The 115,343-nt window shown below is 60.8% G+C and carries 92 protein-coding genes and 2 pseudogenes (2 of these 94 cut by a window edge); 47 read left to right on the top strand and 47 right to left on the bottom strand.

Annotated features, from left to right (window positions below; translation table 11 throughout):
• The 8 genes from PW947_RS19510 to PW947_RS19475 form a co-directional block, all read right to left on the bottom strand.
• A protein-coding gene (locus PW947_RS19510; protein WP_299633997.1) for an ABC transporter permease subunit crosses the window boundary here: on the bottom strand, positions 1–592 show its 5' portion. It extends 323 nt beyond the left edge of the window; only the first 592 of its 915 coding nucleotides appear in the window; it begins with the start codon at positions 590–592; its stop codon lies off the left edge, out of view.
• Complete coding sequence (locus tag PW947_RS19505; RefSeq protein WP_299633996.1) at positions 589–1,560, bottom strand: ABC transporter permease subunit; 972 nt, start codon at positions 1,558–1,560, stop codon at positions 589–591. The genes PW947_RS19510 and PW947_RS19505 overlap by 4 nt, the downstream gene beginning before the upstream one ends.
• Entirely contained in the window at positions 1,557–2,711 is a 1,155-nt protein-coding gene (potA, locus tag PW947_RS19500; RefSeq protein ID WP_299633995.1) for a polyamine ABC transporter ATP-binding protein, read from the bottom strand. Before potA ends, PW947_RS19505 begins: the two co-directional genes overlap by 4 nt.
• Positions 2,712–2,978: 267 nt before the next feature.
• Positions 2,979–4,100, bottom strand: a complete 1,122-nt coding sequence (locus PW947_RS19495) for a polyamine ABC transporter substrate-binding protein (protein WP_299633994.1) — start codon at positions 4,098–4,100, stop codon at positions 2,979–2,981.
• Between the two features lie 70 nt (positions 4,101–4,170).
• A complete protein-coding gene (locus PW947_RS19490) occupies positions 4,171–5,607 on the bottom strand; it encodes an aspartate aminotransferase family protein (protein ID WP_299633993.1) in 1,437 nt (478 codons plus the stop codon).
• Between the two features lie 56 nt (positions 5,608–5,663).
• Entirely contained in the window at positions 5,664–6,998 is a 1,335-nt protein-coding gene (locus tag PW947_RS19485) for a glutamine synthetase family protein (RefSeq protein WP_299633992.1), read from the bottom strand.
• Positions 6,999–7,030: 32 nt separating this feature from the next.
• Positions 7,031–7,822, bottom strand: a complete 792-nt coding sequence (locus tag PW947_RS19480) for a gamma-glutamyl-gamma-aminobutyrate hydrolase family protein (RefSeq protein WP_299633991.1) — start codon at positions 7,820–7,822, stop codon at positions 7,031–7,033.
• Positions 7,823–8,161: 339 nt separating this feature from the next.
• On the bottom strand, positions 8,162–8,383 hold the full coding sequence (locus PW947_RS19475) for a hypothetical protein (RefSeq protein WP_299634080.1): 222 nt from the start codon (positions 8,381–8,383) through the stop codon (positions 8,162–8,164).
• Between the two features lie 452 nt (positions 8,384–8,835).
• Between PW947_RS19475 and PW947_RS19470 the strand changes: the two genes are divergently transcribed.
• The 3 genes from PW947_RS19470 to speB all read left to right on the top strand — a co-directional run bounded on the left by PW947_RS19470 (position 8,836) and on the right by speB (position 12,060).
• A complete protein-coding gene (locus PW947_RS19470; protein WP_299634079.1) occupies positions 8,836–9,387 on the top strand; it encodes a cupin domain-containing protein in 552 nt (183 codons plus the stop codon).
• Positions 9,388–9,475: 88 nt separating this feature from the next.
• Positions 9,476–10,966, top strand: coding sequence for an aldehyde dehydrogenase (locus tag PW947_RS19465; protein ID WP_299633990.1), 1,491 nt, complete (start codon positions 9,476–9,478; stop codon positions 10,964–10,966).
• 128 nt (positions 10,967–11,094) lie between these two features.
• Positions 11,095–12,060, top strand: coding sequence for an agmatinase (gene speB / locus PW947_RS19460; protein WP_299633989.1), 966 nt, complete (start codon positions 11,095–11,097; stop codon positions 12,058–12,060).
• Positions 12,061–12,074: 14 nt separating this feature from the next.
• Here the strand turns inward: speB and PW947_RS19455 are convergent, their stop codons facing one another.
• Positions 12,075–13,280 carry an MFS transporter gene (locus PW947_RS19455; RefSeq protein ID WP_299633988.1) on the bottom strand — a complete coding sequence of 402 codons (1,206 nt, stop codon included), beginning with the start codon at positions 13,278–13,280 and terminating at the stop codon, positions 12,075–12,077.
• Entirely contained in the window at positions 13,277–13,810 is a 534-nt protein-coding gene (locus tag PW947_RS19450; protein ID WP_299633987.1) for a MarR family winged helix-turn-helix transcriptional regulator, read from the bottom strand. The genes PW947_RS19455 and PW947_RS19450 overlap by 4 nt, the downstream gene beginning before the upstream one ends.
• Positions 13,811–14,259: 449 nt before the next feature.
• On the opposite strand from PW947_RS19450, the gene PW947_RS19445 reads away from it, so the two are divergent.
• The 4 genes from PW947_RS19445 (at position 14,260) to PW947_RS19430 (ending at position 19,268) form a co-directional block, all read left to right on the top strand.
• Entirely contained in the window at positions 14,260–15,867 is a 1,608-nt protein-coding gene (locus PW947_RS19445) for an amino acid adenylation domain-containing protein (protein ID WP_299633986.1), read from the top strand.
• A 112-nt stretch (positions 15,868–15,979) separates the two neighbouring features.
• Positions 15,980–16,240, top strand: coding sequence for an acyl carrier protein (locus PW947_RS19440; protein ID WP_299633985.1), 261 nt, complete (start codon positions 15,980–15,982; stop codon positions 16,238–16,240).
• A 43-nt stretch (positions 16,241–16,283) separates the two neighbouring features.
• A complete protein-coding gene (locus PW947_RS19435; RefSeq protein ID WP_299633984.1) occupies positions 16,284–18,101 on the top strand; it encodes an alpha/beta fold hydrolase in 1,818 nt (605 codons plus the stop codon).
• An 888-nt stretch (positions 18,102–18,989) separates the two neighbouring features.
• Complete coding sequence (locus tag PW947_RS19430) at positions 18,990–19,268, top strand: HU family DNA-binding protein (protein ID WP_299633983.1); 279 nt, start codon at positions 18,990–18,992, stop codon at positions 19,266–19,268.
• Between the two features lie 269 nt (positions 19,269–19,537).
• On the opposite strand, the gene PW947_RS19425 is transcribed toward PW947_RS19430, so the two are convergent.
• Positions 19,538–20,239 carry a YceH family protein gene (locus PW947_RS19425; protein WP_299633982.1) on the bottom strand — a complete coding sequence of 234 codons (702 nt, stop codon included), beginning with the start codon at positions 20,237–20,239 and terminating at the stop codon, positions 19,538–19,540.
• An 87-nt stretch (positions 20,240–20,326) separates the two neighbouring features.
• Positions 20,327–21,163, bottom strand: a complete 837-nt coding sequence (locus tag PW947_RS19420; protein WP_299633981.1) for a helix-turn-helix transcriptional regulator — start codon at positions 21,161–21,163, stop codon at positions 20,327–20,329.
• Positions 21,164–21,311: 148 nt separating this feature from the next.
• Here PW947_RS19420 and PW947_RS19415 point away from each other — a divergent pair, with 148 nt between their 5' ends.
• Entirely contained in the window at positions 21,312–21,821 is a 510-nt protein-coding gene (locus tag PW947_RS19415; protein WP_299633980.1) for a DUF3237 domain-containing protein, read from the top strand.
• Positions 21,822–21,846: 25 nt separating this feature from the next.
• On the top strand, positions 21,847–22,998 hold the full coding sequence (locus PW947_RS19410) for an ABC transporter substrate-binding protein (RefSeq protein WP_299633979.1): 1,152 nt from the start codon (positions 21,847–21,849) through the stop codon (positions 22,996–22,998).
• 69 nt (positions 22,999–23,067) lie between these two features.
• Here PW947_RS19410 and PW947_RS19405 read toward each other — a convergent pair whose 3' ends face one another.
• Positions 23,068–23,883 (bottom strand): DUF72 domain-containing protein, encoded by an 816-nt coding sequence (locus PW947_RS19405; protein WP_299634078.1) that lies wholly within the window; start codon positions 23,881–23,883, stop codon positions 23,068–23,070.
• 87 nt (positions 23,884–23,970) lie between these two features.
• Entirely contained in the window at positions 23,971–24,777 is an 807-nt protein-coding gene (locus PW947_RS19400; RefSeq protein ID WP_299633978.1) for a TetR/AcrR family transcriptional regulator, read from the bottom strand.
• A gap of 299 nt (positions 24,778–25,076) precedes the next feature.
• Between PW947_RS19400 and PW947_RS19395 the strand changes: the two genes are divergently transcribed.
• From PW947_RS19395 to PW947_RS19380, 4 genes are all read left to right on the top strand, one after another.
• Positions 25,077–26,258, top strand: coding sequence for an isovaleryl-CoA dehydrogenase (locus tag PW947_RS19395; RefSeq protein ID WP_299633977.1), 1,182 nt, complete (start codon positions 25,077–25,079; stop codon positions 26,256–26,258).
• A gap of 26 nt (positions 26,259–26,284) precedes the next feature.
• Positions 26,285–27,892, top strand: a complete 1,608-nt coding sequence (locus PW947_RS19390) for a carboxyl transferase domain-containing protein (protein WP_299633976.1) — start codon at positions 26,285–26,287, stop codon at positions 27,890–27,892.
• 32 nt (positions 27,893–27,924) lie between these two features.
• Positions 27,925–28,710, top strand: a complete 786-nt coding sequence (locus PW947_RS19385) for an enoyl-CoA hydratase/isomerase family protein (protein WP_299633975.1) — start codon at positions 27,925–27,927, stop codon at positions 28,708–28,710.
• Between the two features lie 69 nt (positions 28,711–28,779).
• Complete coding sequence (locus tag PW947_RS19380; RefSeq protein ID WP_299633974.1) at positions 28,780–30,825, top strand: acetyl/propionyl/methylcrotonyl-CoA carboxylase subunit alpha; 2,046 nt, start codon at positions 28,780–28,782, stop codon at positions 30,823–30,825.
• On the opposite strand, the gene PW947_RS19375 is transcribed toward PW947_RS19380, so the two are convergent.
• The gene (locus PW947_RS19375) at positions 30,807–31,619 is read right to left on the bottom strand and encodes a PhnD/SsuA/transferrin family substrate-binding protein (protein ID WP_299633973.1); all 813 of its coding nucleotides are present in this window, start codon (positions 31,617–31,619) and stop codon (positions 30,807–30,809) included. The genes PW947_RS19380 and PW947_RS19375 overlap by 19 nt on opposite strands.
• 437 nt (positions 31,620–32,056) lie before the next feature.
• Here PW947_RS19375 and PW947_RS19370 point away from each other — a divergent pair, with 437 nt between their 5' ends.
• From PW947_RS19370 to PW947_RS19355, 4 genes are all read left to right on the top strand, one after another.
• Positions 32,057–33,337 carry an MFS transporter gene (locus PW947_RS19370; RefSeq protein ID WP_299633972.1) on the top strand — a complete coding sequence of 427 codons (1,281 nt, stop codon included), beginning with the start codon at positions 32,057–32,059 and terminating at the stop codon, positions 33,335–33,337.
• A gap of 424 nt (positions 33,338–33,761) precedes the next feature.
• Positions 33,762–34,880, top strand: coding sequence for a porin (locus tag PW947_RS19365; protein WP_299633971.1), 1,119 nt, complete (start codon positions 33,762–33,764; stop codon positions 34,878–34,880).
• 329 nt (positions 34,881–35,209) lie between these two features.
• Entirely contained in the window at positions 35,210–36,220 is a 1,011-nt protein-coding gene (locus PW947_RS19360; RefSeq protein WP_299634077.1) for an aldo/keto reductase, read from the top strand.
• A gap of 358 nt (positions 36,221–36,578) precedes the next feature.
• The gene (locus PW947_RS19355; protein WP_299633970.1) at positions 36,579–37,601 is read left to right on the top strand and encodes a helix-turn-helix domain-containing protein; all 1,023 of its coding nucleotides are present in this window, start codon (positions 36,579–36,581) and stop codon (positions 37,599–37,601) included.
• Between the two features lie 218 nt (positions 37,602–37,819).
• Here PW947_RS19355 and PW947_RS19350 read toward each other — a convergent pair whose 3' ends face one another.
• A complete protein-coding gene (locus tag PW947_RS19350) occupies positions 37,820–38,842 on the bottom strand; it encodes a PDR/VanB family oxidoreductase (protein ID WP_299633969.1) in 1,023 nt (340 codons plus the stop codon).
• A gap of 951 nt (positions 38,843–39,793) precedes the next feature.
• Between PW947_RS19350 and PW947_RS19345 the strand changes: the two genes are divergently transcribed.
• From PW947_RS19345 to PW947_RS19330, 4 genes are all read left to right on the top strand, one after another.
• A complete protein-coding gene (locus PW947_RS19345; RefSeq protein WP_299633968.1) occupies positions 39,794–40,297 on the top strand; it encodes a VOC family protein in 504 nt (167 codons plus the stop codon).
• 32 nt (positions 40,298–40,329) lie between these two features.
• The gene (locus PW947_RS19340) at positions 40,330–41,613 is read left to right on the top strand and encodes a PepSY-associated TM helix domain-containing protein (RefSeq protein WP_299633966.1); all 1,284 of its coding nucleotides are present in this window, start codon (positions 40,330–40,332) and stop codon (positions 41,611–41,613) included.
• A gap of 106 nt (positions 41,614–41,719) precedes the next feature.
• On the top strand, positions 41,720–42,919 hold the full coding sequence (locus PW947_RS19335; protein WP_299633965.1) for a PepSY-associated TM helix domain-containing protein: 1,200 nt from the start codon (positions 41,720–41,722) through the stop codon (positions 42,917–42,919).
• Positions 42,920–43,023: 104 nt separating this feature from the next.
• Positions 43,024–44,361, top strand: coding sequence for a beta-propeller fold lactonase family protein (locus PW947_RS19330; protein ID WP_299633964.1), 1,338 nt, complete (start codon positions 43,024–43,026; stop codon positions 44,359–44,361).
• A gap of 99 nt (positions 44,362–44,460) precedes the next feature.
• Here PW947_RS19330 and PW947_RS19325 read toward each other — a convergent pair.
• A pseudogene (locus PW947_RS19325) lies at positions 44,461–44,917 on the bottom strand (transposase); the annotation flags it as partial.
• A gap of 389 nt (positions 44,918–45,306) precedes the next feature.
• Entirely contained in the window at positions 45,307–46,251 is a 945-nt protein-coding gene (locus tag PW947_RS19320) for a LysR family transcriptional regulator (RefSeq protein ID WP_299634076.1), read from the bottom strand.
• Between the two features lie 107 nt (positions 46,252–46,358).
• Here PW947_RS19320 and PW947_RS19315 point away from each other — a divergent pair, with 107 nt between their 5' ends.
• The 5 genes from PW947_RS19315 to gcvA all read left to right on the top strand — a co-directional run bounded on the left by PW947_RS19315 (position 46,359) and on the right by gcvA (position 55,428).
• Positions 46,359–47,870: a CoA-acylating methylmalonate-semialdehyde dehydrogenase gene (locus PW947_RS19315; protein ID WP_299633963.1), complete on the top strand. Its 1,512-nt coding sequence runs from the start codon at positions 46,359–46,361 to the stop codon at positions 47,868–47,870.
• Positions 47,871–48,381: 511 nt separating this feature from the next.
• Positions 48,382–50,883: a CoA transferase gene (locus PW947_RS19310; RefSeq protein ID WP_299633962.1), complete on the top strand. Its 2,502-nt coding sequence runs from the start codon at positions 48,382–48,384 to the stop codon at positions 50,881–50,883.
• A 105-nt stretch (positions 50,884–50,988) separates the two neighbouring features.
• A complete protein-coding gene (locus tag PW947_RS19305; protein ID WP_299633961.1) occupies positions 50,989–52,695 on the top strand; it encodes a GMC family oxidoreductase N-terminal domain-containing protein in 1,707 nt (568 codons plus the stop codon).
• A gap of 113 nt (positions 52,696–52,808) precedes the next feature.
• Positions 52,809–54,263, top strand: a complete 1,455-nt coding sequence (locus PW947_RS19300) for a cytosine permease (protein ID WP_299633960.1) — start codon at positions 52,809–52,811, stop codon at positions 54,261–54,263.
• A 256-nt stretch (positions 54,264–54,519) separates the two neighbouring features.
• Positions 54,520–55,428 (top strand): transcriptional regulator GcvA, encoded by a 909-nt coding sequence (gene gcvA, locus PW947_RS19295; protein WP_299633959.1) that lies wholly within the window; start codon positions 54,520–54,522, stop codon positions 55,426–55,428.
• Between the two features lie 94 nt (positions 55,429–55,522).
• Here gcvA and PW947_RS19290 read toward each other — a convergent pair whose 3' ends face one another.
• The 5 genes from PW947_RS19290 to PW947_RS19270 all read right to left on the bottom strand — a co-directional run bounded on the left by PW947_RS19290 (position 55,523) and on the right by PW947_RS19270 (position 60,464).
• Positions 55,523–56,620 (bottom strand): fatty acid desaturase, encoded by a 1,098-nt coding sequence (locus tag PW947_RS19290; RefSeq protein ID WP_299633958.1) that lies wholly within the window; start codon positions 56,618–56,620, stop codon positions 55,523–55,525.
• Positions 56,621–56,779: 159 nt separating this feature from the next.
• Positions 56,780–57,493, bottom strand: a complete 714-nt coding sequence (locus tag PW947_RS19285; protein ID WP_299633957.1) for a CDP-diacylglycerol diphosphatase — start codon at positions 57,491–57,493, stop codon at positions 56,780–56,782.
• A gap of 107 nt (positions 57,494–57,600) precedes the next feature.
• The gene (gene iaaH, locus PW947_RS19280) at positions 57,601–59,055 is read right to left on the bottom strand and encodes an indoleacetamide hydrolase (RefSeq protein ID WP_299633956.1); all 1,455 of its coding nucleotides are present in this window, start codon (positions 59,053–59,055) and stop codon (positions 57,601–57,603) included.
• Positions 59,056–59,162: 107 nt separating this feature from the next.
• Positions 59,163–59,405 carry a transcriptional regulator gene (locus PW947_RS19275; protein WP_299633954.1) on the bottom strand — a complete coding sequence of 81 codons (243 nt, stop codon included), beginning with the start codon at positions 59,403–59,405 and terminating at the stop codon, positions 59,163–59,165.
• Positions 59,406–59,804: 399 nt separating this feature from the next.
• Positions 59,805–60,464, bottom strand: coding sequence for an NAD(P)H-dependent oxidoreductase (locus PW947_RS19270; protein ID WP_299633953.1), 660 nt, complete (start codon positions 60,462–60,464; stop codon positions 59,805–59,807).
• Between the two features lie 449 nt (positions 60,465–60,913).
• On the opposite strand from PW947_RS19270, the gene PW947_RS19265 reads away from it, so the two are divergent.
• From PW947_RS19265 to PW947_RS19255, 3 genes and pseudogenes are all read left to right on the top strand, one after another.
• The gene (locus PW947_RS19265) at positions 60,914–61,504 is read left to right on the top strand and encodes an alpha-ketoglutarate-dependent dioxygenase AlkB (RefSeq protein ID WP_299633952.1); all 591 of its coding nucleotides are present in this window, start codon (positions 60,914–60,916) and stop codon (positions 61,502–61,504) included.
• A 233-nt stretch (positions 61,505–61,737) separates the two neighbouring features.
• Positions 61,738–61,998 (top strand): DUF1488 domain-containing protein, encoded by a 261-nt coding sequence (locus PW947_RS19260; protein ID WP_299633951.1) that lies wholly within the window; start codon positions 61,738–61,740, stop codon positions 61,996–61,998.
• A gap of 333 nt (positions 61,999–62,331) precedes the next feature.
• Positions 62,332–62,931 (top strand): annotated as a pseudogene (locus PW947_RS19255) (type II secretion system protein GspD); the annotation flags it as partial.
• A gap of 63 nt (positions 62,932–62,994) precedes the next feature.
• Here the strand turns inward: PW947_RS19255 and bla are convergent.
• A complete protein-coding gene (gene bla, locus PW947_RS19250) occupies positions 62,995–63,882 on the bottom strand; it encodes a class A beta-lactamase (protein WP_299633950.1) in 888 nt (295 codons plus the stop codon).
• A 280-nt stretch (positions 63,883–64,162) separates the two neighbouring features.
• Between bla and pncA the strand changes: the two genes are divergently transcribed.
• Positions 64,163–64,882 carry a bifunctional nicotinamidase/pyrazinamidase gene (pncA, locus tag PW947_RS19245; protein ID WP_299633949.1) on the top strand — a complete coding sequence of 240 codons (720 nt, stop codon included), beginning with the start codon at positions 64,163–64,165 and terminating at the stop codon, positions 64,880–64,882.
• Between the two features lie 13 nt (positions 64,883–64,895).
• Here the strand turns inward: pncA and PW947_RS19240 are convergent, their stop codons facing one another.
• From PW947_RS19240 to PW947_RS19225, 4 genes are all read right to left on the bottom strand, one after another.
• Positions 64,896–66,257 (bottom strand): type II toxin-antitoxin system HipA family toxin, encoded by a 1,362-nt coding sequence (locus PW947_RS19240; RefSeq protein ID WP_299633948.1) that lies wholly within the window; start codon positions 66,255–66,257, stop codon positions 64,896–64,898.
• On the bottom strand, positions 66,257–66,598 hold the full coding sequence (locus PW947_RS19235; protein WP_299633947.1) for a helix-turn-helix transcriptional regulator: 342 nt from the start codon (positions 66,596–66,598) through the stop codon (positions 66,257–66,259). Before PW947_RS19235 ends, PW947_RS19240 begins: the two co-directional genes overlap by 1 nt.
• 144 nt (positions 66,599–66,742) lie before the next feature.
• Positions 66,743–69,382, bottom strand: coding sequence for an adenosylcobalamin-dependent ribonucleoside-diphosphate reductase (locus PW947_RS19230; RefSeq protein ID WP_299633946.1), 2,640 nt, complete (start codon positions 69,380–69,382; stop codon positions 66,743–66,745).
• Positions 69,383–69,746: 364 nt separating this feature from the next.
• Positions 69,747–70,037: a DUF3331 domain-containing protein gene (locus PW947_RS19225; protein ID WP_299634075.1), complete on the bottom strand. Its 291-nt coding sequence runs from the start codon at positions 70,035–70,037 to the stop codon at positions 69,747–69,749.
• 415 nt (positions 70,038–70,452) lie between these two features.
• Here PW947_RS19225 and PW947_RS19220 point away from each other — a divergent pair, with 415 nt between their 5' ends.
• Positions 70,453–71,541, top strand: coding sequence for an AI-2E family transporter (locus tag PW947_RS19220; RefSeq protein ID WP_299633945.1), 1,089 nt, complete (start codon positions 70,453–70,455; stop codon positions 71,539–71,541).
• Between the two features lie 28 nt (positions 71,542–71,569).
• Here PW947_RS19220 and PW947_RS19215 read toward each other — a convergent pair whose 3' ends face one another.
• Both PW947_RS19215 and PW947_RS19210 read right to left on the bottom strand, forming a co-directional pair.
• Entirely contained in the window at positions 71,570–72,592 is a 1,023-nt protein-coding gene (locus tag PW947_RS19215) for an alpha/beta hydrolase-fold protein (RefSeq protein ID WP_366146135.1), read from the bottom strand.
• 44 nt (positions 72,593–72,636) lie between these two features.
• The gene (locus PW947_RS19210; protein ID WP_299633944.1) at positions 72,637–73,758 is read right to left on the bottom strand and encodes an OpgC domain-containing protein; all 1,122 of its coding nucleotides are present in this window, start codon (positions 73,756–73,758) and stop codon (positions 72,637–72,639) included.
• A 587-nt stretch (positions 73,759–74,345) separates the two neighbouring features.
• Between PW947_RS19210 and PW947_RS19205 the strand changes: the two genes are divergently transcribed.
• From PW947_RS19205 to PW947_RS19185, 5 genes are all read left to right on the top strand, one after another.
• Entirely contained in the window at positions 74,346–74,708 is a 363-nt protein-coding gene (locus PW947_RS19205) for an Imm8 family immunity protein (protein WP_299633943.1), read from the top strand.
• Positions 74,709–74,929: 221 nt separating this feature from the next.
• Positions 74,930–77,782, top strand: a complete 2,853-nt coding sequence (locus PW947_RS19200; RefSeq protein WP_299633942.1) for a molybdopterin cofactor-binding domain-containing protein — start codon at positions 74,930–74,932, stop codon at positions 77,780–77,782.
• 218 nt (positions 77,783–78,000) lie between these two features.
• Positions 78,001–78,525 carry a (2Fe-2S)-binding protein gene (locus PW947_RS19195; protein ID WP_299634072.1) on the top strand — a complete coding sequence of 175 codons (525 nt, stop codon included), beginning with the start codon at positions 78,001–78,003 and terminating at the stop codon, positions 78,523–78,525.
• A complete protein-coding gene (locus PW947_RS19190) occupies positions 78,522–79,856 on the top strand; it encodes a c-type cytochrome (protein WP_299633941.1) in 1,335 nt (444 codons plus the stop codon). Before PW947_RS19195 ends, PW947_RS19190 begins: the two co-directional genes overlap by 4 nt.
• A 542-nt stretch (positions 79,857–80,398) precedes the next feature.
• Positions 80,399–81,412, top strand: coding sequence for a peptidoglycan DD-metalloendopeptidase family protein (locus tag PW947_RS19185; protein WP_299633940.1), 1,014 nt, complete (start codon positions 80,399–80,401; stop codon positions 81,410–81,412).
• Between the two features lie 349 nt (positions 81,413–81,761).
• Here the strand turns inward: PW947_RS19185 and PW947_RS19180 are convergent, their stop codons facing one another.
• From PW947_RS19180 to PW947_RS19170, 3 genes are all read right to left on the bottom strand, one after another.
• Complete coding sequence (locus PW947_RS19180; RefSeq protein WP_299633939.1) at positions 81,762–82,160, bottom strand: hypothetical protein; 399 nt, start codon at positions 82,158–82,160, stop codon at positions 81,762–81,764.
• Positions 82,161–82,234: 74 nt separating this feature from the next.
• On the bottom strand, positions 82,235–82,891 hold the full coding sequence (locus tag PW947_RS19175) for an amino acid ABC transporter permease (protein ID WP_299633938.1): 657 nt from the start codon (positions 82,889–82,891) through the stop codon (positions 82,235–82,237).
• Position 82,892: 1 nt separating this feature from the next.
• Complete coding sequence (locus tag PW947_RS19170) at positions 82,893–83,639, bottom strand: amino acid ABC transporter permease (protein ID WP_299633937.1); 747 nt, start codon at positions 83,637–83,639, stop codon at positions 82,893–82,895.
• A 365-nt stretch (positions 83,640–84,004) separates the two neighbouring features.
• Between PW947_RS19170 and PW947_RS19165 the strand changes: the two genes are divergently transcribed.
• Positions 84,005–84,880: a LysR substrate-binding domain-containing protein gene (locus PW947_RS19165; protein ID WP_299633935.1), complete on the top strand. Its 876-nt coding sequence runs from the start codon at positions 84,005–84,007 to the stop codon at positions 84,878–84,880.
• A gap of 10 nt (positions 84,881–84,890) precedes the next feature.
• Here the strand turns inward: PW947_RS19165 and PW947_RS19160 are convergent, their stop codons facing one another.
• Positions 84,891–85,973, bottom strand: coding sequence for an ionic transporter y4hA (locus tag PW947_RS19160; protein ID WP_299633934.1), 1,083 nt, complete (start codon positions 85,971–85,973; stop codon positions 84,891–84,893).
• Positions 85,974–86,134: 161 nt separating this feature from the next.
• On the opposite strand from PW947_RS19160, the gene PW947_RS19155 reads away from it, so the two are divergent.
• Positions 86,135–87,304 carry an acyl-CoA dehydrogenase family protein gene (locus PW947_RS19155; protein ID WP_299633933.1) on the top strand — a complete coding sequence of 390 codons (1,170 nt, stop codon included), beginning with the start codon at positions 86,135–86,137 and terminating at the stop codon, positions 87,302–87,304.
• 151 nt (positions 87,305–87,455) lie between these two features.
• Here PW947_RS19155 and PW947_RS19150 read toward each other — a convergent pair whose 3' ends face one another.
• Positions 87,456–87,806 (bottom strand): BON domain-containing protein, encoded by a 351-nt coding sequence (locus PW947_RS19150; protein ID WP_299633932.1) that lies wholly within the window; start codon positions 87,804–87,806, stop codon positions 87,456–87,458.
• 346 nt (positions 87,807–88,152) lie between these two features.
• On the opposite strand from PW947_RS19150, the gene PW947_RS19145 reads away from it, so the two are divergent.
• Together PW947_RS19145 and PW947_RS19140 are read left to right on the top strand one after the other, a co-directional pair.
• On the top strand, positions 88,153–88,806 hold the full coding sequence (locus PW947_RS19145; RefSeq protein WP_299634071.1) for a DNA-3-methyladenine glycosylase: 654 nt from the start codon (positions 88,153–88,155) through the stop codon (positions 88,804–88,806).
• A 259-nt stretch (positions 88,807–89,065) separates the two neighbouring features.
• On the top strand, positions 89,066–89,410 hold the full coding sequence (locus PW947_RS19140; protein WP_299633931.1) for a DUF4148 domain-containing protein: 345 nt from the start codon (positions 89,066–89,068) through the stop codon (positions 89,408–89,410).
• 384 nt (positions 89,411–89,794) lie between these two features.
• On the opposite strand, the gene PW947_RS19135 is transcribed toward PW947_RS19140, so the two are convergent.
• Complete coding sequence (locus tag PW947_RS19135) at positions 89,795–90,238, bottom strand: CBS domain-containing protein (RefSeq protein WP_299633930.1); 444 nt, start codon at positions 90,236–90,238, stop codon at positions 89,795–89,797.
• A gap of 429 nt (positions 90,239–90,667) precedes the next feature.
• Between PW947_RS19135 and ribA the strand changes: the two genes are divergently transcribed.
• Positions 90,668–91,315 (top strand): GTP cyclohydrolase II, encoded by a 648-nt coding sequence (gene ribA / locus PW947_RS19130; RefSeq protein WP_299633929.1) that lies wholly within the window; start codon positions 90,668–90,670, stop codon positions 91,313–91,315.
• A gap of 911 nt (positions 91,316–92,226) precedes the next feature.
• Here the strand turns inward: ribA and PW947_RS19125 are convergent.
• Entirely contained in the window at positions 92,227–92,757 is a 531-nt protein-coding gene (locus tag PW947_RS19125) for a hypothetical protein (RefSeq protein WP_299633928.1), read from the bottom strand.
• Positions 92,758–93,353: 596 nt separating this feature from the next.
• On the opposite strand from PW947_RS19125, the gene PW947_RS19120 reads away from it, so the two are divergent.
• Positions 93,354–93,911: a hypothetical protein gene (locus PW947_RS19120; protein ID WP_299633927.1), complete on the top strand. Its 558-nt coding sequence runs from the start codon at positions 93,354–93,356 to the stop codon at positions 93,909–93,911.
• Between the two features lie 249 nt (positions 93,912–94,160).
• On the opposite strand, the gene PW947_RS19115 is transcribed toward PW947_RS19120, so the two are convergent.
• The 4 genes from PW947_RS19115 to PW947_RS19100 all read right to left on the bottom strand — a co-directional run bounded on the left by PW947_RS19115 (position 94,161) and on the right by PW947_RS19100 (position 100,450).
• Positions 94,161–95,414: a hypothetical protein gene (locus PW947_RS19115; RefSeq protein ID WP_299633926.1), complete on the bottom strand. Its 1,254-nt coding sequence runs from the start codon at positions 95,412–95,414 to the stop codon at positions 94,161–94,163.
• Entirely contained in the window at positions 95,411–97,468 is a 2,058-nt protein-coding gene (locus PW947_RS19110; protein ID WP_299633925.1) for an ATP-binding protein, read from the bottom strand. Before PW947_RS19110 ends, PW947_RS19115 begins: the two co-directional genes overlap by 4 nt.
• Complete coding sequence (locus PW947_RS19105; RefSeq protein WP_299633924.1) at positions 97,461–98,552, bottom strand: DNA cytosine methyltransferase; 1,092 nt, start codon at positions 98,550–98,552, stop codon at positions 97,461–97,463. The genes PW947_RS19110 and PW947_RS19105 overlap by 8 nt, the downstream gene beginning before the upstream one ends.
• A gap of 785 nt (positions 98,553–99,337) precedes the next feature.
• Positions 99,338–100,450 carry a hypothetical protein gene (locus PW947_RS19100; RefSeq protein ID WP_299633923.1) on the bottom strand — a complete coding sequence of 371 codons (1,113 nt, stop codon included), beginning with the start codon at positions 100,448–100,450 and terminating at the stop codon, positions 99,338–99,340.
• Positions 100,451–100,873: 423 nt separating this feature from the next.
• On the opposite strand from PW947_RS19100, the gene PW947_RS19095 reads away from it, so the two are divergent.
• On the top strand, positions 100,874–101,425 hold the full coding sequence (locus tag PW947_RS19095; protein WP_299633922.1) for a hypothetical protein: 552 nt from the start codon (positions 100,874–100,876) through the stop codon (positions 101,423–101,425).
• 119 nt (positions 101,426–101,544) lie between these two features.
• On the opposite strand, the gene PW947_RS19090 is transcribed toward PW947_RS19095, so the two are convergent.
• The 3 genes from PW947_RS19090 to PW947_RS19080 all read right to left on the bottom strand — a co-directional run bounded on the left by PW947_RS19090 (position 101,545) and on the right by PW947_RS19080 (position 104,082).
• Positions 101,545–102,534 (bottom strand): anti-sigma factor, encoded by a 990-nt coding sequence (locus tag PW947_RS19090; RefSeq protein WP_299633921.1) that lies wholly within the window; start codon positions 102,532–102,534, stop codon positions 101,545–101,547.
• Positions 102,531–103,049, bottom strand: coding sequence for an RNA polymerase sigma factor (locus PW947_RS19085; RefSeq protein ID WP_299633920.1), 519 nt, complete (start codon positions 103,047–103,049; stop codon positions 102,531–102,533). Before PW947_RS19085 ends, PW947_RS19090 begins: the two co-directional genes overlap by 4 nt.
• Positions 103,050–103,203: 154 nt before the next feature.
• Complete coding sequence (locus tag PW947_RS19080; RefSeq protein WP_299633919.1) at positions 103,204–104,082, bottom strand: transcriptional regulator; 879 nt, start codon at positions 104,080–104,082, stop codon at positions 103,204–103,206.
• Between the two features lie 263 nt (positions 104,083–104,345).
• On the opposite strand from PW947_RS19080, the gene PW947_RS19075 reads away from it, so the two are divergent.
• Both PW947_RS19075 and PW947_RS19070 read left to right on the top strand, forming a co-directional pair.
• Positions 104,346–105,485: a catalase family peroxidase gene (locus PW947_RS19075; RefSeq protein WP_299633918.1), complete on the top strand. Its 1,140-nt coding sequence runs from the start codon at positions 104,346–104,348 to the stop codon at positions 105,483–105,485.
• Positions 105,482–106,030, top strand: coding sequence for a cytochrome b (locus PW947_RS19070; RefSeq protein ID WP_299633917.1), 549 nt, complete (start codon positions 105,482–105,484; stop codon positions 106,028–106,030). Before PW947_RS19075 ends, PW947_RS19070 begins: the two co-directional genes overlap by 4 nt.
• On the opposite strand, the gene PW947_RS19065 is transcribed toward PW947_RS19070, so the two are convergent.
• Positions 106,020–108,512: an FAD-dependent oxidoreductase gene (locus PW947_RS19065; protein ID WP_299633916.1), complete on the bottom strand. Its 2,493-nt coding sequence runs from the start codon at positions 108,510–108,512 to the stop codon at positions 106,020–106,022. The genes PW947_RS19070 and PW947_RS19065 overlap by 11 nt on opposite strands.
• 290 nt (positions 108,513–108,802) lie before the next feature.
• Here PW947_RS19065 and PW947_RS19060 point away from each other — a divergent pair, with 290 nt between their 5' ends.
• Positions 108,803–109,630 carry a DeoR/GlpR family DNA-binding transcription regulator gene (locus PW947_RS19060; protein WP_299633915.1) on the top strand — a complete coding sequence of 276 codons (828 nt, stop codon included), beginning with the start codon at positions 108,803–108,805 and terminating at the stop codon, positions 109,628–109,630.
• Positions 109,631–109,888: 258 nt separating this feature from the next.
• Entirely contained in the window at positions 109,889–113,269 is a 3,381-nt protein-coding gene (locus tag PW947_RS19055) for a DEAD/DEAH box helicase (protein WP_299633914.1), read from the top strand.
• Between the two features lie 189 nt (positions 113,270–113,458).
• Here PW947_RS19055 and bluB read toward each other — a convergent pair whose 3' ends face one another.
• Positions 113,459–114,130, bottom strand: a complete 672-nt coding sequence (gene bluB, locus PW947_RS19050) for a 5,6-dimethylbenzimidazole synthase (RefSeq protein ID WP_299633913.1) — start codon at positions 114,128–114,130, stop codon at positions 113,459–113,461.
• Positions 114,114–115,343: the 3' portion of a cobyrinate a,c-diamide synthase gene (locus tag PW947_RS19045; protein WP_299634070.1), read on the bottom strand. 111 nt of this gene lie beyond the right edge of the window; only the last 1,230 of its 1,341 coding nucleotides appear in the window; its start codon lies off the right edge, out of view — the gene reads right to left on this strand; its stop codon occupies positions 114,114–114,116. The genes bluB and PW947_RS19045 overlap by 17 nt, the downstream gene beginning before the upstream one ends.

Below are 115,343 nucleotides of genomic sequence, written 5' to 3'. Positions count from 1 at the left end.
AGCCCGACATCAGCGCCTGCGAAATCAGCGGCAACGTGATGACGAAAAACACCTTGAGCGGCGTGGCGCCGAGATTGAGCGCGGCTTCTTCGAGCGATGTATTCAGTTCCTTGACCCGCGACTGCACGATGATCGCGACATACGACACGCACAGCATCACGTGACCGATCCAGATCGTGAAGACGCCGCGGCCTTTGGGCCAGCCGAGCATCTGTTCGAGCGCAACGAACAGAAGCAGCAACGAGATACCCTGAATCACTTCGGGGATCACGAGCGGTGCGTTGATCATCCCGGTGAACAGCGTGAAGCCGCGAAAGCGTCCGAAGCGTGCGAGCACGAAGCCCGCCCATGTGCCGATCACGACCGACGCACACGCAGTCATCAAGCCGATCTTCATCGACAGCCATGCGGCGCTGAGCAACTCGCCGTCCTGAAGCAGCGCGCCATACCATTTCAGCGAGAAGCCGGACCAGACCGTGACGAGTTTCGACTCGTTGAACGAGAACACCACGAGGCTGACGATGGGGATATAGAGGAACAGAAATCCGAGCGTCAGCACACCGACCGACAGCGGTTTATTTGGCTTGATCATTTCGCGCCCTCCAGTTCCTTGACCTGGTAGTACTGGAATATCGCCATCGGCACGAGCAGCAGCAACACCATCGCCACCGTCACGGCCGAGGCCATCGGCCAGTCCATGTCATTGAAGAATTCATCCCACATCACGCGGCCGATCATCAGCGTGTCGGCGCCGCCGAGCAGTTCCGGAATCACGTATTCGCCGACCGCCGGAATAAAGACCAGCAGACTGCCCGCGATGATTCCGTTCTTCGAAAGCGGCAACGTAATGCGCGTGAATGCAGTCCACGGTTTTGCGCCGAGGTCGTATGCGGCTTCGAGCAAGGTCAGGTCCATCTTCACCAGATGCGCGTAGAGCGGCATCACCATGAACGGCAGATACGAATAGACCATGCCGATATAGACGCCCGCATCCGAGTGATAGAGCCGCAGCGGCGAGTGAATCAGACCGACGGCCATCAGCGTGTGATTCAACAGGCCGTCGTCCTTCAGGATGCCGATCCATGCGTAGACGCGAATCAGGAACGACGTCCAGAACGGCAGCATCACGCCCATCATCAGCAGGTTGCGGGTGGCCGGCGCCGAACGCGCGATGTAATACGCAATCGGATAGCCGATCAGCAGACAGAAGAACGTCGATACCGCCGCCATCTTCAGCGAGCTGATATAGGTCGCGACATAGAGATCGTCTTGCAGCAGAAACGCATAGTGGCTGAGCTGAAGGGCGAAATGCACCATCCCGTCCTTGACGGTCAGCAACTCCGTATAAGGCGGAATGCCGAGCCGCAGATCGGCGAAGCTGATCTTGAAGACCAGCACGAACGGCAGGGCGAAGAACAGCGTGAGCCACAGAAACGGTGCGCCGATAACGACGCTGCGGCCCGACGGAACGAAGCGCGCCGCACGCTTTTTCAGCGCGGCAAGGGCGCTGCCGCCGCGCGGCGCATGAAGCGCGACTTGAGTGGAGGCGGGATTTTTCATTGCGTCAGCACCACGCCGCTATTGGGCGACCAGTAGACGAATACGTCGTCGTTATAAGAGGGCGCGCCTTCGCTCAGCAGATGCGAACTGGAAAGGTTCGACACGACTGTCTTGCCGCTCGGCAGGCGTACGTGATACAGCGAATAGCTGCCCATATAGGCCACATCCGAGACCACGCCGCGTGCCCAGTTGTGTGCGGCCCCCGGCTTTTCGCGCGACACCTTCACGCGTTCGGGGCGCACCGAAATGCCCACCGGCATGCCAAGCGGTCCCGTCACGCCGTGACTCACGTACATGCGCGTCTCGAGCTCTTCGCTCTCGACGAAAATGTGATCCGGTTCGTCTTCGACGACGACGCCTTCGAACAGATTGGTCGAGCCGATGAATTCGGCGGAGAAGCGGCTGTTCGGGTGCTCGTACACCTGACTCGGCGAACCGATCTGCACGATGCGGCCTTCGCTCATCACAGCGAGGCGGCTCGCCATCGTCATCGCTTCTTCCTGATCGTGCGTCACCATCACACACGTGACATCGACTTTCTCGATGATGTTCACGAGTTCGAGTTGCGTCTTCTGACGGATCTTTTTATCGAGCGCGGACATCGGCTCGTCGAGCAGCAGAAGCTTGGGCCGCTTGACCAGAGAACGGGCCAGCGCCACACGCTGCTGCTGCCCGCCGGACAGCTGATGCGGCTTGCGTTGCGTGTATTTGCTCATCTGAACCAGATGAAGCGCGTCGGCGACCCGCTCCCTGATCTCGTTCTTCGGCGTGCCTTCCTGCTTCAGGCCGAAAGCGACGTTCGCCTCCACCGACATATGCGGAAACAGCGCGTACGACTGGAACATCATGTTCACCGGACGGCGATACGGCGGCATCGCCGCGAGGTCTTCGCCGTCGACGAAAATGCGTCCCGAGGTCACGCTTTCGAGTCCCGCCAGCATTCTCAGCAACGTGGATTTTCCGCAACCGGAACTGCCCAGAAGCGCAAACAGTTCATTCTTGGCAATCGTCAGATTGACGTTATCGACAGCCGTGCTGTCGCCGAATTTCTTCACGACGTTTTCGATCCGGACGAAGGCATCCGGCTTGGCTTGAGTCGCAACAAGTGGGCGCGCCGCGTCGGCGGCGCTCTTTAAAGGCGTCGGGTTCATTGCTTAAACGTTCCTTGCGTGTCTTGCGGATCGCAGGCGTGAGCGTCCCCGTGCAAGGCGCGCGAGCGGCTTGCAGCGGTCTGCGATCGGGAAACCTGGGACTGCGCCTAACCGCGCGCAGGCTGACTGCGTGACTGTGTCGATTCATGCGGCGAGGGATCGAGCGATCCCTGCGCCGCATTGAACACGATTTCTTCCGTATAAAACCCCGGTTAATCGAAGGCCATAATCAAATCGTAATTAATCCGAAAGCCAATGGCTTGAAGATTAATGGCCGGTTTTTAATTGCGCCCACAAGCGGTTTTCAAGCCGCAGGATATCGGTCGGCATCGGACGCATCAGCGTCATCTTGCTCAGCACTTCGTCGGCCGGATACACGGTCGTGTCCTGTGCGACGGCCGGCGTGACGAACTGGCGGGCGGCCTTGTTGGCAGTCGGATAGAACACTTCGTTGGTGATCGCGGCGTTGACCTTCGGGTCGGAGATGTAGTTGATCCACTTCATCGCGGCTTCCGGATGCGGCGCGTCTTTCGGCACCACCATCACGTCGAACCACAGCAGACCGCCTTCCTTCGCATTCGAGAACTTGATTTCATACGAACGCTTCGCTTCCTCTGTGCGGCGTCGTGCAATACCGACGTCGCCCGACCAGCCGAACACCACGCACACGTCGTTATTCGCGAGGTCGTTGATGTAGCCGGACGAATTGAACTGCGTGATGTACGGGCGGATCTTTTTCAGCACGTCGAATGCGGCCTGATAGTCGGCGGGATTCGTGCTGTTCGGGTCTTTGTGCATGTATTGCAGCGTGGCCGCGAATACGTCGACGGCCTGATCGAGAATCGACACGCCGCAGCCTTTCAGCTTCGCCAGATTCGCCGGATCGAAAATCAGCGACCAGCTATCCACCGGTGCATTCGCGCCGAGTGCTTTCTGCACGGCTTGCACGTTGTAGCCGATGCCGTCGGTGCCGTAAGCCCAAGGCACGCCGTACTGATTGCCCGGGTCCGCGTCGGAAATCATCTTCATCAGGACCGGATCGAGATTGGCGAGATTTGGAATCTTCGACTTGTCGAGCTTCTGATAGACGCCGGCCTGAATCTGCTTGGCCATGTAGTTCGACGTCGGCACGACAATGTCGTAGCCCGAACTGCCCGCGAGCAACTTCGCCTGCAGCGTGTCGTCACTGTCGTAGTTGTCGTACTTCACATGCACGCCGGATTGCTTCTCGAAGTTCGAAATCGTGTCCTTAGCGATATAGTCCGACCAGTTGTACACGTTCAGTTCGGTATCGGCTGCCTGCGCCGACGTAACCGGCAACACACCCAGACCGGTGACGGCGAGAAGCGCGGCCCCCGCAGCCGCACGACGAAGATGACAAACGCTCATGGTTTTTTCCCTTGAAGGTAAAAGTCCCGGCCACACACGCGTGACGATGCGTGGCCGGCGTGGACTGCCGTTACGAAAGGCCTAACTGTTGTGCGGTCGAGTCGATGGCGAGCTTTGCCTTCGAAACGATTTCATCGATTTCCTGCTTCGTGATCACGAGCGGCGGCGACAGCAACATCCGGTCGCCGGTCGCACGCATGATCAGATTGCCGTTGAAGCAGAAGTCGCGGCAGATCGTGCCGACATCGCCGCCATTCTCGAAGCGGCGACGCGTGGCCGGTGTCTGCGCGAGTTGAATGCCGGCAACCAGACCTGCGCCGCTGATATCGCCGACGATCGGATGACCGGCGAACGTATCGCGCAGTTGCTTCTGAAAGTACGGACCGGTATCGCTCTTGACGCGCTCGACGATTTTTTCGTCGCGCAGCAGCTTCAGGTTCGCGACAGCGACGGCGGCGGCAACGGGATGCCCGGAGTAAGTCAGACCATGATTGAAATCGCCGCCTTCGATAATCACTTTCGCGACGCGATCGTGCAGACCGACCGCGCCCATCGGCACGTAGCCGCTCGTCAGTCCTTTGGCGAGCGTGATCAGGTCGGGCTCGAAGCTGAAGTGCTGATGCGCGAACCATTCGCCGGTGCGGCCAAAGCCGCCGATGACTTCGTCGGCGACCAGCAGTACGTCGTATTTGCGGCAGATGCGCTGGATTTCAGGCCAGTACGTGGACGGCGGAAAGATCACGCCGCCGGCGCCCTGGAACGGCTCGCCGATAAACGCGGCGACGTTTTCCGCGCCGATCTCCAGGATCTTTTCTTCGAGTTGCCGGGCGCGCGCGAGACCGAATTCTTCCGGCGTGATGTCGCCTTCGGCTTCACCGAAGTAGTACGGTTGATCGATATGGACGATGTTGCCCACCGGCGACGGCATCTGTTCATGCATGTAACCCATGCCGCCGAGCGAGCCGCCCGCGATCGTCGAACCGTGATACCCGTTCTTGCGGGAAATCACGAATTTCTTCGAGTGCTTGCCTTGCGCCGCCCAGAACTGATGGACGATGCGCAGTACCGTGTCGTTGCCTTCCGAGCCGCTATTGCAGTAGAAGAAGTGCTTGAACGGTTCCGGCGTCAGTTCGGCCAGCAGCGCCGACAATTCGATAACCGGCGGATGCGTGGTCTTGAAGAAGGTGTTGTAGTAGGGCAGTTCCTGCATCTGGCGAAACGCCGCGTCCGCGAGTTCCTTGCGGCCATATCCGACGTTCACGCACCACAGCCCCGCCATACCGTCGATGATCTTGTTGCCGTCCGAATCCCACAGGTAGACGCCTTTCGCCTTGACGATCACGCGGCTGCCCGTGCTGTTGAGCGAAGCCGTGTCGGAGAACGGATGAATATGATGCGCGGCGTCGAGTGCACGATATTCGGCGGTGGAGCGCTGCGCGGCAATCGTCGTCGACGCTGCGGCTTGCGCCGGTTGCACGTATGCGACTTCTTCTGTTCTGAAACTCATAAAGCCTCCAGTTGTTCTACTGTTGCGTCTCTGTTTGCGTAGCCTTGGCTAAACGCTTAGACGTGCAGCAGCAAATGTCTGCGTTCCCACGAACTGATCACGCGGAAGAACGCTTCATATTCGGTTTCCTTGAGGGCAAGGTAAGCCTTCACGAACTGTTCGCCGAGCATCTCGGCCATCGGTTCGCAAGAACCCATCAAGGTCAGGCCTTCTTCGAGATTGCGCGGCAACTGATACGGCAATTCGTAGCCGTCGCTGGTCAGCGGCTCGGTCGGGCGAAGCTGTTGGGTCATGCCGAGATAACCCGCTGCGAGCGTCGCAGCGATCGCGAGATACGGATTGCAGTCCACGCCCGGAATGCGGTTCTCGATGCGGCGCGCTGCCGGTCCCGAGTGCGGAATCCGGAAGCCGACGGTGCGGTTGTCGTAACCCCATTGCACGTTGATCGGTGCGGCCATGAAGCGTGACAGACGGCGATACGAATTGATGTACGGCGCGAAAATCGGCATCAGTGCGGGCGTGTACTTTTGCAGTCCGGCAATGTAGCCGTCGAACAGCGCGCTCGGCTTGCCGTCCGGTCCGGTGAACAGGTTCTCGCCGGTTTCTTCGGAGACGAGGCTCTGATGCACGTGCATCGCGGAACCGGGTTCGTTTTCCATCGGCTTGGCCATGAACGTCGCGTACATCCGGTGACGCAACGCGGCCTCACGCACCGTGCGCTTGAACAGGAACACGCGGTCGGCGAGGTTCAGCGGATCGCCATGCATGAAGTTGATTTCCATCTGCGCCGCGCCGACTTCGTGGATCAGCGTGTCTACTTCCAGTTCCTGTACTTCGCAGTATTCGTAGATGTCTTCGAACAGCGGATCGAACTCGTTGACCGCTTCGATCGAATACGCCTGGCGTCCCGTTTCCGGACGACCCGTACGGCCGATCGGCGGTTGCAAGGGCAGGTCGGGGTCTTTGTTCATATCGACCAGATAGAACTCCAGCTCCGGCGCGACGACCGGTTTCCAGCCCTTGGCCTTATACATTTCGAGCACGCGGCGCAGCACGCGGCGCGGCGAGATTTCCACGGGCGAGCCGTCGAAATGCACGCAATCGTGGATCACCTGCGCGGTGGGATCGACGGCCCATGGAATCATGCGGATCGTCGCCGGGTCGGGGACACAGACCATGTCGGGGTCGGTCACGCCGGTGAGTGTGCCGTCTTCCGGATACTCGCCGGTGACGGTCTGGATCATCACGGCCTGCGGCAGGCGCATCGATTCGCCCGACTCGAACTTGCTGCGCGGAATGATCTTGCCGCGTGCGATGCCGGCCATATCCGGAATGATCGCTTCGATTTCGGTGATGCGGTGCTGCTTCAGAAACTCATCGATGTCGTGCATGATTGTTCTCTCGGTTTTTGTGCGCGGGCGGCTCAAGCGTGCGTGACAGTCGTTGTCACGTCGCGGCCAGCCCTCATGCGCATTCGATCGCGGCAGGCGTCGCCGAACGCCTGAAAAATCGCGGTGGAAAACGCGTCGTTTGCATGCTTCCATTCCGGATGCCACTGCACACCCAGCACGAAAGCGCGCGCATTGACGACGCTCACCGCTTCGATCAATCCATCCGGCGCGGTGGCTTCGGCCGTGAGGCCGTCACCGAGTCGCTCGACGCCTTGTCCATGCAGTGAATTGACGCGTGCCGTCGCGGTGCCGCCTGCAAGGCGATGCAACAGACCGCCTTCGCGAAGCGCGATCTCGTGCGACGGTGCGTACTGCACGTCCAGTGCGTCTGCTTTGTTCTCGCGGTGGTCGTTCAGTCCGTCCACTGCGTGAACGCTCTGGTGCAACGTCCCGCCGAACACCACGTTCATTTCCTGAAAGCCACGGCAGATCGCGAGTACCGGTACGCCTGCTTCGATTGCCGCACGCATCAGCGGCAAGGTCGTCGCATCGCGTGCAGCATCGTGCAAGGTGCCTGCGGCGCTCGGATGGCCGCCGTAACGATGCGGCTCGACGTTCGAATAACTGCCGGTAAACAACAGGCCATCGACCGCCGCGAGGATATCGGCGGAGGCCTGAAGTTCGCCCAGTGCGGGCAGTACGAAGGCGAGTGCACTCGCGCCATCCACGACGGCGGCGAGGTACTTTTCGCCGACGACATGCGATGGATGCGCACCCATCATGTTTCTATCGGCACTGACGCCGACGAGCGGTTTGCTTGGCATTTCGAATAGACGTGTGTGTTCCCCGCTGGACGCGGCACGAACTTCGGTTGAACAGGCGCGGCACGATTCCGCAGCCGTGCGCACAGCGCAAAGCCACTTGTATCGAGGCGTGGGGACGTCAACGGACCACGCCGCGCGTTCGGTGAAACAGGCCGTCCGGTTCAATGTCGGCGTCGTGCGGCAGATCCTGACCGGACCTTGACCATCACCGTCAACAGCGAACGAGCGAGCGCGCAAACAAAACGTGCGAACGCACGTGCGCAGTCACAAGCGCTGATGCCGGCAAGGCGCGCTTACGCTAACGGATGAATCGAACGGCGAAAATGGAGGAGAGAGGCGCTACGGCAGCAGCGAAGCGACTTCGTCAGTGCGCACGGCAATGAATGCGCGTGCGGAGACGGCATTGTGGCGTCGGACAGAACGGCGGGAGATGATCGTGTAGACGGACAGAAAGCGGCGAAACGCAAGCCTGCCGTTGCTGCCGTCGGCGATGGCGCCGTCAGCGCGAGAACATCTCGCCTGACTACGATCCCACCTAACCAAAGGGCCTCGGACTCTCACGATTACACTCGACTGGCAACGTTGAAAGTATTGAACGTCCCGTTCATTTTTGCGCTTTAGGCGTTTAAAGAAACGGGACGCGGGATGATCGTCATGTGCCGTCTGCAAGCGTGGCGTGAATCAACGAAGTGCATTCATGCTGCTTGCCCGATGCGGTACAACGATCGCCTGAGAAGCAGGATATACGAGCCAAAATAGACGTCAAATCATTTTTGCAGAAGAATGGTCAGGGTTTCTCCCGAGCGCTGTCCAAAAACATATCGGTGTGGAATAGTCCTTGCGCGATGCATCATTTCGTTTTTCTTTCAGGGTTTCCCCGAGCAGCGCACACACTAAAGTGGTTAGAATATTCAACACTCGCGCATGGCCATGCAGAACAGTGAGCCGTGTTCCGCGTCGTGTATCGACTCATATCAACCACGCCGTTCATGACCCGTTCCGAGAGCGTCGCGATGTCTATTGAAGTGGCAACCCGTCTGCAGTACATCCGCAAAAAGCATGGTCTGTCGCAACGCGAACTCGCGAAGCGCGCCGGCGTCACGAATGGAACGATCTCGCTGATCGAGCAGAACCGCGTGAGTCCTTCTGTCGGCTCGCTAAAGAAACTGCTCGAATGCATTCCGATGAGCCTCGCGGAATTTTTCACGTTCGAAGTGGAAGTCGCGCGCTCGGTCGTGTCGCGCCGCGCCGATATGCCGAATCTCGGTAACGGGTCGATCGAGTTCTATCTTGCGGGTTCCAGCGTGAAAGATCGCAATATGGGCATCTTGCGCGAGGTGTATCAACCGCTGGCCGATACCGGTCCGGAGATGCTGGTGCATACCGGGCATGAAGGCGGCGTGATCGTCAGCGGACAGATCGAGCTGACGGTCGAGAGCAGCACGTGGCTGCTCGATCCCGGCGACAGCTATTACTTCGAAAGCCGTTTGCCGCATCGCTTTCGTAATCCCAGCGCGGACGCGGTCTGCGAGATCGTGTCGGCGAATTCGCCACCGAGCTTCTAGTCCGTCCACGTCAACGCGTTGCGACATCCTGGCGGCCGAACGCACGGTCGCGCTGCGCACGTCCAACGCATCACACTGAGGCATCCTGATGGAAAAGACCCTGGCATACTGGCAGGACCTGGCCGCGACGCTGAAGATCGAAGGGCGCGCGTTTATCGACGGTGAGTATCGTGACGCCGCAAGCGGACGCACGTTCGATTGCGTGAGCCCGATCGACGGCAGAGTGCTCGCCAGGGTCGCGGACAGCGGCGAGGCCGACGTCGATGCGGCGGTAAGCGCGGCGCGCCGCGCATTCGACGCACGCGTGTGGTCCGGTTTGAATCCGCGCCAGCGCAAGGCCATCCTGTTGCGTTGGGCAGCATCGTTGCGTGAGCATCAGGACGAACTGTCCTTGCTCGAAACTCTGGATGCAGGCAAGCCGATCGGCGATACGACGTCGGTGGACGTGCCGGGCGCCGCGTATTGCGTCGAATGGTTCGCGGAAGCAATCGACAAGATCGGCGGCGAAGTCGCGCCTTCGGATCATCATCTGGTCGGGCTTGTAACGCGCGAAGCGATCGGCGTCGTGGCGGCGGTCGTGCCATGGAATTTCCCGATCCTGATGGCGTCGTGGAAATTCGGTCCGGCGCTCGCGGCAGGCAATAGCGTCGTGCTGAAGCCGTCCGAGAAGTCGCCGTTGACGGCGATTCGCGTCGCACAACTCGCGCTGGAAGCCGGGATTCCCGCAGGCGTGTTCAACGTCGTGCCGGGCGCGGGCGAGCCCGGCAAACTGCTCGCACTGCATCACGACGTCGACTGTCTCGCGTTCACGGGTTCGACGAATGTCGGCAAGCAGATCATGCAATACGCGGGACAGTCCAACCTGAAACGCGTATGGCTCGAACTCGGCGGCAAGTCGCCGAACATCGTCTTGCCGGATTGTCCGGATCTCGACCGCGCGGCGAATGCGGCGGCGGGCGCGATCTTCTACAACATGGGCGAGATGTGTACGGCCGGTTCGCGTCTGCTGGTGCATCGCGACATCAAGGACGTGTTTCTCGACAAGCTGATCGCGGCGGCACGCAGTTACACGCCGGGTAATCCGCTCGATCCGGCCACGTCGATGGGCGCGATCGTCGATCAGGTGCAGATGGATCGTGTGCTCGGATATATCGAGGCAGGTCGCGCGGAAGCGAAGCTGCTGCTAGGCGGCGCGCGCGTGAACGAAAACGGCGGTGGTTTTTATATCGAGCCGACCATCTTCGATATCGACCGTCCGGATGCAAAAATCGCACGTGAAGAAATTTTCGGACCGGTGTTGTCCGTGATTACATTCGATACGGTAGACGAAGCAATTCGTATCGCCAACGACAGCGAATACGGCCTCGCCGCTGCGGTCTGGACGTCGAACCTGACCACGGCGCACGAAGTGGCGCGCAGTCTGCGGGCAGGCACTGTCTGGGTCAATTGCTACGACGAAGGCGGCGACATGAATTTCCCGTTCGGCGGGTATAAGCAATCGGGCAACGGCCGTGACAAGTCGTTGCACGCGTTGGAGAAGTACACCGAGCTGAAGTCCACGCTGGTGCGGCTGCGCTAAAGGATTCGCAAGCCAGCGCGGCGGCGTGCGGTTTTGGCGCCGTCGCGTTCCCAATGAATCCGGAGCCGGTTTCACGCGCATGACCGGACACTGCGCGCGTGCGGCCGGCATGTCTTGTCAGGTCATCCATGACTGAACTCATCTACGGCGACGGTGCGATCCGCCGTCCGTCCCTCTACGGCTCTTCGATCGAAAACACCTATGCGGGCGTGCTGTCGTTCATGCGACGCACGTATACGCGCGAACTGGATGGTGCGGACGTCGTCGTCTCCGGCGTGCCGCTCGATCTCGCCACGACATTCCGTTCGGGCGCACGCTTAGGTCCGGCGGCGGTACGCGCGGCGAGTGTGCAACTGTCGGAATTGAACCCTTATCCGTGGGGTTTCAACCCGTTCGACGACCTCGCCGTGATCGACTACGGCGATTGCTGGTTCGACGCGCACAATCCACTCACGATCAAACCGGCTATCGTCGAACACGCACGGAACATCCTGCGTTCGGATGCAAAAATGCTGACGATCGGCGGCGATCACTACATCACGTATCCGTTGCTGATCGCGCACGCCGAGAAATACGGCAAGCCGTTGTCGTTGATTCACTTCGATGCCCATTGCGACACGTGGGCGGACGACAGTCCCGACAGTTTGAATCATGGCTCGATGTTCTATAAGGCCGTCAAGGACGGGCTGATCGATCCCGCGCATTCGGTGCAAGTCGGCATCCGCACGTGGAACGACGACTTCATGGGCATGAATATTCTCGATGCCGCGTGGATTCACGAGCACGGCGTGCGGGCGGCGCTCGAACGGATCGCCGCGATCGTCGGCGAGCGGCCGGCTTATCTGACCTTCGATATCGATTGCCTCGATCCGGCATTCGCGCCGGGAACCGGTACGCCGGTTGCGGGCGGCCTGTCGTCGGCGCAGGCGCTGGCGATCGTGCGCGGACTCGGCGCGGTTGATCTGATCGGCGCAGATGTGGTCGAAGTCTCACCGGCTTACGATCAGAGCGAGATCACCGCAATCGCCGCCGCACATATCGCGTGCGATCTGCTGTGTCTGTGGCGTCAGCAGAAGGTGCAGCGCGGCCGGTAAGCCGCGCGGCGGCGTCAGGGTGCGGACTGTCGATTTGCGCCACCCTGACGCCGTCCTGCGCAAAGGCCGAGCGTGAAAACGGCAAGCACGGCGCTTGCCGTCGCCAGTTGCCAGATCAACATGTCGCTGCCCGCAGCCTTCATCGCGGCGCCCGCGCATAGCGGCCCGACAATCGAACTCGCGGTGAACGTCAACGACAGCAGCCGCATATTGCGCGCGAGCACGGCGGCTTCGCTGCGCGCGGCCGCCACCATGCCGAGTGTGATGAACGCGCTATTCATGCCGCCGAGCAACAGCGCGCATGCGTTCATGGATAACGATGCTTGCATGCTAAAACCGAATGCGAGCACCGACGACGCGCTCAGCGTCGCGCACACGAGGACGGCGATCGCCAGCCCCGCGCGATCCGCGAGCCAGCCGACCGGCCATTGCAGCGCCATCGAACCGATGCCGAACAGCGTGAGCACGGTGGCCGTTTGCGTGGCGTCGAGACCGCGCGCGGCGGCGTAAAGCGGGAAAAGCCCATACAGCGCGCCGTCACCGAGGCCGCCGACGGCAATCACCGCCATGCCCAACCCGACGATAGCGCCAAGCGACAATCCGCGCAGACTTGACGGTGACGGGCCGCGAACCGGTTTGGTCGGCATCGGCATTCGCTCATGGTCGCCCGATGCGGTCAGCCACAAAGGCACGGCGGCCGCGAGCGTGAAGGCCGCGCCGGTGGCGAGGATGAGGTGCGGATCGACGCCGAACCACGCGGCCAGTCCCGGCGCAATGACGCCGGATGTGGCGATCAGCGTTTCGTGAACGCCGACGACGCGACCGCTCGCGTTGTCCGGGACGAGGCGATACAGCCAGGTTTCGTTCGCGATCCACCGCAAGCCGATGCCGAAACCCATCAGCATGCCCGGCGCGATCCACAACGGCCACCACACTATGCCGACGCTTGCGTATGCAACCAGCGTCGCGGCGAGCCCCGCGCTCACGATCCGCTTCGCGCCGAAGCGTGCGGCAAGTTCCGGCGTGACCAGCAGACCGATCAACATGCCCGCCCATTGCGCAGCGGAAAACAGACCGGCGCGCGGCGCGTCGAGTCCTTGATGCGCGAGCCAGATCGGCAAGACCACGAAGCCCATGCCGAACTGGCCGATTTGCGCGAACGTCGATACGGCCGTGAGGGCGGCAATCGCAGGCCAGCGCACTGGCGCTTCGCGTTTCATGATGTTTCCGCCGATGGCATCGGCAATCCCTGATCGCGACATTCGACCGGACAGCCCGCTTTAAGGCACGGCTTGTCGTCGCACAGGCGGCACAGTTGCATGGCGTGTGCGGGGTCGCGCGTTTCGTGCCACAGGATCTTGATCAGCATGGTTTCGAATGCGCTGCGCTCGTCGGCGTCGAGATGCGACAGCACGCGTTCGAGCATCTGTTCGCGCGCGTTGTGCATGCGCCGGATTTCGCGGCGGCCGGCGGCGGTAAGCGCCACGGCGACCGCGCGTTTGTCGGCGCCGTCTTTCTTCTCGATCAGTCCCGCATCGACCAGCCCCGCGATTGCGCGCACCGCGGCCGGATGCGACAGATCGACGGCTTCGCGCAGTACCTCGATAGATGAATCAGGGTATTGCGCGACCGAGTTGAGCATCGCGCGCGCCGTCGCGCCGGACAGCGCGGAAACGGCGGGCTGCGCGTTCAGTTCGTCGGTGACCAGCAAGGCGAGCACGCCCAGCAGGTTTTCGGTACGTTGCGTCATCGCACCTCCTCGATATATGCAGTGTGCATATATGCAGAGTGCACATATCGGCAGGTAAATTCAAGTTTTCTTTTTTGACGAGAGCAGCCGCACGCGGTGCTTACAAGCCGTTTTCAACCGGATGGCGCGACGCACAAATTACGAGAAACGTCGCCCGGCGCACAGAATTTTCAGGTTCATCGTTGTGTAATTGTGCAATGCGGAAGGGGGCTATCCGCTTAGGAGCGGTATCGCACATATTTTGGTGGCGGTAAGTTTTTATAATGATCCTTACGATAAGCCTTCGATGGAGGCGTGTTGCCCAGTTTCGTGCAGTAGTCAGGTAATCCGGCTGTTTTCGTAGCGAGGCAACCGGATCCGCGCGTTCCAGTGATGTCGGCTGGAACATCGTTAGAGTGTGGCATTGCGCAACGACCCAGCGTGATGCCGCGATCAATCAGGGCCGTGACATGCTGCATTCGTTCTTCTTTGATACCGCGACGAGCCAGCCGGACATTCCCGCGTTGTGGGTCGACGAACAACTGTATTCGTATCGCGACGTCGCCGGGCAGGCGCAGCGAATCGCTGCGGGATTGCTGCACGTTGCGGGCGACGCCGAGCCGCGTCGCTGCCTGCTGTTCGCTTCGCGCAGCGGCGCGGCATACAGCAGCGTGCTGGGCATTCTTGCTGCGGGTATGGCCTATGTGCCGCTGAATCCGGGCGTGCCCGCCGCGCGCACCGCGTCTATCATCCGGCAGTCGGGTGCGAGCGTGATGCTGGTGGACCGCCGTTGCGCCGCCGCGTTGAACGAGGTGCTGGCGCTGCTCGACGACGTGCCGCAGATCTACCTGATCGACAATGACACGGCCGCGCAACCGGACGACGATGCGGTGCCGTCCTGTGTGAAGCGCTTGCCGATGGACCTTCCGTTCGATGCGCATGGCACCGGCCGCGACATTCACGCAGACGATACCGCGTACATCCTGTTCACATCGGGTTCGACGGGCGCACCTAAAGGCGTGCCGATTTCGCATGCGAATGCCAGCGCGTATATCGACGGTCAGTTGCGACTCGGCGACGGCTTTCCGGGCGCGCGTTTCGTGCAATTCTGCGAGCTGACCTTCGATCCGTCCGTGCACGATATGTTCGTGTGCTGGGGCAGCGGCGGCGCGTTGTACGTGCCGAAAACCGTCGAGCCGCTCTACAACGCGGCATTCATCAAACAGCACGACATTACGCACTGGAATAGCGTGCCGTCGGTGGTGGGTTTTCTGCACCAGTTCCGCAAGCTGACGGCGAACGAGTTTCCGACGCTGCGTTACTCGATGTTCGGCGGCGAGGCGTTGCCGCGCACGTTGCTGCGCGCATGGATGAACGCGGCGCCGAATAGCCGGATGCTGAACGTCTACGGTCCGACCGAAACGACTATTGCGTGCACGCGTTTTGAAATCAGCCGCGAGTTTCTCGACGACCCGACGCATACGGTTATTCCGCTGGGTCAACTGACGCCGGGCATCGAAGCGGTTATCGTCGATGAAGATCTCGAACCGGTGGAAGACGGGCAAACCGGCGAGTTGCTGATTGGCGGCCCGCAAGTCGCCAGTGGCTATCTGTCCGCCGATGAGCCCGGCAACGCACGCTTTATTTCACGCACGTATCCGGGGCGCTGGTCGCAGCGCTGGTATCGAAGCTCGGATGCAGTGCGCGAATCGAACGACTTCGGACTCGTATTTCAAGGGCGTCTCGATACGCAAGTGAAGATTCGCGGCAACCGTATCGAACTCGAAGAAGTCGAGCACGTGGTTCAGGAATGCAGTCATGCATCGATCACCGTGGTGATTCCGTGGCCTGTCGACGAAGCGGGTCGGCCAGCCGGACTGGTTGCATTCGTCACGAGTTCGACGCTGGATGCAAAAGATATTCAGCAGGCTTGCAAGCTGCGCTTGCCGTCGTATGCGGTGCCGCATCGGGTGATCTCGATCGACGCGTTTCCGCTCAACACGAATGGCAAGATCGATAGAAAAGCCCTTGCGCAGCGATGCGTTCAGGGCGATGCGGTAGCGCAAGCGTCGCGTTGAGACCTTAAAAAAGCAGCATAAAAAAGCAGTACACCACACGATGGATGATCGCGCGGCGCGGACCAGCGTAGCGATCTGGCGAGTAATCGACTGAATTGATTGGGGGTGGAATATGAAAGCTGAATTGCGCCGCATCCTTGCAGAAACGGCCTGCCTGGAAGTACCCGTCGACACGTTGACCGATCAGTCCGACCTCTATGCTGCGGGCTTGTCATCGCTCGGCACCGTGCGCGTGATGATGGCGCTCGAAGACGAATTCGGCATTCAGATTCCAGGTGAACTGATTACGCACAGCCTGTTTCAGAGTATCGATTTTCTGGCGGACACGATGTCGCAACTGGTTCATCACGAACCGGCTGCGCAACAGCAGTAAGCGGCGACGCGTGGCAATGCACACGACGACGCCAGACACGATCATGAAAAGTCCGACCATGAGGCCGGTTGTTTTTGCCGGCTGTTTCGGTTGGTTGCACCGTCCATCGCATCATCGTTCCGACGTCGGCGTGGTGCTGTGCAATCCCTTTGGCTACGACGCATTAGGCGTTCATGGCGGTTGGCGCGACCTCGCGGAATCGCTTGCAGCCGGCGGCATGCCCGCGTTGCGTTTCGACTATCCCGGCACCGGCGACTCGAGCGGTAACGAAGAAGATCCGGACCGGTTTCGCGCGTGGCTCGACAGCGTGAAAGCGGCCGCCGCTTATCTGCGTGCGCAGACGGGCGTGACACGCTTGACGTTATGCGGCGTGCGTCTCGGTGCGACTTTCGCCGCGCTGGCCGCGGAAGAAATCGAAGGCATCGACAGCATCGTCCTGCTCGCGCCCGTGTTGTCCGGGAAGAACTATGTGCGCGAACTGGAGATGCAACATCAGGCATGGCGCAGTTCGAGAAACGGCATCGAAGACGGCCCGCGCGAACATCACGAAGGGGCGATCGGCGCGTACGGTTTCCGGATGTATCCCGATACGATCGAACAGCTGAAAGCGGTCGATCTCGAACGGCGCGCAGAACGTCCCGCGCCACGCGTGCTGATCCACGATGTATGCGATAGCGCGCGGTTGCGACGTCTGGTCGACCGATATCGCGCGCAAGGCGCGCAGGTATCCGTCGAAATTTTCGGGGAGTACGGCAAGTTTCTTCAAGACCCGAGCATCAGCGCCGCGCCGCGAATGGCGTTTCGCAATGTGCTCGACTGGCTCGGCGTCGACGCTCACGCGGCGAACGCGAATCACGCCGACGCATCCGAGGGCGGAATGCGAAGCCATCAAAAGCCTGAAGTGCTGATGCCGTTGTCGTCTGCGCAAATCGAATTCGACGACGGTGTCGAGACGCCGGTGATCTTCGGCGGCACGCGTTATATGGGTGTGTTCTGCGCACCGCGCAAGATGCTGGACGACGCGCCCGCCGTGCTGATCGTGAATACCGGTGGCGTGCATCACGTGGGCGATGGACGGCTTGCCGTGCTGCTGTCGCGACGTCTCGCAAGCCAGGGCATTGCGTCGTTGCGAATGGATCTGACGGGTATCGGCGATAGCGGTCGTCGTGACGATGCGCAGAGTTTCGACGTGATCTACCAGCGTTATTCGGTGGGCGATGCCCGGACCGGTGTCGACTGGTTGTCCTCGCAAGGCTATCCGGAAGTGGTGATGTTCGGCGTTTGCGCGGGTGCTTATGTCGGCATTCATACGGCGCTCGCGCATCCGGCGGTTGCCGCGTGCATGTCGGTCAATCTGCCTTTTTTCACGTGGAAAGGACGGGAGCAGAAAGAGAATGCGCGCGTGATCGAAGGCAACCGCGTGTATCTGCGCTCGATGCGCGATCCGCGTAAGTGGCTCAGGCTGCTCGGCGATCGCACACGTGGGGCGAAGATTGCGGCTGCCGTATCGCGCCGCATGCTCGCGCGCGTCACCGCGCGTGCGGCGAGTCCCTTCGAACGATTGCTCGGTGTGCAGACATCGAGCGGCGCGATCAGGAAACTCGCGGCGCAACTCGAACGCAAGGGCGTGCAGACAGCATTGCTTTACGGAAGCGACGATGTTGGGCTCGACGAGCTCGAAATCCATTTCGGACAGAACGGGAGCGAGCTTAGCAAGCTCAGCAAGGTGACGGTCGAGGCGGTCGATTCACTCGACCACGCGCTGTTCTCGTATGCCGCGCGAGATACGGTGATGCGCTATTTCGAACGGTTTATGCGGGAACGGGTGCTGTCGGTGCGGGAGAGGGCACTGGTGGCGTGACGTGACGCGCTTTCACGTTGGCGGCGATATTGCGTGCCTGGCAGCGAGGGCGCTCTGATCGTCGCTCTACGGGCCGTATTCAGCGTTGAGTTTCGTCGAAAAAGTCGCGTGTGCCCGTTGTTGGCTTTATTCGCGGGCGCGCGTGTTGTGGTCTGGACGGCGCGCTTTCGTTGGGAAATAGCCGGGTATCGATGCCCAACGCGCTAGCAACGGGCCCATCCGGCTCTATGTCCTGACTCGCATTCCCAAAGATTGGACAGGCCGCAAGTAAAATAAATTTTGCAGCGATCGGCCCGGCTGCAGCGGCTTTTTGTGGGCATTGTTCGACGACTCCGCAGGAAAAATCGTCAACTTATTGCGCGTGTCCGACGATCTCTTTGCGATGCCCGCGCGCTATGCACGGCGATTGCTCCGAACCCCGGTAGATACAAGCGAGCGTCGCATTGCACGGCGATGCTGCCAAAGTGACCGCGCAATATTGCGTTCAAGTCGCGGGTCGGGCTTGACGTTGAGACCGTCGATCCGGCGCAAACCCTTATGGGACGGTGCTTCGCGAGTCTGATGCATGCGCTGGGCGCATGCGAGCATGCGACGCATGCTCGCATGAAACCGCCCGATAAAACGACGCTTGCCGGACCCGATCCGCTGCTTGCCGCCGACGCGCCCGCCGTGTCGATCATCACCGACGATACAAACGCGGAATGCATCGACAGGTGACTGTCAGAAGCGAAAAGCAAGGACGGCGTGGCGAAAAACATGCCAGGTCGGCCGATCGCCCATCCGGCTGACGATTCGAGGATTTGCGCAGAAGCCCCGGGATGCGGTAGGGTGACGGTCCCGGCGCCGCACACGTGACGCCGGTTCCATGAATATGAAACGGGACGTGCAATGAATAAACAGGAACTGATTGATGCAGTCGCGGCTGCGACGGGCGAAAGCAAGGCAGCCACCGCTGGGGCAATCGACGCGATCGTCGAGGCGATCACGAACGCCGTTTCCCAAGGAGACAGCGTGCAGTTGATCGGCTTCGGTTCGTTCTCGACTGGCGCACGCGCAGCGCGCGTGGGTCGCAATCCGTCGACGGGCGCTGAAATCCAGATCGCCGCTGCCAAGACCGTGAAGTTCGTCGCTGGTAAGGCGTTCAAGGAAGCAGTCAACGCATCCTGACGCGACCCGCGTGCCGGGTTCGGCCCGGTACGTGGTGCATCACAAGGGCGCCGGCCCGCCTCGTCCGATGGCGGCCGTGTGCCTTGTTTGCGTTCGTCGCCGTATCCGCCGCCACCGCTCCGTCAAAACGGGGTGATGGCGGTGCGATCGTCGCGCCTCCTACGCGACGCATTCCCCACTCGCATGCATGAACTGCCGTAGAGCCGTCTCGCATGCGTCAGACGCATGTGATGCGTGCAGCGCATACCGCTCGCGCCGCAATCCCGCCTTTACCCAATCGTATCGATACTGATGCCGAGTTCTGTCGCCATATGCCTGACGATGGACTGAAGGCGTGCCAGTTCGTCGGCGAGTCGTTGCTGTTCGGCTTTCAATGCGTCGAATTCGCTCGCGGGAACGGTGCCTTCGGCGCCGCTGCGTTCAGCAACGTAGACATCGCTGATTTCAACTTCACCGCATAGCAGATGCATCCATCGGCTTTCGCGGCCGCCGGGCGCGCGCGGCAGCTTGACGACGCGTGGCGGCTCGCTGGCGGCGAGTTCATCGAGGAACGCCTCGACCGACGAGATATCCGCGAAGCCGTGCAATCGCGCACTGTTCAAGCGGAGTTCAGCCGCCGTTTGCGGACCGCGCAGTAATAGCGTGGTGAGCAATGCGCCCGCCTGGCTCGGAAGTCCAAGTACCCGATTCATGTTGTGCTCGAAGCGGGGGACGCGGCTGCTGCTGCCTTCGTTCACGAGGCTCAAGCGTTTGAGGTCGTCGATTGCGGCGAGCACGTCGGCTTCTGACACGTTCATCACGGGTGAACGTGCGGTTTTCTGGTTGCAGCCGGCCGTCAGGGAATTGAGTGAAAGCGGGTAGGTGTCGGGCACCGTATGTTGCTTTTCGACCAGCACCGCAAGCACGCGGCCTTCGACAGCGGTAAGGGCGCGCATGGCGGGGCGCGGAGGCACGTCGGGAGTGGAGTTCATTAGCGGTCAGGAGCCTTGCAACGTAACGGCCCCTATCATAGCCGTCCGGGGCGAACGGCGGCGAACAGAAGCGTTTCGCCGCGCGTCTTACCTCCCGGCAACGAACAATGAAAACAGCTCGTTCCGGAAGTGAATGCCCAGGCGCTCGAACGCGCGCAAGCGATACGTTTTAACGGTGGACAGACCAATCCCGAGATCCGCTGCGATGCCGTCATAGCTCATCCCACGCAGCAATCTCTCGCATACCTCCACTTCGCGAGACGACAGCGCGGGACAGTACTGCACGAGCCACGAAGCAAACCGTTCATCCGCAGCGGAATCAGCAGTGAGTGCCGCGCCGGGCGTTAGATGCGTGGTCAGCTTCACGTGTCGCCTGACGGCCGCCATCACCGGCGCTGCCATGCACTGGAAAGCCCGATAATCAGCCGCTGAATAACAGCCTTGATGCAGATGCCGGTAAAGGTTCACGGCGAGCACGCCACCCGTACCGTCGAACGACAGCACGGACATCCGGTCAACCATGCCATGCGACTCGTAAATTTGCTCGCGATGCTCGCGCGGTCCGATTTCGCTGGCGCGTACGCGTGCGACGAGTGCGCGTCCAGCCGTCGACTGCGCGCTCGTGTCCAGGCATTCGAATGTCGCGTCACGCTGATAAAGTCCTGCACGGTAGATGCGAAAGCAGTCGCGCGTGGTATCGGGAATGCCGTGGCTGGCCGATAGATGGAGCTGCGGCGGTGCGTCGCTAAAGCGCTGATAGACGGACCACGAGCCCGCACCGATCGTCGCATCGAGCGATTCCAGCGCGGTTCGCGCAAAATCCGCGTCGGCAATCGAGTCGATGATTCGCGCAATGGTGTGCGACGCGGCGAGCGGCATCCCGCCCGTCCGGAACGTCTGATTCGATAGGTCGGTTACCTGCATGCTCGTCTCCGCTAGCGTGGCCGTGCGTGTCCACCTTTCGGACGACAACGCGTGCGCCTGACGACTTATACACTACGCATGATGCGCGATCCATCCGGAGCGGCACGCATGGGGCGCGCGTCGAACCCATTGCAATACAGGAGCAGGAATGACTGAAGTACCCACGCATCAGACAACCCAACAACCCGGCATCGAGTTCGAATATGTCGCCACCATCGACGTCCAGGTCGGCACGCTGTTCGAAACCGGCATGCATGCACTCGGCAATCGACGTCTGATTCCGATCACGGCCGGCACCGTTAGCGGGCCGCGTCTGAACGGGCGCATTCTCGACGGCGGCGCGGACAGCCAGATTGTCCGTGCCGACGGTCAGGTGGATCTGTCCGCGCGCTACATGATCGAGACCGTTGACGGTGCGCGCATCTACATCGAAAACGACGGCGTGCGACGTGCGATGACGGTCGAAGAAGGTGGTGCGCCCGGTGACGCGCAAGCTGCGATCGACGGTTCGTCGAGCGGCGCGGCGATGTACTTTCGCACGGTGCCGACGTTCGAAACCGCAAGTCCGGATTACCGTTGGCTCACCCAGAGCATTTTCGTTTGTAGCGGGACACGTGAGCCGACTCGCGTTTTACTGCACATATATCGCGTGAAATAAAACACGCATCAGGAGGAGACATATTATGAAAAAAATCCAGAACGCGCTGCTTCAGGCCTGCGCATGGTCGATCGTTGCAATGAGCAGTACAGCGGCAAATGCGGATGTGACGGTTGGCGTGACCTTGTCGACGACGGGGCCGTCGTCGTCGCTCGGCATTCCGCAGCGGAACAGCATGGCGCTGTGGCCGAAGGAGATCGCCGGTCAGCCCTTGCATGTTGTGTTGCTCGACGATGCATCCGACTCCACGCAGGCGAACCAGAACGCCCGCAAACTGATCACCAGCGATAACGCCGACATCCTGATCGGATCGAGTTCGGCGCCACCTTCGCTGGCCGTTGCGAATGTCGCCAATGAGCTACATGTACCGCAGATTTCGTTATCGCCGATCAATATGCCTGCCGGCACCGATCACTGGACGTTCCGGATTGCGCAGCCTGTATCGTTGATGGCGCAAGGCATTGCGGACGATATTAAAAAGCGGGGTTTCAAGCGGGTCGGCTTTCTCGGCTTTAGCGATTCGTACGGTGAAGACTGGCTAAAGAATATCCAGCAAGCGCTAGCGGGAAGCAATGCGCAGATCGTGGTGACGGAGCGTTACGCTCGCGCGGACACCAGCGTGACGGCTCAGGTGTTGCGCATCACGGCCGCGAATCCCGATGCCGTGCTGGTGGCGGGCGCGGGAACAGCGGCAGCGTTACCGCAGATTGCTTTCGCGCAACGCGGATATCACGGACAAATCTATCAAACGCATGGCGCGGCGTCGTACGACACGATTCGTGTCGCGGGCAAGGCGATGGAAGGCGTGATTCTGCCTGCCGGCCCGGCACTCGTACCCGAACAGCTTCCAGCGACTGCGCAGGTCAAGGCGCCCGGGCTGCAATACGTTCAGTGGTATGAAGGGCGTTATGGCAAGAACAGTCGCACGCAATTCGGTCCGAGTGCTTACGACGCCGTGCTGGTACTTCAGCGTATCGTGCCGGTTGCATTGAAAAAAGCGGCGCCTGGTACGCCGGCATTTCGCGAGGCACTGCGCGATGCGCTCGAGTCGCAGAAGGACATCGTTGCGAGCCACGGTGTATTCAACTTCACCGCAACCGATCACTTCGGAGTCGATAAACGCGCGCGGGCGATGCTGCAAGTCGTCAACGGCGAATGGAAGCTCGTCGATTATTGACGCATGACGTGATGCAGTAAGACGGCGGCCTTTAGCGTTTGGAGCAGACGTTAAAGGCCGCCGTCTTTTTTATTTTCCGGCTTTGAGTTTATCGATGATCGCCATCGCCGCCGCTGGATTGCGCTCCTTGAATCCGCTTATCACATAGAGGTAAACGTCGCGGCTTTTGCGCGTGGCGATGGGCTTGTCCGATATTTCCAGGTCGTCGGGCACAGTGCCTTCGCTTAGCGCGCGTGCGCGTTCGACCCACGCGTTGAGTGCTTTGGGCGAGTACCCTTTCGCGTATTTGTCGGTTGTGCCCATGACGCGCGCATAGACGAAGGGCGCGGTGAGATCGGCGATTTGCGGGAAGTCGGAGTCTGCGGCGAGCACGATCGCCACGCCATACTTACGTGCCAGCTTGACGAATTCGGGCGTGCGAAAACTGTCGTGCCGTACTTCGACGGCATGCCGCAACGTCTGTCCTTCGACCGATCTGGGCAGTAGCGCGAGGAAGGCTTCGAAATCTTCCGCATCGAACTTCTTGGTTCCGGCAAACTGCCAGTTGACTGCGCCAAGCTTGTGCTTAAGCAGCATCACGCCGCTCGAATAGAAGCGCTCGATCGTTTCACCCGCTTCGGCCAGCACCCGACGGTTGGTCGCGTAACGCGGCGCCTTCAGCGAGAACACGAAATCGTCAGGGGTCTCGTCGAACCACTTCTGAAAACTCGCCGGCTTTTGCGAGCCATAAAACGTGCCGTTGATTTCGATCGACGTGAGCTTGCTGCTCGCGTATTCGAGTTCGCGTTTCTGCACCAGGTCTTGCGGGTAGAACACGCCGCGCCAGGGCTCGAATGTCCAGCCGCCAATGCCTACGCTTATCCGGGGTTTCGTGCGAGATGCCATAGGTGAAGTCCGCCGCATTCGTGAACGAGCGGATAGCATAACGCAGCATGCTCGCATGACGCTGACGCATGGATGCGTCAGACGCAATCAAGCGCTCTCGACGCTGCGTTTGCGTCGCGCCTTGCGCGGCGCCGGTGCGGTTTTGTCTTCATGCGTGATGTCGGCGATCTTCACTTTGTGAAGAAGCTCGGCCGTATCCATCTTGCGGCTCGCTTCGGCCACGTCGTGGCGAAACTGTTGCAACGCCGCAAGCGATGCGTCGGGCGGTTGCAAAGCGGACCATAGCACGTCGATCAACCGGTCGGCGGTGGCTTCGATGTCGGTTCGCCGGTTTGCCAGTGTCGCGTCCCACAGCACATGTTCCATCGGTCCAAACACCAGCGAACGCAGCAGGCGCAGCGGCATATCGTTGCGGATCTGACCAGTCTGCTGGCCTTGCGCGAGCACGGACATCAGCGGCGCGGTGTAGCGGCGTTGCAGCTCGGTGAGCGCCTCGCTGAGTTCGTGATGCCGCGCGCGCCCTTCCGAGAGCACCAGCGCGCACAGGTCGGTGCCGTTGACGAGCATCAACCGCAAATGCGTGCGCACGATAAACGCGAACTGCTGGCGCACGCTGCCGTCGCGTGGCAAGTCGGTCTCTATTGCTTCGATGATCTCGTCGTACCAGTCGCCGATCACACGCGCGCAAAGTTCGCGCTTGCCGCGAAAGTAGCTGAATACGGTGGCTTCGGATATGCCGAGCCGTTGCGCGATTTCCGCCGTGGTAGCGCGTTCATAGCCCTTTTCGGAGAACACGTCGCGGCCCGCCTGAAGGATTTCCTTCACACGTTGCTGCGATTTGCGTCCTGCCGGTTGACGGCGCGAGGCGGGCAGTTCGGCCTTTGTTGCGGCCATATTCTGAGTCCGGTTCAGATTTGACGAAAGACAGTGCATTGTTGCGGCCGATGTTAGCACGGTGCTTTGTCGCTGTGACAAGGTGATGGCGAAAAACTGAGTAAGGCTCAAAAACCCCTATTGACGCATCGGTCGATCTGGCGTGAAATTCTCAGTGAAACAGACGCGCATGCTCAGGGAAAACCCTGAATTCGAATCGAAAGCCGCCATTTACTGAGTCATGCTCAGAAATCGCACATCGTCCGGATCGCGCGCTGCACATAGAAGGCCTGTCACGAATTCCTGTCTGGAGACACCGCATGAGCAATCTGCCTGGTTTGCAATTTCCGCTTGGTGAAGAGATCGAGATGCTGCGCGATACCCTCGCGAACTTCGCGGCTAAGGAGATCGCGCCGCGTGCAGCGGAAATCGACCGCACCGATCAGTTTCCGATGGACTTGTGGCGCAAGTTCGGCGAACTCGGCGTGCTCGGGATGACGGTCAGCGAAGAATATGGCGGCGCGAACATGGGCTATACCGCGCACATGATCGCGATGGAGGAAATCTCGCGCGCGTCGGCATCGGTCGGTCTGTCGTACGGTGCGCATTCGAATCTGTGCGTGAACCAGTTGCATCGCAACGGCACCGCTGCGCAGAAGCAGAAGTATTTGCCGAAGCTCGTTTCGGGTGAGCATGTCGGCGCGCTGGCGATGAGCGAGCCGAATGCCGGCTCGGATGTCGTCAGCATGAAGTTGCGCGCGGAGAAGAAGGGCGATCGTTACGTGCTGAACGGCACCAAGATGTGGATCACCAACGGGCCGGATTGCGACACGCTGGTCGTCTATGCAAAGACGGACCCTGACGCGGGCTCGCGTGGCATCACCGCGTTTATCGTCGAGAAAGGCATGAAGGGGTTTTCGGTCGCGCAAAAACTCGACAAGCTTGGCATGCGTGGTTCGCATACCGGCGAACTGGTGTTCCAGGACGTCGAAGTACCGGAAGAAAACATTCTCGGTCAACTCAACGGCGGCGTGAAGGTGCTGATGAGCGGCCTCGATTACGAGCGTGCGGTGCTTGCCGGCGGTCCGACCGGCATCATGGTCGCCGTGATGGATGCGGTCGTACCGTACATTCACGATCGCAAACAGTTCGGTCAGTCTATCGGCGAATTCCAGCTGATTCAGGGCAAGGTCGCCGATCTGTACACGACACTTCAGGCGTGCCGTGCGTATCTTTACGCGGTCGGACGTCAACTGGACACACTCGGCAACGAACACGTGCGCCAGCTCCGCAAGGATTGCGCGGGCGTGATTCTGTACACGGCAGAGAAAGCCACGTGGATGGCCGGAGAGGCGATCCAGATTCTCGGCGGTAACGGCTACATCAACGAGTACCCGGTGGGCCGTCTGTGGCGCGATGCGAAGCTCTATGAGATCGGCGCGGGAACGAGTGAGATCCGACGCATGCTGATTGGCCGCGAACTGTTTGCAGAGACGCTGTAAACAACGCCGCCACGGAGAGTCACGCTATGCCGATCATCGAATCGAAACTCAATCCGCGCTCGGATGAATTCCGCGCGAATACTGTCGCCCTCGAAGCCCTGGTGGCGGATCTACGCGCGAAAATCGACAAGCTTTCGTTGGGCGGCGGTGCTGCTGCACGCGACAAGCATCTGGGACGCGGCAAACTTTTGCCGCGCGATCGTATCGCGCAGTTGCTCGATCCCGGCACGCCGTTTCTGGAGTTCTCGCAACTGGCAGCGTATGGCATGTACAACGACGATGCGCCGGGCGCGGGTGTCATCACCGGGATTGGACGGATCGCCGGGCAGGAGTGCATCGTCGTGTGCAACGATGCAACCGTGAAGGGTGGCACGTACTATCCGGTCACCGTGAAGAAGCACGTTCGCGCACAGGAAATTGCCGAAGAAAACCACTTGCCGTGCGTATATCTGGTGGACTCGGGCGGCGCGAATCTGCCGAACCAGGACGATGTGTTTCCCGATCGCGATCACTTCGGCCGGATCTTTTTCAATCAGGCCAATCTGTCCGCGCAAGGTATTCCGCAGATCGCGGTGGTGATGGGTTCGTGTACGGCAGGCGGCGCGTATGTGCCTGCAATGAGCGATGAGTCGATCATCGTGAAGAACCAGGGCACGATATTTTTGGGTGGGCCGCCGCTCGTCAAAGCCGCGACCGGCGAAGAAGTCAGTGCGGAAGATCTGGGCGGCGGCGATGTGCATACGCGTCTCTCGGGCGTCGTCGATCATCTCGCGCAGAACGACGCGCATGCGTTGGCGATTGCACGCAGCATCGTCGGCAATCTGAATCGCAGCAAGACGCCGCCGGTGGTGATGCAGACGCCGAAGCCGCCGCGTTACGACGCGCAAAGCATCTATGGCGTGATTCCGGCCGACACGCGCAAGCCTTTCGACATTCGCGAAGTGATTGCACGTATCGTCGACGACTCCGCATTCGACGAATTCAAGGCGCGCTACGGCACCACACTCGTCACGGGCTTCGCGCATATCTGGGGACATCCGGTCGGTATCGTCGCGAACAACGGCATCCTGTTTTCCGAATCGGCACTCAAGGGTGCGCACTTTATCGAACTGTGCAGTCAACGGAAGATTCCGCTCGTGTTTCTGCAGAACATCACGGGTTTCATGGTTGGCCGCAAATACGAGAACGAAGGAATTGCACGCAACGGCGCGAAGATGGTGACGGCCGTCGCGACCGCGAAAGTGCCGAAGTTCACGGTGATTATCGGCGGTTCGTTCGGGGCGGGAAATTACGGCATGTGCGGACGCGCGTATTCGCCGCGCTTTCTGTGGATGTGGCCTAACGCGCGCATCTCCGTGATGGGCGGCGAACAGGCGGCGTCGGTGCTGGCCACGGTGCGACGCGACGGCATCGAGGCGAAAGGCGGCACATGGACCGCCGAGCAGGAAGAGGCATTCAAGCAACCCATTCGCGATCAGTACGAGCACCAGGGGCACCCGTATTACGCCAGCGCGCGGTTGTGGGACGACGGCGTGATCGATCCTGCGCAAACGCGCGACGTGCTCGGTCTGGGTTTGTCCGCGGCGATGAATGCGCCGATCGAAGACACGCGCTTCGGCGTATTCCGCATGTGATCGCGCCACTCGACGCGCGAGGAGAATCGCAAATGCAATACGAAACCTTGATCGTGACGTTCGCATCCCACGTGGCGACCGTCACGCTCAATCGTCCCGATGTGCGCAACGCATTCAACGAAACGATGATCGCGGACGTGACTGCGGCATTCAGGGAGATCGATGCGCGCGACGAGATACGTGTCGTCGTGCTGGCCGCGAACGGCAAGGCATTTTGCGCGGGCGGCGATCTGAACTGGATGAAGAAGATGGCAGGTTACTCGGACGACGAGAACCGCGCCGACGCGATGCGTCTCGCGACGATGCTCGACACGATCTATCGCTGCAGCAAACCCGTGATTGCGCGCGTGAATGGCGATGCATACGCTGGCGGAATGGGTCTGCTGTCTGCATGCGATATCGTCATCGCTGCACACGCTGCCCGTTTTTGCCTGTCGGAAGTACGTCTCGGACTGATTCCCGCGACCATCGCGCCGTACGTGATTCGCGCGTTGGGCGAGCAGGCATCGCGCCGATATTTCATCACGGCAGAGCCGTTCGATTGCGCGACTGCGTTGCGCCTCGGACTCGTCAGCGAAGCCGTGGACGATGCGCAACTGGATGAAACCGTGCAGCGAATCGCCGATGCGGTGTGCGCGAACGGTCCGCATGCGGTACGCGCATGCAAGCAACTGGTGCAGGACATGGCTGGCGCGACGCTCGATACCGCGCTGATAGAAGAGACCGCCGCGCGTATCGCGCGCATCAGGGCGAGCGCGGAAGGGCGCGAAGGCGTGGCGTCGTTCCTCGAGAAGCGTACGCCGTCGTGGCGTTCGTGATGTGTTGACTACCACTCGCCATACACTGCGCATCGAACGACGAAGCGGCGAACCACAACGAGACATCACATGTTCAACAAGATCCTGATTGCGAACCGCGGCGAAATTGCCTGTCGTGTCGCCGCGACCTGCAAGCGACTCGGCATTGCGAGCGTCGCGGTGTATTCCGATGCGGACGCGAACGCAAAGCACGTTGCCGCGTGTGACGAAGCGGTGCATATCGGCGGCGCGACGGCGGCGGAAAGCTATCTGCGCGTCGATCGGATCGTCCAGGCGGCGCGTGCGTCCGGCGCGCAAGCCGTGCATCCGGGCTATGGTTTCCTGTCCGAAAACGAAGCCTTCGCGCAAGCCTGCGAAGCGGCCGGAATTGCGTTCATCGGGCCGCCGGTCGAGGCGATTGCCGCGATGGGTTCGAAAGCGGCGGCCAAAGCGTTGATGCAATCGGCGTCGGTGCCGCTGGTGCCCGGCTATCACGGTGACGATCAGGACGCAGCACTGCTGCATCGCGAAGCCGATGCGATCGGCTATCCCGTGTTGTTGAAGGCAAGCGCGGGCGGCGGCGGAAAAGGGATGCGCGTCGTCGAGCGCAGCGAAGACTTCGACGCCGCGCTGGCGTCATGCAAACGCGAAGCGGCCAGCAGTTTCGGCAACGATCGCGTGCTGATCGAAAAGTATCTGACGCGTCCCCGTCACGTCGAAGTGCAGGTATTCGCCGATACGCTCGGCGGCACGGTCTATCTGTTCGATCGCGATTGCTCGGTGCAGCGTCGTCATCAGAAGGTGCTGGAAGAAGCACCTGCGCCGGGTTTGCCGTCGGAGATGCGTCGCGCGATGGGCGAGGCTGCGGTTGCGGCGGCGCGGGCGGTGAATTACGTCGGTGCGGGCACGGTCGAATTCATCATGACGGGCGCGGATTTTTATTTCATGGAAATGAATACGCGTCTGCAGGTCGAGCATCCGGTGACGGAGATGGTGACGGGACTCGATCTCGTCGAATGGCAGTTGCGCGTGGCTGCGGGCGAGCCTCTGCCGTTGACGCAGCCGGAATTGAAACTGGACGGTCATGCGATCGAAGCACGAATCTATGCCGAGCATCCTGCGCGTGGATTCTTGCCGTCAACGGGCCGGCTGAAGCATTTGCGCATGCCGAAAGGCGTCGAATTCGCGATCGGCAGCGGCGGTGTGAAAGCGGCGGTGCGGATTGATAGCGGCGTGCGCGAAGGCGACACGATCACGCCGTTCTACGATCCGATGATCGCGAAACTGATCGTGCATGGCGCGACGCGTGAAGAAGCGCTGTCCAGAATGAGCCATGCGCTACGCGCATGCGAAGTGGTCGGCCCGCACACGAACGTCGAATTCCTGCAGCGCATCGTGACCAGCGTGCCATTTTCGAGCGGCGATCTCGACACCGGTTTGATCGAGCGTCACCACGACGCGTTGTTCTCCGCTACGCGCAAGCCGTTTCGTGAAGCGGTTGCACTCGCATGCGCGGCACTGCTGAATCGCGAAGGCGGAGAGGCCGCACGTAATACGCACGACGCGTCGCCGTGGTCGGCGTTGTCGCACTGGCGTCTGAATAGCGGCTATACGCAGACGCTGAACTGGCGCGATGTCGAGAAAGAAGCAGATTTTCCGGCCATTTTTGCGCGTGACGGTGCCGCTCAAACCCTGACGTTCGACGACGTATCCGATCGTTTTACGTGGTGGCGTGGCGATGGTCCGCATGCGTTCGGCGCGACGCTAGGCGATCAGCATGTCACCGGTCGCGTCTTTATCGACGGAGATGCGTTTCATGTGTTCTGTCGTGGCGATGCGCTTGCATTCGAATGGCAGAATCTGCTCGCCCACGCTGCCGACACCGAACACGGGGAAGGTCGCCTGACTGCGCCGATGCCCGGCAAGGTGATCGCGGTTCTCGTCGAGCCTGGCGCGATGGTGGAGAAGGGCACACCGCTGATCGTCATGGAAGCGATGAAGATGGAGCACACGATCGGCGCGCCGACTGCGGGGACCGTCTCCGAAGTGCTGTATGCGGTCGGCGATCAGGTTGCGGACGGCGCGCAACTTCTGGTGCTCGATGTGGAATGGGCGGCTCATGCGAGGTGCGCGTAACCTGCGGCGCGCGCCTCTTCTTCAAGCGCCGTGATGCGCGTGTAGTCGTCGATCGTAAGCGTCGTAAAACCCGTTAAACGAAGGCGTTTTGCGCGCGCCGGACTGTCGGTCAATGTGACGTCGAGCGCGTTGCGCAGGGCCATAACGGTTTCCACCGGCACGTTGCGCGATGCGATCAGCGGCAAGCCGGGCGACGCTGCCGAGTAGCCGGTTTGCGTCATCTGCGCGGCGAGACCGGGCAGCATGTCCTGAACGAATGCATACGTAACGCAATCGATCGCGGTCACGTCGGCGCGGTTTTCCGCCAGCGCCCGCATGGAACCGAGATGCGAACCGGTACGCACGACCTCGCTGAAAAACGGCGAATCCGGTTGTGCGTGACGCGCGATCGTATGACGCAATACATTCATGCCGCTATTCGAATCATCCTGATTGAACGCGACGCGTGCACCACGCCAGCTGTCGGGTGAGTTGAAGCGCGTGGCATCCCGTGTGAGCAGCACGCTCGAATAATCCGAATCGACGCAGCCGGGCGCATCGAAAGACGGCGTCGCGACAAGCTGTACCTGTCCGGCAAGACCATGCGTCAACGGATAACCGCAGGTTTGGGAGAGCAGCAATGCCGGCTCTCGCCAGAACGTGTACAGGTCGTCGCCGGGCTCGACGATTTGCGCTTCGACGCGGGCGGCGCGCAACACGTCGGCAAGAAAATCTTGCCAGAGCATCGCGAGTTCGGGCGTCACGTTGTACATCGGCAACGAGGCGATATAGCGGGGATTCGCGGTCTCGGTCATGCGGCGATTCTGGCACATCAGCCCGCACTATGCGCAGCATGATCGTTGCCGGTCATACAACTGATTCAGTTATTATTTTTCAACGAATTTGTCACTACCGCCGGTGCTCGCCGTCGGCAGCCACCAACCCCTCGTCTCAGAGAACGTCAGGTACGCCGACTGCGGGCGAACAATCGTGCGTTTTCATCAGCATTTCTGGTTTGACGTGTTCTCTTTAGACGTCGATGACGACCATACTCAAGAGGATTTCGAACGCCGACAAAAGTGTCGTCGAATCTGACTTTTGTGTAGGGATGTATGTCTTTGGATTTAGTATCCTGATGCCACGGAGGCGATTGCCGCTGCGGTTGTAGTTTCATCCAGCCAGGCGGACGCTGGACGCCAATTTTCTCGTGACCCGCACGCGCAATCCGATCAAATTAAAGAGAATTTAGCGGATGGAGACGGGCAACTTTCAGCGATCGGGAACGGCGAACCGCTGGGCCGTGCTCGCACTGCTTACGTTTGGGGTGCTGATCTCGTTTGTCGATCGCACGAGCATTTCCGCGACCCTCGCGGATTCCGCTTTCATCAGGCATTTTGCGCTGACGGACGTCGATCGCGGCTGGGTCAATGCGGCCTTCTTCTGGACATACGGCGTGTTCCAGCTTCCGATGGGCTGGGTGGCCGACCGCTACGGCGTGAAATGGCCCTATGCGACCAGTTTTGCGCTGTGGTGTCTCGCGACCGCGTCGATGGGGGCGGTGACAGCTCTGACAAGTCTGATCGTGATACGTCTTCTTGTTGGGATGACCGAGGCGATTGTGATTCCCGCAAGCTATCGCTGGATTCGCAACAACTTCGACGAAAGTCAGAACGGCCTCGCGGTCGGCATTCTAACGATGGGCAACAAGTTCGGCCCTGCCATCGGCGCCCCCGTGGGTGCATGGTTCATCGTTAATTATTCCTGGAAGATGATGTTCATTGCGACGGGCCTTGTAGGGCTGTTATGGCTGGTGCCGTGGTTGCTGCTAGTGCGCAATGACCTTCCGTCCAGAGTCGAACTGACGCTGGCCAATCGCAGCGCCCGCACTGTGACCCTCGGCAGCATTCTGTCGAGCCCTGTGGTGTGGGGAGGATTGGCAACCAACTTCAGCTATGGTTATTTCATGTTTTATTGCATGAGCTGGATGCCGTCCTATCTGGTCGAGCAACGAGGACTTTCGATTGCACGCTCCGGACTCTTCACATTCTTCAGTTTTATCGGGATCGGGATTGTCGCAGCGATTTCCGGCTGGGCGGCAGACAGGATCATCGCGCGGGGCTGCGATCCGATCGTGGTGCGCAAAGCATTCGTGATCGCGGGCTTTGTCGGTGGATGCACCGTATCTTTCGGTGCCTACGCTTCGACGCTCAACATGGCGCTGCTCTGGAATGTCCTGTCGCTGTCATTGCTCGGGTTGGCCACGGCAAACAATCTCGTGCTGTCACGGTTGACCTTGATTCCCAAGGCGGCAATTGGTCTTGTGACCGGCGTTCAGCAGCTAGCGACGAGCGTTGCTGGAGGCTTGGCAGCGAGTCTGTCGGGATGGCTGCTGCAGGTGAGCGGGAGTTATGACCTGCCGATGATGGTGATCCTCGCGTTTCTGCTCGCGGGTGCTCTGGCCACCGCGGTTCTGTATCGATCCGAATGGGCGCCCAAGGTGACCGACGCTCACGATGCGCTGGGACAAGCCTGAGGGATCGCGGAGTTGAAATAAGCTTACGCGACCTGGGATGTCTTTGTAGCGCGGGCAAGACAGCGTTCGCTCGATCCGTGGTGACCGGCCCGGCTGAAAGCACGACCATACGAATAGTCGCCGCGACGAAAAATCCCTGCGAATCTTCCATTTGTGTAGTGGCTCTCGAGCGAGCATCAAATATTCTCCTCAACATCAACGATCTCAGACGCAGGATTCAAGCGAGATCCATCATCGAATAAAGCTGGTTTTTCTGGGCGTGCTAACAGCCCAACGCGCAATTGCCCTTTTGGTCACCGCGCGGTTTGACGCGGCCGGATTTATTAGTCGAAGCAACAGAGAAGTCAAAAGACTGGATGCACACGAGGCATCCACACGTCGGTCGTTCTTGCGATCGGAGTGAATAAAAGATCAGGAGACAACGATGGTGAAGTTTGGAAGACTTGCGCTCACTGCAGTGTTAGCAGGTAACGCATTGGTCGCGCATGCGCAATCGTCGGTGACCTTATACGGTGTCATCGATGAGTATCTGAGCTACAAGCACAGTAGTTCTGGAGCTAGCGTCACGAGTCTGGAGGACGGAGGTGGAATCTATAGTAGCCGGTGGGGTATTCGCGGAGTCGAGGATCTCGGTGGTGGCTATGCGGTGAAGTTCCAACTCGAAAGCGGGTTCAGCGCTCCCTCAGGGCAATTTACCGACACGACCCGTTTCTTCAGTCGCCAGGCGTGGGTGGGGCTTTCCTCGCAGTACGGCGAAATCCGCTTCGGGCGTCAGAACAGCCCGGTCTATACGATGGGTTGCTATATCGATTTTGCCTGTCGCGGGTCGGGATCGATCGTGAATGTATTTGGTCTGCCCGTGCGCTACGACAATGAGATATCGCTTCTGATGAACCGCATCTACGGCGTGGCGGCGGAGCTGCAAGTGTCTTTGCCGCAAGACCCGGTTGTCGGCAATCAACCGCTCGTTTATCAGATGGGGATCGACTGGAAAAGCAGCATGTTTGTGGTTGGATATGCCGGCGCACGGGCGCAGCCGCCGAACGCTGCACCCATCCAGAAAGACGTTTTTTACGACAACGTGTTTGTCAACTGGATCTACGGAAAGGGCACTGTCTACCTTACCTTCGTGCGTAGTAACAACAACACGGCGAGTGGTGGAATCAACAATGCCGGCACGATTCTGAGTAACTCCGGTGGATTTAACGCCGGAACGAATCCTGATCTGTACCACATCTACAGGATCTATCAGATCTCAGCTGACTATCAGATATCGCCATTCATGCGGGTCGGTGCCATTATCGGCAAGATCGACGATTCATCCGGTCATGATCGCGGTGCGAGCGAGGCGTCGGTTGGGCTCTTCTACGACCTGTCGAAGAGGACCGAACTGATGGTAATGGTCCAGGGTTTGAAGAATCAGGCGAACGGCGGTTGGCGTCTTGCAGCTTCCGGAGGGGTGAAAGGGACGTTTACCGTTCCGACTGATGTCAACGGTCGGACGATCCTGGGCGCCCTTGCAGGGATCAGCGTCAAATTCTAAACGGCCTATAAGTTGCTTCAGTACTTTCGGAAATAGCAGTCATTTCGAAGCCGGGCAATGCGTTAATCGATTTGAACGGTGGTTTCATCTGCCCTGACGGGCTGCTTGGGAGGAAAGCATGCTACTCATGGAATTCAGTGTTCTGAACGACTATATCGTCGCAACATGTGTTGTGCTCGCGTGCGCGACAGCAGTTCAGGCGGTGCTAGTATTTCGAGGACGGCGCAATCTAACGATGCGTGGGTAAGGCTCTACCTGTGGCCGTATCTGACAGATCATAAGGTACGCCGTCTTCGTTTCTAACATCTTTGATGAGGTCAGGATTGAGCATCGAGCAAAGGTTATTGGGGCGCTCCGGACTCAAGGTCCCTGCATTGAGTTTCGGTACAGCGAATTTCGGTCTTACGCATGAGGGCGCGACGCAAGTAGAGGAGGCGCGTCGCTTGCTCGACATATGTATCGAGGCCGGTGTGACGATGTTCGATACCGCCAACGTCTACAAAGGCGGGGCATCGGAGCAGGTGCTTGGCAGCGCGATTGCAGGACGTCGTGACCAGGTGCTCATCTCGACCAAGGGCGGTGATCGCGTCGGCCCGGGACCCAACGACGTCGGATCATCACGATTTCATTTGATCAACGCGGTCGAAGCGCAACTCAAACGATTGGGAACCGACTACATCGACTTGTATCAGATACATACGTTTGATGCGCTGACCCCGATTGAGGAATCGCTTCGCGCTTTGGACGATATGGTCCGTGCAGGGAAGATACGCTACGCGGGCGTGTCCAATTTCTCTGGTTGGCAGCTTGCGACGTCTATTGGCATAGCCGAGAGATCGGGACTTCCGCGTTACGTGTCGCAACAGGTTTATTACTCACTGATCGGAAGAGAGTATGAGTGGGAGTTAATGCCGGCAGGTCTGCATCTTGGCGTTTCCGCTGTTGTCTGGAGTCCGTTGGGTTGGGGGCGATTGACGGGGCGGTTACGCCGAGGCTCCCCAGTTCCCGCGGATAGCCGCCTGCACAAACGGCCTGACATCGGGCCTCCTGTCAATGATCGGATTATGTATGACGTTATAGACGTACTGGACCAGATCGCGGAAGAGACGGGTAGATCGATCCCGCAGATCGCGCTGAACTGGGTGTTGGGTCGCCCCACGGTAGCCAGCGTCATCATAGGCGCACGCAATGAAGCGCAACTCAGGGAAAATATTGGGGCTACAGGGTGGTCGTTATCGGCAGAGCAGGTGACTCGTCTAGATGACGTAAGTTCAGTCACTCCGATCTATCCGTATTGGCACCAACGTGAGAAATTCGAGCGGATTCCATCGCCAGTTTGAATGTTGTTCAGCCGTTAGCCACGTCGATAAAGGTGCAACGTTTCAGATCAAGCCGGTGTCCACTCTCGTGATGCGGCCCGAGTAATGGGTCCATGCGTTCTCCTCGCATGTGATCGTGTCGAGTCTTTTCGACCAGCTTGCTTGGCGAGCACGCAGACTGGATGTATCACTTGCGCGCTGTCCGCATGGGCATATTGCTTCAAATGCCGTTCGGGTAAATTGCAGGTCGCGCGTTGCCGGGGGGTATGGGAATATAGATCATTGATATTGTGTCGCGTGCGAGACGGCGAAGTCGCACAAAGCGGAAAAACAAGGAGAGCAATTTCGTGAACTTTTCGCATTTGAGAGCACGAAGTCAGTGAAAACGACGGACCGTCGGCACTTAAGTGTCTTTCATCTCACTGAGCCGGTTTTCATGGGTGGTGGTTTCTCGCCATCGGCCGTTTCGACAATAGAACTTGAGAACGTACATTCTGAAATGGAAAAGCTGCAACCTAAACGGTACGGTAAAGTGAAGCGAACACCTGTTCCTAAAGTGCGCTTATACGTTGAACGTCCCGAAACTGGCGACTGGTTTGTACGTGTCGAGAACGTCGTCGACAAGGGGCGCTGGAAGACAGAAGCCCACGCGCATCCCGCTTTTGGGCAAGTGATCATCGTCCAGAGAGGGCGGGGTGTTTTGAACCTCGAGGGCAGTAGCATGTCGTTCGAGGGTCCCTGTGGCATGCTGATACCGCTCGAATGCAATCACGCCCTCGATTATGAACTGGATGTGGACAAGTGGATCGTGACGATCGAAGCGTCTTATCTGGCACATGTCAATGCTAAATTACCTGAGTTCGGTAAGCTGTGGTCTGCTCCGCGGGTGATTCCACTCGCGAATTCCGTCGATTCAGGGACAAACTGTTGCAATTTGCTCCGGCGTTTGAAGGACGAGGCCGAGTCCGAAGCCGTTGGCCACATAATCGGTACAGAAACGCTATTGACCACGTTTTTACTGACGCTAATTCGTGAGGCGAGTCTTGATGAAGTCAACAACGAGGTCGCCTCAGGTGACGAGGTTCATATGGTTGCGCGTTTTCGCGAATTGATCGACAAACATTATTACGAGAATTTGGCGCTTACGGATTACACATCGATGCTGGCTGTGTCAGTGGGGCGGCTTCGAGCAGCTTGCGCGATCGTTGCTGACCAGAGTCCTACGAAGATGATCCATACGCGCATTATCACTGAGGCCAAACGCGATCTAATTTTTAGTGATATGTCGGTGGAGCAGATTGCCTTCAAGCTAGGCTTTACCGAAGCCACTTACTTCGCGCGCTTCTTCCGAAGAGAAGTCGGACAGGCTCCGTTGCAGTTCCGCGTCGGTGCCAGACATTGACTTAGTCAAGCGTGTTACCGGGTCGAGGTGAATACGCGTTCGATGGGGCGAGTCGGCATTTCCTGATTCGCCCCCGTACTTCCGGACACCGTCTCACGGCTGAATTAATGAATCGGTTCTGCGCCTGAACTCGCGAGAAGAACCGTAGTTCAAGGCGCCGTCAGCCTCGCTGCAATCGATAGTCGCTCGTCCAGATCGACAACCGAAACCAGCAGCGATTACAAATCTAGAACCAGCATTGAGCTTTTTGCGCGCGAGCAGCAGGGAGTAAATTGATCGTTTTTAGCGCGCTCCTGCTTGGAGAGGAAGGTATCCCGATGCTCTGGTTCACCATCGATAATGCGTGTCACACATGTTCCGCACACGCCTTGCTCACAGGACACTGGAATTTGCACGCCACTCTCAGCCAGGACTGTCGCAATGCTCTTCCCTACGGGCACCTGAAATACCTTTCCCGAGCTCGCAATCTTCACCTGGAATGCAGAGTCGTTGATTGAGTCTTGAGGGACAGCGGCGAAATACTCTCTATGCACGTTCTCATCTGACCATCCCATCGTCAACGCGGCCTTTATCACGTATTCCATGAAACCGGTCGGACCGCAGACATACAGATGAGAGTCTTGCGATGGGAAACTCAAGAGTGGCGGCAAATTTAGGCGTTGCTCCTCTGCGCCATCGTCGAAGTGGAAGTGAACATGGTCTGAATATTCAGAATTCCTGATGCGGTCGACAAATGCTGTCCGATCGACTGAGCGGCTGCAATAATGCATCTCGAAGTCGGCGCCGACATTCGAGAGCCGTTCGGCCATGCACAGGATAGGCGTCACGCCAATCCCTCCAGCGAATAATAACGATCGCTGTTGAACCGAATGTGCGAGGGCGAAGTGGTTTTTTGGAGCGCTAATTTCGATCAAGTCTCCTTCTTCGATCTCGTCGTGCATCGTACGCGACCCGCCTCTCGACTTCGGGTCTCGGAGTACGCCAATGAGGTAGCGGTGAGTTTCGCGCGGATCGTTGCACAAAGAGTATTGGCGCACCAGGCCGCGACGCATGTAGACATCGATATGCGACCCCGCGCTGAAGCCAGGAAGGGTTCCTCCGGCGGGATCGGCTAATTCAAAGGTACAGATATCGGTACATTCAGCGACTTTCCTGACGATCTTGACTTTCAGTTTGCCGGGAAGGATCTCAGTCGACGAGCCTCGAAACTTATCAGCAAGCTTACCGAATATGCTTTTCATGAATTTGTCTCCTTACTTTTTTCACGTATCCAATTCTTCTGTCGCATTTTTTCAGTCAGGGTGCAGACAGAGCGAATAGTTCACTATTGTTTAGGACGTTGGGACTCAATACGAACCGGACTTCCTGCTCTATGTGTCTCCCTGTAGATAATGCCGAGCGTGCTGACACGACATGATTCCTGTCAGCCGGGGGCGAATTTCAAAGCAACCGGCTCCGGACGTGCGATTGATTTGTCGTAAACCGGAGGCGACTGGCCGCCTATGTGATTGACCTGCAAGACTGTTACTGTTCCTCTGACGTTTTTCCCTTACTCGTTAGCCGATGGCTATCCATCGTTATAGCCTTGCGTTTCAGGACGCATCCACGATGGACTCGCGCCGGGTAAGGTGCCCTCACCGTCTTTATCCAGGCCGTAATGCGTGCGAGCGTTGAATGATTCGAACAGAGATGCGAATCGCATGTTGATATCAAGTGTAGAGGACAATCGAATCCAAACGTCTTCACAAAAAACACATTCGCCGATACTTTTTTCGATCGGATCGTGCCAGTGACCGCTGTTTAAAAATCCACCAGGTTGAAAGGGGAACGCTTGAATAGCTTAATTCCTCAAATACCGGAGGAGGGTGATCGCGTTCAACGATGATGCCGCCGCAGAGATCGACCAGCCCATGATGCAGGTACGCCTTCAATCCGTCGTCGGACCGGAACAGGGCAACCTCCGGAGCATCCAGGCGATCGCCTGCTGCTGCTCAACCGATGCCCGGGAAGGCCCGAGGTGAATCCCGTTCGGGAGGTGAGCGTTCAACTAAGCGTGGTGGCTGATTTGACCGGTGCCGGCGGCAGCGTAGGTTTGTCGGCGAGAAATGTCGGCGATTCTGCGTTTTGTCCAGTGCCAGATGACGTGCGCGCCCCTACAGTCTGGTGAAAGACTGTTGAGGTGGGCGAATTCCATGGAGAAGATAGTGCGTGGCATGACCATTCTTTTTGTCGGCCTTTTGAGTCTCGCTTCATCGGTTTACGCGCAAGTCCCTGCGCCAGGCCCGCAACCGACTGCTCCCGCCGAGAGCGCTGAAAATCCTCTCCACCTGTCGATCCACCACGTGACAATGGGTGTCGCCAGTATCGATCGGGAACGCACGTTCTATCATGATGTGCTTGGTTTCCAGATCGGTCCGTTCAATAAGCGGCCGAACTATGGTCATCAGCAAATGCTTATTCCCGGGTTTTGCATCGATATGATCGAATACAAGGGATCGACTCGCCCGACATCAACGATGGACCTCGATAAGCAAGGCTTGCTGCACGTCGCGCTCACTATACCCAACGCTGCTGAGGTTTATGAGCAATTAAAAACGGAAGGCGTGTCGGTAGCCCCTCGTCGCGTGGAGAAAGGCCGGATTGTTTCGGTGTTTGTCACCGATCCAGAAGGAAACAGATTGGAATTGACCGAGTAATTCTGTAAATACAAAAAAATATCAGGAGACGTATGCTGTACATTCATCGATGGATAAGTGTTGTGGCAGGTTTAGTGATTATTTTCATATGCGTCACCGGCTTGACGATGCAGTCTATGGATATGTTTGCGAATGTTACTCATCAGCCCGCCTCTAATCCGACCATTCAGGAGTTTCGGCAGCATTTAAATGGCCCGGATAATTACGCTGTCATTTCAGACCCTGACTACACAGCTAGTGTTTTGCCAGTCGGTCTCGACAAGTACGCCGCGCTAGTGCGCGTAGCGGCTGCTGGGCGCGCCGCGGAGCCCGGTCAGCCGATGCGCTTGGTCGAGTTGCGGATGGTCGGCAATCGGGTAGCTGGTCAGGTCAAGATGGGCGGCAAACGCCTGCTTTACGATGCCTTGACCGGAGCGCGTCTTCCTGACTCGCAGCTTCCGCCCGCCGACCCGAACGAGATATCGAAAGGCCTGAGAGCCGAGACGAAAAACTGGCACAAGTTCGCGTTCAACCAGGTCTTGCTCCAGAAGGCTTCGACCGTCAACCTGGTGGCCGGAACCGCAGTCATCAGTCTGATGGTGACAGGTCTCATCCAGTATTTCCGCATGCTCAACAGACGGCAAAGCGCCGGCAAGGCACAGATGTTCTGGTCCGGCGGAGGCTTCTGGCGGAAGTTTCATCGCTGGACTGCCCTCGTCTCGGTCGTGCTCGTGATCTACCTCGTGACGACCGGCATGCTCCTCGCGGTGTCGGACATCGGTGCCGGCATTGCGGAGGTGTATATGCCAAGAAATCTGGGCGGCGGGTACTGGCGCAACCTGCATGACACGGGGGATGACGCTGGCCGGCATCGTCTCGTAGCGCGGCCCGTGCATCCAGACAATGGGGATTACTCGTCACCCATCGCCGATGCCGATATCCAGGCGATGACGACAGCAACCACCGCAGCCTTCGAGCGCGATCAACCTGGAACGCCGATCAAGGTTTTCCGGCTCAGATACTTCGCCGGCTATTCTCAGGGCGTCATCGTGACGGGCGAAAACCCGCCATTGCAGCATGTCTACGATACGACCAACGGTCGGGAACTGAGCGAGACGGAGCCCGGGTACCCCATTTCCAATTTTCCGTTCGGGTGGCAGTGGCATCAGACGGTGAAGAAATTCCATCGCGGCGACATCTTCGGCCTCGGCGGCAACGTGTTCGAATGGCTGAGTGGGGCTGCGTTGCTGTATCTCGCCAGCTCTGGATTGTGGATGTACTTCAGCTTGTGGCGGAGAAGAGCGAAGTCTGGGAAGCGTCAGATCGTCTGGCGATAGCACGGCCGATCGTGGGACGGCGATAAGGAACATCGCCGCCATTCCTGTCCGAGGCGGTTGTCTGAACAACCGTCACTACCGATCTCTTTTACTCGACTCGATTTCGATGCAACTCCTACGATATATCCACCGATGGGTCGCGCTCATCGTCGCAATCGTTACCCTCTATCTTGGCGTGACGGGCTCGGCGATCCAGATGATCGACATTCGTTCAATTCTGGCGCACATCCCGGCGACGGACGCTAATGTGCGCGCGATGCATGAAGGCTTCGATGGACCACCCGGTTTCGCGGTGCGCAAGAGTGCCGACTATGCGGCCCAATCTCTTCCCGTTGGCGCCCCGTTGGCATCGATGCTCGACCAAACCGTGCGGTCGGCACGCGCCAGCCTGGGTGCTACACCTCTTCGCTATGTCGAGCTGCGAATGGCCGGCGACACGCCCGTCGGGCAGGTCGGTGTGGATGACGGCTATCTGCGCGTCAATGCCCTGAGCGGTGCGCTCGTTGCGCGGCTCGCGCAAGAGCCAAAGGAGGCAGAGTTCCCCGACTCAGCGCGCAATACGTTCAAAAAGCTCCATCGAATGACCACGTTCGGCGACTGGGCGTTGCTCGTCAACTGCGCGGCGGCGCTTGCGCTCGCGATGCTCATCGTGACCGGCACCATCGTCTATCTCAGGATGTTCTTCCAGCGCCGAAAGAATGGAGGTAACAAGTTTTTCTGGTCAGGCGGCGGGCTCTGGCGCTCCTTGCATCGGACGATCTCCATCGTCTGCTCGCTCCTGCTTGTGTGGATCACGCTGACTGGGGGATGGCTGACTGCCGATGCGCTATATCGCAGCATCAGCATCAGGCAATCAGCTGGCGTGCCGAGCCCGGCCGTTCAACCTGTCCCGCTCGACGATGCCCGGCTGCCGCAGATGCTGAGTGTAACTTTGGCTGCGGTACGGGCCGCTGCAGGGGACGCGCCGATCCAGGTCGTGCGCCTGCGCAACTATGGCGGGTACCGTCAGGGCGTCGTCGTGACTGGCGGCGACGCGTCCCGACAATTCGTATTTAACGCCGACACCGGCGTTGCGATGTCGGAAACCGAGCCGGGCTATCCGCGCGCTCATTTCCCGTTCGGCTGGCAAGCGCACCAACTGGCCAAGAGCCTCCATCGCGGCGACTTCATTGGACTGCCGGGCCGTCTGCTGGATGTGTTGGCCGCACTGGCACTTATCTATCTTTCCATCTCGGGGGCTGTGATGTATTGGCAGATGTGGCAGCGCCGTCGGCAAAACGGACGCAATCAGATCCTCTGGAAGTGATCCGTGTACATGTCTTCGAAGACTAAGCCATCAGTCAGATGGCAATAAGAATTCCCCGCGAAGAGTGGGACCCGCAGAACATTGCAATGACACAAGATCTAACGATGAACGACAGCCTACAAACGCAACCGAGCGAGCTCGACAACTGGTCTGTTTCACGGCGCACGCTGCTCAAGCGCGCGGTACTGCTGGCTGGGCTTGCGAGTATTGGCCGGGGCATACTCCCGGTCATGGCAGCAAGTAGAGAAATAGACCTCTATTCCGGGTCCTGGATACGCAAAGGTGGCAAGAAAGGGTTTTACCGCTATAAGTTCGATACTGGAAGCGGAAAGCTAACCTTTGCAGAAAAGATAGATGATGCCTACAGCGTCGGCGGCACCTTGGTGAATGCCGCTCGAAAACTGGTTTACATCACCGACGAAAGTGATGAACAACCCGATTTTCGTGTCGGCGGCGGCGGGACGGTCGGTGTTTATCGCATCAATCCTGCGAGTGGTGCGCTCACCAAACTCGGCGCGCAAAAATCCTACGGCGCCAACCCATCCATGATCTCTATCGACCCTACCGGAAGGTACATGGTCGCCTCAATCCATGCCTCCGATGATGCGGTCACGCGAGTGGTCAAGACCGCCGCGCATCAATACGAGATCGTCGCGCAATACCCGACCACCTCGATCAATCTTTTCCCACTTAATGCTGATGGCACGCTTGCGCCCCCGCTTGACGTGCATCAGATGTCCGGTTCTGGCCCGCGCAAAAACCAGAGGACCTCGCATCCCCACTGTGTCGTATGGGAGCCGGAAGGCAAGTTTTTTATCTGCTGCGACAAGGGCGCCGACCGGATTTATTCGATGAGTATCGACTACGGTGTTGAGCGCATTGTTCAGACCGCCGCGCCCTACATGCTCGAGCCGGGTTCGCTTCCGCGCTATGCGCGTTTCAATGCCGACAAGAAACTGGTGTATGTGAACTTTGAGAACGCCAACGAGGTTGCTGTTTTCAGCTATAACGAGCGCGGCGCACTGACCAGGCTAGGAGCAGAGCCGGTCGTGACCCAGGCATTGATGGCGAAGATTCCCGCCGGCGCGCACCTCGAACAGCAGGACATGCGCCTGCATCCATCGGGCAAGTTTCTTTTTACCGTCGTTCGCGGTTCACTCGACTACATGGAAGGCGACGAGCGCAAATACAAGAAGGGCTTTGACGGCGTGACGTCCTTTGCGATTGGCAACAACGGCATGCTCAAGCGTATCGATACCATTGAGCTGGCGGCAAACTGGCCGCGCGGGTGCGCGATTTCACCTGATGGCCGCTATATCGTCGTGCCCTGCCTTTACAGCGATGAAATTTTGACCCTGGCCATTGCTGAAGACGGCACGCTGTCAAAGGTTTCGAGCATTGCTCAGAACGCAGCGGCAAACCTCGATTTTTTTGCTGCCTAGTCTTGCGTTCAATTCATAGTGGAATTTGATTGAGTGGCATTGCTCCAGCGCACTCTTTGGGCTTGGCTAGGTTTGGATAGAGTAGAGGCTGTTGCGAAATTAGTTAAACAGAGGCGTTAGGCACGCCCAGCAAATTAAGGCGCAAGCCAAGGACCGGAATGCTTCGTGAACATGAGCATAGCGTTCGTAACGAATCTTGATGCGTCGAAACGAGTGAAGTCATGCAATCGAACGCTCGTCTGGCCAACGCGTTTTGCCGAGGCCACTGTCATGTGGCAAGCCGATTTTTGCGAGCACTGGCGTGATGCCTCGTTCGCGCAAGTGCTCCCGATGGGGGGGTGAAACTGTAGCCCCGGTCGCCCTGAACGATTTGCAGCTTGTGCAGGGGGCCACCCTGCTTGCCCCGGATGTGTGGAATTGCATCGACGAGCGCATCAAGCTGGGTCATGTCGTGCCGGTTCGCCGCGCTCAGGATGACCGCGAGCGAGATGCCTTGCGCGTCGACAATGAAGTGGTGTTTGCTGCCGAGCTTGCGCCGGTCCGTGGAATTCGGGCCGGTTTTAAAGCAAAACGGTCTCATCGCTTCCTGAGTACATCATTCTCGGCTTGGCAGGCCCTTTGCCTCTTCGCGGTGGCACCCTGTAATCAATCGCTACCGTTACCCACTTTTTGTTCGTCGCCCGTCATCCGGCGTCCCAACTTGCTTTCGTGGCAAGCACGTAAGAATTGGCAAATCAATGGACGGATTTGAGTACCCCTGAAGTGGCACGCGGGCCTTGCTCAGGACGGGTTTCGCTCGGCATGATGCCAATAGACCGCCCTTTGCGGCCCGCCGTCAACCAGAACGCCAGCGCAGTTACCGACATTACGCCACGTCCAGCTTCTGCCAGCAGGTCGCTACGAATTGCACGGCTTGCGTCGACGAAACGAATGAATTCCCAACGTTCATTGAAGCGGGAAGCCTTCGGCGAAAGTCTGCCGTAGATAGGTGACGAACAGCGCTACCGCTCGCGGAACATGCTGCGTGTACGGCCGCACCAGATACAACTGCTCTGCAAAGGCGCCGACTGGCCGCCAGTCCGGCAACAGCGTCACGAGTTTGCCCGTGTGGATGGCGCTCTGTGCGGTGAAGTCAGGTAGGAGGGCGATGCCCATATCGTCGAGGGCCGCGTCGCGCAGCGCTTCGCTGTTATTGGCCGAAAACGGACCGTTAACGGTAATCATGATCGGGTCGTTATTGCCCTTGCGCGTGGATCGACGCTCAAACGACCAGATTCCCGAACCCATTGCACGCGGATAGAACAGGCAGTCGTGGGACGGGAGATCGGCGGGAGATTTGGGTGTGCCGTGTCGGCGAAGATAGGCGCGGGTCGCGACGATTACCGAGCGAGTCTCGCAGAGATTCCACGCGACATGTGTTTCCGGTACCTGTGCACTGTGGCGGATCGCGAGATCGAAGCCCTCGGTGGCGATCGAGCTAAGCCGGTCGGACACTTCGAGTTGCACGCGAACTTCAGGATTCGCTCGCAAAAAAGCCGACATCTTCGGCACCAGTTGCTGGCGGCCGAACGCCACTGGCGCGGTGACACGAATAGACCCACGTGCCACGCCTGCCATTTCCCGCACTGTCGAGAAACTGGTTGCAATGCGCTCGTATTCTGCCCGCGTGTTCTCCACTAGCCGCTGACCGGCCTCGGTGAAGCGGACGCTGCGGGTGGTCCGCTGGACCAGCGCGATGCCCGCAGCGCGCTCCAGTTCCGCGATGCGCTGGCTCATTGCGGCTTTGCTCACGCCAAGCCGCAATGCAGCCGCAGTATAGGTTCCCTGTTCGGCGAGCACCGTCAGCCAGTGCAAATGTACCCATAGGTTTTCGACTTTTTGGGCATCCATATCTTTATTGTTCACTCCTGAAAACAATCAGTTCAATCTTAACGTCTTTGCAGACGTTTGGTCACTTCATACACTGCGGTTACTGCCAACTAAATTGAGGAGTCGACGTGAAGGTGTTCAACGATACAGGTGACGTAACGCATTTCATCCACGGTGAAGCGGTTCGAGGGCACGGTACCCGAACCCAGGCTGTGTTCAATCCGGCGACTGGCGAGCGCCCGCGCAAGCTGGTGCTAGGTGAGGCGGCCGACGTCGACGCGGCAGTGGCCAGCGCGAAAGCCGCCTTCCCGAAGTGGAGAAATACGCCGCCGATCCGTCGTGCCCGCGTGATGCTGCGCTTCCTCGAATTGATGAACCGCCATACCGACGAACTGGCCGCCATCATCACCGCAGAACACGGCAAGGTATTTTCCGACGCCAAGGGGGAAGTGGCGCGTGGTATCGACGTGGTCGAATTTGCCTGCGGCATTCCGCAACTGCTGAAAGGCGATTACACGGAGCAGGTGTCGACGGGCATGGACAACTGGACGGTGCGTCAGCCGTTGGGTGTCGTTGCGGGCATCACGCCGTTTAACTTCCCGTGCATGGTGCCGTGCTGGATGTTTCCGGTCGCGATCGCAGCCGGCAACACGTTCATCCTGAAGCCGAGCGAGCGCGACCCCTCGGCGTCGTTGTTCATGGCAAAACTGCTGAAGGAAGCGGGTTTGCCTGATGGTGTGTTTAACGTGGTGCAGGGTGACAAGGTCGTGGTCGATGCATTGCTCGCACATCCGGACGTGAGGGCCGTGAGTTTCGTCGGTTCGACGCCCATCGCGAACTACATCTACGAGACTGGCGCAAGAAACGGCAAGCGCGTGCAGGCACTCGGTGGCGCGAAGAATCATATGGTTGTGATGCCGGACGCGGATATCGATCAGGCTGTCGATGCCTTGGTCGGTGCGGGTTACGGGTCGGCGGGCGAGCGCTGCATGGCGATCTCGGTGGCGGTGCTGGTCGGCGATGTGGCTGACAAAATCATGCCGCGTCTCGCAGAACGCGCGCGCAGCCTTATCGTGAAGAATGGCATGGAAGCGGATGCGGAAATGGGGCCGATCGTCACACGCGAGGCCCTTCAGCGCATCGAAGGCTATATCGCGACGGGCGTCAGCGAAGGCGCCACGCTGGTCGTCGACGGTCGAGGCTTGAAAGTCCCCGGTCACGAAGACGGCTTCTTTACGGGCGGAACGTTGTTCGACAACGTCACGCCGGAAATGCGCATCTATAAGGAAGAAATCTTCGGACCGGTGCTCGCCTGCGTGCGCGTGAAGGACTTCACCGAAGCGGTCGATCTGGTCAACGCGCATGAATACGGCAATGGCGTTGCGTGCTATACACGCGACGGTCACATCGCGCGCGAGTTTGGAAACCGCATTGAAGTGGGGATGGTGGGCATTAACGTACCGATCCCGGTTCCGATGGCGTGGCACGGCTTTGGCGGCTGGAAGCGCAGCCTCTTCGGCGACACGCATGCCTACGGCGAAGAGGGCGTGCGCTTCTACACGAAGCAGAAATCGATCATGCAGCGTTGGCCGGAAAGCACGGAGAAAGGCGCTGATTTCGCGATGCCGACGGCCAAATAAGTTGTCGTGCGTGTCACGCATTTGACGTAGCAATCGCAGTAGGGCGCCACCATCAAGGTGGCGCTGAGTGGCATTGCTGAGTCGGGTGACGAGCCTAGGTTCTCACCCGATCTTCGGTTTGCCGGCGGCAGGCGGACGGATTATCGGTCCGCCTTTTTTCGCTGTCCCACGCGCAAGCCATACGTCCCCAACTTCGCCCGCCACACCCGAACCCAACGGGTGAACTTTCTCGTCCGAACTTTTGCCTCTTCACTCAATCTGCTAGCCGTGTGAACGCCCCGCATACGGGATTCGCTGGCGGCTGAAACACGTCTGTGCCTGACGGCGTCCTGTCATAAAAAAAATCGTGCCTTGGGCGCATTTTTTATTGCTTTACCCGGTTTCCGTTGTGCCCGACATTACGTTCCATCAACGCCGCTGCTGCCGTCAGTGCGGTCGTTAAGGTGGTTCGCGCCGGTCGATAACATGGAATGGACGGCCTACATCTGGCTGCCCCGGAGACAAAACTAAAATGACAGAAACGCACGAAATTCGCCCGCTGAGCGGCGTCAATGTGATCGACTTCGGCCAGTATATTGCCGGGCCGGCAGTGTCGATGATCCTCGCGGATCTCGGCGCAACAGTCATCCACGTAGACCCGCTCAATGGTCCGCTTTGGGACAGTCCCGCGAATGCGGTCCTGAACCGCAACAAGCTGACCGTGCGGCTGGATCTCAAGACTGAAAAAGGACTGGCGGACGCGTTGGCGCTAATCGCTCGGGCCGATATCGTCGTTGAAAATTTCAGGCCTGGCGTGATGGCTCGTCTCGGCATCGACTTCGCTGTTTTGCGGCGGGAGCGCCCGGATCTGATCACGCTGTCTATACCGGGTTTTGCGAGTAATGACGACTTGCGCCGCGAGTGGCGCGCGTTCGAACCGATCATCGCATCGGCCTCGGGTGTCTTCACGGACATGGGGCAGAACCGCGTTCTGATGGGCATCAATCCCAGCTTCTCGCCTTTGCCGCTTGCCTCGGCTTACGGCACGATGCTCGGTGTGTCGTCCGTGGTGTTGGCCTTGCAGGCGAGAGAGCGGACTGGCCGCGGCGATCGGATCGAGGTGCCGCTCGCGTCGGCGGTACTGGAAGGCCTTTCCTACAACTCGATCAAGATCGATGGCTATCCGGAGCGTTATAAAACCCTGCGCGAGAAAGAGGTCGAACGGCGCCGCACGACAGGTCAGCCGATGGATCTGTGCTACGAGGCGTTGCAGGAATATCTCGACCCGTTCTATCGCACCTATGAGTGCGCGGATGGCCGGAAGTTTTACGCAGTCTGTCCGTCGCATCGGTCGCATGCGAAGCGTTGCCTCCAGGCGATGGGGCTTTACGATGAGATGGTCGCAGCAGGCCTGCCCACGGTCAGCGATCCGTATCGGCCGGTCGCCGAATGGGACGGCGATGCATCGCTCGGCGTCTATCCGCTACCTGTGCACTGGGCCGCGCGCATTTCGGCACGGATGAAGGAAGTTTTTCTCACGAGAACTGCTGCGGAGTGGGAGCGTATTTTCGGTGAAGGTGGCTTTCCCGGCGCGGCGCATCGGACCACCCGCGAGTGGCTGCACGACGACCATGCCAATCTGGCCGGCCTCGTGGTCGAGGTTGACGATCCAGAATACGGGTCGATGAAACAGCCTGGGCCTGTCGCATGGCTCGAGGACAGCGCGGATTCGATGCTGGAACCGCGCCCGCGCAGTGAAGGGACGGTTGCCGATGCGTTTGCCGCACTCGATGCGTCGCCGCGTGTGACGCGTACTCCTGCGCCGGCAAAGAACGTCGGTGGATGGCTTGACGGCCTGCGGGTGCTCGATCTGACCAACGTGATCGCGGGACCGCATTCGACGTCTTTTCTCGGACGATTTGGCGCAGACGTGATCAAGCTCGATCCTGTCACGCCCAACTACGATCCGTGGAATACAGTCGTGTTCGGTATGTCGTCGGGGCGTGGCAAACAGAGTGTCCTCGTCGATCTCGCGAACGCGGAAGGTCGCGAAATCTTCAATAAACTGGCTCGCTCGGTCGACGTGATCGTGATGAACGCACCGGACCGCCAGCTCGCGCCGCTCGGTCTCGATGAAGCAAGCTTGCGCGCCGTCAATCCCGGCGTGGTGTTCTGCCAGCTCGATTGCTTCGGCGGTCCTCGACGTGGCCCGCGTACCGATTACCTGGGTTACGACGACCTGATCCAGGCGTGCACCGGAATTATGGTGCGCTTCGGCGGCGGCATGGCGACCCCGGAAGAGCATGCACACGTCGGCACGATCGACGTGATGTGCGGATTCGCCGCTGCGCTCGGTGTTGCCGCCGCGCTTTATCGCAAGGCGTTGACGGGGAAGGGCGGTCGCGCACGAACGTCACTGGCGGCTTTGGGAAATCTCGTCCAGATACCGTTCTGCTACGACTACGCAGAGCGTCCGCCATTCGACGAGCCGTCGGGTCGGGAGGTCCAGGGTTTCAGCGCACTGTCGCGTTTCTTCCGCGCCGCCGACGACTGGATCTACGTGCACACCCACGAGCAGGAACTGGCCCGCCTGGATCAGGTGGAAGGTCTGCGAGGCATCGTATCCGCTGCGGAGCCTGGCGCGTTCCTCGCCCGTGCGCTCGACACGGCATCGGCGAAGACCTGGCAGACCCGTCTGCAGGCGGCAGGCATCGCTGCAGCAGCGCCCGACAATCTCGACAACCTGCGGCGGGAAACGTCTCGCCCCGCGGATGGCAAGCCAGGGCTCGACCACGGTAGCTTCGCATTCAGCGTGTATGACGCACATCCGAGTGGCCACCGCGTTACCCAGCTCGATCCAGTCGCGATCCGGCCGGATGAAGCGAACATACGCGTGCTGAAGCCAGCGGAGAAATTCGGTGCTTCTACGCGGCCAGTGCTTCGTGCACTCGGTTATCAGGAAGGCGCGATCGACGCGCTGATTGACCGGCATGCGATCGGCGTGAGCTGGTCCGACGAGTACCTGCCGAGCTGAAATCCATCTGCAGTATTGCCGCGCGGCTTGAGAGCCGGCGCGCGGCGGCATCCGATGGCGAAGCGGGCGGCGTCCGCACGGACGTCGCTCCAATACGGAGAGAAAATGTTAGCAAACCAGAACAAACCGGAGACGGTAGTCAGATCGCTCGGCGAATTTGACTACATCGTGATTGGCGGGGGAACTGCCGGATGTGTCGTCGCTAATCGCCTTAGCGAAGACTCCGATGTGTCTGTTCTGCTGCTCGAAGCTGGCGGCAAGGACAATTATCACTGGATCCACGTGCCAGTCGGCTATTTGTACTGCATCGGCAATCCACGGACTGACTGGCGCTTCCGAACCGAAGAAGAATCCGGACTGAATGGCCGGTCGCTCAGTTATCCGCGAGGTCGTGTGTTGGGTGGATGTTCGTCGATCAACGGCATGATCTACATGCGTGGCCAGAAGGAAGACTACGACGAATGGGCCCATATCACAGGTGATTCGAACTGGCGCTGGGATTCAGTGCTCGAGGTCTTCAAGCGAAGCGAGGATTACCACGGTGGCGCGAGTGAGTCGCATGGCGCTGGCGGCCCATGGCGCGTGGAGAAACAACGTCTTAGCTGGCCGATTCTCGAGGTGTTCGCCGAGGCTGCCCAGCAAACCCGGATACCACCCACATCTGACTTCAATCGGGGCGACAACAACGGCGTTGGCTATTTTGACGTCAACCAGCGGCGGGGAATCCGGTGGAATGCATCAAAAGCTTTCCTGCGACCCGCTGCCGGGCGGAAAAACCTGACGATCGTCACGCATGCTCAGACGGACCGGTTGCGGTTTGACGGATTGCGTTGCAACGGTGTTGAGCTCCGCATCGGTGACGAGCAGGTGACTGCGACCGCCAGGCGGGAAGTCATCTCCTGTGCGGGCGCTGTCAATTCACCGAAGCTCCTTGAGCTGTCGGGTATCGGGCAACCGGAGCGGCTCGCCGCGTTGGGCATCAGGACGCGTGTCGGCCGCCGGGGTGTTGGCGAGAACCTGCAGGATCACCTGCAACTGCGAATGGTATTTCAGGTTGACGGAGTGAGTACGTTGAACACGCTCAGTGCAAGTTGGCTGGGCAAGCTGCGCATTGGTCTTGAATACGCGATGTTTCGAAGTGGGCCGATGGCCATGTCGCCTTCGCAGTTGGGCGCCTTCACCGCCTCGGACCCGGCCAGCGAGCCAGGCGCGCGGCCTGACGTCCAATACCACGTGCAACCGCTGTCACTCGATCGTTTTGGCGAGCCGCTGCATCGATTTGATGCCTTTACTGCGTCGGTGTGCCAATTGCGACCCTCTTCCCGAGGGAGCATTCACGCCGTGTCAGCTGATCCTTCGTCCGCCCCCCAAATTGTGCCGAACTACCTGTCGACGGATCTCGACCGGCAAGTCGCGGCAAACGCATTGCGACTCACGCGACGTATTGCGTCGGCACCGGCATTGGCGCGATTCAAACCGCGGGAGATCCTTCCGGGCGTTCAGTTTCAAACAGAAGCTGAGCTTCAGCGCGCGGCCGGGGATATCGGCACCACAATTTTTCATCCGGTCGGTACGTGCAGGATGGGGCGCACCGATGATCCCGACGCGGTTGTCGACTCCCGGCTTCGCGTAATAGGCGTATCCGGTCTGCGAGTGGTCGATGCGTCTGTAATGCCTACGATTACCTCCGGCAATACGAACTCGCCGACATTGATGATTGCCGAACACGCAAGCGAGATGATCCGCAAAGACCGAAAGCAGAAGAAAACTCCCGAGGCCGTTGGGAGTGCGGCAACGGCACTAATGTCCTGACAGGTTCGGTTTTCCGCGCACGAATTCGCGAGTTTTGCGTATTGACGCGCGGAGCGCATAGACGGGTGGCGCGTCGAATCACCCGAAATAGCAAAAAAGATCTGGAGACAATCATGCAGCAAACAACCTCATCTGTTGCCCCGGCGACGACGCCGGCGAAAATTCGTCTGGGCGTCGAGCGTCGGTGCATCGACTACGTTCCGCACTCGGAGCGGCACGGCAAGATCTGGCATCTCGGCGCGATCTGGTTCTCGGGGTCGACACAAATCGCGACGCTCGCCGTTGGCGCCATTGGCGTGGCGATGGGCGCCAACCTATTGTGGACGGCCATTGCAGCCGTGCTGGGAACTGCGTTCGGCACCTTCTTCATGGCATTCCACTCCACTCAGGGGCCGCAACTCGGATTGCCGCAGATGATCCAGTCGCGCCCGCAATTTGGCTACATGGGCGCGCTGCTCGTGTGGGTTGTGGCGCTTGTCACCTACGTGGGCTACAACGCATTTAATCAGGTACTGGCCGGCGATACGATCCACAACCTGATACATATCGACCCGAAGCACGGCCTTCTCGCGTTCACCGTGCTGTCGCTCGCCGTGGCATTTCTTGGGCACGACTGGATTCATAAGGCTCAGCAATGGATCGCCGTGTCGATGACGATTGTTCTGATCATCTTCGCCGTTGGTGTAGGCTTCTCCGTCAAATTCGACGCATCGCAATTCAGTCTGAGTGAGTTTCACGGCGTGCCGTTTTTCATCCAGTTTTTCGCAGCGGCCGCCTACCAGTTGAGCTGGGCGATCTATGTGTCCGATTACTCACGATATATGCCCGCGAATGTGGGTGTTCGTGCGTCGTTCTGGTGGACATACCTTGGCGCGTTTATCGGTGGAGCGTCGATGATGCTGGTCGGCGCGGCAGCCGCGACTTTTCACGCCAAGGCTGATATTTCGGCTGCGGTACAACTCCTTGGCGATTCGATTTATCCAGGCTTTGGCGTGTTGACGCTTGTTCTGTCTCTGGCGGCACTCGTGACCATGGCCAGCCTGAATTTCTATGGAGCGTCGCTCACGCTGCTCAGCATCGCAGACTCGTTCAAACCGGCTCGTTCTTCCGTCAGGGCGCGGCTTATCAGTCTTCTGATCGTCGCTGTTGCGGCGACACTCATCGCACTCGATGCTTCGGGAGACTTTCTGGCGAAGTTCGGCGACTTCCTTGGCGTTCTGCTGTACCTCTTCACGCCATGGACCGCAATCAATCTGGTGGATTTCTATCTTGTGCGGAAGACCGAATACTCGGTGCGTGAGATTTTTAATCCCAGAGGGATGTATGGACGTTGGAACTGGCGCGGGTTGAGCGCGTATTTCATTGGTTTTGCCGCGATGATTCCTTTCTCTTCGAACGGGTTTTACATCGGCCCATTTGCGAAACTCATCGGCAATATCGATATCGGGATGGTCATCGGTCTTGTGGTTTCAGCCGGTGTCTATTTCTGGGTATGTCGTTCTCTGGATACCCAGACAGAGCGCGTTCTTGCCAGACAGGCCGACGTTGGCCTCGACGTCGACCGATAGTCACAGCAGGCTCAATACATCGACTGCGACTGGATGGCCTCGAATCATCTGGCTGTGATTCGACGGTGCAAAGTAGTCGGGTGTCTTCCCGGTCCTGCATCAGATATCTGATGCAGGCACTCGGCAACGAATTGAAAGCCAGGAGCGAATCTGTCGGCGTTTATCCGTCTGGAGAAGCAGGCGCCTACGAGTAAAATTCGCTCCGGGTCCGCACGTTGCGGCTACGCTTAATCGTCGCAATCCGAGATCTCGCCCGATGAAACAATTGCCCCCGCTCAACTGGCTGCGCGCTTTCGAATCGTCAGCTCGGCACCTCAACTTTACGCATGCCGCGACTGAACTGAATCTCACGCAAGCTGCGGTGAGCCAACAGGTTAAGGGCCTCGAAGCGCAACTAGGGGCCGCGCTATTTAAACGGCTGCCCCGCGGTATTGAGCTTACCGAAGCCGGGTTGGCTTATTTGCCGGTTGTTCACCAGGCTATCGAGCGTCTCGCAGCGGCGACGGCTGAAATTTTCGGGCAAGGCCACAAAAGATTGCTGACGGTCCGCGTGAGCCTTGTTTTCTACACGCAGTGGCTTGCCACACGTTTGCCTGAGTTTCGCCGCCGGCACCCCGACGTCAATCTGCGCATTACGAGCAACATCTGGGGCGGAGATAGTAGCGTGACAGACAGCGAAGCAGATCTGGAAATCCGTTATGGCCACGGCGAATGGAGCGGATTAAGAGTGGAGCGTTTGACATGGGACACTCTGCTGCCAGTGTGCTCGCCTACACTTCCCCTATCAGATGCACCTTTGTCCTCTCCAAGGGACCTTGCGCACTATGAGTTGCTGCATGTGCTGGGATATGAAGAAGGTTGGGGCTATTGGTTAAAGAAGGCGGGGGCGCCCAAGGTGGATTCTTCAAAGGGAATGCAGTTCGACACCTTGATTTCCGCGCTGAAAGCTGCGGAGCTTGGACAAGGCGTAGCGCTGGCTCGCTCGTCGCTGGTCGAGCATATGTTGGAGGGTGGGCAATTAATTGCACCATTGCTACCCCACTTACCGACGCAGGAAGCGTTTCACCTTGTCTACGAACCGCACAGTCTCGTCAATCCACAGTGCGCGGCCTTCGTGGTTTGGTTGACCGAAATCGCTCAAGAACAACGCCTCCGCGGTCGCTAGAGGTGGGTGGGTACAGGCCTTTCCATCTAGGCGATAGTCGAACTTCCATGTTTTGGAGCCCGCTGTCGAGACCCGCAGACACATGGAATCGCGATCACGGATCTTGTAGGGCTTGTCTTGTGCTTTGGCGTTCAGTAGAAGCGGGTGGGTGAGCCTCATAGCGTTCTCCCTGACGGATAACCACCATCAATTTTATCCGCAATTTAGCTGCAAAACTGCCAGCAGCAGCCGGAATGCGGCGGCTTGCACTGGATGAGACGCCATGGACCGGGTGGGCGTTTTGAGTGAGCGCGTAGAGCTTCAACCATTCGCTGTATCCCTTTACCAGAAATCCTCCCGAGCGTTCGATGTATTGTTGACGGTATGTCTCGTAGACATCTCTCAGCGCGAACCACGGCACATGCGGCAGATCATGATGAACCAGATGGTAGTTGTTGTTCAGAAACAGCGCGCGCCAGAACCAGTTTGTTTCGTTCAGCACGGATCGATGCGCGGGCACATGCGCCGCGCGATGTTCATAAAACGAGCGCACGGAACTGATCGACAACGCGCCATATCCGACACCGAAAATGAACAGCCATGCGGGCATGCCTGACACGCGATCGAGCCACGCGGTCAGCGCAATGAGCATGCAAGCATGGGCAATCCATAAGGGCATATCGCGCCAGTCGCCGTTCACGAATTTGCGCGCAGCGTCGGCGGCTGTGCCCGCGATCGAGAACGCCGGACCCACCAGCAAACGTCCGATAAACGTATTACGCACGGTCAGCAATGCGCGCGTGACCGGACCGGCGCGCTGCCACGCACGCGCGTCGATGAAGTAACTTTCCGGGTCGTGATCGGGTTGCGTCAGATGCGCATCGTCGTGATGCTGAAGATGCGCGTCGCGATAGATGCCATACGGAAACCACACCGCGAACGGCATAAAGCCCAGCATGCCGTTGATAAAGGGCGAGCGCGTTGGATGACCGTGCAGCAACTCATGCTGCAACGACATATACCAGGCGCCATGCGCGGCCAGCAGTGCGGTTGCCAGAGGTAATCCCAGCATGCGTATGTGGAATACGATCGCCAGCCAGCTTCCATAAAGCACGACGATCAACAGCCACGTGGGCCATTCGGTGCGCCACGTCCAGGTGGCACGTAAGCGCGCGAGTGCCGCGCGTTGAGTTTCGTCCAGGTAGATCGCCATCGGGTTCGCAGTTGGGGCTGGGATGGGCAACGACGATGCCCGTTCAGATGCGATCCTAAGCGCGACGATGTGCGGGTCGAACCAATTTGTTCGGCAAAGCATGTGCGGATGACAGGAATGGAAAGCCCCTAAAAAAGGGGCTAAATGCCGTCGCGCGCATCAATGGCGCGGTGCAATCGCGCAGCCGTGATCGAGTAGACCTTCCGCCGAACCGCTGCCGTTGTCGACGTCCATGCCGCTATTGACGATCAGCCAGCCATCCTGCGTAGTGGATGCGCTTGCGCCCGTCACCAGAATGGTTTGCATACCCATTGCGACGGGGTCTTTTTTATCGCGCGCGACGATGTGAAACGGGTTGTTCGTCTGCGTGAGCGAGGTCACGCGCATGATCCTGTAGCGCTGGCCGTCGAGTGTGTCCCAGCGCCACTGGCCGACGGTGTCGTTGCGATGACTTGCGAGTGCCGTCGTGACGTCCTTTCGCATGCAGTCGAGATGGATATGTAACTGTTGCTGCGAGCGTCGATACTTGGAGTTGATTTCCATACCCATCGCGTTAGCGGTGACCGTCTGCTTCAGCGACGCCTCGACGTACCGGCGCGATAGCCACGCATAAGACCAGTATTCCGGTGCATCGGCCGCGACAATCTCGGGGCTTTCGATGCCGGTGATGCGATCCGTCGGAATTAACAGATGCTGTGCGCGTCCGCTGATGTCTTTCAATACCGCATACCGCTGCGTGAGATCGACGAAGGTGCATTGTCCGGGCCGGTGCAGATCCCGTTGCGAAGGCACGCATTGCAGTCCGACGATCTTCCACAATGCGTCCGGATCGAGTGCGGCAACGCGCGACGCAAGGTGCGCGCATCCCGCCATCGCTATAGCCGAGCATAGCGCGATGGACGCGCGGATCAGGCGCGAGGTGTGTCGAATGCCGGTTGTGGTCGTTGTGGTCGAGGGCGCCGTCCCCATCGGACCTCGCATCAAAGCACGGGCGCGGGCAGTACGCCCAGCACGCGTTCGAACGCGATGCCGATTGCCAGAAGGCGTCGGTCGCTGCCGAGCGGGCCGTCGAGTTCCAGGCCGACCGGCAGGCCGTGATCGGTGACGCCAGCGGGCAGCGAGAGGCCGGGAATGCCCGCGTTGCTCGCGGGGTCGGTGTTGCGCAGGAAGGCCGCCATTTCATCGATCGGTGTTGCGCCGTCTATCGTTACCGTCGACGAACAGTTCAGTTCATCGACCGGCACCGCAACGAGTCGCGTGGTGGGGAATAACAACGCGTCGAGTCGGTGCGTTGCGAAGGTGTCCGCATAGTGCTGCTGAAGCTTTGGACGATGCACATTCATTGCATCGTGATACAGATGATCCAACGCGTTGGCGAGGATCGCATCGTACGCATCCCGAACGTCGGGACTGGCGATGCGCGCTGCGATTTCCGCCACGGTCCGCACCGGCGCGTTGTTGGCGGCGAGCCACTCGGGCACGTCGTCGCGCGCTTCGCGGATTGCAACCGGCGCGCCGATAAGGTCGTTGAGCGGCAGCAGGTCGGGCATGTCCACGGGCACGAAGGTGACGCCGGTGGCTTCGAGTCGTGTCAACGCCGCGCGCGTCACCTGTTCGACGACGCGTTCGAGCGCGTCCCACAGCGGCGTGGGCAGGCCGATTCGCAAAGCCGCAAGTTCGACGTCGGGCAGCACGCGTTCGCCGGTGATCACGCCGTCGAGCAGTGCGATGTCCGCAACGGTGCGCGCCATCGGCCCGATTGTGTCGCGCGTATGACTGATCGGCACGACTGCGTTCGGGTTGTGATAGCGGCGCTCGGCGCCGCCGTTGCCGACCGACGGCCGGAAGCCTGCAATGCCCGTCAGTGCCGCGGGAATCCGCGTCGAGCCGCCGGTGTCGGTGCCAAGTCCTGCGGGGCTCAAGCGGGCCGCGATGGCCGCTGCGGTGCCGCCTGACGAGCCGCCCGCGATCAGGCGCGGATCGTACGGATTGCGCACCGGCCCGGCGTGTGGCGCCAAGTTCGAACTGGTGATGCCGAACGCGAGTTCGTGCATGTTAGCCTTGCCGATCATCACGGCACCGGCCGACAGCAACCGTTCGACACTCGGCGCGTTCTCAGCGGTGACGAAGTTTTCGAGCGCTGGTGTGCCTGCGGTGGTCGGCAGATTGCGCGTGTTGATATTGTCCTTGATGACGACCGGCAAACCCGCGAGCGGCAACGCGGCGCGGGCGGCGGGCGGAAGTGCGTCGATGCGTTGTGCGGCGGCCAGTGCGCCGTCCATGTCGAGCACGGTCAACGCGTTGAGCGTGGACAGCGAGCCCGCTCTTGCGAGCAGCGTCGCGACGTAATCCGCGGCCTTCAGGCGGCCTGCCTGAATCGCTGCTACGGCTTCGCATGCGGTGAGCGCAAGCTGCCGGTCGACGGTCCATGTCATGCGTGATCTCCGAGTGAGCGGGCGGATGCGTCGCTCATTCTGGCACAACACTTTGCGGCACGCCCATCGGCGCGCATTCGACCTTGACCGCGCTGAAACCGGGCTGGCTATTGCGACTGTTTATGTGGCTTGTGCCGGTTATCGATCCACAGCCGCCCCCACCGGCATGCGTACGCCAATGCGTGCTCTTCATCGAAGAAGTAATCGAGTGCGTCGAACGAATGCGCGTCGTACCGATGACCGGACGCGGCTTTCCCGATGGTCAGATTGGCTGCGAACAGCCCGTTCGGAAGACGTTGCGCATCGGGCGCCACGTCATAGCCTTTATAGCGAAGTGCGGATCGGTTCATATCGTGCGGGTCGAGTCCGGTTGCGTTGCGATCGCTCGCGTGTCGGGAAACGAAAGTGGCCATGCAGATCTAGCGTAGGCGCGTGCCCGTCAACCGTGAACGAAGCATTCGTGACAAGTAAATCAGTGTGTGTCTGCAACGGTTAGCGCGAACCGGCATCGCATGCACGCATGCGTTCGACGCATGCGTTCGACGCACGCATGCATGAGAAAAAAGAATGCATGAGCAATACGCATGGACTGGCATGCGCGGATGAACACAGAGGTAAGCAAGACGCGGAGACCCGCGAAGAGGGCGGGCAATGAAGTTCGGCGCGAGCGGCGAACGGAGAGGAGCAGACAACCGGCAGAGGACGACGCGCGCTATACGGCCGCGCGTCGTTGTCGCTATAGAGGCCTTTTAACCCGCGAGCGTCAGCACCTTCGCTTCGTGCGATTCACCGGCTTCGCCCGGCATGTCGCGCTGATGGGCCGCGACGCGATGGAATGCGAGTGCGAATTGCGCAGCCTGCTCACCGACTGTCGCCAGTTGAGCGACCACTTTAGGATCGGAACATTGCTCGCTGCTTTCGAAGCGGGTTTCGAGCGTGTTGATGCCTGCGCCGAACGGTGTCGGCCAGCCCCGCAATGCGTGGACGATCGAGCGCAGCGATGTCAGCACGGAACCGGCGGCCTGCCATCCGTATGCGGTCACGATGCAGCCTACTGCGCGTCCGTCCAGATACGGACGTGGGTCGTCGCGCAGTTCTTCCAGCGTGTCGAGTGCGTTTTTGACAAGGCCGGATACGCCGCCGTGATAGCCGGGCGTGGCGATGATCACCGCGTCGGCATGGCGGACGGCTTCGATCAATTCGCGTTGCGCGTCGGTGCGTTGCAGCTGCTCGGGCGCGTAGTGCGGCAAGCTATGCAGAAACTCGCCGCCGAACAGTCGCGTGCGCGCGCCGGACGCTTCGGCGCCGCGCAGCGCGAACGCGAGTGCGCGTTCCGTCGACGAAGCCGCGCGGGTCGTGCCGCCGATACCGACGACGAGCGGACGGCGCTGATGATCGAAACTGGACAAGGCAACACTCCTGTTAGGCTGAATTCGGTGGGCTGCGGGCAACGCGGCTCAGACCACCATCTTAGAGAGCGCATCGGCGCGCGGGAAACGACTAATTGTTCTAAGGATATGCATGATCGACGCTTCGTGCAGCGGGGCGGTCCGCGCAATCGTGCGCGGCCACGCACTGATAAGCATATGGAAAAGGATTGGTAGCGCGATCGCGGGCGGCGTCGATAAGATGAATTCGTCTCCTCCATGATGACTCTTGATATGGGACTGGCCCCGGCATCGAACGATACCGGGGCTTTTTTTCGTCTGTATCGCGGGTCCTCGGGCTAAAAACAGGCTGAAATCAGCAAGAACCGGGACGAACGGCGCTGCGACGATGGTCGATAATCGGACTTCGCGGCGTGCGCATTGCGCGGCTCCGCGCCATTTCCTGGTTCCACGTCATCTGCTTCCGTACTATGGCCGACCTGTTCAACGATCTCCCTGTTCCCGATGTCGACTGGTATCCGGAGTGGCTGTCGCCTGATGCCGCCGCGAGCGCGCTGGCGCGTCTGATCGATGAAGTCGCGTGGCAGCAGGACATGATGCGCACGCCCGCCGGTCGTGTGCCGCTGCCGCGCTTGACCGCCTGGCAAGGCGAGCCGGACGCCGTCTACGTCTATTCGGGCATTCGCAATGTGCCGCAACCGTGGACGGCGGTTGTTAGCACACTGAAAGCCGCGGCCGAAGCCACCTGCGGGCATCGTTTCAATAGCGTGCTGATCAATCGGTATCGAAGCGGTATCGACAGCATGGGATGGCACGCGGATCGCGAACCGGAGCTCGGTCGCGAGCCCGTGATTGCGTCGGTCAGCCTTGGTGCCGCGCGAAGTTTCGATCTGCGGCATAACAAAACGGCGGTCACGCAATCGTATCGGCTGGGCGGCGGCAGTTTGCTGGTGATGAAAGGCCGCACGCAGGCGGACTGGCGGCATCGTGTGCCGAAGGAGCCGCGCGTGATCGGCGAACGGATCAATCTGACTTTTCGTTGGGTTTTCCCGCCATCGTGAGCTGCTTCTTTCGTTAGAAATGCTATTTGGCGTTTCAGAAAACCTAGCGAAATAAAAAGTTTATGCGCATAAGGATGCGCGGTGCCTCCCGCCAATCGCCGTCGTCGCGCGCGCCGCTTGCCTACAATGGATGGGTAGTCGGTGGGCGTTTCCGCGCGGTTGCGGACAAATTAGGCATGCCGCGTGGCACAACGCTTGCGCGTCTACACCTGTCTTTTTGAAAGGAGGGTGCAATGAATATCGAATTCACCGGACGTCGGGAAGTGGTGGCTGCAGCGCGTGTTGCCTTTGAAGCGAACGTCGGCGGGAAGGACGTATGGTGCAGCGTGTCCATGGACGCATTGAACGATCATTTCAAGAATGCGGGCACGTCGTCCCATGATCTGGTCAGCACCTTCGAGGCAAATCGCACGAAAATCGAAAACGCGGCACGGCGGGTATTGCAGCAAAACGGCGGCCAATCGGTCGAACTTGAAACCGGCGATTTCCACTAGATAGAATGAGTATTGCGCGGCCACGGCGTATCGATTTACCGTGACGCCGCGCGATTGGCGAGATCCGGGGAGTATTGCATTCGATTGTTGTCGGGTAATGCGTTAAATTAATTCTGGACGGTAATGTTGGAGAGGGTGGAGGAATATCAATTCATCGATAAGTAATTGCGAATCTTTAAGATCGCGTTACGCTATTAAAAGATTCCGGTGACATATTTCGCATGTCCGGTGTTATCCATTGCGGTGTATTGACGATTCGCGCAGCGATACGGACCACCGCGATCGCGCCGGCAGTTTCCAGCACACGAAAAGATGAAAACAAACCCCGTTTAATTGCCTCATATCGCGAATGCATTGCTGATCACGGGATGGGTTGCATCGCAATCCGTTTATGCAAATGTCACACTGAATTTCGTCAATGCCGATATTGATGAGGTTGCTAAAGCGCTTGGCGCCGCAACTGGTAAAACCATCATTGGCGATCCGCGTGGCAAAGGACAATTAAATCTGGTCCTGGAGTCTTCCGTGCCGGAAGAACAGGCGCTAAAAACGCTGGAAGCCGCATTGCGCATGCAAGGTTTCACGATGCTTCGCGAACACGGCGTTTTGAAGGTTGTGCCGGAAGCGGACGCAAAATTACAAGGCATGCGCAATTACATCGGAAACGCGCCGGTCGCGCGCGGCCGCTGATCTCGCGGAACAACACGATCGCGGCTTGCCGGCAAACAATACGAACGTCGTCACCGATTACGGCGATCGACCCGGCGACGCAACTGTCGAAGCTGCTCGACCCGCGCGTGATCGGCAATACGGACGCCACGCTGAACGTGTTCGTCACCGCCGACACCCGCACCAACGCGCGGCTGTTGCGCGCGTCGAACCACGCGGGTCGTGTCCGCGAAGGCACTGGCGCCACAGTTCGACGCGCCGACGAGGCGTGCAATAAGCGCGAGGTTCACGGTGCGCGATGCATCGTGAACTCGTGAACGACTGTGTCTACGCGAAGTCCATCGTGACGATACGCGCGGCTTCGGCGAGGACGTCGTCGCGCGGCTTTGCGTTCGCTTCCGGTTGCGTGTGGTAGATCGCGATCACGATCGGCGCGCGTCCCGGCGGCCACACCAGGGCAAGATCGTTCGCGGTGCCGTAATCGCCGGTGCCGGTCTTGTCGGCGACCTGCCAGCCGTCCGGCACGCCCGCGCGAATCCGTTTGTCGCCGGTCGTATTGCCGCGCATCCATGTCTGCAACTGTTCGCGCTGCGCTGCCGGCAGCGCGTCGCCGAGCGCCAGCGTGTGCAGGCTGCGGGCCATCGCGGCGGGTGTCGAGGTGTCGCGCGGATCGCCGGGCAACGCGTCGTTCAGCGCGGTTTCGATCCGGTCGAGCCGGAATTCAGCGTTGCCGGTGGATTGCGCAAACGCCGTGACCGCAGCCGGTCCGCCGACGATCCTGATCAACTGGTTAGCCGCGGTGTTGTCGCTGTATTGAAGCGCCGCGCCGCAGAGTTCGGCTACCGTCATGCCGTCGGCGACATGCTTGCCGCTGATCGGCGAGTAGTTGACCACCTCGCTTTGCGGCCATGTCACGCGGCGCGCCAGCAGGCCCGGATCGCGCACGCTCTGCGCGAGTATCGCGCCGGACAACACCACCTTGAACGTGCTGCAGAACGGGAAGCGCTCGTCGGCGCGATGGCCGATATGCTTGCCGCTCGCGGTATCGAACGCGGCGACGCCGAGCCGTCCGCCGGAGCGTTTTTCCAGCGCGGTCAACGCGGCGGACGCGGATCGGGGATGCTTCGCGGGCGTGCTGCACGCGCCGATCGTGACGAACAGCGGTGCCGAGGCAGCGGCCAGCAGCAAGGTGCGGCGCTGGGAAGAGTGGGTCATTAGCTGTAGTCTCACTGACGAAAAGTGACGGGTGAAAACGGCTTGCCGAGGCAGGACTATCCGCTATTTTGCGGATGCAGACAAACGGGACGGCCCCGGCTTCCGGGGTGTCGATGCCTGCAAGCGCTGCGCCCGCTCCGCCACAGCCGCAACCGCAACCGCAAATCAATTTGGCGCCTCTATGATTCGGTCAGCGTGACCGGCTGCATGCCGGACATCATTCCATCCCATCGCGTTGACCCGTAACGGAGGACGTGCCGTGCAAGACAAGCGTCGCAGAATGCTCATCAAATCGACCGCCGCATTCGGCCTGACCCAACTGTTCGGCTTGCGCGCGCTCGACGCCCTGGCGGCGTCGGCGCAGTCGCTGAAGCCCGGCAGTCATGCCGCGCTGATCGTGGTGGATGTGCAGAACTGCTTTATCGACGGCGGCACCTTGCCGGTGAAGGGCGGCGCGGACGTCGTGCCGGTCATCAACCAGCTGGCGACGCACTTCGAAAACATCGTCATCACGCAGGACTGGCACACGCCGGGTCATGCGTCGTTTGCGAGCGCGCATCCGGGCAAGAAGCCGTTCGAGACGGCGAAGCTGTCGTACGGCACGCAGGTGCTGTGGCCGGATCATTGCGTACAGGGCACCGACGATGCCGCGCTCGACAAGGACCTGAAATTGCCCACGGCTCAGGTGATCATCCGCAAGGGTTTTCACAAGGACATGGACAGTTATTCCGCGTTCGAGGAAGCGGATCACAAGACCGAAACGGGATTGGCGGGTTATCTGAAGCAGCGACGCATCGACACGGTCTACGTGACCGGACTGGCGACGGATTTTTGCGTTGCATGGACGGCGATGGACGCGCGCAAGGCGGGCTTCAACGCCTATGTGATCGAGGACGCGACCCGCGCGATCGACCTGAACGGTTCGCTCGCGGCAGCGTGGAAGAGCATGGCACGCGCGGGGGTGAAGCGGATTCAGTCGCAGGCGATTCTGGCGGGGTGAGGGGCGGGCGAAATCACGGCAACGCGTTGCGCAGCGCTGCCGATGAAACGTCGTCGATATGCCGGAACGCGGGCGCGACGATATCGATTTCTTTCTCCGGCACCGCGTGCGCGTCGAAGCTGACCTTCCATTCGCGCACTTTCGACCAGACCTCGGCAATCGCCTGAGCCGCGTCGGCTCCGTACAGGCCGAACGCGTCTTTGGCGGCCAGCGCATTGTCGAGTGTCGCGAGCCGTCCTTGTGGACCGACACCCAGGTGCAAGTAGCGTTCGAACGCGCTGCTGGGACGCGGCAACACGTCGTAGAGCGGACTGAGCCGCCAGCCGGGCAGGCGGGCATCCCAGATAAAGCCGTGATTGCGCAGATGGTCGTCGTCGTTGCTGACCAGCACGTTGAAGATCATCCGCTTGAACAGCTCGCGAATGTCGGCCCGAATGAAATCGCGATGCACGTAGCGGCGGATCGTGTCGGCTACATCCTGATAGCGCTTGCCGATAGACTCGGATTCGGTGCAGCCGACCAGCGTCAGCGCGCTCGCAAACGGCACGCGTTGTTCGCTCGCGCCGGGCGACGGCGGCAGATAGAGCGCGTCGTCGCCGACACGCGTGGCCGCGTCGGGATGCGTCCAGTAGCGGTCGAAGCGGCGGATCAGCATCACGCGACGCTTGCCGAGCGACACGATCCGCGTCGGCGGCACGCGGATGCCGCATTCGGCGGCAAGTCTCAGCGTCGCTTCCTCGATCTGCGTGACGCTCATCCGGTCGCTCTTGCTGGGAAATTTCGCCAGCCACAGCACACGGTTGTCGTCGCGGATCGTCGCTTTCGGACGCGCCCCGCCCAGGCCGCTTCCCTGTACGAAAATCGCTTCGAGACCGCTCGGCACGGGCAAGCCTTCCTCGATCCGGTCTGCGGAATCGACCAGATACTGAAGGTTGTCCACGCCGACGTTCGCGGCGGTTTCGTCACTGTGCCGGTGGTTCTGTCCGTCGAGGGATTCGCGGATATCGAGCGCGCCGATTCGCTGGCCGCCCGCATGCAGAAGATAGGTGGATTCGGGCAGGCTGTTGGCGCCGGCCTTGAGCTTCGCCTCGATCACGCGACGGCCCCACGCGTCGGGCGCGGCGTCGCGGATTCCGCCGAACAGCGTCAGACCGTTCGCGGGGAACAGGCGCCTCGCGCGCACGGACTCGCGGTCCGACAGACTCAGGCTGACCGGATCGACTTCGATGGCGTCGGGCCGTTGGAGATAGCGTAAGCCATAGGCGAAACGCGAAGCCAAAAGCGTCGAGGCCTGCTCGGTGAGGTCGAGTTGACCGGCGGGCGCCCAACCATCGGCCAGCGACGCGAAAACGTACAGACGCTTTTCGCTGGACATCAGAAGTCGAGATCGTTCAGTTCGTTCGCCGTCAGGTCGCGCACGCGTTGGGTACGCTCGCGCGCGGTCTGCGCGTCGAGCGACGGGTCGGCGTTGGAGATGAGGTCGAGCAGGCTGAGGCCCGGTGCAATGGCTTCCAGATAACGCAGCCATTGACCCAGCGCGACGCCCGGGTCGCCTTTTTCAAGCCGGTAAGCGGTATTGCGGGACAAGCCCGCGCGCATCGCGGCGTCGCGCTGCTGGATGTGTCGCGCGACACGCAGCCGCGCCAGTGCGTTGCCGAGTTGGGCGCTTTCGGCGAGGACGGCGGGGCTGGCGGCGGCGCTTTGAGTGACTTTCATGTTCGTTTAATCGAGCCGTATATCGTTAAGGATCGAATATACGAACATGATAGGTCGGATACCGCGTCCGATCAAGCACATGCTCGTTTAATCGAGCCTAAACCAGATAGCGCTCGATTAAACGATCATTCCAGCATCAGACGCTCACCCGCACGCGCCGACTTCGCCGCATGCGGTGCAGAAGTCGCAGCCGTCCTTGCGGATCACCGCGTTCGCGCCGCAGACGCCGCATTTGCGACCGAGCATCGCCCGTAACGGCGCGCCGGTGTGCTGCGCGTCGTCCGCGTCGTCGGTTCCGTCGGCGACGACGCTTGCGACATTGCTGACGTTCGCGGCCACCGGGCCGAACTGCGCACGCGCCGCGCCACCCGCACCGTCCGCGACACCGGCGCCGCCGCGCGGCAGACGCGCGAGCATCCGCGACGGCGCCTGGTTGCCCTCGGCGTCGAGGAAGCCGCGTCGATGCAGAATCTGCTGGATGGCATAGGCGAGCGCGGCGACTTCGGAATCGTGCCAGCGCGGCGAACGATAGCCGTCCATCCGTTGCACGTCGCCGAGCCGCACCTGGCCGCGATCCCACGACACCTTGCGCATATCCTGCAAATTACGCGCGACGAACCCGCCACGCGCGGCCAGCGACAGCGAGCGCATCGTCGCGGTGATCCACTGCTGCGATTCGTCGCGCTGGCCGGTCGGGATAAAGAATTCGATCGGACGCTCGATCGTCACGTCCTCGCCGCCCAGCCGTCCGGTCACCTCGATAAACGACACCGCGACGTACAGCGACTTCTTGCCGGCCTGCGTCAGGTATTCGACCTTCTCGATGATCGCGGGCAACTCGCCGCGCGGCCGATGGTCGATGGCGATACGCAGCGGATCGAGGTCGGTTTCGGTCAGCGTGTCGTCGGGTGTCTGCGCGGGCGTGGTGCTCAGCACCGCGCCCAGCGTTTCGTTCGGGCGGTAGGTCGCGAGTCCCTTCAGGCCGGCCTTCCATGCGTCGAAATAGAGGCTTTCGAACGCGTCGAACGGATAGTCGGCGGGGACGTTGACGGTCTTCGAAATCGACGTGTCGATATACGGCTGAACCGCTGCCATCATCTGAAGATGGTCGTGCGCGGACATTTCCAGCGCGCTGACGAAATAGTCGGGCAGCGCTTTCACGTCGCCGCCGAGTTCGCGATAGACGCGATACGCGTGATCTTCGACGGCGAACGATTCGCGGCTGCCGTCGGCCATCATTTTCATCCGGTTATAGGTCCACGAGAACGCCGGTTCGATGCCGTTCGATGCGTTGTCGGCGAACGCGAGGCTGACCGTGCCGGTCGGCGCGATCGACAGCAAATGGCTGTTACGGATGCCGTCGCGCCGGATCGCGTCCTTGACGTCGTCGGGCAGGCGCGACGCGAACGTGCCGTCTTCGAGATAGCGCGCGGCGTCGAACAGTTCGAACGGGCCGCGTTCGCGCGCGAGTTCGACCGACGCGCGATACGCTTCGTCGCGCATCAGCCGCGCCACGCGCACCGCGAAGTCGCGTCCTTCCGGCGAGTCGTAGCGCAGGCCGAGCATCACCAGCGTGTCGCCGAGACCGGTAAAGCCCACGCCGATGCGCCGTTTCGCGCGCGATTCCGCGAGTTGCTCGGGCAGCGGCCACAGCGTGACGTCGAGCACGTCGTCGAGAAAACGCACTTGCGTACGGGTGCGTTCGGCCAGCGCGTCGAAGTCGAACGACGGCGTGCCGCCTTGCATCTGCGCGAACGGATCGACGACGAAGCGCGTCAGGTTCAGCGGTCCGAGATTGCAGCAGCCGTAAGCGGGTAACGGTTGTTCGCCGCACGGATTGGTGGCGCGGATGGTCTCGACGGCGCGCAGGTTGTTGTCCTCGTTCATCCGCGAAATAAACACCACGCCGGGTTCCGCTATGTCGTACGTGGAGCGCATGATGCGATCCCAGATCTCGCGCGCGGGCTTTTCGCTGTAGACCCACAGGCCGTCTTCGCGACGCTGGATATCGCCGGCCGCGCGCAACGCGGGCGACGGTTCGGCGCGATGCACGAGTTGCCAGGCGTGGTTGCCGTCCACGGCGCGCATAAACGCGTCGGTCACCGCGACCGACACGTTGAAGTTGTTCCAGCGTCCCTTCGTATGCTTGGCTTCGATAAATTCGAGCAGGTCGGGATGCGTGCAATCGAGCACGGCCATTTGCGCGCCGCGCCGCGAACCGGCGCTTTCCACCGTGCGGCACGACGCATCGAATACATCGATATAGCTGCACGGCCCCGAGGCCGACGAACTGGTCGTATGCACGCGGCCGCCTTTCGGGCGGATCGCGGAGAAGTTGTAGCCGACGCCGCCGCCGCGCCGCATGGTTTCGGCCGCCTGCAACAGCGCGACGTAGATGCCGGGCAGACCGTCTTCGTCGAGGCCCTGAATCGCGTCGCCGACCGGTTGCACGAAGCAGTTGATCAGCGTCGCGGCGATGCCGCTGCCCGCCGCGCTCATGATGCGCCCGGCGCCGAGTGCGCCGTGCCGCAGGTTATCGACGAAGCGCGCTTCGACGGTGCTGCGCAGCGCTTCGGGTTCGGCCATCGCGACGCCGCGCGCGACGCGTCGATAGACGTCGTCGGCGGTTTGCTCGTCGCCTTTTGCGTATTTTTCGACCAGCACGTCGAGCGAGAACTGTTGTGGTGCGATGGGCTGCGCGGCGCCGCCGCCCGACGTATTAGCCGACGTCCGGCCTGCTTGCCGGCCGGTCTTGCCTGTCTTTTCAGCGAGTGTGTCTGCCATGATGCAGCCTCGAACGTCGCCGCGTCAGGCGCAGCGTGATTGTTGGAAAGCAGGGTGACGATAGCGCGTCGCGCGATGTCACACACGCGGGATGCCGGCGGCCTGATGTCGCATCGAGCGAGCGCATTTCGTCGCGACGGCGGCGGCCAGATGGATCACCTTATCCCACGTCGACGGTCGAACGCAAACGGGCCGGGACGCACGCGCAAAAGCGACATGGACGGGCCAAAACGGACGGGAGCGGAGGCAAAAAATGCCGGTACGGAGGAGATGAACTGCGGTGGTGCGGCGGTGTGGCGGTGCAGCGGGTGGCGCTGCGCGAATCGGACCGGGCAAGCCGGTCGATCCAGCGCGATGGGTCGGCTCAGCCTTCGCCGGTCAGTGCGCACAGCACTTCGGCGGAAATCATCGCGGACGCGTTCGACGGCGCGGGGCGTTCGGCCGGTTTGAAGACGGCGTCGCCGCGACGGATCTTGCGACGCGATACCGCGCAGGTGCCCGACGTATGCGCCGAGCGACGGCGCCAGCGTTGTTCGCCGTAATGGCAGCGACCGGGTTCGACCCAACGGATCACGAGCGTCGTGTCGGAGCGTTCCAGAATCTCGATGCGGACACCGTTAGCGCAATCAAGGGGAAAAGACTCTGTGGTCTTCATCATCGGCTCCGGAAAATGTGGTGAGCCGAATGTAGTCCTCTGAGCGCCTCTGTGCCATTGTGCCCCCGTTGAAACACTGTTCTCGAAACAGCAACAATTGCCGGTCCGTTGCGTACGGGACCGAAATAGCGGTGTTTTGACGCGTTTTAGAGGGGGTGCGGGTATACCCACGATTTATGCAACGCTGTGTTGTTCAAAGCGCGACATATTTTCGGACTGTTGTAGTGGCTTTGAAAGCCGTGCGGCGGGGGGATTGAAGCGCTTCCTTTAAGATAGGGTCATTCGATGAAAGCGCTGAACAGCAGTGTAGCGATTTCTGTTTTTGGCCGCAGCGAACTCTGCAATCGCCGACCTTGCACCGCCCGGATTCACATCCGGCGCGCAGGTCGACCGGCTCCCCGCACAACGAGGTCACATGATTCCACGCCCGAGCATCGCTCCGACGAAACCCGATACCGCCGGCCGGCGCAAGATCCAGCACGCCGCGTCGGCGGTGCTTTACGCGCTGCTGGTGTTGCTGGCGCTGTGGGTGATCCACGATTTCCTTCCGGCCGTCGCATGGGCGGGCGTGATCGCGATCGCGTTGTGGCCGGTGCTGCGCAAGATCGAATCGCATCGGTGGTTCAACGGGCGGACCACGCTAATCGCCGTGATGATTACGCTGGCGATCGCGTTGCTGGTCGTGTTGCCGGTGGGGATCGGCATCGCGCAGGCGGCGCGCGAGGCGCACGATCTGCTCGACTGGTTCCATCAGGTGCAGGAAAACGGCATTCCGATGCCCGATCTCGTGTCGCGTCTGCCGTATGGCGCGCAGCAGGTCGCAACGTGGTGGCAGGCCAATCTCGCCCAGCCGTTGCGCGAGTCGCCGGCCATGAAGGGCTTGCACGGCAGCGCGGTGATTACCTTCGGACGCCATTTCGGCGCGCGCGCGGCGCATGGCCTGATGGTGTTCGGCTTCATGCTGGTCACGCTGTTCGTGATCTTTCAGGCGGGGCCGCGTCTGTCCGGTTCGTTGCTGAAGGCGGTGCAGCGGGCATTTGGGCGCGACGGCGCGGGTCTGGTGTCGCGGATGGCGTCGGCGGTGCGGGGCACGGTGTCGGGGCTGGTCGTGGTCGGGCTGGGCGAGGGCGCGTTGCTCGGCGTCGCGTACTGGATTGCGGGTGTGCCGCACGTGGCGTTGCTGGGTGTCGTGACCGCGATCGCCGCGATGCTGCCGTTTTGTGCGCCGGTGGTGTTTTGCGCGTCGGCATTGTGGCTGGCGATGGTGGCGGGCAAGGTCGGCTTTGCGATCGCGCTGGCGGTGTTCGGCTTTGTCGTGGTGTTTGTCGCCGAACACTTCGTGCGGCCGGTCCTGATCGGCAACTCCACGCGCCTGCCGTTCCTGCTGGTGCTGTTCGGCATTCTCGGCGGCGCGGAGACGTTCGGGCTGATCGGGCTGTTTATCGGCCCGGCGCTGATGACGGTGCTGATGGTGCTATGGACCGACTACGTGCAGGAGCGCTGAGCGCGCTTCCCCTTGCATCGGCGCGCGGCTAGGGCCGCACGCACGCGGTCGTGTAGCGGAGCGCGCCGGGCAGCAGCGCGCTCCAGACAGTCCAGGTATGGCCGCCGTCGATAATCCGCAGTGCGGCCGCGTTGCCCGCCTGACGCAAACGCGTGTACAGCGCGCCCGATTCCGCCTGGATGGTCAGGTCGTCGTCGCCCGACGCGATAAAGAACGGCAAGCGTAACGGCCGGCTCATATAGCGATTCCACAGCACCGGATAGTTCAGCGCGTGCCACACGTGCGGGTCGAACTCGCGCTCGCCGAACACGCCGACCCGACGTGCCGCCGAATCCGGCGGCGGTTCGTTCGCGTAGATCGCCGGACTCAGCAGCATCGCGCCGCAGAAGCGCTCGGGCTGCTCGAACGCGTAACGCAATGCGCCGAAGCCACCCATCGACACGCCGCCGATCATCCGTCCGCTGCGCTGTGCCGACACCGCGAAATGCGCTTCGACGTCGGGCAGCAGATCGTCGAAAAACGCGGTTTCCATCTTTTCCTTGCGATCCACGTACCAGTCGGTGCCGCCTTGCGGCATCACGATCACGACGGGCGGCATTTCCTTGCGCTCGATCAGCGCATCCGCGGTGGTTTGCAGATGACCTTGCGTGATCCAGTCGTTCGCATTGCCGTTATTGCCGTGCAGCAGATACAGCACGGGGAATTTGTCGCCGTCGGCGCGATAGCCGGGCGGCAGATAGACGATATACGACCACGTGCGCTCCAGCGCTTCCGAGCGGAAACGGCGTCCCACCAACGTGCTCGCATACGGACTGCCGTTGACGATGCCGTTCGGATTGACGGAACCCGGAGAACCGGCCGGACTGGCCGGACCGGACGACGCGGCTGCGCCGTCGCGACCGCCCTGAGCGGGCGGATTGGTCGAGTTGAACGAACTGGCCCACGCCTGATTGCCGTTGAGGCCAGCCCATGCGGACGTCGGGGACGTCGCGGCCGATGCCGCCAGGCCGACGCACAGTGCCAGCCGCGCGGCACGAAACAGACTGCGCATAACGAAAGGAGGAAGCACCGCGAAAGAGAAAGGGCCGAAACCCGCTAGCGTGACATACCGATGCGCACGGTGTAAATGCGTTTCACGCGTTGCACGAGATCGGGCGCCTTCGCGACCGCGAACAGCAGACCCACGGCGATGGCATCCGCGACCAGCCCGTAGGGCACGTTCAGGTAGCCCTCTGTGGCGGTGTAGAGCAGGGAATCGACCACCAGCGAGATCACCGCGCCGCCGATAAAACACAGCAGGCCGCGCTGACCGATCATGCCGATCCACGGCAAGCGGTGCGCGATTTTCTTCGCCCAGCCGAGCCGGATCAGGTTCGCGGTGAGCCATGCGATCGCCAGGAAGTTGAGCGCGCGAAACCATGCGAGATGCTGCTTGAAGCCGGTGTCGAGCGGCGCGTGTTCGATCACGAGCCGGTAATACGCGGCCGCCGCGACGATGCCGAGCGCCAGCACGCTGACCGTCCAGCCGAAGCGCATGGCGCTGATCCGTTGATAAACCGGCTGGCAACGCGCGAGCACGCCGAGCACGAACAGCAATTGCCACGCGAGCGGATTGAAGTCCCACTGGCCGCCTTCTTCAGCGGTCGGCAAATAGCTCGAACTCCATGGCGCGGTCCATTGCGCGCACGCCCACAGCGCGACGCTCACCGCGAGCAGCAGCCACGGTTTCTTGCGCGCGAGCGGCAGCGCGAACGGCGTTAGCATCGCGAAGAACGCGTACATGGGCAGCACCGACGCGAGATACGGTTGACGGCGGAACACGAGGATGTCGCCGAGCGCGGCGAACGGCGACGCGATCAGGTCGTCGAGGTCGGTGACGGCGAGGTTCGGCGCATCGACGCTGAACGCGACCATCACCGCGCTGACCAGCAGCATCAACGCGGCCGTGACGAGGAACGCGCGATAGATTTCGAACGCACGTCGCAGGAAACGGCTGCGCGCGATGGCTTCGGTGCGGCGTTCGGCCAGCGCGACGTAGGCGGTAGCCGTGGCGAAACCGCCGAGGAAAACGAAGACTTCCGCCGCGTCGCACAGCGCGTACGCGTGCAAGGTGATGCGCGACAGAATGCTGCCGCCGATGTGATCGACGACGATGATGAGCAGCACGAGGCCGCGAAAGAAATCGAGTTCAACCAGCCGTGAAGAGGACTTTTGCATTGCGCCAATATCGGTGACCGCGGCTTGGGCTGGACATCGCAGCGTGCGACGTCGTCAGGTGCAAAACGCGGTAGTCGGACACAGCAGCGGGCAGCCGGGCGCGCGGATCGGATCGACGCAGCGCGAGGCGACGGGCTTCGAGCATCAGACTTCAAATCAGGAAACAGGCCGGTGGCGCGCGGGCCGTGGCGGGCGTCGACGACGCGGGACACGACAGGGCGCTGCCGTAGTGGCAGGCGGGATATTAGGGTAATCCCGCACTTCCGGGTAGTCTCAGTTGACTTTTTTCTGTGACAAAAAGTTCCACGGCGTGGGAAAAGCCCGTTCGGGAGGGCGGGTGGGGTGTGGAGGTCTTTATGGGCACGGTAAAGAAGTAGTCGCTCTGAACAAGGGACCCAGCCGCGCTGTCCGGCGATAGCAGTGCGCTCGCATCCTGTAAATGGGATTAGGGCGAGTTTGTGCCGCTTTCGGATTTTGCTGATTTTCGCCGGTTCCTCTGAAATCTACATTTCGCGCCAGGCGGAAACGCACTTCTAGACCTCGCGTGGTTCGATCGGCAATCAACATCACCCCTTAAGACAATGACAATGCATGCAGCGTTAAAGGGCCTCGACTCCGCCGACTTCGACCCGGCCACCTATTGGCCAGAGGACGAAACCTGCTTCTGCCTATGGGTCGAAATGACGATCGGTGTTGCAGGCGGGCAGGGCGGTGATTTGTTTCAGATGAAGATATGCACGCCGGAGTGGATCAGAAAGGAATACGGCACGCTAACCGGCGTCTTTCCATCGGACATGTTGATCGTGTTCGAGTACGACTGGAAAAAAATCGAGCATTTCCTGAGAGAGCGAATCGGCCGCCTTTCGGGCGAAAGCTGGTCCGATCTCGTCGAGCAGATCAGGCGCTTTGCCTCTTGGGAATTTGACCGCTACCCGCAGCCCAAGGATTAGTCGCATCAACATCGCGCGCCCTCGGCGCGCTGTCGCGAATCTGCAAGGGCAATCACCGCGCATGTCCGGGAGACCTCGCTCTCCCAGCCCTCCACACAAAGTCACATCCCCTTTTTCACCTCCCCCGATAATCCGCCTCCTCGTTCACCACGGGCCGACGGCACAGCCTCGTCAGCCGCTGCGCCACGCAGCTTTGCCCGTTTGCAATCAAGGAGAAGTTCATGGGGAGACTCGACCTTTCGCGTCGCAGTTTTCTAAAGACGAGCGTGCTGGCCGGTATCTCGGTGACGATCGCGCCGCTCGGCAGTCGCGCGTTCGCCGCGTTGTTCGAAGAGAAGATCCTGACGCCGGTGCAATGGGACGCGGCGCGCGGCGACGCGCGTTTCCGGATCGACGGAATCGCGAAAGTGACTGGCGCGAAAGTGTTCGCGCGCGATGTCCGCGCGACCGACATGCCGCACTGGCCGCAACATCAGGCGCACGCGCTGATGCTGCGCGCGACGCGCGCCGATAGCCGCTACGAAGGCCTCGATCTGTCGCGTCTCGGCACGGATCTGCAACCCGACCGCATTGTGACCGCCGACGATCTCGCGCGCGATCGTCTCGCGTTTCCCGCGTTCTTCGGCGACGACATGCTGCTGCCGCGCGGCAAGACGCCCGCCTATCTCGGGCACGCGGTGGCGATCCTGATCTATCGCGATTTCGCGCGCTTCCGTTTCGCGAAAGACGCGCTGCAATTCCACGACGACGTGATCCGCTACGGCGCGCACACCGGTCCGCTGGAACGCGACCCGTGGGCGACTTTCCGTTTCGTGCGGATCGGCGGCAAGACGCCGTATGACGACGACACCTTCTCCAGCCTGAAAGACGCGCCGATCTTCCCCAGCATGATGCGCAAACGCGAACCGGTCTGGCCCGACGGTCGCGAGCACGGCAAGCTCGACGAGCAAGGCATGTTTCACGCCACCGCCATCGACGATGCACTCGCGCATCCGCCGTCCGGCTGGCTGGTAATGGCGCGCGACTACAGCACGCAATCGACGGATACGGCCGCGCTCGAACCCGACAATGCCAACTGCTGGTACGACCGCGACGCGCATGCGCTGCATCTGGTCGTGCCCACGCAAGGTCCGGCGGATCTCGCGGAAGCGGTCGCGAGCATGGTCGCGCAGTGCGCGATGCCGGTGAAGCACGTGCTGCTTCACCCGTGCTACACGGTCGGCTACGGCTCGAAAGATCACTTCAACCATCCGCTGTACGGACTCGTCGCCGCGTTGTACGGCGACGGCCTGCCGGTGCGTCTCGCGATCGATCGTTACGAACAGTTCCAGACGTCGCTGAAGCGGCACGCGTTCCGCATGCATTACCGGATGGCCGTGGACCGGCAGACCGGCTTGCTGCAACTCTTCAAGGCGGATTTCGAAGCGAACGGCGGCGGACGCTGCAATTTCTCGCCGTCGGTGGCGATGGTCGGCGCGACCGCCGCGCAGTCGATCTACTACTTCCCGAAAAGCGATCTGGCGACAGTCGCGATCGCGTCGCGTGCCGTCGATGCAGGCTCGGCGCGCGGCTATGGCACGCTGCAAAGCATGGCCGCCACCGAAATGATGATCGACGAGATCGCCGCCGAACTCGCCGTCGATCCGATCGATTTCCGTCTGAAAAACGTGCTGCGCTCCGGCATGAAAAACACGCAGGGCGCGATTCCCGCCGGCGCGGTCCGCGCCGACGACGTGCTCGAAAAAGCCCGGCTGCATCCACTCTGGCGCGAGCGCGTCGCGCGCAAAGCCGCCTATGAAATCGCGCATCCGGGCAAGCGCTACGGCGTCGGCTTTGCGTGTGTGCAGAAAGACTTCGGAACCGGCGCGGAAAGCTCGTTCGCGAAGGTCGAATTCGACGCGAACGGCACGATCGTGTTGCATCACACGGGCGCGGAGATCGGCACCGGCGTGTCGACGTCGCAGGCGCTTGCGGTGGCGAAATGGCTCGGAAATCCGGCGACGGACGTGCGCTTCGGCCTCGTGGACTGGCCGGATCTGCCTGTGGTCACGAGCGGCGATCCGTATCTGATGAGCCAGGCGGAGCAGGACCGGTTGGCTGCGAATCCGCACTGGTCGCCAGCGTTCGCGTCGCCGTCGAGTGCGACCAATTCAGCGTTCTATTTCACGCACAGCACGCGTGAGGCGGCGCGCGTCGTGTTCACGCACGGCATCTGGCCGGCCGCGATGGCGATCTGGTCGCACGGAACCGGCGGCGGCCAGGCCGCGCCACTGGTGGTGCGTATCGACGACGCGCGGTGGGTCGATGGCGCGCTGTCGGCGGCGGGGATGGAGCCGCTGACGTTCGCGCGGCTCGCGGCGAAGGCGCACGCGCTTGGCCTCGTCACCGGCGCGACCGTCCACGTGTTCAACCGCTGGCAATGGAGCGAAGCCGAGTTCGAGATCGATGGACGCATCGAGCGGCTGCCGATCGACGGCCTGTCGCTGCGCCACGGCCAGCGCGCGCCCGCCCACGCCCGAAATCCGCCGCGCCCAGCCGCTTCGACGCGTCCGGTGCCGCCGGACGCGTATCGCGTGCTGGATCGCAAGAAGGTGTTTATCGCGCCGGTTCAGCGTAACAACGCGTCGGTCACGTATTACAGCGCGGTCGGAACGCTGGTCGAACTGACGGTCGACGAAGCGAGCGGCGAAGTCGAATTGCTGACGCATCACTCGATCGTCGAGTGCGGCAACCAGTTGTCGCCGCAACTGGTGTCCGGCCAGTTGCAAGGCGGCCTTGCGATGGGAATCGGCCACGCGTTGTACGAAGCGTTGCCGCTGTACGAAGACGGTCCCGGCAACGGCACCTGGAATTTCAACCGCTACCGCTTGCCGCGCGCATCGGATGTCGCAGTGTGGCGCCAGACCGGCGACGTGTTGCCGCCGCTCACCGACACCGATCCGCCCAAAGGCATGGCCGAGGTCGTGATGATTCCGGTGGTGGGCGCGATCGTGAACGGCATCGCCGCCGCGACCGGCCACCGGTTTCGCGATCTGCCCGTCACGCCCGACGTGATTCGCGAGGCGCTTGCATGACCGGCCTCACGCAGCACACCGCGCGGCGCTTGGAAGCCGCGCTGACCGCACATCCTGAATCCACGACGACCCTGGCGTCCATGACCTCTTTATCCAACCGCACGATTTCTACGACACCCACGACGCCCACGCCTTCCGCCGACGCCGGCGCGGCCACGACCGCCCGGCCCGATGCCGGCATCCGGCCGTTGCGTTCGTTCCAGCTCAAGCCGCTTTCGATGACGGTGAACGGTCGCAAAATCGGTCCGGTCGAGGTGCCCGCGGGTTTGCCGATGATCGATTTCCTGCACGAATACCTCGACCTGACCGGCTCGCGGCTCGGTTGTGGACAAGGTATCTGTCATGCGTGCGTGGTGATCCTCGATCACGCGGACGGCACCAGCGACGAGATCCGCACCTGCATCACCGGCGCGCATTTCTTCGACGGCAAACGCGTGCGCACGATCGAGGCGCACGCGACGCGCAACGCGGCCGGCGAAGTCGTCGAGATGTCGCCGATCCAGCAGAAATTCCTCGCGCATTTCAGTTTTCAGTGCGGCTATTGCACGCCCGGTTTCGTGAATGCCGCGACCGTGCTGATCGAGCGTCTGAAGCGCGAGCCGGTCGCGTCGGCCGAGATCGAATCGACCATTCTCGATGCGCTGAACGATCACATTTGCCGCTGTACGGGATACGTGCGCTATTACGAGGCGGTCAAGGACGTGATCCTGACGACGCCCGGTCTGGTGAGGGACGCCGCATGAGCGCCGTCCCGACATTCCGGCGCGGCGGGATCGCCGGAACGTGGATGATCGCGGCGGCGTTGGCGGCGGCATTGGCGCTGTCCGCGTGCGATCGATCGCGCGACGGCAACGCGGCGCACACCGATCCGGTCGCGTCCGCTTCGGCCACACCCGCCGCCGAACAGGTCGCACGCGGTCTCTATCTCGCGCAAGCCGCCGATTGCGCTGCCTGTCACACGGCGCCCGGCGGCGCACCGTTCGCGGGCGGCGTCAGGCTGGAGTCGCCGTTCGGCACGTTCTACGGCACCAATATCACGCCCGATCCGCAGCACGGCATCGGCGGCTGGTCGGCGGATACGTTCTATCGCGCGTTGCACGACGGCGTCGCGCCGCGCGGTCAGCTGTATCCGGCGATGCCGTACCCGTCGTACCGCGCGATCACGCGTGACGACAGCGATGCCATTTACGCGTATCTGACCACGCTCAAACCCGCCGCGGTGCCGAACCGCGAACCCGAACTGGCGTTCCCGTTCAATATGCGATTCGCGGTGCGGTACTGGAACATGCTTTTCGTCCGCGATACGCTGCCCGATGCGTCGCGCGGTGAATCGGCCGACTGGCGACGCGGCCGCTATCTGGCCACTGCGCTCGGTCATTGCGGCGAATGCCATACGCCACGTGGACGCTTCGGCAATCCGGATCGCAGCCGGCCGTTGCAGGGTGACTCGCCCGGACGGATCGCCGCGCCCGATATCACGCCGCAAGCGCTGGCCGCGCGCGGCTGGACGGGCGCCGATCTGCGCAGTTTCTTCAGCGACGGCATCGCGCCGCAAGGCTCGGCGTTCAGCGAGATGCATCCGGTCGTGCGGCTCAGCACGTCGCATCTGAATCCAGACGATGTGCGCGCGCTGTCTGTGTATCTGCTGGGCGACGACGCGCCCGCGCCGGTGGTGTTGCCGGCGCCCACCACATTGCCGGCCGCGGCAGGCACGACGTCCGCCGATACGGCGCAACTCGATGCCGGTCGTGATCTGTATCGGGCGGTGTGCGCGGCGTGTCACGGTGCGAGCGGCGAGGGCAAGCCGCACGTCGCGGTGCCGTTGCGCGGCAATGCGACCGTGCGTCAGGCGAATCCGCATAACCTGATCGTGACGACGCTCGACGGAATCGGCGCGCTGGAATTTCCGCACGGAGAACGGATGCAGGCGATGCCCGGTTTCGCCCGATTGCTCAGCGACGCCGACGTCGCGCAACTGACTAACTGGCTGCGCACGACGTGGGGCGGCCAGCCGGGCGATGTCACCGCGCAAGCCGTGGCGAAGTTCAGATTGCCCGGCGAGGGCGCGCGCTAAACGCGTTCGAGCGACCAGCCGCACGCCTCGCTTCACCGAAAAGCCGACCGCAGGTCGGCTTTTTTATTGCCGATGCACCCGTTGTCATGCGCCGAGGCGTGGTGCGCGAACGGTGCGCGTGACCCGCGAGATCGTCGGCGACTGTTTAAAACGCATGCGACGACGTTCGCCCTCAAGTTTCCGTCCCCATTTGCCGTAAACACGGTGTGATCCCTGTGCGCGGGGCCGCAGAGCGCCATCCCGCCGTCGCCGGCTAAATGACTGCGCGTAACGATTTGTATCAGAATGTTCGCGCGGCGCGTTTTATGCGACATGCACTTTACAATTCCGCTTGAATTTTAATCGCCTATCCGGCCCCTTTTTCGCATAAACGTCGTTTGCACGATTGTCGTTGAAAGCCAGAAGTGCCGGAGGGGGGCAGACCCGTTGACGAGTCGCGCGAAGCGGCTTTCCGGATCGTCGGACTCGCCGCGCATCGGATCGCGCGCGCATCGCCGGCACACTGGACAGCGGGCCTGCCATGAATACGGCAGGAGTCGAACATGTTGAGACGTCATTTCGACCGATCATTGAAGGCAGGCGTCGCGGCCCTCGGGTTGGCGATTCTTTTGAGTGGTTGCGTGGACCTCCCGCAGCAGGATGCACAAAGCGGTAGCCCGTCGCCGTCCAGCGGCAATGCCGCTCAGGGCGCGGCGTCGGCGAACGCTGCGGCCGTTCAGCAGGCGCAGGACGCGGCCGCTCAGGCGGCAGCACTGAACAAGGCGATTCCGCAACCGTACCGGATCAAGCGTGGCGACACGCTGGGCGCGATCGCGGAGCGCAATCAGGTCAGCGTCAAGGATTTGCAGACGTGGAACGGCCTGAAGCCGCGTGCGCGGATGAAGATCGGTCAGACGCTGCATATCGCGTCGCCGGATACCGAACGCGCGGCGCGCGCGGCCGCGACCGCTGCGGCGAAACACGCTGCGGAACTGGCGGCAGCGGCGGGAAGCGGCGTTGCATCGACCCCGTTGGTGGCGAAAAACGCGTTGGGCGAGAACGGCGTTAGTGGCCCGAAGGCAGCCAACGCAGCGAATGCAGCCAACGCGACCGACACGGCTTCCGTGCCGCCCGCGGCAAACCCGAACGCACCATCGCCGACTGCGGCACGTGAAGTCATCGCGCAAACCGAGCGACACGCGAATCATGTTTCGCTGGCCTGGCCCGCGCAGGGTAGCGTCGTCGAGCCGTTCCAGGCGGGCGAAACGCGTGGCATCGAAATCGGCGGCAAGGCGGGCGATCCCGTGCTGGCCGCAGCCGACGGCAAGGTCATGTATGCGGGCACCGGCCTGAACGAGTACGGCAGTCTGATCATCGTCCAGCACAACAAAGACTTTCTGACCGCCTACGCGCATAACCGCAAGCTGCTCGTGAAAACCGGTGACGTCGTCCGTCAGGGCGAGCAGATCGCTGAAATGGGCGCGGCGAACAGTCCACGCGTCGCGGTGCTGTTCGAGTTGCGCCACGACGGCAAACCGATCGATCCGATGCCGTATCTGCCGGGCAAACCGAGCTGACCGGATTCGATCCGGTAGCCAACCCGGTCGCCAGAAAAAAAGCCCCGCCGACAGAGTCGGCGGGGCTTTTTTGCATCTGGCGATTCGTGCTCCCGCAGGTTCTCACCTATCGCCGCGCGACTCACCGTTCGCGATTTCGGCGCAATGCGGTGTATCGAACGTTGCGGTGCTCGTAACCCGGTTAGCAATCGGCGGAATCATCGTTTTATGCGTTAAAAACAGGCACATTCTAAAGTGATGTCTGCGCAAGCATCGCGTTTTGCGACCGGATGCTGCGTCGTCCGGAACAAAAATCGCGTGATCCGGACGAAAAGCGCTGCGCGCGTAAAGGTGAGCGTTTCCGGGAGCGTTACGTCGCTTCGATACGGCGCAATGCCTGCGCCACGCGTCCATGCTCGTGAAGGATCGCGGGGCTTGCCTGAAGCAGCGGCAGATAGCGCGGCAAGAACGTATTGTTCGGCGCGTCGGATGAAAACAGCCCGGTCACGGCTTCGACGGAAGCGGTCCGGTCGGCGCCGGTCGCTTCCTTGTCGTCGAGGGTTTCGTCGATATTCGCGATTACCGTGGACAGCGGCGTCAACCAGCGAAAACCGCTGCCGCTGATCAGCACCTGAAGGAACGCAGCCGGCGTGGTCGGGCCGAATTCCTTTTCATACGACGCGCGTTCGTGATCGAGAATCGCCTTGTGCAACGACAGCAACGGCTTGCGAATCTCGTTCAGAAACTGGATGGTCTGTTCTGCATTCATGGCCCGGCTCTCTTCCGTAATGGTCTGCGAACCATGTTACCGCAGCGCCTTCCGACGGATTCGGCCGGTGTGCATCAGCGTTGCTGAGACAGACGCTGGCGTCGTTCGAGCACGCGCGCGTACCAGGTCAGCGGGAAGCACATCGCGAAATAGATCAGCGCGACCATCCCGTAGATCGGGAACGGACGGAACGCCGCGTTGGTGATCATCGTGCCGGTCTTGGTCAGTTCGGTGAAGCCGATGATGGACGTCAGCGCCGTGCTTTTGACCACTTGCACCAGAAAACCGACGGTCGGCGCGACCGCGATTTTCAGCGCCTGCGGCCACACGATATAGCGCAGCTGCTGCGCGAAGGTCATGCCGAGGCTCGCGCCCGCAGCCCATTGCCCGCGCGGCACCGCTTCGACGCAACCGCGCCAGATATCGACCAGATACGCGCTGGTGTACAACGTCAGCGTGACGGCGGCGGCGGTCCACGGCGAGACGTCCACGCCGATCAGCGGCAAACCGAAAAACGCGACGAACAATTGCATCAGCAGCGGCGTGCCCTGAAACAGCTCGACGTAGACCGTCACGATCCGGCGCAGCCACGGCATCGGCGACACGCGCATCGCGAGCAGAATCAGACCGGCCACGCCGCCGCCGATAAACGCGATCAGCGACAGCAATACGGTCCAGCGCGCTGCCATCAGCAGGTTGCGCGCGATGTCCCACAACGTGAATTCGACCATGTCAGCGCTCCGTAGGCAGCGAGCGCCCACCGCGCCACGCAAACAGCATCCGTCCGAAACGGCTGCCCTGTTGCGGCGTGCGCATTGCACGGCCGGCGAACAGGCGGCTGCCCAGACGGTTCATCAATTGACGCAATACGATCGACAGGACGAGATACGTGACCGTGATGATCAGATAGCTTTCGAACGAGCGGAAATTGCGCGACTGGATAAAGTTCGCCGCGTAGGTCAGATCGGGCACCGCGATCTGCGACACGACCGCCGACCCGAGCATTACGATCAGCACCTGGCTGACCAGCGCCGGAAAGACGTTGGCGACCGCCTGCGGCAGCACGACGTGCCGGAAAATATGCGGACCTTGCAGACCGAGCGCCTGCGCCGCCTGAACCTGTCCGCGCGACACGGAATCGATGCCCGCGCGAAGAATCTCGGTCGAATACGCGCCGAGATTGATGGTCATCGCGAGGATCGACGCCTGGACTTCGTCGATATGAATGCCGAGGCTCGGCAGCCCGAAGAAGATAAAAAACAGCTGGACGATAAAGGGCGTGTTGCGGATCACCTCCACGTAAGTGGCGACGATCGTGCGCGCCCAGCGCGGTCCGGCAAGCCCGACGCCGGCGCACGCGACGGCGACGACCGCACCGAGCACCGTCGACGCGGCGGTCAGGGCCAGCGTCACGGCGGTGCCCCGCGCAAGCAGGCTCGCGTAGACACCGAAGCCGCTGAAATCGAATGCGTAGGTCATGGCGAGTGTGAGTGGAAAGCAGCAATGAGCCGAAAGCGCGGCCGTGCGGGACGGGCCGCCAGCGCGGCGCGTCTTTCGCACTGTATCCGACCAAAATAAGCGTCAACAGCGCGCGTCGCATGAGCGCCACGCATGGCGTCGCGCTTTCGTGGATCGCGCGGTCTTTTTGGATCGTCTATCCTGTGGCCTTTGCAGGCCGGTGCGACCGTTTATCGTCAGCCGGCCGGATGCATTTTCCTGATGCCTGAAGACGGTTACTCCGGTGCGGGCCGCGCATGTCGTCCATGCGTTCGACCCAACCGGGTCCGGACTCGCTCACGCCCATTTTCGCGCTGATTTTTTGCGCTCAACGCCGCACAGATCCGATGCGCCGACTTCCGCCCCTGAACGCGTTGCAGATTTTCGAGACCGTCGCGCGGCATCGCAGCTTCACGCGCGCCGCCGATCATCTGTGTCTGACCCAGGGCGCGGTCAGCCGGCAGATCATCGCGCTCGAGGACTACTACAAGTTTCCGCTGTTCAAACGTCACGCGAAGGGACTGACGCTGACCGCCGAAGGCGAATTGCTGTTGCCTGCCGTGAAGGAGAGTTTCGCGCGGATCGAAGAGATTTCGTTGCGTCTGACGCGTCAGCGCACGGACCTCGCGCTGAAGGTGCCGACCTGCGTGATGAGCTGGATGCTGCCGAAGATCATGCAGTTCCAGGCGGAATTTCCGGATTTGCATGTCCAGATCACCACGACTTGGCAGCACGACGTCGATTTCCAGGTCGAGCCGTTCGACGCCGCGATCGTCTACGGGACGTCCCCGGGGGCGGACGTGCAGGCGGTGCCGCTGTTCGAGGAGCGCCTGACGCCGGTATGCGCGCCCGATCTGCTAAAGGAAAAGCCGCTCGCGCGGGTCGAGGATCTGGCGCGGCACACGTTGCTGCATCCGACCCGCGATCATCGCGACTGGCGGATGTGGCTCGATCACGTTGACGCGCGCGATGTCGATGCCGCGAACGGGCCGAGCTTCGATACGCTCGATCTCGCGACCAACGCGGCGCTGCAAGGCTTCGGCGTCGCGATCAGCGATCTCGCGCTGATCGACGACGATGTCGCCGCGCGTCGTCTGGTCCGCCCGTTCGACACCGTGTTGACGACCGGCGCGCGTTATTACTTCGTGTATCCCGAATGCGTGTCGCATCTTCAGAAGGTGAATCTGTTCCGCGACTGGCTCGCCGAACGGATGGCGCACTGAGCGGCGCGCCTCAAGGCGCGAACGACAAGAACAGATACGCCGCCAGCAACGACAGATGCACCGCGCCTTGAAGAATGGTGGTGCGTCCGGTGCCGAGCGTCAGCGTGCCGACTACCAGCGTCAGAAACAGCAACACCGTTTCCTTGCCGTCGATGCCGAGAATCAGCGGCTGCTTCGTCACCAGAAACACGCCCGCCACCGTCGGAATCGTCAAACCGATGCTGGCGAGCGCCGAGCCGAGCGCCAGGTTGAGACTGGTTTGCAGCCGATCGGCGCGCGCCGCGCGCACGGCCGCGAGCGCTTCGGGCAGCAGCACCAGCGCCGCGATCACAATGCCGACGACGGCCGGCGGCGCGCCCGCATCGCGAACCGCGGCCTCGACCACCGGCGACAGCAGCTTGGCCAGCAGCACCACGGCGACCAGGCACACCAGCAACATAATCGCGCTCGTGAGCGTCACGCCATTGCTGGGCGGCGCGGCATGCGCGTCCTCACCGGGCGCGTCCGCGAGAAAATAGTCGCGGTGACGCACGGTCTGCACGAACACGAATACGCCGTACAACACCAGCGACGACACGCCCGCGAACGCCAGTTGTGCCGGCGACAGCACCGGCCCGGCATGCGTCGTCGTGTAATTGGGCATCACCAGCGTCAGCACCGACAACGACGCCAGCACGGCCAGCGAGGCACTGGCGCCCTGAATCCGGAAATCCTGCTCGCGATGCCGGATGCCGCCCACCAGCAGACAGATCCCGACGATCCCGTTGCTGACCAGCATCACCGCGGCGAACACCGTGTCGCGTGCGAGACCGGCTTTTTCCGGACCGGCCGTCAGCATCACCGAGACGATCAGCGCGACTTCGATCACCGTTACCGCAATCGCGAGCACCAACGTGCCGAACGGCTCGCCGACCTTATGCGCGACCACTTCCGCGTGATGCACGCCCGCGAACACCGCGCCCGCGAGCGCTGCGCCGACCAGCGCGATCAGCACGGGCTGGCCGGGCACGACGACCGCCGCGCCGAAGATCAGCCACGCGGCGATCGGCACCCACAGGGTCCAGCGGGGCAACACAATCGAAGAAGTCGACATGCGGTGAGTGTCCTATGGTGTGGTTATCAGACGGCGTTGCCGGCGCGGGCCGCGCGGCACACTTGCGAAACTGGATCAGGAATCTGCGCTAATACCCTAAAATATAACGATATTCTTTCTAAACTCACAGGCAGCACCGCGCCGGTCTGCAAGGAGACACCGTGATTCGTAGTCAGGAAACGCTCAATCTGCTGCTCGACAGCATCAGCCGCTTCGTTCGCGAACGACTCGTGCCGAACGAAGAAATCGTCGCGGAGACAGATCAGATTCCAGCCGGGCTGCTTCAGGAAATGAAAGACCTCGGGCTGTTCGGTCTGTGTTTGCCGGAAGAGTATGGCGGCCTCGGCCTGACGATGGAAGAAGAAGTGCTCGCCGCGTTCGAACTCGGCAAGACGTCGCCGGCATTCCGCTCGGCGATCGGCAGCAATAACGGCATCGGCTCGACCGGTCTGGTGGTCGATGGCACGGCCGCGCAGAAGGAGAAATATCTGCCGCGGCTCGCGTCCGGCGAGTTGATCGGCTCGTTCTGCCTGACCGAGCCGGAAGCGGGATCGGACGCGGCGTCGCTGAAAACTCGCGCGGTCCGCGACGGCGACCACTACGTGCTCAACGGCACCAAGCGCTTCATCACCAATGCGCCCGAAGCCGGTCTGTTCACGGTGATGGCGCGCACCGGCCGCGATGCGAGCGGCGCGGACACGAAGGGCGCGGACGCGATCTCGGCTTTCGTCGTCGAAGCCGGCACGGCGGGGCTGTCGCTGGGCAAGATCGATCGCAAGATGGGTCAGAAGGGCGCGCATACCTGCGACGTGATCTTCGAAAACTGCCGGGTGCCGGTCGAGAATCTGATCGGCGAGAAAGAGGGCGTCGGTTTCAAGACGGCGATGAAAGTGCTCGATAAGGGTCGTCTGCATATCGCGGCCGTGGCGACCGGCGCGGCGGAACGCATGCTTGCCGACGCGTTGCGCTATGCGATCGATCGCAAGCAGTTCGACAAGCCGATCATCGACTTCCAGTTGGTTCAGGCCATGCTCGCCGACAGCCAGGCCGAAATCTACGCGTCGCGCTGCATGATCGTCGATGCCGCGAAGAAGCGCGACAACGGCGAGCGCGTCACCAGCGAAGCGTCGTGCGCGAAGATGTTCGCGACGGAAATGTGCGGGCGGGTCGCCGACCGGGCCGTGCAGATTTTTGGCGGCGCGGGCTATATGAGCGAATACGGCATCGAGCGTTTTTATCGTGACGTGCGCCTGTTTCGCATTTACGAAGGCACGACGCAGATCCAGCAGATCGTGATCGCGCGCGAACTGCGGCGCAGCGCCGGAGGCTGAGCCATCGGCGCCCGGCTGCGGGCGGGGAGCACAAAAACAGAAGCGCCGCCGTGCGGGAAGCACGGCGGCGCTTTTTTCGTGACGAACAAGAACAATGCGTTCTTGCGCGCTCGACCGGCGCCGGTGGCGTCGGTCGTGATGACCGGCCGGCTTATTGGCCGATTGCGCGGATCGTCAGTGCGTTCTTCACCGACGTCACGCCGGAGACGCCCTGCGCGGCCGTCGTTGCCAGATCGGCTTGCGCCTGTTCCGGCACCGAGCCTTCGAGCGTCACCGCACCGCTGCGTGCGCGCACGACGATATTGCTGACCGACAGGCCCTTCGTCTTCGACAGCGCGCGACGGACGTTCTTCGCGAGCGCACGATTGGCGGACTTGGTGGCCTTCGCGCTGGTCGGCGCCGGTGCGGTGGCGGCTGCGTCGCTGCTTTGCGCGTACGCGTTCAACGATGCCAGCACGATCAGTGCGCCGCTAACGAGCTTGATTGCTTTGGTTGCTTTCATTCAACTTTCTCCTGATGTCATGGTGGCCGGCGGACCCGATCGGGCCCGCGCTTACTGCACAAACGGTACTTCGGGATTGGATCGGAATGGAACGGACTGCGCGGTGCTGTACGGCTGCGTGCCGGCCGGGCGGGCCTGAGCGCATGCGCGTTCGGGGCTGGATGCTGGCCGGAGGTTAAAGATACTCCAAATGGTGTCAGGATGATCGCTATGGTGTACACGGATTGAGGTATCGATACAACGCAGGTTGCGCGCGATCATCGATCGGGTGCGTCTGCGCGAAACGGAGGTGACGGTGACAGCTGATCCGGTAACGGGCGTGGTTCGGGATTCGCTTCGGGATCCGATGGTTTTGCGGCCGCTCGTGCGCGATCGATTGCCGGTCGATACGGTCGAGATGGCGCGCTTCCTGATTGGCCGCTACGTCGTTCACGATCTGCCCGAAGGCCGCACCGGCGGACGGATCGTCGAAACGGAAGCGTATCCCGTCGGCGATTCGACCAGTCATGCGTTTCACGGACGCCGCAAATACAACGGCGCGCTGTTTCTCGCGCCTGGCCACGCGTATGTGCGGCTGACGTATGGCGCGTGCTTCGTGCTGAATGTGTCGAGCGAACCGGCGGGTACGGGCGCTGGCGTGTTGATCCGCGCAATCGAGCCGTTCGAAGGCGACGCGCTCGAACGCATGAAGGCGCGTCGGCCGGGCGCGAGCCTGCGCGATCTCACGCGCGGACCGGGACGGCTGGCGGCGGCCCTCGGCATCGACCTGTCCTTCGACAGCGTGGACCTCTGCACGGGCGAGGGCCTGTGGCTCGGCGAGCGCGCGGTTCCGGGTGCATCGGACGCGTCGGACGCGTCCGATGCTTCGGCGGATCACCGAACGGGTGAGATCGGCGTTACGACGCGGATCGGCCTCACGCGGGAAACAGAGCGTTTGCTGCGCTTTTATGCGCGCGGCAGTGTCTACATCAGCGGACCTCAGCGTTTGCTGGCGAAATGAGCCCGCTCGCGAGCACTCGACGCGCGGTCGTCAATGCAGTCAGATCGACCGGAAGCGACCTGACAAACCCGACAATTATTACGGAATTGGTCACTCCAATGGTGCATTGACCCTTGTTACGTTTTGATTCTTGTTGATCTCGCAATTATGTATCTTGCAATTAAGGGTTTTCCCTTGAGCAACCGTTGCCTAGACTGAAGTCACTCGCTTCCCACACACGGTGAGAAGCGACGCAAAAAAACTTTAGGAGGTAGTCACCATGAAGTCGCTGATCAAGGCCGTCGCTATTGCCGCAGTTCTCGCCGCTCCGGTTGCTTCTTTCGCCCAGTCGAGCCAACAACCCGTGACGCGCGCCGAAGTGCGTAGTCAACTGATCCAGATCGAGCAGGCAGGGTACAACCCGGCCACCGCCAGCGATCCGACCTATCCGGCTGATATCCAGGCCGCCGAAAGTCGCGTTCAGGCTCAAGACCAGACCGCACAAAACGTGAATCCCGTTGCCGATACCAGCGGTTACGGTGGCGCGGTGAGCGGTTCGTCGTCGTCGGGCCGTGCAATGGATGCGCAAACGCCGGAACAACGCTCGATTTACTTCGGCAACTAAACCCGTCTGAGATTTATCGTTGCACCGATTGGCGGCTCGCGCGCGTGACGAACATCGACGCGGGTCGGCCAACGCTTCCACGCGCGCGAGTGTGTGCGTGACGAATCAATCGAAGATCCTCAAAATCCGCGCGACCGCGAGCGCCCGATGCGCCGCAGTCAGCGCCGAACGCTGAATGTTGGTCGCGCGGAGCCAGAACATCTGGAACCTCCGCTGCCGAAAGGTAGCTTCGCCCAATCCCGTGACGGGTTTGGGCTTTTTTTGCGACTGGATGCGCGAGGGGTTGCGGAGGATCGAAGATGGGCGCGCATGCGACTACCGTATGCGCGAGTCCGCTACAACGATGAAAACGCTGCGATTGCATCGCCCGTCTGCGAATGCAGGTCAGGTATGTTCGCCGCCGTTGATGTAGGTTTCGAGTTGCTGGATCGTGAACTGCTGTTCCGCGATGATGTTCTTCACCAGATCGCCGATCGATACCATGCCGACGAGCCGTTCCTGATCGATAACCGGCAGGTGGCGCATGCGCCGTTCGGTCATCAGCGCCATGCAGTCGTCGGTGGTTTGTTCGAGGCGCACGAAGCGCACCGCGCGGCTCATGATGTCGCGTACCGGCGTCGCCTTCGACGAGCGTTCCATCAGCACCACCTTGCGCGCGTAGTCGCGTTCCGTAACGATCCCCGCGATGCTTTCGCCTTCCGTGACCACCAGCGCCCCGATCTGCTTGTCGGCCATCAGCTTGATCGCGTTGTAGACCGAGTCAGCCGCGTCGATCGTATACACGGTGTTTTCTGGTTTCGATTTGAGAACTTGTGCAACGCTGGTCATGAAGCGGCTCCGTTTTTCGCATTGCAGCACGCCGGAAGACGTGCTGTCGTCGTGAAGGACAGGCTCTTCCAGTATAGGCGGCCTGGGTCGACGCGGCGTGCGTTCCTGAACATTCGCTTACAGTGCGACGCCCCGACATCCTGACGATACCGCGCCGACGCGCGATCCGCGCATGTCGTTTTTCCTGGGTTCCGCGATATGACGACGCGATTGCCGCGTGCACTGGAACGGCGTAGACCGGATGCAAAGTGCCGTCGGATTCGCGGCACATTCACGCTGCACGTGTGCGGCCGCCGGTCCCGACGAGATGCGATGACGACCCAGCCCGGTGCATACGTGGGATGCGCGAGCGCGTTTAGCGGTAAACTCCAGTTCCACACTTTATCCCCGGTCGTCTACGGGTTCATGCCAGACATTTTGCTTAACGCCATGCCCACGCCTCACGTACCGTCGCAAGCAGACGGCGAAATCAACGGCGAATGCGTCGTCCTCGACGCGACCGCCACGCTTCCCACCCGTTACGGCACGTTCACGTCTTATGTGTTCCGGCTTCGCGAGACGGGCGCCGAACATCTGGCGCTCGTGATGGGCGATGTCGCGAACAAGTCGTCGGTGCTGACGCGTTTGCATTCCGAATGTTTGACGGGCGACGTGCTCGGCTCCTATCGCTGCGATTGCGGCGAACAGCTCGATCTCGCGTTGCGCTATATCGCGGCCGAGGGCTGCGGCGTGTTGCTGTATCTGCGCGGTCACGAAGGACGCGGGATCGGCCTGTCGAACAAGATTCGCGCGTACGCGCTTCAAGAGCAGGGCCGCGACACGGTCGAGGCGAATCTCGATCTCGGTTTGCCCGACGACGCGCGCGAATACGATTCGGCGGCGGGCATTCTGCGCACGTTGCAGGTCACATCGGTTCGGTTGATGAGCAACAATCCGAACAAGTTCGACACGCTGACGAAGCACGGTATTCCGGTATGCGAACGCGTGGCACTCGCCATTCCGATGCGTGAAGAAAACGAGCGGTATATCCGCACGAAGCAGGAAAAGTTCGGCCACTACTTCGAAGAAAACGAGTAATACTTTTTTCACCTTTCCCGTCAGCCTTGCTGTGCAAGGTTGATGCGGCCGAGATTTCCCCTTGGCGTGCGATTGCGGTATTGGTCTTGTCAGAACTTAGCTCAGCGATACTCGCTTGCACCTTGCGATCCTTGAGCAGTTGGCGTAGCTTTTTCGTAAGTCTCGATCGGAAAACTACGTAGAACCCCGGCGTGGATCAAACACTTACGCCGGAGCATTTATGTGATTCGGCGCCCGTGCATTAACCCAACTGAAGACAGGGGACCATCTCACGCTTGACGGTTTCCCGGACTGCGTCTTTAGGCAACAGAAAGCCGTAGCGTCGACCTATCGCTACAAATCCCCGATTGACGGCCTTATGCGTCAGATCAAGTTGGGAGAGTGGCCGGCAAAGACTTTTGCCGCTGGAATTGCCGAGTTGCAGAGGTATCGTGTGGCTCGCGATGCAGGAGGCGACCCGGCTGTGGAGAAGCGGCAAAAGAGTGGATCGGGAGAGGCCGCTTGGGATATGAAAGCTACACGGTCAGGCAGGGCTGCCGCGGCTACCTCGAAGGCTGCCTAGAGCCAAATCGCAAGAAGACGATCGGACACGAGGCGGGGCTTTGGTAAACGATTTTCTCGCACTAATTTTTGAACACTTGCCTCGGAGAGGGCAACCGTTTCTGAGACGGCGATCATGTCCAGATAGATCGGCTTGATTTTTCTCATATTGCTTTACTCACTACGTACCTGCACATTTAGCTTATTCGATATGACGCGGTGGCCGCGCGTTTCTGTCTTCTTTGCCCCTTCGGAACTCCTGCTTCGCCGTGTTAGCGTTATTTGCCGATCACTTCGAAGGTCCACATGCATTCGGCGGAACAGCGTGCTGAGTTTCAAGACTCCTACAAAGCACTTAAAGACCTTCGCAATCAGCACGACGCTGAGATGCGCTTGCTTATCTCTGGTGAAGTCACAAACACCGAGCGACTTTTCGAATTGGTTTCAGAGTTGAATGCGGCGCTCGGCCGATTTGTGACCGCAGGTGCACCCTTCGTTGGTTTCAAGAAACTCAACACGTGACGAGGTCGCAAATGCGAAACGAAATTCCACCGGAAAGCCGACTTTGGAACATCGCCCAAAACATCGGCATTTTCTAGGCAGACGCTGTCGCACGCAGGCCGGAGCATGTCGAAGGTGATGCGAAGAACTTCTTCATCGAACATCCTTTCGCGCCAGGTGGTCCGAATATTTTCATCCGATTTTCGGGCGGTTTGCTCGACCGAACAACGCAACTGCGCGCCGACGAACTCGAAATTTGCGTCCGCAATATCTCGAATACCGTGTTGGCTCGACGTCCTGCCTATGAGCGTGGGGTGGCAATTGGAACAGTGAGCAGCGCGCAACCGTTTATTGTTGAGCTTGATCCAACGATATTCGATGACCTTCGTGAGGGTTGACATCACCCATTCTGCTTTTGCTGTAGCGCGTTGTGCAGCTTCGCGACCTCTCTAGGGTTCGCGTCGCGCCACTCTTGCCAACTCGGGTCAGTCAACTTTCAGTTGGTCCACCCCAGTGTATCGATTGCATGCTCGCGCGGCTATATGCCAATCAGGCAGGGATTGAGATTAGCTTTCAGGGCCTCGCAAAGTCATTCGGCGTTAGCCATATGACCTACAAACGAACTTACGCTAGATTCGACGACGCGCCGCCGAGCTTGAGCAACGGGCAATTTTTTGCAGCCGCCGAATTTCGAACGTACGGGTTGATCGGAACCGACATCGAAAATGCACCTCCAAAGTGCGACTTTAGTGGGCGTTACGTTGTCATCTGCTCGTCGTCAGAAGAATTGACTTGAGTGTTACCGTGCGACAGTATTTTTTCATTTGTAGCGCTCAATCCAGTTTGCCCCCCGGCAAACCAGCGCCTCGAAATCGTTCTGGTTTCGGATCAGCGTGCGTTACACCGCTGTACGACTCAAAACGGGCTTTTTGAAATTTACGAAATCTCCTTCAATTTACGCTGCCTGCTGAGAGGGCTCACGCTAAGGAGATGAACCATGAAGAACGTGTTCGCCATTTGTGCTGTTACGCTAACGGTCCCATTGGCCGGTTGCGGATTAATCGCCCCTAGTCCCGTTCAACCGAGTGACATTACGGTCGAGAAAGCATTGACTTCCGTTGGTGACGGGCTGGCCGGCTTCAAAAAGCAGCTCGACCAGAATGACATGAAACTCGGCTTGTATGTCGACACCATTAATATCGAACTTGATCTGACGACGGACAAAAAGGGCGATGGAAAACTGTCAGTCGATTTCTCGAAAGGCCTCCAGCTCGGCCCGCAGTTGGGGATGGAGCAGTCGGTTGACGCGAGCCGCGGAAGTAAACTGACGATCACGCTTAAGCAGGCAATGGTCCCGGCCAAGGGCGCGCAGCAGACAAGCGCTGCTGGGAAGGATGCTGGCGAAACGAATGGAGGCGGTAACGGAACCGCTAGAAACGGCAATGCCGGCAGCGGGGCGCAAGGAACTGTTTCGGTGCCTAGCGAAATACCGTTTTCTTATTCTCCTAAGGCACCGATATTTTCGGTGCCGTCAAAAACGCTCGGTTCTGATTGAACGTCGTCTTTCAAAGCACTGCGGAGCCCGATTGCACTTTCGCCAAGGGCTTCCCCTGTCAGATCAGAAAATCGGAACGATGCTGCTGAGCCCTCTGTTCTGTGTCGACTCCATAGAGAAATTTGGAGATCGCTAGAAGAGTTCCATTGGCCGAGTCTTCTAGCAGACGATCGCGAAGTCGATCCCGGCTCTTGTTTAACCTGAAATTAACCCGCGACCTTTGTTCCGTCAGGCGATGGTGGTCAAATATCACGTAAGCCCCGTCTTCTCTAGGAACCGCGTCATTTTGATGCGCTCCCCTTCGGCCCAGTCACGGTACGCGGTTTCGTCATAGTACGCCCCCGCCAAAAGTCGTGCGGAATCATCAAGCGACGTTGTGTATTCCGCGATATTCATGTGAAGTTGCTGATCTAGGTCGATGCGTTCAGCTATGCGCCGACGGATCTTGCCTTGACAAGTCTGGACGATCTGAGCCAGCGGCTGAACTTGTGCCGCCGGAACATGTGCAATTCCAAATTCATCTGGTTGCCGCGGCGAGGGAACCCGCTTGCAATAGAATCCGAGTGAAAGCATGTCACAACTCGCGTCTTGCATAGTGACGTGGTACTCATAGTGCGGCAACATATCGGCCCGCCAAGCAGGCTGCTCCTGCGTCAGCGCGGTCAAGATCCAATGTGCGATACCGAGAGCAAATACATTAGAGTGTGACGCGGCCGACAGTCGCTCAGCTCGAATGCTATTTTCGTCAAACTCCTCTTGCTGGATTAGGCCGTGATCTAAAATTTCCGTCTTGACGGTTGGATCTTGCTCGATCGCTAAGTTTAGTCGCTCGATGAAACGGTCCATCGTTTCTGCGTTAACGGCGTTACGATCTGATCGTGTCGTTAGAAAGAGAAGCCAGTCTTTGCTTCGATTGTTAGCCTGATGCTGGAGCAACGAAAACAGTGCGGATGGAATTGTCGCATTGGTTTCGTTCGGCATGCTCTCAGCAAACGAGCCGCATAAGTCAATGTTCACTACGTCGAACGAGCGTTGCATCGTTATGATGCGCGATGACGCGATTGAACGCTTTATGGCGAGGTGTTCAAAGCGGTCTGTCACAACCTCCGACGCTTGATGAATTCCTGGCATTGCCCTCACTTGGTTGATCAGTGCGCGATTGAGCGCCGCATCGCCGTCGTCGTCGCCGCTATTTAGCCCAATAAACTGAAGTTGGATCTCTCGACCTTCACATACAGGACGAATTGACCTCACATCCAAGAGATCGGGACCGGGGAGACTGAGATAACGTAGGGGCTCTTGCAGGTCCTTCAGGCGCAATTCGTCAGCGAGACGTCCAATGCTTTCCGCCCACTGAGATGTTCTGACCCATTGCTTTCGTGGTTTGTGCCAAGGCAGAAATTCTCGACGAACCTCTAGTGGTGTATGTTCGGTCGTTGTCGGCGCAACATCTTGTTCGAGGCTCGGATCGCCATCGCCGAACGGATTATCTTGTTCGATCATTTCTTGATATCTACAGAGAAGATTGCCACGATCTTCCTCAGCAATTCGTCGCGCTCATCGTCCGATAGGGTGTCGAAGACATGGTAGTCTTGAAGCAGAGAAGCGACTGCTTTTATTTGTTGCTCGAGAAGTTCCTCTTTAAGCTTGTCAGATTTCGTGACTGGTCGTTTAGCTTTGCGTGGGCTAAAAACAGTGGTGCGATCGAAAACTAACCCGCTGTGCGTTGCTCGTAGTAGGGGGGATTCCGAGAAACTCACTTCTGCCCGTGAAGTTCCCGGACCTTCATTTTGCTTAACGATTGCCGAGAGTTCGCTCACAGCTGCGCTAAGGCCTCCCTCCAACTTGACAGTATTCGCCGCACCTGTAACGGCCTTTTGACGTGACATCACTTGTCTTAGCGCGTTATGTACCCACTTCTTCAACACTTGATAATGGGTGTGAGCGATATTGAATGACTCTCGATCGATGTTTAGCGCCGCATCTAGTCCGCGCTTTACATACACCTCAGCCGTCAGTTGCCGAAGTCGAGTTAGTTCCGATATCTGGTACTTTAGGAAGTGATCGTCGAACAATATGCCGCTCGCGCCGTTAATGCGCACCATGATCCCATTGTGATCGGCAGGCACAATTTTTGGTTGCCAGCAAAAGTACGCCTCGAATTCGAGCGGCCCACCGCTGTACTCAACTGACACTGAGGCAAGGTCAGACTTCATTCGCCCTACAAACATCAGAGCGTTAGGCATTATCGGGGCTGCCGTTAGTTTTGCCGATGCAGCATCGCCAGATTCAGAGAATTGAATCGGGCGCTTCAATTCGATCTCGTCGACGATGACCGAGAAGGGCGTCGCGCTGTTGGGGGCGTCACCCGTCAAACCAAACTTCGATGAAATGCTCTCATTAGCACCGAGTTCAACACGATCAGCTCTTGCTCGAACACCCTTGTTGCTGATAGCAAAGATCGGAATGCCGTCCTGCCCTTGCAGGTCAAAGGGTGCTTTGTCTACATATGGCAACGGAACCGATAAACTTAACGTCCAAAGCGTGCGGAAGTAAGTGTCGAGAACCTCGTTCAGTCGGATGCGCTCTGTGGTTTCGCCAGCGAGGTTGCGCACACCCGCCGTTAGTCTCTTAAATTTCTCGGATGGGCTGTCGTCGTTTAGCCAAGGGAGGGACGGGAGTTCGAGCAGCAATTCGCTGTCTCGCTTGCTTACTCGACCAATATGAAAGGACGGGATCGGTGGCTTTTCATAGAATTCTTCCAAGTCGAGTGCATCCGTCTCCCCTTTCGAAGGGGATGCCGTGCTTGCATCGATGTTACGGTCCGTATCGTCGAATTCTTCTTCTGTATCGTCATTCAGTTCAGGTGAAATTGCGGCCCAAAGTGACTGTGACTGCAAACTCTCTCGAACAAAGCCTCGAATATCAAGCAGTGTAATCTCCGTGCCGTGTGACTCGAGATCGTCGGCGGGAATTGTCTTTATCTGGGCCTTGCCGGTCACATAGACGTCTTCGCCTGATTCTGACTTAGGTCGGGGTACGTCACTCTGAGGAACTAGCAGTATGTCGCAGATGCGCCTTACGTCCTCCCCCTTGACCTTCGTAACAATGACGAGGTGGTGCGTTAGCTGAGAAACGGAAAAGAGCCCAATGCCAAGCTTTCCGATGAGCTTGCGGCCATTGGGGCTCCGCGACGTGTCCTGATCGCTCGCGACGTGGAATTGGCTGCCTTTATCGGTCCTTTTGAGGCTGCCCCCAATATGACAGATAACGTGAACGAGAGCTTCTTCGGTTAGCCCATAGCCGTTGTCGCGCACGACGATTCGCGAAAACCGCGGAGCATCGGTATCAATTCGGACTTCGGTCGCATCTGCATCATAGGCGTTTGCGATTAACTCGCGCAGTGCCGACGCGGGCTCACGGTAGATGCCGTCAGTGATTCGCGCAAAAACGCGCTCGTCCGTTTTGAGCGTTGCAGCGACGACGCTTCCCGTGCCACGTGCGCTGCGCACGCTTGCAAGAAGGTTTTTTTCGTCTTCCGACTTTGTACTATTCATGTTCTCGCCTTTGGATTGGGCGGGGAAGGTACTTTTTAAGCTGATTTGCTATAGCGTGTGCAACAGGTGGTGGCACAGCATTCGAAATCTGCGTCACTTGCTCACTAAGATTTCCCTTCAGTATGTAGTCCGGTGGAAAGCCTTGTAAGAGCATAGCTTCATATAAGCTCAGGCGCCGTAAGCCCGATGGGTGCACGTGTATCTCTCTGTGACCATATGCGACAGTGCGGCTTGGCTTGTCCCAATCCAATCGGATAAGCGATCTCCCGCTGCTGACAAGATCGGCGCTAAATCGGCTTGAACGTGGGCGCATCGTCCAGTGATTAGGATGATGTGGTATGTCGCGCGGCGTCAGCGAGCGATTGAAAAATATTGGAGGTGGCAAATGGCCAATGGCGTGTCTGACCGTAGAGCGCACGGAGCTCGAAGGCGAGGGAAACGCAAATTCCTTTTCGCTCATTCCTTTTCGAAGACCCACGAGAAAAACCCGCTCTCGGGTCTGCGGAACGCCAAAATCCGCGGCATTTATCAATGCGACCGAAACATTGAAGTGCTTCGCTAGTTTTCTTTTTAGGCTGGTAAAAATGCGTTGATTATTTTTCGCGAGCAATTCGGGAACATTTTCAAACACGAAAAATTGAATAGGATAAATTTCGGCGAGATCCACGATAAGCGCCGCGTACCGGCGCGCAAGCATATTGCGAGGGTCTGCCTGCGATCGTTGCGTGTTTGCTCGGGAGAAGCCTTGGCACGGTGGCCCACCGATAATTCCGACGGGAGAAGCCGACGGAGAGCGCGCCTTGAGAAACTCTGTGATGTGAGCGGCCTTTGCATAAAGCAAGTCGAGTGTCTGCGCGACAGGCTGATTTGAATTCGCGTTGTGCGTGTCTATCGCTGCCTGAAAATAGTCGGCAGCAAAAATTACATCGTAGCCTGACTTGGTAAATCCAAGATCTAGGCCGCCAGCCCCGCAAAAGAAGCTCAATATCTGGGGGCGAGCGCCGACCGATTCACTCTCGGCATGTACGGCTCCGTTGTCGTGGTCGCGGCCAATCGAGCGAGGGTTCTGGAGCTGATCGTCCATTGAATCTTCTTGTGGCGGGTTGCGGAATTGGCAGGATTTTACCTGACGTGGCATTCGCCCCCCTAGCACGATTTGCTCGTTGAGACTGCGAGAGTCGAACGCTTTGAGAGATCGAGACGTTGCGCCATCTGGCGGTCCGAACCGTACAGGACGTGCGCTTGGCCTATCGTCGTCCCAGCGATCGCGGCAAGCATATTCCGGTCACGCATGTTGGTCATGCATAGGATAGTGCGCTCGCTTGACCTAGGTGAGCAATTCTTGAATGCTATTTTCCCGTCAAGTGCAGATGACTCCGTTGGTTGCATTTGCAACGAGAGAATACTCTGAACGCCCATCAGTTACGCACGCGTTGTGATTTCCGCGTGTCGATAACTTACCTTGGCAACATCGAATGTCCCAAAATCCAGTCTGTCAGGTAAAAGACACTTTTTCGCAACACGTGTCCACGTCGTACCCGCAATTCATTGGGGTATTATTGCAATGCATTGCCGAGCCAGCCGCTCCGAAGCTGTTCCTTGGGCAAGGGAGTTACCCTTGGCCGCTGGAAGCTGCCGCAAAGCGAAAGACGTTGTTTCTTGGCGTAACTTTTTGCGTAGGTTTTAGATTAGTCGCTTATCTATTTGGAAATAGGCGTTATTTCGAAGAAAACGAGTAATCAGCCAGCGCAGATGCGCGGTTCGCCGCGCGTCTGCCGATGCTCGCAGTCTCGCCGGCATCCATTCGCTTTCTCCGCGCTCCCACACGCAAGCCTCAGCCGCCAACCTGACGCTCACTGGCTAAGCGCATTACTCGCGGAACCGTGCGCAATGTCGCGCCCACAGTCCGGCGACGTTCTTAATCCGCGCATCGAACGTTTCAGAAAACATCGCGTCCGGAGACGGCACGGCCAGTCGCAGGCTGTCGTAAAGCGACAGCGCGGGGTTATCGGGATTCAGTTGCCAGGACCGCGATGCTGCGGATCGTGCGCTTTCCGGTTTGCCGTCCTGCCAATCGAACACGGCCAGCGCGCCCCACGCTTCGGCTAACTCGTGATCGAGCTGCGTCGCGTGCGCAAAGCATGCGCGCGCACTGCGGCGTTCCCCGGCCAACAGATGAGCCCAGCCGCATGCGACCCGCAGGTCGGCCCGATGGTTGAATGCCTTGACGGCGTTGTCGAGTTGAGCCGCGGCGGCGTCGCCATGCGCGAGCGCGAGCAATGCGAGGCCGATGCCGAGTTTCGCGCGCGAATGCTCGGGACTCAACGCCAACGCATCGCCGAACGTCACGTAAGCCTGATCCGGCAAACCGTCGGTGAGCAAGAGCAATGCGCGGGCGGTGAGGCCGTCGGCGGAGTGTGCGGCGCGGTCGGCGTAGTGACGCGCGGCCTGACGATCCGTGGGGCGGTCTGCGTCACCCTGGCCATCGCGGTCGAACAGCGCGATGGCGAGCAGTCCGCGCAACGCTTCGCCGACCTGTGGGTCGTCTGCGTAGCGCGCCGCTAACGTGATGGCGTCGTCCGGGCGGTCGCCCAGATAGAGCGCCCGCGTTTTGAGTTCCGATGCGGCAGGCATCGCGGCGAGGATCGGCTCGTCGAGCAACGCGATGGTCTCCGCGAAACGACCGAGCATGGCTTTCGCATAGGCGAGGTTGTAGCGCACGGCGAACGACGTGTCCGTTGCCGACAGCGCTTCGAATGCGTGGCTCGCGGTGTCGAAGCGTTGCGTGGCCAGTGCGCACAAACCCTTCAGGTTCAACAGCGGCGGCGTGAGCGGCGACACGGCCTCACGCCTTTGCAGCAGCGCGTCGCACTGGTCGAATTGTTGCGCTTCATAGGCGGCGACGGCAGCTTCGTCGAGCAGCGCCGGATTCGCCGGGTCGTTATGCAATGCGTCCGGATGAGGGTCGAAAGTGGTGTGCATGGGCGGCGTAAAAATTCCGATAGTCCGACAGTCCGGTAACCGGGCGGCGGACCGCATCGGCAATATGGGGTCGAGCTTAGCAGTGCGCCGTTTTTCACACCAAGTGATAAATGCGGCCTGCGTGAATATCCTACAGATTCGATTATTTCTTACACATGAGTCAGAAGTTTTTGACGTCGAATGTCACTTCTTTCTGGCGCGTGTTGTCATCCGTTTCGTTTCATTCATACGCGTCGATTTTCTTGACTAAAAATGACAATGCGTCGCGTAGCGCGGTGAAATAATAAAAAAAAGAAACGCCGTGTCAGTGACGCGCGTGACGTCTGGAATCGCGTTTGATAAAGCGCTGGCTGCCTGGTTTTGCGGGCGGCGAGTGTGAATGACGTGTGGGTGGGAAGTCGCTTCAATTCAACAGGCAATACCATGCAATTGCTGATTCGCTACGCTTTTATCTCTGTATTTATCGTGTCTTTTTTCGCGGGCTGCGCGAATGGCGTGTCGCGCGATACCTCGCGGTTCAGCGGTATCAGCATGGCGCCACCCAATATGTCGGCAACCCATCTGGGTAACGCACCGGTGAAGGTCAATATCACGCTGAACGACGCCGCGCAGGTCGCGTTGAAGGACAACCCGAAGTTCAGCGCGAAGGCGCTTCAGGACACGATCGAACATGCATTGGCTGCGCGCAATCTGCTCGCCGCGCAAGACAGCGCCAATCCAATGTATCTCGATGTCGAACTCACGGCGATTCACGTGCGCTCGAACGCGTCGTCGACATTCTTCGACTTTCTGGCCGACAACGATCGTATCGACGCAAACGTGAGCCTCGCACACACGCGCGATCTCCCGCCGGTCAATCGTTTTCAGGTTTCCGCGTCGTCTCGGGGCGGCTTGATCGGCAAACCGGGTAATTCACGGGTCGAGTCGATCTATCAGAAGTTCTCGGATAAAACGCTGGTCGAATTCCTGCGCTGACGAACGAGCGGCAAAGCGAGCGGCAGGGCGAGCGCGCACCGCGCGCGGACGCGTCGGTGCGCACCACGCACGCGTTGCCGCGCGTTGCACGCGCGCTGACGCACGTGCGGCAAGCTCGCTTACGCGCCGCCCACGCCGGTCAATTGCGCATAGACGCTATGCGACAGGTTCAGCAGCGTCTTCCGTTCAATGCCACCTGACAGCGCATAGCCGTAATCGCCGTCAACCCAGTAGAACACGTTGACCGGGCCGTCCTGATAGAGCTTGAACGCAGTCGTGTTCGCGTTGACCTTGCGATGCGAAATACACAGCGTCAAGCGCTCGCCCTTCGGTCCGCGATACATAAACTGCGCGACCGGACCGTCGTCTCCGGGCAGCAGGCGGCCGCCGGTCAGTTCGAAGCCGCTTTGGGTGAGCATCGGCGGATGAACATCGGTGCCGAGCTTGTTGGCAAGCCATTTGACGAAATCCTGTTCGTGCGCGGCATCGAGTTCGTCGGGGCGCGTGACATCGGGCATATAGACCACGTGCGCGATCGCGGCGGCATGGGCAAAGCCTTCGGAGCCGTCCCAGCTGACGCCCCGCACCGCACCCTCGCCACCGCCCTGGCCCACCGACGCAACCGATGCAACCGAAGCCGATCCGCCCGCGCCACTGTCCGCGAACATGCCGCTGCGCTGGACGCCCACGCCGAGGCCGACGCCGAGCACCAGCATCGCGGCCATTCCCGCGAATTGCGACCAGTTCGCGGCGAAGCGCCAGCGCTTTTGCGCGACGCCACCGGACGCCGCCGGGTCCGCATCAGATGACGACGCAGACGACACACCAGCCGACATCCCAGCCGACACATCGTCCGTCGTACCGGATTCGTGTTCCGCATCGCTCGTCGCCACGGCCGCCTTCAGGCGCTGCGGCACCGGCTCGTTCAGCACGCGGTCGTAGCGTTCGTGAAACAGGCTGTTCAACGCAAAGTAATCGCTGACGCGCGCGGCGAGTTCCGGTTGCGTCGTCAGTGCATGGTCGACGTCGGCGCGTCGCTGGTCGGACAGCGTGCCGTCCACATACGCGTGCAGTTCGTCTTCGCCAATGGGCATCGTGTGTTCGTTCATCGCACCACCTTCAGTTTCGCGCCGGATTGCTGACCGGTCATCAACGCGCGCAGCCTTTCCCGGCCGCGCGATAGCCGCGACATCACCGTGCCGATCGGCACGTCGAGCGCGAGCGCGACATCCGCGTAACTCATTTCTTCGAGACCCACCAGCAGCACGACCTGGCGCTGATCGACGGGCAGCCGTTGCAGCGCGTAGTCGAGATCGCGCATTTCCAGCGAACGGGTCTGACTCGCCGGCACGGCAAATTCGCTTTCGGGCAGGCTCTCGTCGTCGACGGAAACGTGGACCGCACGCGCCGACGCCTTTCGCACCTGGTTGGCGAACACGTTGTGCATGATCGTAAACAGCCATGCCCGCAGATCGGTGCCGGCCTGAAACAGGCCGGTGCGACTCAGCGCGCGTTCCAGCGTGTCCTGCACCAGATCGTCGGCGAGTTCGCGATTGTTGATCAGCGCCCGCGCGTAACGCCGCAGCCGCGGAACGTGTTCCTGAAACTCGTCACGGATATCCATGTTCAAGCCCGCCCAGAGGTGCGCGCCGGGCCGGGACGGACGAGGCGTCCGGCGTTCGGCACGCCTGTCTGCATTTTAGGCCGGGCTATCCGGATGGCGTCGGCCGCGTGCCGGGGAAAGCGTGGGGCGTAGAAGGGGATAGCGATCATGTCGTTCACTTCATCGTCATTGCGTCGGCGGCGCGCATCAGGTCGTGCGCGCGTGCGGCCCCGGCCAGCACATAGCGCCGGCCGTGCGTGGTCCAGATCAGCAGACGCAGATCGCCGACCCGCCGCGCCATCCATTGCGGCTGCGCCGTCGTGGTCAGCGAAAACGCGGTCAGCAGCACGATCGGTTGTGAATCGCGGTTCAGGTACACGTATTCGGTGGCGCGCGACACCGTGCCCAGTTTCAGCGTCCGCTGCGACACGAGCCGCATGTTCACGGACGAAAGATCGGGCGCGGCGGCGGCCTGTTCGGGCGACAGCGCAGGCAACGGCGCGGCCTGGACCGCCGACGCGACCGGCAAACCGGCTGCCGTCGCGCCAGTCGTCGTGCCGTTCGTCGGCTCGTGCTCGCCGGTCAATTGCGTCAGCACCGTCACCGCGGCGTTGTTCAGCGCCTCGGCCGACACTTGCGACGCCGCGATCCAGCCGCTCGCGGCGATCAGCACGACCACCAGCGCAATCGCCAGCGTCAGCAGCGGCCGCACCGCGCCGCGCCACGCGCGCGGCGAACCGTTGCGACGGCGCATACCTGCGATGTCGGCGGCGGCGCACGCCGGGCGGCACGCCGGCAACGCGAACGAACCGCCCGAACCGCGCCCGGCCGCATCTGCCGGCCCCGGATCCGCATCCGGTTCGTCAGCAGCGGGGAACGCGTCGCGCATCCGCGCATTCAGCTGACCGTAAAACGCGACGCGCCGCGCTTCGCCCGCCCGGCTTCGCAGATAGCGTTGCACACGCGCGGTGCGCGGCGCGGCCAGCAGCCCGTCCGCATAGGCGTTCAGGTCGGTTTCGGACGGCAGATCGGGCGTGGAAGGATCGTTTGGCACGGTGTGAGCACTCGCGGGGCTCGCGAGGAAATGAGGGTCTTGCACGGTGAACACGGTGGCCTTCCATTTATTCCATCTCTTATTTCACTCTTTTCCGGTTCGCCCGGTTTTCGAAAACGCCCGCTGTCGTTACACATCGGAGGAATAGGCTGACCGCCGGGTCGGAAATATTTTGCGAGACCGGCGGAATAACGGCGTGCTGACTGTGTTCTCCCGTTACCGGCCGATCTTTCCGAGCGGCCCGATCCTTCAAGGGAGTCTTTGTGACGAAGCCACCTTCTCCGCCCACCGCGCGCATCTGCGTGCCGTGTCGGCTTGCGGCGATCGGCGCCGTTGTCGTAGTGCTGGCCGGCGGGTTTGCGTACACCGCCGGCTGGTTGACGCCGAAACGTCTGACGACGCAACGCATCGTCAACACGCTCGAAACCAACGGCGGCGTTCATCCCGGCTACCGCCGCAACCATGCGAAAGGCTTGTGCGTGGAAGGCTATTTCGACAGCAACGGCAACGCCGCGTCGCTGTCGAAAGCCGCCGTGTTCGCGCCGGGACGCACGCCGGTGCTGGGGCGTTTTGCGATTCCCGGCGGAAATCCGGTCGCGCCCGACGGCAGCGTGCCGGTACGCAGTTTCGCGTTGCAGTTCACGCAGGCCGACGGCCAGCAATGGCGAACCGGCATGAACAACACGCCGCTGTTCATCGTCCACACGCCGCAGCAGTTCTATCAGCAACTGGTGGCGTCGAAACCCGATCCGGCCACCGGCAAACCCGATCCCGCGAAAATGAAGGCGTTCGTCGCGGCCAATCCGGAGGCGCGGCCGTTTCTCGCGTGGCTGAAGGCGCATCCGCCGTCGTCCGGGTTCGACAACAGCGCGTACTACAGCATCAACGCGTTCAACTTCATCGACGCGTCCGGCAACAGCCACGCGGTGCGCTGGGCGGTGCAGCCCGACACGCCGTATGCGCCGATGAACGACGCGCAAAAAGGCACGGTGGACTTTCTGTCGGCCGATCTGGCGCAACGGCTGCAAGCCGGTCCGGTGAAATGGCATCTGCTGGTGACGGTCGCCGCGCCGACCGATCCGACCGACGACGCGACGCTGCAATGGCCCGCCGAGCGCCAGCAGATCGATGCGGGCACGCTGGTGATCGAGCATGCTTCGTCGCAGGAAGACGGCGCGTGCCGCGACGTCAACTACGATCCGACGATCCTGCCCGACGGCATCCGGCCGTCGAACGATCCGCTGCTGGCGGCGCGCTCGGCCGCTTACGCGGTGTCGTTCAACCGGCGCACCCGCGAAGAGGCGCTCGACCCGGACCTGCATCGACCGAAGCCGGCCGCGCCGCAAACACCGCCCGGCCCGCAATCGCAACAGACCTCGCCGCAAACCGGAGCCCGCTCATGACGCCCGTTCAGACGCATTTCAGCCCCGTGCAACGCCTGTTGCACTGGACGATGGCGCTCGCGATTCTCGCCATGCTGTTTATCGGCATCGGGATGGTCGCGACCGTTTCGCGTGCGCACGACACGCTGATCGCGCTGCACCGGCCGCTCGGCATCGCAATCCTGTTGCTGGTGATCGTGCGGATCGCCGTGCGCTTGCGGCGCGGCAGTCCGCCTTTGCCGCGCGAGTTGCCCGCGCTACAAAAGATCGCGGCCAGGCTGTCGCATCTGGTGTTGTATGCGCTGATGCTGGCGATGCCGTTGATCGGCTGGGGGATGTTGTCGGCGGCGGGGTATCCGGTGACGTTGTTCGGTCCGGTCCATCTGCCGCCTATCGTGCCGCACGACGTGAAGCTATACACGTTGCTGCGCACGCTTCACACGTGGCTCGCGCTGGCGTTGTTCGCAACCGTGCTGTTGCATCTGGCCGCTGCGTTGATGCACGGGCTGATCCGCCGCGACGGCGTGTTTTCGAGCATGGCGCGCGGCGGCAGCACTAACTTCTGATGCGTGCGGACGACGGGTCGTAGGCGGCTTTCAGATGCAGCGTGGCCGGCAGCCGTTCGCCGGCCAGATCGATCGCATACGAACCTCCGTTCAGATAAGCGGTATCGACGACTGCCTGCGGGTGGCTGCCGTTCACGTAACCCAGCGCGACCGGACAGCCCAGCGTATGGCCGAACGCCGCCGAGCTGACGAACCCGACCGGCACGCCGTCGCGCAAGATCGCTTCGCCGCCCCATAGCATGCGGTCGGTCGCGCCATCGACGGTCAGCGTGACGAGACGGCGGCGCAACGGCTGATCGCGCAACGCGAGCAGCGCATCGCGGCCGCGAAACGGGATGTCCGTGTCGAGCTTGCACGCGAACGACAATCCCGCCTCGAACGGATTCGTGTCCGGCGTCAACTCGCGGCTCCACGCGCGGTAGCCTTTTTCGATGCGCAGCGATTCGAGCGCGTAGTAGCCTGCATCGACGAGGCCGAACGCGTCGCCGGCCGCGCGTAGCGTCTCGTAGACACCCACCGCGAATTCGACCGGCACATACAGTTCCCAACCCAGTTCGCCCACATAGGTCAAACGCGTCGCGCGCACGGTCGCGTAGCCGATATCCACTTCGCGGCTCTGACCGAAGCCAAACGCGGCGGGGCGCCAGTCGGCTTTCGACACGCTTTGCAGCAGCGCGCGCGCCTGCGGGCCCATCACGGCCAGCACCGCATATTGACCGGTGACGTCGGTGAGGATGCAGTGGCGATCGTGCGGAATCAGCCGTTCGATCGCGTCGAAATCGCGCGTGGTTTGCGCGGAGCCGGTCACGATCAGGTACTGGTCGTGCGAGAGACGGGTGACCGTGAAGTCCGATTCGTAGCCGCCGCGCTCGTTCAGCATGCCCGTGTAGACGGTCGTGCCGGGCGGCACGGCGACATTGTTCGCGACGATTGCCTGCAACACCCGTTCGGCATCGCGGCCTTTGAGCAGGAATTTCGAGAACGATGTCATATCGAACAGCGCGACGCTTTCGCGGCACGCGCGATGTTCGGCGGCGCTCCACGGCAACCAGTTCTGCTGACCGAAGCCGTACTCGATGCGCGCGGCATCGCGCGACGGCGCGAACACGTTCGCCCGCTCCCAGCCCATCTTGCTGCCGAAACACGCGCCCGCGTCACGCAGCAACGGATACAGCGGCGAGCGGCGCAGCGGCCGCGCGCTGTCGAGTTCGCGATTCGGCCACGGCATCGCGTAATGCAGCCCGAGCGTTTCCTTCACGCGGTCGTGCAGCCAGTTGTCGTTGCCGTTGAAACGGGCAAAGCGGCGAATATCGACCGGCCACAAGTCGATCGTCGGTGCGCCGGCGACGATCCATTCCGCGAGCGCCATGCCCGCGCCGCCCGCCGACGCAATGCCCATCGAATTGAAGCCCGCGCCGACGAAGAAATTGCGCAGTTCCGGCGCTTCGCCGAGGATGAAGTTGTTGTCCGGCGTGAACGACTCCGGTCCGTTGTAGAACTGCCGGACCTGCGCGGTTTCGAGCGCGGGCACGCGTTGCAGCGCGTTTTCCATCAGGATTTCGAACTGGTCCCAATCGTCGGGCAGCAACTGGAATTCGAAGTTGTCGGGAATGCCGTTCATGCCCCACGGCTTCGCATCCGGCTCGAAGCCGCCCATCACGAGGCCGCCCACTTCTTCCTTGAAATAGATGAAGCCGTCGGGGTCGCGCATCACCGGCAGATCCGGATGCACCCCCGCGATGCGCTCGGTGACGATGTAGTAGTGCTCCGCCGAATGCAGCGGCACGGTCACGCCGGCCATCCGCCCAAGCGCTTTCGCCCACTGGCCCGCGCAATTGACGACGATCTCGGCGTCGATCGTGCCTTCTTCGCCGTGCTTGTTGCGCCACGCGACGCCGCTCGCGCTCGGGCCGGCGGGCGTGTCGCGCGTGTGGATCGCGGTGATGCGGGTGTTTTCGACGATCCGCGCGCCGCGACTGCGCGCGCCGCGTGCCAGCGCCTGCGTCAGGTCGGTCGGGTTGGCCTTGCCGTCGCCGGGCAGCCAGACCGCGCCGAGCAGATCGTCGGTGCGCATCGGCGGCCACAATTCGCCGGCCTCCCGTGCGCCGATCACGTCGCACTGCACCCCGTACGCCCGTGCGACGGCTGCGGTGCGCTTGAGTTGCGTCATCCGTTCCGCCGTCCGCGCCACCGACAGCGATCCGCATTGCTTCCAGCCGGTGGCCAGCCCCGTTTCTGCTTCCAGCGATGCGTACAGCGCCGTGGAATAGCGGATCAGCTTCGTCATGCTTTCCTGCGCGCGCAACTGTCCGACGAGGCCCGCCGCATGCCACGTCGTGCCGCACGACAACTGGCCTTGTTCGAGCAGCACGACATCGGTCCAGCCGAGTTGGGTCAGGTGATACGCGACCGAGCAGCCAATGATGCCGCCGCCGACGATCACGACTCGGGCATGGCGAGGAACCGGGGAAGAGGTAGACATGATGTTAGGGTGTGAGGAATTGTGTGGCTTTGAGTGGGAATGTGTGGATTTGACTCAGGCGGTCAGAATGCCTCGTCAGAGTCGCCGAGGCAAGCCTGTCATGAAAATTTCACGCTTTCCGGTCCACCAATGCGCCGAGTTTTGGTCGCTTGATGGGCCGGATCATGTCGAAATGTGTGGATTTTGTGTGTATCGTGTGGTTTTGGTGGGGGAACATGTGTTTTCATTGCGTATGGCGTGTCGAAAGCCCGTCCTACGGTCCCAATTTTTTATCTTCGAGCGCGTTCAACATGTTTTCCGGTCAACGCCAAACTGAAATTCTGCGCATCGTGCGAGTCCGGCAGACCTGCACGATCACCGAACTGGCCCAGATCTTCTCGGTCTCGGACGAGACCATCCGGCGCACCATCAAGCCGCTGATCCGCGACGGCCGTTTGCTGAAAGTGCATGGCGGCATCGTGTTGCCCGACCGCCTCGACGAACCGCCGTTCCCTCGTCGCATGATCGAAAACCGTCCGGCCAAGCAGGCGCTGGCGTTGAATGTCGCCGAGCGGGTGCGCGACGGCGATTCGCTGATCATCGACGGCGGCACGACCGCCGTGCATATCGCGCAGGCGCTGCTGACGCGCTCGCGTTTGACGGTCGTGACGAATTCGACGGAAGTGGGACGGATTCTTGCGGCATCGAATGGAAACCGGGTTTTTCTCGCAGGCGGCGAATTGCGTTCCGACGACGCGTGCGCGTTCGGTGACAGCACGCTGGCGTTTCTCCGACAGTTCTATGTGCGCTATGCGATCGTCTCCGTCACCGCGATCGACGCGCAGGCGCGCTTCATGAACGCCCATCCCGCCGACGTCGCGTATGCGCTGGCGGCATTCCGGCAAGCGGAAGTGCGGGTCGTCGTCGCCGATCACACCAAATTCGGCCATAGTGCGCTGGTGCATGCATTCGGCAGCGACGCGGTGGATCTGCTGATCACCGACGAAGCGCCGCCGCCGCTTGCGCATCTGTTGACCGAATCGGACGTGGAGATCGTATGTGGCGCCGCTGACGACGCCGGATCGGGCGTCGAAGACGACGCCGATGCAACCGGCCCGGCGGATTGTCCGTCCGCGTAACGGCGCCGCGCGACGCCGGATCGACCCTGGCCAGATGGCCAACGCCCGATCGACGTGCACGCCCGTTCGAAATGCACGCGTAAAATAGTCAGGCTCAAGGCAAGCGATGCAGGTCCGCGAGCGCGGCGTGGTCGATTTATGCCGGTCAGGCGAGGTTCACCGCAATCGTGAACGCGCGCCGGCCGTCTCCGCACCGCGTCCGTCGTGCATCCGCATTGCCGCCACCGCCGATTTGAACAGCATGGATGGGTCTCCCGGATGTCGCCAGTTTTCTACGAGCGTTCGCAGGTCAATAAATGGTTGGGCGATCCCACGGTCGCCAAGGCGCGCACGTATATCGACGCGGTATCGCATCTTCGCTGGGACAACAACGACTCGCTGAGCGCCGAGGTGCAAGGCACGCAGCGCGCGCCGTACCGGGTTCATATCCATTTTTACGATCTCGACGACGGCGCGAAGATCATCGGCGACTGCTCGTGTCCGGTCGGCTACAACTGCAAACACGTCGCCGCCACCTTGCTGGCGGGACTCGAAAAGCAGATGGGCGAACCGGCGCCCGGCGAGTTGCGGCCGGAGCTGATTCGCTGGCTTGAAGCCTTCCGTAACAATGCTGCGACCGCTGAGGCCAATGCGCGCGCCGAAGCGCGCCGCACCGATCCGGCGCGCACTCACGTGCTCGCGTACGTGCTCGGCTGGTCGATGCATACGCAACGTCACGAAATCCAGCTATTCAAGGCGCGGCTCGGTATCGACGGCGAGGTCCGCTCGATCGACGAAGCGTGGAGCAATGTCGAAGCCGCGCTCGTCAAGCCGCCCAAATTCGTCGTCGAAGAAGATCTGGTGATCCTGCGGGCGCTGTGGCTTGGCCGCTCGCCCAATCAGGGGCACTTCGTGCTGCGCGGCGCGAACGCGGGCGAAGTGCTGCACAAACTGATCGCCACGGGCCGACTGTTCGCGACCCTCGCGGCAAGCAACGACCCGTCCGGGCGGCCGGTGCCGCTGACGCTCGGCGCATCGCGGCCGGGCCGGATCGAATGGCAGCCGCAAGCGGATGAGCGGCTGCGGCCGGTGTTGCGCACCGAACCGCCGTCCACGATGGTGCTGGCCACGGAACCCGTCTGGTATGTCGATGCGTACGCAGGCGAAGCAGGCGTGGTGGACGTGTCGTTGCCGTTCCAGCAGTTGCCCGACTATCTGTCGATGCCGCCTATCTCGCTGTCGGAAGCGCCGCTGGTTGCATCGGTGCTGAGCGAAATCGCGCCGGGTCTGCCGTTGCCGCCGTCAACCGACACCGCGGCCGTCCGCGTGATCGACAGCGCGCCGATGCCCGTCCTGACGCTCGACTCCATCAGCGCCACCGTCAGTTCGGGCAAGTACGGCTACAAACAGCAGATCATCGACATCGCATCGGTCAGTTACGACTACGAGGGCATCGGCATCAACGCGGACAGCAGCGCGACGCTGGTGCCGGTGCCGGGCGGCAAGGTGATTCACCTGCGCCGTCGTTACGACGCCGAGCGCCAGCGCCTGCTCGATTTGCGCAAGACCGGGTTGCAGACGCTGTCGTCCGGTGCGATCCACGCACGTCAGCCCACCTCCGGCACGGTGCTGGTGCTGGCCGATCAGGAAGCGTGGCCCGCGTTTATCGACACGGCCGTGCCCAAGCTCGAAGCCGCCGGCTGGCACGTGGTCAAGGCGCCGGGGTTTCGCTACAACGTGATCGACATCGACGAAATCGACGGCGTCGCGACCCAGGCGCGCGACGGCTGGTTCGACCTCGAAATGGGCATCGCGCTCGGCGAGCGGAAAGTGCGGCTGGAGCCGTTGCTCGCGAACCTGTTCCGTCGCGACAAGCGCTGGCTCGGCGGCAATCTCGACACCATCGCCGACGACGAACCGATCGATCTCGCCACCGACCGGCAGGAGCGCGTACGCCTGCGTGCCGGACGGCTAAAACCGGTGGTGCGCGTGCTGGTCGATCTGTTCGACGGTCTGGTCGGCTGGCGCGGCGAGACGCCGTTGCGGGTGGCCGCGCTCGACGCCGGGCGGCTTGCCGGCCTGAACGACACCGGCCGCTGGATGTTCACCGGCGACGATTCGATCCGCGAAATGGCGCGGCGGCTGAAGCAGGGCGGCGGACTGCAACGCACGCCGCTGCCCGGCGGGCTGCACGCGGAATTGCGCGAGTATCAGCAGCAGGGTCTCGACTGGATGCAGTTTCTGCGTGCGCACAATCTGGCGGGCGTGCTTGCCGACGACATGGGGCTCGGCAAGACCGTGCAGACGCTCGCGCATATCCTCGCTGAAAAGGAAGCGGGGCGGCTCGACCGGCCGGCGCTGATCATCGTGCCCACCACGCTGGTCCATAACTGGCGCGACGAAGCGCAGCGTTTTGCGCCTGACCTGAAAGTGCTCGACCTGAACGGCCCGCAGCGCAAGGAGCGTTTCGAGCAGATCGGCGAACACGAGTTGATCCTCACCACGTACGCGCTGTTGTGGCGAGATCATGCGGCGCTGGCCGCGCACGAATACCATCTGCTGATTCTCGACGAAGCGCAGTACGTGAAAAACGCCACCACCAAGGCGGCGCGTACCATCCGCGATCTGAACGCGCGCCACCGGTTGTGTCTGAGCGGCACGCCGCTGGAGAACCACCTCGGCGAGTTGTGGACGCAGTTCGATTTCCTGTTGCCGGGTTTTCTCGGCAGCCAGAAAGACTTCACCAAACGCTGGCGCAATCCGATCGAAAAGGGCGGCGATACCGTGCGGCGCGAACTGCTTGCGCGACGCATCCGGCCGTTTATGCTGCGTCGGCGCAAAGACGAGGTCGCGAAAGAATTGCCACCGAAAACCACAATCATCCGCAGCGTCGATCTGGAAGGCTCGCAGCGCGATCTCTACGAAACGATGCGCACGGCCATGCAGGAAAAAGTGCTCGCGGCGGTGTCGGCGCAAGGGCTCGCGCGCAGCAAGATCATCGTGCTCGATGCGTTGCTGAAACTGCGGCAGGTGTGTTGCGATCCGCGTCTCGTGAAGCTCGCCAATCTCGGCGAAACCGGTGCGCCCGGCAGTCAGGCGAATGCGGACAAGGCGATCAGTTTGCAGCAGTCCGCGAAACTCGAACTGTTGCTGACCATGTTGCCCGAACTGATCGAGGAAGGACGGCGCGTGCTGCTGTTTTCGCAGTTCACCGGCATGCTCGCGCTGATCGCCGAAGCGCTGGATAAAGAGTCGATTCCTTACGTGATTCTCACCGGCGACAGCGCCGACCGCGCCACGCCCGTCAAGCGCTTCCAGAACGGCGAAGTGCCGCTGTTCCTGATCAGCCTGAAAGCGGGCGGCGTGGGTCTGAACCTGACGGCAGCCGACACCGTGATCCACTACGATCCGTGGTGGAATCCGGCCGCCGAAAACCAGGCCACGGACCGCGCGCACCGCTTGGGCCAGGACAAGCCGGTATTCGTTTACAAGCTGATCGCGGCGGGCAGCATCGAAGAAAAGATCGTCGAATTGCAGGAGAAAAAGGCGGCGCTCGCGGACAACATCCTGTCGGAAGACGCGGCCGGATCCGTCAAGTTTTCCGACGACGATCTCGACGCGCTGTTCGCGCCGATGCCGGAGATGGATCGCGCGGGCTGACCCGGAAGGTTGCACGCGCAACCGCTCGAACCGCACGTCGAAGTTTCTTTATTTTTATTTTTGACCGTTCTTTATACTGTGTTCCGAGCAGTTAAAAAACACCGTGCGTCCCACGCGAGATGCAACGGATACGGTTAGACGGGGCCAACTGTCTAAGGCCGGATTCGCATGGCGCGATGCGTCAGTCTGTCAGTCTGACGCGCTGTCTTTAGCGTCGTCGCGATCCGGCCAGTAGTTTTCGAAAACACATTCCGCGAGTGGCAGGCGCGTCGCCCAACGCTCGGTTTCGAGCATCGGTTCGGCGTAGAACGCATCGACCTGACCCACGCAGAGAATCGCCACCGGCACCGCGCCGGCGGGCATGTGCAGCAGCGTGCGCACGTCGTCCACGTCGAACAGTGACACCCAGCCCATGCCGAGCCCTTCCGCGCGCGCGGCGAGCCACATATTCTGAATCGCGCAGGCCACCGACGCCAGATCCATTTCCGGCAGCGTGCGTCGGCCGAAAATGTGTTTGTCGCGGCCGTCCATCAACGCGACCACCAGCACTTCGCCGCATTCCAGCATGCCTTCCACTTTCAGCTTCATGAACTCGTCGCGCCGTTTGCCGAGCGCGTCGGCGGTGGCGATCCGTTCCCGCTCGACGGTGGCGTGCAGCGCCTGACGCAACGCCGTGTCGGTGATGCGGGCGATCCGCCACGGCTGCATAAAGCCGACGCTCGGCGCGTGATGCGCGGCGTCGAGCAGACGTTGCAATACCGCCGGCTCGATCGGGCCGGGCACGAAATGCCGCATGTCGCGACGCTCGTGAATTGCGCGGTAGACCGCGTCGCGGTCGGAATCGTTAAAACGCTGTGCCATCGAACAGGGCGGCCGCGAAGGCCGGGTTGGACGGCCAGTAGCCGTGCATATAAGTGGCGACGATCGGCCCGGCGCGATAGACGGCTTCGCCTTCCGGGTTCGATGCGTCGTGAGGACGGGTTGCGCGGCACACCGGGTCGAGCGGCGTGTCGAGCGTCGAATAGTGAAACGTGTGGCCGGTCAGCGCGCCGTGCCGGCCTTCGAGCTGCTGCATGCCTAACGCAGTGAAGCGTTTTTGAAGCGTGGCATGGCCGGGCAGCAGGCCGAGCATCGGCGTGGCGACGCCGGATCGGTCGGTCAGGCCGTCGAGCAGATACAGCATGCCGCCGCATTCGGCGAAGATCGGCCGGCTGGCGTCGGTGTGCGCGCGGATCGCGGCGGCGGTGTTGCGGTTTGCCGCGAGCGTCGCCGCGTGCAGTTCCGGATAGCCGCCCGGCAGATACAGCGCGTCGGCATCAGCGGCGGGTGCTTCGTCCGCGAGCGGCGAAAAATAACTGACGCGCGCGCCGAGTGCGTCGAGCAGGCTCAGGTTCGCCGGATAGATGAACGAGAACGCGGCGTCGCGCGCAATCGCGATATGCAGGTCTCGCAGCAGCGGCGGGTAAGCGTGCGCGCCGGCGTCGGTATCGGTATCGGAATCGGCACTGTGCGGGTCGGCGTCGAATTCGACCGGCGGCGGCAGTTCGGCAAGCGCGGTGTGTTCGAGCGCGTCGGCGGCGCGATCCAGGCGCGCATCCAGATCGTCGACTTCCGACGCCTGATGCAATCCCAGATGGCGCTCAGGCAGTTCGATGCCGTCCGCACTCGCAAGATGGCCGAGCCAGCGCAAATCGTCCGGCAGCGACGTTTTCAGCAGATCTGCATGGCGCGTCGAGCCGACGCGATTGGCGAGCACGCCGTAAAACGGCACGTCCGGACGAAAGCGCGCGAGGCCGAACGCGAGCGCGCCGAAGGTTTGCGCCATCGACTTCGCGGCGATCACCGGCACGACCGGCACGCCGAATCCGGTGGCGAGATCGGCGCTGCTCGGCGTGCCGTCGAACAGGCCCATCACGCCTTCGATCAGGATCAGATCGGCTTCGGCGGCGGCTTGCGCGAGCAACGCGCGGCACGCGGATTCGCCGACCATCCACAGATCGAGCGACAGCACCGGCGCGCCGCTTGCGCGCGCCAGAATCATCGGATCGAGAAAATCCGGGCCGGTCTTGAACAC

The sequence above is a fragment of the Paraburkholderia sp. genome (assembly GCF_028283785.1).
GTDB lineage: Bacteria > Pseudomonadota > Gammaproteobacteria > Burkholderiales > Burkholderiaceae > Paraburkholderia.
The sequence above is the reverse complement of the archived record's forward strand: the minus strand, read 5'-3'. Positions and strand labels throughout refer to the sequence as shown.

Coding starts and splice junctions, on each gene's coding strand:
- PW947_RS19505 (WP_299633996.1), bottom strand. CDS start 1,560: ATGAAAAATCCCGCCTCCACTCAAGTCGCGCTTCATGCGCCGCGCGGC.
- potA (WP_299633995.1), bottom strand. CDS start 2,711: ATGAACCCGACGCCTTTAAAGAGCGCCGCCGACGCGGCGCGCCCACTT.
- PW947_RS19495 (WP_299633994.1), bottom strand. CDS start 4,100: ATGAGCGTTTGTCATCTTCGTCGTGCGGCTGCGGGGGCCGCGCTTCTC.
- PW947_RS19490 (WP_299633993.1), bottom strand. CDS start 5,607: ATGAGTTTCAGAACAGAAGAAGTCGCATACGTGCAACCGGCGCAAGCC.
- PW947_RS19485 (WP_299633992.1), bottom strand. CDS start 6,998: ATGCACGACATCGATGAGTTTCTGAAGCAGCACCGCATCACCGAAATC.
- PW947_RS19480 (WP_299633991.1), bottom strand. CDS start 7,822: ATGCCAAGCAAACCGCTCGTCGGCGTCAGTGCCGATAGAAACATGATG.
- PW947_RS19470 (WP_299634079.1), top strand. CDS start 8,836: ATGTCTATTGAAGTGGCAACCCGTCTGCAGTACATCCGCAAAAAGCAT.
- PW947_RS19465 (WP_299633990.1), top strand. CDS start 9,476: ATGGAAAAGACCCTGGCATACTGGCAGGACCTGGCCGCGACGCTGAAG.
- speB (WP_299633989.1), top strand. CDS start 11,095: ATGACTGAACTCATCTACGGCGACGGTGCGATCCGCCGTCCGTCCCTC.
- PW947_RS19455 (WP_299633988.1), bottom strand. CDS start 13,280: ATGAAACGCGAAGCGCCAGTGCGCTGGCCTGCGATTGCCGCCCTCACG.
- PW947_RS19450 (WP_299633987.1), bottom strand. CDS start 13,810: ATGACGCAACGTACCGAAAACCTGCTGGGCGTGCTCGCCTTGCTGGTC.
- PW947_RS19445 (WP_299633986.1), top strand. CDS start 14,260: ATGCTGCATTCGTTCTTCTTTGATACCGCGACGAGCCAGCCGGACATT.
- PW947_RS19440 (WP_299633985.1), top strand. CDS start 15,980: ATGAAAGCTGAATTGCGCCGCATCCTTGCAGAAACGGCCTGCCTGGAA.
- PW947_RS19435 (WP_299633984.1), top strand. CDS start 16,284: ATGAAAAGTCCGACCATGAGGCCGGTTGTTTTTGCCGGCTGTTTCGGT.
- PW947_RS19430 (WP_299633983.1), top strand. CDS start 18,990: ATGAATAAACAGGAACTGATTGATGCAGTCGCGGCTGCGACGGGCGAA.
- PW947_RS19425 (WP_299633982.1), bottom strand. CDS start 20,239: ATGAACTCCACTCCCGACGTGCCTCCGCGCCCCGCCATGCGCGCCCTT.
- PW947_RS19420 (WP_299633981.1), bottom strand. CDS start 21,163: ATGCAGGTAACCGACCTATCGAATCAGACGTTCCGGACGGGCGGGATG.
- PW947_RS19415 (WP_299633980.1), top strand. CDS start 21,312: ATGACTGAAGTACCCACGCATCAGACAACCCAACAACCCGGCATCGAG.
- PW947_RS19410 (WP_299633979.1), top strand. CDS start 21,847: ATGAAAAAAATCCAGAACGCGCTGCTTCAGGCCTGCGCATGGTCGATC.
- PW947_RS19405 (WP_299634078.1), bottom strand. CDS start 23,883: ATGGCATCTCGCACGAAACCCCGGATAAGCGTAGGCATTGGCGGCTGG.
- PW947_RS19400 (WP_299633978.1), bottom strand. CDS start 24,777: ATGGCCGCAACAAAGGCCGAACTGCCCGCCTCGCGCCGTCAACCGGCA.
- PW947_RS19395 (WP_299633977.1), top strand. CDS start 25,077: ATGAGCAATCTGCCTGGTTTGCAATTTCCGCTTGGTGAAGAGATCGAG.
- PW947_RS19390 (WP_299633976.1), top strand. CDS start 26,285: ATGCCGATCATCGAATCGAAACTCAATCCGCGCTCGGATGAATTCCGC.
- PW947_RS19385 (WP_299633975.1), top strand. CDS start 27,925: ATGCAATACGAAACCTTGATCGTGACGTTCGCATCCCACGTGGCGACC.
- PW947_RS19380 (WP_299633974.1), top strand. CDS start 28,780: ATGTTCAACAAGATCCTGATTGCGAACCGCGGCGAAATTGCCTGTCGT.
- PW947_RS19375 (WP_299633973.1), bottom strand. CDS start 31,619: ATGACCGAGACCGCGAATCCCCGCTATATCGCCTCGTTGCCGATGTAC.
- PW947_RS19370 (WP_299633972.1), top strand. CDS start 32,057: ATGGAGACGGGCAACTTTCAGCGATCGGGAACGGCGAACCGCTGGGCC.
- PW947_RS19365 (WP_299633971.1), top strand. CDS start 33,762: ATGGTGAAGTTTGGAAGACTTGCGCTCACTGCAGTGTTAGCAGGTAAC.
- PW947_RS19350 (WP_299633969.1), bottom strand. CDS start 38,842: ATGAAAAGCATATTCGGTAAGCTTGCTGATAAGTTTCGAGGCTCGTCG.
- PW947_RS19345 (WP_299633968.1), top strand. CDS start 39,794: ATGGAGAAGATAGTGCGTGGCATGACCATTCTTTTTGTCGGCCTTTTG.
- PW947_RS19340 (WP_299633966.1), top strand. CDS start 40,330: ATGCTGTACATTCATCGATGGATAAGTGTTGTGGCAGGTTTAGTGATT.
- PW947_RS19335 (WP_299633965.1), top strand. CDS start 41,720: ATGCAACTCCTACGATATATCCACCGATGGGTCGCGCTCATCGTCGCA.
- PW947_RS19330 (WP_299633964.1), top strand. CDS start 43,024: ATGAACGACAGCCTACAAACGCAACCGAGCGAGCTCGACAACTGGTCT.
- PW947_RS19320 (WP_299634076.1), bottom strand. CDS start 46,251: ATGGATGCCCAAAAAGTCGAAAACCTATGGGTACATTTGCACTGGCTG.
- PW947_RS19310 (WP_299633962.1), top strand. CDS start 48,382: ATGACAGAAACGCACGAAATTCGCCCGCTGAGCGGCGTCAATGTGATC.
- PW947_RS19305 (WP_299633961.1), top strand. CDS start 50,989: ATGTTAGCAAACCAGAACAAACCGGAGACGGTAGTCAGATCGCTCGGC.
- PW947_RS19300 (WP_299633960.1), top strand. CDS start 52,809: ATGCAGCAAACAACCTCATCTGTTGCCCCGGCGACGACGCCGGCGAAA.
- gcvA (WP_299633959.1), top strand. CDS start 54,520: ATGAAACAATTGCCCCCGCTCAACTGGCTGCGCGCTTTCGAATCGTCA.
- PW947_RS19290 (WP_299633958.1), bottom strand. CDS start 56,620: ATGGCGATCTACCTGGACGAAACTCAACGCGCGGCACTCGCGCGCTTA.
- PW947_RS19285 (WP_299633957.1), bottom strand. CDS start 57,493: ATGGCGGGATGCGCGCACCTTGCGTCGCGCGTTGCCGCACTCGATCCG.
- iaaH (WP_299633956.1), bottom strand. CDS start 59,055: ATGACATGGACCGTCGACCGGCAGCTTGCGCTCACCGCATGCGAAGCC.
- PW947_RS19275 (WP_299633954.1), bottom strand. CDS start 59,405: ATGAACCGATCCGCACTTCGCTATAAAGGCTATGACGTGGCGCCCGAT.
- PW947_RS19265 (WP_299633952.1), top strand. CDS start 60,914: ATGGCCGACCTGTTCAACGATCTCCCTGTTCCCGATGTCGACTGGTAT.
- PW947_RS19260 (WP_299633951.1), top strand. CDS start 61,738: ATGAATATCGAATTCACCGGACGTCGGGAAGTGGTGGCTGCAGCGCGT.
- bla (WP_299633950.1), bottom strand. CDS start 63,882: ATGACCCACTCTTCCCAGCGCCGCACCTTGCTGCTGGCCGCTGCCTCG.
- pncA (WP_299633949.1), top strand. CDS start 64,163: ATGCTCATCAAATCGACCGCCGCATTCGGCCTGACCCAACTGTTCGGC.
- PW947_RS19240 (WP_299633948.1), bottom strand. CDS start 66,257: ATGTCCAGCGAAAAGCGTCTGTACGTTTTCGCGTCGCTGGCCGATGGT.
- PW947_RS19235 (WP_299633947.1), bottom strand. CDS start 66,598: ATGAAAGTCACTCAAAGCGCCGCCGCCAGCCCCGCCGTCCTCGCCGAA.
- PW947_RS19230 (WP_299633946.1), bottom strand. CDS start 69,382: ATGGCAGACACACTCGCTGAAAAGACAGGCAAGACCGGCCGGCAAGCA.
- PW947_RS19225 (WP_299634075.1), bottom strand. CDS start 70,037: ATGAAGACCACAGAGTCTTTTCCCCTTGATTGCGCTAACGGTGTCCGC.
- PW947_RS19220 (WP_299633945.1), top strand. CDS start 70,453: ATGATTCCACGCCCGAGCATCGCTCCGACGAAACCCGATACCGCCGGC.
- PW947_RS19215 (WP_366146135.1), bottom strand. CDS start 72,592: ATGCGCAGTCTGTTTCGTGCCGCGCGGCTGGCACTGTGCGTCGGCCTG.
- PW947_RS19210 (WP_299633944.1), bottom strand. CDS start 73,758: ATGCAAAAGTCCTCTTCACGGCTGGTTGAACTCGATTTCTTTCGCGGC.
- PW947_RS19205 (WP_299633943.1), top strand. CDS start 74,346: ATGCATGCAGCGTTAAAGGGCCTCGACTCCGCCGACTTCGACCCGGCC.
- PW947_RS19200 (WP_299633942.1), top strand. CDS start 74,930: ATGGGGAGACTCGACCTTTCGCGTCGCAGTTTTCTAAAGACGAGCGTG.
- PW947_RS19195 (WP_299634072.1), top strand. CDS start 78,001: ATGACGGTGAACGGTCGCAAAATCGGTCCGGTCGAGGTGCCCGCGGGT.
- PW947_RS19190 (WP_299633941.1), top strand. CDS start 78,522: ATGAGCGCCGTCCCGACATTCCGGCGCGGCGGGATCGCCGGAACGTGG.
- PW947_RS19185 (WP_299633940.1), top strand. CDS start 80,399: ATGTTGAGACGTCATTTCGACCGATCATTGAAGGCAGGCGTCGCGGCC.
- PW947_RS19180 (WP_299633939.1), bottom strand. CDS start 82,160: ATGAATGCAGAACAGACCATCCAGTTTCTGAACGAGATTCGCAAGCCG.
- PW947_RS19175 (WP_299633938.1), bottom strand. CDS start 82,891: ATGGTCGAATTCACGTTGTGGGACATCGCGCGCAACCTGCTGATGGCA.
- PW947_RS19170 (WP_299633937.1), bottom strand. CDS start 83,639: ATGACCTACGCATTCGATTTCAGCGGCTTCGGTGTCTACGCGAGCCTG.
- PW947_RS19165 (WP_299633935.1), top strand. CDS start 84,005: ATGCGCCGACTTCCGCCCCTGAACGCGTTGCAGATTTTCGAGACCGTC.
- PW947_RS19160 (WP_299633934.1), bottom strand. CDS start 85,973: ATGTCGACTTCTTCGATTGTGTTGCCCCGCTGGACCCTGTGGGTGCCG.
- PW947_RS19150 (WP_299633932.1), bottom strand. CDS start 87,806: ATGAAAGCAACCAAAGCAATCAAGCTCGTTAGCGGCGCACTGATCGTG.
- PW947_RS19145 (WP_299634071.1), top strand. CDS start 88,153: ATGGTTTTGCGGCCGCTCGTGCGCGATCGATTGCCGGTCGATACGGTC.
- PW947_RS19140 (WP_299633931.1), top strand. CDS start 89,066: ATGAAGTCGCTGATCAAGGCCGTCGCTATTGCCGCAGTTCTCGCCGCT.
- PW947_RS19135 (WP_299633930.1), bottom strand. CDS start 90,238: ATGACCAGCGTTGCACAAGTTCTCAAATCGAAACCAGAAAACACCGTG.
- ribA (WP_299633929.1), top strand. CDS start 90,668: ATGCCCACGCCTCACGTACCGTCGCAAGCAGACGGCGAAATCAACGGC.
- PW947_RS19125 (WP_299633928.1), bottom strand. CDS start 92,757: ATGTCAACCCTCACGAAGGTCATCGAATATCGTTGGATCAAGCTCAAC.
- PW947_RS19120 (WP_299633927.1), top strand. CDS start 93,354: ATGAAGAACGTGTTCGCCATTTGTGCTGTTACGCTAACGGTCCCATTG.
- PW947_RS19115 (WP_299633926.1), bottom strand. CDS start 95,414: ATGATCGAACAAGATAATCCGTTCGGCGATGGCGATCCGAGCCTCGAA.
- PW947_RS19110 (WP_299633925.1), bottom strand. CDS start 97,468: ATGAATAGTACAAAGTCGGAAGACGAAAAAAACCTTCTTGCAAGCGTG.
- PW947_RS19105 (WP_299633924.1), bottom strand. CDS start 98,552: ATGGACGATCAGCTCCAGAACCCTCGCTCGATTGGCCGCGACCACGAC.
- PW947_RS19100 (WP_299633923.1), bottom strand. CDS start 100,450: ATGCACACCACTTTCGACCCTCATCCGGACGCATTGCATAACGACCCG.
- PW947_RS19095 (WP_299633922.1), top strand. CDS start 100,874: ATGCAATTGCTGATTCGCTACGCTTTTATCTCTGTATTTATCGTGTCT.
- PW947_RS19090 (WP_299633921.1), bottom strand. CDS start 102,534: ATGAACGAACACACGATGCCCATTGGCGAAGACGAACTGCACGCGTAT.
- PW947_RS19085 (WP_299633920.1), bottom strand. CDS start 103,049: ATGGATATCCGTGACGAGTTTCAGGAACACGTTCCGCGGCTGCGGCGT.
- PW947_RS19070 (WP_299633917.1), top strand. CDS start 105,482: ATGACGCCCGTTCAGACGCATTTCAGCCCCGTGCAACGCCTGTTGCAC.
- PW947_RS19065 (WP_299633916.1), bottom strand. CDS start 108,512: ATGTCTACCTCTTCCCCGGTTCCTCGCCATGCCCGAGTCGTGATCGTC.
- PW947_RS19060 (WP_299633915.1), top strand. CDS start 108,803: ATGTTTTCCGGTCAACGCCAAACTGAAATTCTGCGCATCGTGCGAGTC.
- PW947_RS19055 (WP_299633914.1), top strand. CDS start 109,889: ATGTCGCCAGTTTTCTACGAGCGTTCGCAGGTCAATAAATGGTTGGGC.
- bluB (WP_299633913.1), bottom strand. CDS start 114,130: ATGGCACAGCGTTTTAACGATTCCGACCGCGACGCGGTCTACCGCGCA.